Annotated in this window: 110 protein-coding genes and 2 pseudogenes (2 of these 112 only partly in view); 55 read left to right on the top strand and 57 right to left on the bottom strand. The window is 65.9% G+C overall.

The genetic code is table 11. The features are described from left to right. The 3 genes from F9Z44_RS14890 to F9Z44_RS14880 form a co-directional block, all read right to left on the bottom strand. Positions 1–275, bottom strand: the beginning of a protein-coding gene (locus tag F9Z44_RS14890) for a carbohydrate ABC transporter permease (protein WP_159607429.1). 556 nt of this gene lie to the left of the window's left edge; only the first 275 of its 831 coding nucleotides appear in the window; the start codon lies at positions 273–275; its stop codon lies off the left edge, out of view. Positions 276–285: 10 nt separating this feature from the next. After that, positions 286–1,146 (bottom strand): carbohydrate ABC transporter permease, encoded by an 861-nt coding sequence (locus F9Z44_RS14885; protein ID WP_159607427.1) that lies wholly within the window; start codon positions 1,144–1,146, stop codon positions 286–288. A 170-nt stretch (positions 1,147–1,316) separates the two neighbouring features. After that, positions 1,317–2,627 (bottom strand): ABC transporter substrate-binding protein, encoded by a 1,311-nt coding sequence (locus F9Z44_RS14880; protein ID WP_159607425.1) that lies wholly within the window; start codon positions 2,625–2,627, stop codon positions 1,317–1,319. A gap of 282 nt (positions 2,628–2,909) precedes the next feature. Between F9Z44_RS14880 and F9Z44_RS14875 the strand changes: the two genes are divergently transcribed. Continuing rightward, positions 2,910–3,263 carry a GFA family protein gene (locus F9Z44_RS14875; RefSeq protein WP_159607423.1) on the top strand — a complete coding sequence of 118 codons (354 nt, stop codon included), beginning with the start codon at positions 2,910–2,912 and terminating at the stop codon, positions 3,261–3,263. 7 nt (positions 3,264–3,270) lie between these two features. On the opposite strand, the gene F9Z44_RS14870 is transcribed toward F9Z44_RS14875, so the two are convergent. Then, entirely contained in the window at positions 3,271–4,296 is a 1,026-nt protein-coding gene (locus F9Z44_RS14870) for a LacI family DNA-binding transcriptional regulator (RefSeq protein WP_159607421.1), read from the bottom strand. Positions 4,297–4,479: 183 nt separating this feature from the next. Between F9Z44_RS14870 and F9Z44_RS14865 the strand changes: the two genes are divergently transcribed. From F9Z44_RS14865 to F9Z44_RS14850, 4 genes are all read left to right on the top strand, one after another. Next, entirely contained in the window at positions 4,480–5,019 is a 540-nt protein-coding gene (locus F9Z44_RS14865) for a gluconokinase (protein WP_159607419.1), read from the top strand. Further along, a complete protein-coding gene (locus F9Z44_RS14860) occupies positions 5,016–5,507 on the top strand; it encodes a TRAP transporter small permease (RefSeq protein WP_159607417.1) in 492 nt (163 codons plus the stop codon). Before F9Z44_RS14865 ends, F9Z44_RS14860 begins: the two co-directional genes overlap by 4 nt. A gap of 68 nt (positions 5,508–5,575) precedes the next feature. Next, entirely contained in the window at positions 5,576–6,868 is a 1,293-nt protein-coding gene (locus tag F9Z44_RS14855) for a TRAP transporter large permease (RefSeq protein ID WP_159607415.1), read from the top strand. Positions 6,869–6,916: 48 nt separating this feature from the next. Then, positions 6,917–7,936, top strand: coding sequence for a TRAP transporter substrate-binding protein (locus F9Z44_RS14850; protein WP_159607413.1), 1,020 nt, complete (start codon positions 6,917–6,919; stop codon positions 7,934–7,936). Between the two features lie 81 nt (positions 7,937–8,017). Here F9Z44_RS14850 and F9Z44_RS14845 read toward each other — a convergent pair whose 3' ends face one another. The 8 genes from F9Z44_RS14845 to F9Z44_RS14810 all read right to left on the bottom strand — a co-directional run bounded on the left by F9Z44_RS14845 (position 8,018) and on the right by F9Z44_RS14810 (position 17,598). Further along, on the bottom strand, positions 8,018–9,280 hold the full coding sequence (locus F9Z44_RS14845; protein ID WP_236574150.1) for a Fic family protein: 1,263 nt from the start codon (positions 9,278–9,280) through the stop codon (positions 8,018–8,020). 13 nt (positions 9,281–9,293) lie between these two features. After that, positions 9,294–9,848 carry a hypothetical protein gene (locus tag F9Z44_RS14840; RefSeq protein WP_159607411.1) on the bottom strand — a complete coding sequence of 185 codons (555 nt, stop codon included), beginning with the start codon at positions 9,846–9,848 and terminating at the stop codon, positions 9,294–9,296. Positions 9,849–10,086: 238 nt separating this feature from the next. Beyond that, entirely contained in the window at positions 10,087–11,667 is a 1,581-nt protein-coding gene (pgi, locus tag F9Z44_RS14835; protein ID WP_159607409.1) for a glucose-6-phosphate isomerase, read from the bottom strand. Between the two features lie 103 nt (positions 11,668–11,770). Continuing rightward, positions 11,771–12,409 (bottom strand): bifunctional 4-hydroxy-2-oxoglutarate aldolase/2-dehydro-3-deoxy-phosphogluconate aldolase, encoded by a 639-nt coding sequence (gene eda, locus F9Z44_RS14830; RefSeq protein ID WP_159607407.1) that lies wholly within the window; start codon positions 12,407–12,409, stop codon positions 11,771–11,773. Positions 12,410–12,424: 15 nt separating this feature from the next. Further along, positions 12,425–14,251 carry a phosphogluconate dehydratase gene (gene edd / locus F9Z44_RS14825; RefSeq protein WP_159607405.1) on the bottom strand — a complete coding sequence of 609 codons (1,827 nt, stop codon included), beginning with the start codon at positions 14,249–14,251 and terminating at the stop codon, positions 12,425–12,427. Positions 14,252–14,264: 13 nt separating this feature from the next. Continuing rightward, on the bottom strand, positions 14,265–14,963 hold the full coding sequence (pgl, locus tag F9Z44_RS14820) for a 6-phosphogluconolactonase (RefSeq protein ID WP_159607403.1): 699 nt from the start codon (positions 14,961–14,963) through the stop codon (positions 14,265–14,267). Then, the gene (zwf, locus tag F9Z44_RS14815; protein ID WP_159607401.1) at positions 14,960–16,450 is read right to left on the bottom strand and encodes a glucose-6-phosphate dehydrogenase; all 1,491 of its coding nucleotides are present in this window, start codon (positions 16,448–16,450) and stop codon (positions 14,960–14,962) included. Before zwf ends, pgl begins: the two co-directional genes overlap by 4 nt. Positions 16,451–16,584: 134 nt before the next feature. Then, a complete protein-coding gene (locus F9Z44_RS14810) occupies positions 16,585–17,598 on the bottom strand; it encodes a PfkB family carbohydrate kinase (RefSeq protein ID WP_159607399.1) in 1,014 nt (337 codons plus the stop codon). 128 nt (positions 17,599–17,726) lie between these two features. On the opposite strand from F9Z44_RS14810, the gene F9Z44_RS14805 reads away from it, so the two are divergent. The 5 genes from F9Z44_RS14805 to F9Z44_RS14785 all read left to right on the top strand — a co-directional run bounded on the left by F9Z44_RS14805 (position 17,727) and on the right by F9Z44_RS14785 (position 22,216). Further along, positions 17,727–18,743 (top strand): sugar ABC transporter substrate-binding protein, encoded by a 1,017-nt coding sequence (locus F9Z44_RS14805; RefSeq protein ID WP_159607397.1) that lies wholly within the window; start codon positions 17,727–17,729, stop codon positions 18,741–18,743. A gap of 16 nt (positions 18,744–18,759) precedes the next feature. Continuing rightward, positions 18,760–19,710 (top strand): ABC transporter permease, encoded by a 951-nt coding sequence (locus tag F9Z44_RS14800; protein ID WP_159607395.1) that lies wholly within the window; start codon positions 18,760–18,762, stop codon positions 19,708–19,710. Then, a complete protein-coding gene (locus F9Z44_RS14795) occupies positions 19,710–20,501 on the top strand; it encodes an ATP-binding cassette domain-containing protein (RefSeq protein WP_159607393.1) in 792 nt (263 codons plus the stop codon). Before F9Z44_RS14800 ends, F9Z44_RS14795 begins: the two co-directional genes overlap by 1 nt. A 1-nt stretch (position 20,502) precedes the next feature. After that, complete coding sequence (locus F9Z44_RS14790; RefSeq protein ID WP_159607391.1) at positions 20,503–20,955, top strand: RbsD/FucU family protein; 453 nt, start codon at positions 20,503–20,505, stop codon at positions 20,953–20,955. Positions 20,956–21,061: 106 nt separating this feature from the next. Next, positions 21,062–22,216 (top strand): ROK family transcriptional regulator, encoded by a 1,155-nt coding sequence (locus F9Z44_RS14785; RefSeq protein ID WP_159608748.1) that lies wholly within the window; start codon positions 21,062–21,064, stop codon positions 22,214–22,216. Between the two features lie 12 nt (positions 22,217–22,228). On the opposite strand, the gene F9Z44_RS14780 is transcribed toward F9Z44_RS14785, so the two are convergent. The 5 genes from F9Z44_RS14780 to mutL form a co-directional block, all read right to left on the bottom strand. Beyond that, the gene (locus F9Z44_RS14780; protein ID WP_159607389.1) at positions 22,229–22,879 is read right to left on the bottom strand and encodes an ABC transporter ATP-binding protein; all 651 of its coding nucleotides are present in this window, start codon (positions 22,877–22,879) and stop codon (positions 22,229–22,231) included. Positions 22,880–22,884: 5 nt separating this feature from the next. Further along, a complete protein-coding gene (gene miaA / locus F9Z44_RS14775) occupies positions 22,885–23,850 on the bottom strand; it encodes a tRNA (adenosine(37)-N6)-dimethylallyltransferase MiaA (protein WP_159607387.1) in 966 nt (321 codons plus the stop codon). An 8-nt stretch (positions 23,851–23,858) separates the two neighbouring features. Further along, a complete protein-coding gene (locus F9Z44_RS14770) occupies positions 23,859–25,103 on the bottom strand; it encodes a Bcr/CflA family efflux MFS transporter (RefSeq protein WP_159607385.1) in 1,245 nt (414 codons plus the stop codon). 69 nt (positions 25,104–25,172) lie between these two features. Then, a complete protein-coding gene (locus F9Z44_RS14765; RefSeq protein ID WP_159607383.1) occupies positions 25,173–26,039 on the bottom strand; it encodes an alpha/beta hydrolase in 867 nt (288 codons plus the stop codon). Positions 26,040–26,175: 136 nt separating this feature from the next. Further along, a complete protein-coding gene (gene mutL, locus F9Z44_RS14760; RefSeq protein WP_201449970.1) occupies positions 26,176–28,119 on the bottom strand; it encodes a DNA mismatch repair endonuclease MutL in 1,944 nt (647 codons plus the stop codon). A 35-nt stretch (positions 28,120–28,154) separates the two neighbouring features. On the opposite strand from mutL, the gene F9Z44_RS14755 reads away from it, so the two are divergent. The 3 genes from F9Z44_RS14755 (at position 28,155) to F9Z44_RS14745 (ending at position 30,838) form a co-directional block, all read left to right on the top strand. Continuing rightward, positions 28,155–28,808: a DedA family protein gene (locus F9Z44_RS14755; RefSeq protein ID WP_159607379.1), complete on the top strand. Its 654-nt coding sequence runs from the start codon at positions 28,155–28,157 to the stop codon at positions 28,806–28,808. 166 nt (positions 28,809–28,974) lie between these two features. Continuing rightward, complete coding sequence (locus F9Z44_RS14750) at positions 28,975–30,330, top strand: aromatic ring-hydroxylating dioxygenase subunit alpha (protein ID WP_159607377.1); 1,356 nt, start codon at positions 28,975–28,977, stop codon at positions 30,328–30,330. Between the two features lie 10 nt (positions 30,331–30,340). Further along, the gene (locus F9Z44_RS14745; protein WP_236574149.1) at positions 30,341–30,838 is read left to right on the top strand and encodes an aromatic-ring-hydroxylating dioxygenase subunit beta; all 498 of its coding nucleotides are present in this window, start codon (positions 30,341–30,343) and stop codon (positions 30,836–30,838) included. A 29-nt stretch (positions 30,839–30,867) separates the two neighbouring features. Here the strand turns inward: F9Z44_RS14745 and F9Z44_RS14740 are convergent, their stop codons facing one another. The 8 genes from F9Z44_RS14740 to tsaE form a co-directional block, all read right to left on the bottom strand. Next, the gene (locus tag F9Z44_RS14740) at positions 30,868–31,590 is read right to left on the bottom strand and encodes an ABC transporter ATP-binding protein (protein ID WP_159607373.1); all 723 of its coding nucleotides are present in this window, start codon (positions 31,588–31,590) and stop codon (positions 30,868–30,870) included. A 19-nt stretch (positions 31,591–31,609) separates the two neighbouring features. Further along, complete coding sequence (locus F9Z44_RS14735; protein ID WP_159607371.1) at positions 31,610–33,550, bottom strand: branched-chain amino acid ABC transporter ATP-binding protein/permease; 1,941 nt, start codon at positions 33,548–33,550, stop codon at positions 31,610–31,612. A gap of 2 nt (positions 33,551–33,552) precedes the next feature. Beyond that, positions 33,553–34,428 carry a branched-chain amino acid ABC transporter permease gene (locus F9Z44_RS14730; protein WP_159607369.1) on the bottom strand — a complete coding sequence of 292 codons (876 nt, stop codon included), beginning with the start codon at positions 34,426–34,428 and terminating at the stop codon, positions 33,553–33,555. Between the two features lie 94 nt (positions 34,429–34,522). After that, on the bottom strand, positions 34,523–35,701 hold the full coding sequence (locus F9Z44_RS14725) for an ABC transporter substrate-binding protein (protein WP_236574372.1): 1,179 nt from the start codon (positions 35,699–35,701) through the stop codon (positions 34,523–34,525). Positions 35,702–35,884: 183 nt separating this feature from the next. Next, positions 35,885–36,514 carry a response regulator gene (locus tag F9Z44_RS14720; RefSeq protein WP_159607365.1) on the bottom strand — a complete coding sequence of 210 codons (630 nt, stop codon included), beginning with the start codon at positions 36,512–36,514 and terminating at the stop codon, positions 35,885–35,887. 14 nt (positions 36,515–36,528) lie between these two features. Continuing rightward, positions 36,529–37,905, bottom strand: a complete 1,377-nt coding sequence (locus tag F9Z44_RS14715; protein WP_159607363.1) for a cache domain-containing protein — start codon at positions 37,903–37,905, stop codon at positions 36,529–36,531. Positions 37,906–37,987: 82 nt separating this feature from the next. Further along, entirely contained in the window at positions 37,988–39,436 is a 1,449-nt protein-coding gene (locus F9Z44_RS14710) for an N-acetylmuramoyl-L-alanine amidase (RefSeq protein ID WP_159607361.1), read from the bottom strand. Continuing rightward, a complete protein-coding gene (gene tsaE / locus F9Z44_RS22980; protein ID WP_442907292.1) occupies positions 39,433–39,993 on the bottom strand; it encodes a tRNA (adenosine(37)-N6)-threonylcarbamoyltransferase complex ATPase subunit type 1 TsaE in 561 nt (186 codons plus the stop codon). The genes F9Z44_RS14710 and tsaE overlap by 4 nt, the downstream gene beginning before the upstream one ends. Positions 39,994–40,002: 9 nt before the next feature. Between tsaE and queG the strand changes: the two genes are divergently transcribed. Both queG and F9Z44_RS14700 read left to right on the top strand, forming a co-directional pair. Further along, on the top strand, positions 40,003–41,079 hold the full coding sequence (queG, locus tag F9Z44_RS22975) for a tRNA epoxyqueuosine(34) reductase QueG (RefSeq protein ID WP_236574148.1): 1,077 nt from the start codon (positions 40,003–40,005) through the stop codon (positions 41,077–41,079). 13 nt (positions 41,080–41,092) lie between these two features. Beyond that, a complete protein-coding gene (locus F9Z44_RS14700) occupies positions 41,093–42,163 on the top strand; it encodes an amidohydrolase family protein (protein ID WP_159607357.1) in 1,071 nt (356 codons plus the stop codon). Here F9Z44_RS14700 and F9Z44_RS14695 read toward each other — a convergent pair. After that, a complete protein-coding gene (locus F9Z44_RS14695; protein WP_159607355.1) occupies positions 42,154–43,713 on the bottom strand; it encodes an acyl-CoA synthetase in 1,560 nt (519 codons plus the stop codon). The two genes, F9Z44_RS14700 and F9Z44_RS14695, sit on opposite strands and share 10 nt — an antisense overlap. 156 nt (positions 43,714–43,869) lie before the next feature. Here F9Z44_RS14695 and F9Z44_RS14690 point away from each other — a divergent pair, with 156 nt between their 5' ends. From F9Z44_RS14690 to F9Z44_RS14680, 3 genes are read left to right on the top strand one after another with little or no spacing between them, the layout of a single operon-like run. Beyond that, the gene (locus F9Z44_RS14690) at positions 43,870–44,676 is read left to right on the top strand and encodes an MlaE family ABC transporter permease (RefSeq protein WP_159608747.1); all 807 of its coding nucleotides are present in this window, start codon (positions 43,870–43,872) and stop codon (positions 44,674–44,676) included. Between the two features lie 5 nt (positions 44,677–44,681). Then, complete coding sequence (locus F9Z44_RS14685; RefSeq protein ID WP_159607353.1) at positions 44,682–45,671, top strand: MlaD family protein; 990 nt, start codon at positions 44,682–44,684, stop codon at positions 45,669–45,671. Further along, entirely contained in the window at positions 45,668–46,321 is a 654-nt protein-coding gene (locus tag F9Z44_RS14680) for a hypothetical protein (protein ID WP_159607351.1), read from the top strand. The genes F9Z44_RS14685 and F9Z44_RS14680 overlap by 4 nt, the downstream gene beginning before the upstream one ends. Here F9Z44_RS14680 and F9Z44_RS14675 read toward each other — a convergent pair whose 3' ends face one another. Together F9Z44_RS14675 and F9Z44_RS14670 are read right to left on the bottom strand one after the other, a co-directional pair. After that, the gene (locus F9Z44_RS14675; RefSeq protein WP_159607349.1) at positions 46,322–46,816 is read right to left on the bottom strand and encodes a CreA family protein; all 495 of its coding nucleotides are present in this window, start codon (positions 46,814–46,816) and stop codon (positions 46,322–46,324) included. A gap of 25 nt (positions 46,817–46,841) precedes the next feature. Then, positions 46,842–47,762 carry an AEC family transporter gene (locus F9Z44_RS14670; protein ID WP_159608746.1) on the bottom strand — a complete coding sequence of 307 codons (921 nt, stop codon included), beginning with the start codon at positions 47,760–47,762 and terminating at the stop codon, positions 46,842–46,844. 129 nt (positions 47,763–47,891) lie between these two features. On the opposite strand from F9Z44_RS14670, the gene F9Z44_RS14665 reads away from it, so the two are divergent. Both F9Z44_RS14665 and xerD read left to right on the top strand, forming a co-directional pair. Then, positions 47,892–48,869, top strand: a complete 978-nt coding sequence (locus F9Z44_RS14665) for a tripartite tricarboxylate transporter substrate binding protein BugE (protein WP_159607347.1) — start codon at positions 47,892–47,894, stop codon at positions 48,867–48,869. Next, the gene (gene xerD, locus F9Z44_RS14660) at positions 48,869–49,786 is read left to right on the top strand and encodes a site-specific tyrosine recombinase XerD (protein ID WP_159607345.1); all 918 of its coding nucleotides are present in this window, start codon (positions 48,869–48,871) and stop codon (positions 49,784–49,786) included. Before F9Z44_RS14665 ends, xerD begins: the two co-directional genes overlap by 1 nt. On the opposite strand, the gene msrA is transcribed toward xerD, so the two are convergent. From msrA to F9Z44_RS14625, 7 genes are all read right to left on the bottom strand, one after another. Next, complete coding sequence (msrA, locus tag F9Z44_RS14655) at positions 49,783–50,400, bottom strand: peptide-methionine (S)-S-oxide reductase MsrA (protein ID WP_159607343.1); 618 nt, start codon at positions 50,398–50,400, stop codon at positions 49,783–49,785. The two genes, xerD and msrA, sit on opposite strands and share 4 nt — an antisense overlap. After that, positions 50,397–50,894, bottom strand: coding sequence for a peptide-methionine (R)-S-oxide reductase MsrB (gene msrB, locus F9Z44_RS14650; protein ID WP_159607341.1), 498 nt, complete (start codon positions 50,892–50,894; stop codon positions 50,397–50,399). Before msrB ends, msrA begins: the two co-directional genes overlap by 4 nt. A 67-nt stretch (positions 50,895–50,961) precedes the next feature. Beyond that, positions 50,962–51,828 (bottom strand): PA4780 family RIO1-like protein kinase, encoded by an 867-nt coding sequence (locus F9Z44_RS14645; protein WP_159607339.1) that lies wholly within the window; start codon positions 51,826–51,828, stop codon positions 50,962–50,964. 33 nt (positions 51,829–51,861) lie between these two features. Continuing rightward, on the bottom strand, positions 51,862–52,329 hold the full coding sequence (locus tag F9Z44_RS14640; protein WP_328793951.1) for a DUF1439 domain-containing protein: 468 nt from the start codon (positions 52,327–52,329) through the stop codon (positions 51,862–51,864). 160 nt (positions 52,330–52,489) lie between these two features. Further along, positions 52,490–52,744: a DUF3297 family protein gene (locus F9Z44_RS14635; protein ID WP_159607335.1), complete on the bottom strand. Its 255-nt coding sequence runs from the start codon at positions 52,742–52,744 to the stop codon at positions 52,490–52,492. A gap of 61 nt (positions 52,745–52,805) precedes the next feature. Then, the gene (gene dbpA / locus F9Z44_RS14630) at positions 52,806–54,200 is read right to left on the bottom strand and encodes an ATP-dependent RNA helicase DbpA (protein WP_159607333.1); all 1,395 of its coding nucleotides are present in this window, start codon (positions 54,198–54,200) and stop codon (positions 52,806–52,808) included. A 16-nt stretch (positions 54,201–54,216) separates the two neighbouring features. Beyond that, the gene (locus F9Z44_RS14625) at positions 54,217–55,062 is read right to left on the bottom strand and encodes a ferritin-like domain-containing protein (RefSeq protein WP_159607331.1); all 846 of its coding nucleotides are present in this window, start codon (positions 55,060–55,062) and stop codon (positions 54,217–54,219) included. Positions 55,063–55,111: 49 nt separating this feature from the next. Between F9Z44_RS14625 and F9Z44_RS14620 the strand changes: the two genes are divergently transcribed. Both F9Z44_RS14620 and hslO read left to right on the top strand, forming a co-directional pair. After that, the gene (locus F9Z44_RS14620) at positions 55,112–55,636 is read left to right on the top strand and encodes a gamma carbonic anhydrase family protein (protein WP_159607329.1); all 525 of its coding nucleotides are present in this window, start codon (positions 55,112–55,114) and stop codon (positions 55,634–55,636) included. Between the two features lie 49 nt (positions 55,637–55,685). Next, positions 55,686–56,663, top strand: a complete 978-nt coding sequence (hslO, locus tag F9Z44_RS14615) for an Hsp33 family molecular chaperone HslO (RefSeq protein WP_159607327.1) — start codon at positions 55,686–55,688, stop codon at positions 56,661–56,663. Positions 56,664–56,818: 155 nt separating this feature from the next. Here the strand turns inward: hslO and F9Z44_RS14610 are convergent, their stop codons facing one another. The 7 genes from F9Z44_RS14610 to F9Z44_RS14580 are packed head-to-tail and all read right to left on the bottom strand — an operon-like array spanning position 56,819 to position 62,280. Further along, positions 56,819–57,499 (bottom strand): AAA family ATPase, encoded by a 681-nt coding sequence (locus F9Z44_RS14610; RefSeq protein WP_159607325.1) that lies wholly within the window; start codon positions 57,497–57,499, stop codon positions 56,819–56,821. Between the two features lie 4 nt (positions 57,500–57,503). Then, positions 57,504–57,788, bottom strand: a complete 285-nt coding sequence (locus tag F9Z44_RS14605) for a septum formation initiator family protein (RefSeq protein ID WP_159607323.1) — start codon at positions 57,786–57,788, stop codon at positions 57,504–57,506. A gap of 9 nt (positions 57,789–57,797) precedes the next feature. Next, entirely contained in the window at positions 57,798–59,081 is a 1,284-nt protein-coding gene (gene eno / locus F9Z44_RS14600) for a phosphopyruvate hydratase (RefSeq protein ID WP_159607321.1), read from the bottom strand. A gap of 32 nt (positions 59,082–59,113) precedes the next feature. Beyond that, positions 59,114–59,332, bottom strand: a complete 219-nt coding sequence (gene hepT / locus F9Z44_RS14595) for a type VII toxin-antitoxin system HepT family RNase toxin (protein WP_201449969.1) — start codon at positions 59,330–59,332, stop codon at positions 59,114–59,116. After that, entirely contained in the window at positions 59,329–59,742 is a 414-nt protein-coding gene (gene mntA / locus F9Z44_RS14590) for a type VII toxin-antitoxin system MntA family adenylyltransferase antitoxin (RefSeq protein WP_159607317.1), read from the bottom strand. The genes hepT and mntA overlap by 4 nt, the downstream gene beginning before the upstream one ends. Next, complete coding sequence (kdsA, locus tag F9Z44_RS14585; RefSeq protein ID WP_159607315.1) at positions 59,739–60,596, bottom strand: 3-deoxy-8-phosphooctulonate synthase; 858 nt, start codon at positions 60,594–60,596, stop codon at positions 59,739–59,741. Before kdsA ends, mntA begins: the two co-directional genes overlap by 4 nt. A gap of 13 nt (positions 60,597–60,609) precedes the next feature. Further along, on the bottom strand, positions 60,610–62,280 hold the full coding sequence (locus F9Z44_RS14580; protein WP_159607313.1) for a CTP synthase: 1,671 nt from the start codon (positions 62,278–62,280) through the stop codon (positions 60,610–60,612). Positions 62,281–62,403: 123 nt separating this feature from the next. Between F9Z44_RS14580 and coaBC the strand changes: the two genes are divergently transcribed. Continuing rightward, on the top strand, positions 62,404–63,630 hold the full coding sequence (gene coaBC, locus F9Z44_RS14575) for a bifunctional phosphopantothenoylcysteine decarboxylase/phosphopantothenate--cysteine ligase CoaBC (RefSeq protein ID WP_159607311.1): 1,227 nt from the start codon (positions 62,404–62,406) through the stop codon (positions 63,628–63,630). A gap of 90 nt (positions 63,631–63,720) precedes the next feature. Here the strand turns inward: coaBC and F9Z44_RS14570 are convergent, their stop codons facing one another. Next, positions 63,721–64,848: a substrate-binding domain-containing protein gene (locus F9Z44_RS14570; protein ID WP_159607309.1), complete on the bottom strand. Its 1,128-nt coding sequence runs from the start codon at positions 64,846–64,848 to the stop codon at positions 63,721–63,723. 153 nt (positions 64,849–65,001) lie between these two features. On the opposite strand from F9Z44_RS14570, the gene F9Z44_RS14565 reads away from it, so the two are divergent. From F9Z44_RS14565 to F9Z44_RS14535, 7 genes and pseudogenes are all read left to right on the top strand, one after another. After that, complete coding sequence (locus F9Z44_RS14565; protein ID WP_159607307.1) at positions 65,002–65,739, top strand: ABC transporter permease; 738 nt, start codon at positions 65,002–65,004, stop codon at positions 65,737–65,739. After that, entirely contained in the window at positions 65,736–66,500 is a 765-nt protein-coding gene (locus tag F9Z44_RS14560) for an ATP-binding cassette domain-containing protein (RefSeq protein ID WP_159607305.1), read from the top strand. The genes F9Z44_RS14565 and F9Z44_RS14560 overlap by 4 nt, the downstream gene beginning before the upstream one ends. Positions 66,501–66,565: 65 nt before the next feature. After that, on the top strand, positions 66,566–67,309 hold the full coding sequence (locus tag F9Z44_RS14555; RefSeq protein WP_159608745.1) for an extracellular solute-binding protein: 744 nt from the start codon (positions 66,566–66,568) through the stop codon (positions 67,307–67,309). A gap of 78 nt (positions 67,310–67,387) precedes the next feature. Next, the gene (locus F9Z44_RS14550) at positions 67,388–68,125 is read left to right on the top strand and encodes a molybdate ABC transporter substrate-binding protein (protein ID WP_236574147.1); all 738 of its coding nucleotides are present in this window, start codon (positions 67,388–67,390) and stop codon (positions 68,123–68,125) included. 129 nt (positions 68,126–68,254) lie between these two features. Then, positions 68,255–68,872, top strand: a pseudogene (locus F9Z44_RS14545) (MBL fold metallo-hydrolase); the annotation flags it as partial. A gap of 113 nt (positions 68,873–68,985) precedes the next feature. Beyond that, positions 68,986–69,396, top strand: coding sequence for a DUF3597 domain-containing protein (locus F9Z44_RS14540; RefSeq protein ID WP_159607299.1), 411 nt, complete (start codon positions 68,986–68,988; stop codon positions 69,394–69,396). Between the two features lie 81 nt (positions 69,397–69,477). Further along, entirely contained in the window at positions 69,478–69,762 is a 285-nt protein-coding gene (locus tag F9Z44_RS14535; RefSeq protein ID WP_236574146.1) for a hypothetical protein, read from the top strand. A gap of 10 nt (positions 69,763–69,772) precedes the next feature. Here F9Z44_RS14535 and modC read toward each other — a convergent pair whose 3' ends face one another. From modC to modA, 3 genes are read right to left on the bottom strand one after another with little or no spacing between them, the layout of a single operon-like run. Continuing rightward, positions 69,773–70,873 carry a molybdenum ABC transporter ATP-binding protein gene (gene modC / locus F9Z44_RS14530; RefSeq protein ID WP_159607297.1) on the bottom strand — a complete coding sequence of 367 codons (1,101 nt, stop codon included), beginning with the start codon at positions 70,871–70,873 and terminating at the stop codon, positions 69,773–69,775. Next, a complete protein-coding gene (gene modB, locus F9Z44_RS14525; RefSeq protein WP_159607295.1) occupies positions 70,870–71,553 on the bottom strand; it encodes a molybdate ABC transporter permease subunit in 684 nt (227 codons plus the stop codon). Before modB ends, modC begins: the two co-directional genes overlap by 4 nt. Before the next feature lie 3 nt (positions 71,554–71,556). Beyond that, positions 71,557–72,303 carry a molybdate ABC transporter substrate-binding protein gene (gene modA / locus F9Z44_RS14520; protein WP_159607292.1) on the bottom strand — a complete coding sequence of 249 codons (747 nt, stop codon included), beginning with the start codon at positions 72,301–72,303 and terminating at the stop codon, positions 71,557–71,559. A gap of 72 nt (positions 72,304–72,375) precedes the next feature. Between modA and F9Z44_RS14515 the strand changes: the two genes are divergently transcribed. Further along, complete coding sequence (locus tag F9Z44_RS14515) at positions 72,376–73,149, top strand: TOBE domain-containing protein (protein WP_159607290.1); 774 nt, start codon at positions 72,376–72,378, stop codon at positions 73,147–73,149. A gap of 83 nt (positions 73,150–73,232) precedes the next feature. Here F9Z44_RS14515 and F9Z44_RS14510 read toward each other — a convergent pair whose 3' ends face one another. Then, complete coding sequence (locus tag F9Z44_RS14510) at positions 73,233–73,646, bottom strand: GFA family protein (protein ID WP_159607288.1); 414 nt, start codon at positions 73,644–73,646, stop codon at positions 73,233–73,235. A 255-nt stretch (positions 73,647–73,901) separates the two neighbouring features. On the opposite strand from F9Z44_RS14510, the gene F9Z44_RS14505 reads away from it, so the two are divergent. After that, positions 73,902–75,356: a UDP-glucose dehydrogenase family protein gene (locus F9Z44_RS14505; RefSeq protein ID WP_159607286.1), complete on the top strand. Its 1,455-nt coding sequence runs from the start codon at positions 73,902–73,904 to the stop codon at positions 75,354–75,356. Here the strand turns inward: F9Z44_RS14505 and F9Z44_RS14500 are convergent. Continuing rightward, positions 75,268–76,479 carry a glycosyltransferase family 4 protein gene (locus F9Z44_RS14500; RefSeq protein WP_159607284.1) on the bottom strand — a complete coding sequence of 404 codons (1,212 nt, stop codon included), beginning with the start codon at positions 76,477–76,479 and terminating at the stop codon, positions 75,268–75,270. The two genes, F9Z44_RS14505 and F9Z44_RS14500, sit on opposite strands and share 89 nt — an antisense overlap. A 181-nt stretch (positions 76,480–76,660) precedes the next feature. Here F9Z44_RS14500 and F9Z44_RS14495 point away from each other — a divergent pair, with 181 nt between their 5' ends. Next, on the top strand, positions 76,661–77,263 hold the full coding sequence (locus tag F9Z44_RS14495; RefSeq protein ID WP_159607282.1) for a hypothetical protein: 603 nt from the start codon (positions 76,661–76,663) through the stop codon (positions 77,261–77,263). Positions 77,264–77,268: 5 nt separating this feature from the next. On the opposite strand, the gene F9Z44_RS14490 is transcribed toward F9Z44_RS14495, so the two are convergent. Further along, positions 77,269–78,921, bottom strand: a complete 1,653-nt coding sequence (locus F9Z44_RS14490) for an aminotransferase class III-fold pyridoxal phosphate-dependent enzyme (RefSeq protein ID WP_159607280.1) — start codon at positions 78,919–78,921, stop codon at positions 77,269–77,271. 59 nt (positions 78,922–78,980) lie between these two features. On the opposite strand from F9Z44_RS14490, the gene asd reads away from it, so the two are divergent. The 3 genes from asd to F9Z44_RS14475 all read left to right on the top strand — a co-directional run bounded on the left by asd (position 78,981) and on the right by F9Z44_RS14475 (position 81,743). Next, positions 78,981–79,883, top strand: a complete 903-nt coding sequence (gene asd, locus F9Z44_RS14485; RefSeq protein ID WP_159607278.1) for an archaetidylserine decarboxylase — start codon at positions 78,981–78,983, stop codon at positions 79,881–79,883. Positions 79,884–80,027: 144 nt separating this feature from the next. Next, complete coding sequence (locus F9Z44_RS14480) at positions 80,028–81,188, top strand: IS30 family transposase (protein WP_159608743.1); 1,161 nt, start codon at positions 80,028–80,030, stop codon at positions 81,186–81,188. A gap of 180 nt (positions 81,189–81,368) precedes the next feature. Then, positions 81,369–81,743: a hypothetical protein gene (locus F9Z44_RS14475; RefSeq protein ID WP_201449968.1), complete on the top strand. Its 375-nt coding sequence runs from the start codon at positions 81,369–81,371 to the stop codon at positions 81,741–81,743. 305 nt (positions 81,744–82,048) lie between these two features. Here F9Z44_RS14475 and F9Z44_RS14470 read toward each other — a convergent pair. Then, positions 82,049–82,503: pseudogene (locus F9Z44_RS14470) on the bottom strand (integrase). Positions 82,504–82,708: 205 nt separating this feature from the next. Between F9Z44_RS14470 and F9Z44_RS14465 the strand changes: the two are divergent. Both F9Z44_RS14465 and F9Z44_RS14460 read left to right on the top strand, forming a co-directional pair. After that, on the top strand, positions 82,709–84,037 hold the full coding sequence (locus tag F9Z44_RS14465) for a PQQ-dependent sugar dehydrogenase (RefSeq protein ID WP_236574145.1): 1,329 nt from the start codon (positions 82,709–82,711) through the stop codon (positions 84,035–84,037). A gap of 110 nt (positions 84,038–84,147) precedes the next feature. Further along, positions 84,148–84,513 (top strand): c-type cytochrome, encoded by a 366-nt coding sequence (locus F9Z44_RS14460; protein WP_236574144.1) that lies wholly within the window; start codon positions 84,148–84,150, stop codon positions 84,511–84,513. 147 nt (positions 84,514–84,660) lie between these two features. Here the strand turns inward: F9Z44_RS14460 and F9Z44_RS14455 are convergent, their stop codons facing one another. Then, entirely contained in the window at positions 84,661–85,419 is a 759-nt protein-coding gene (locus tag F9Z44_RS14455) for an ABC transporter ATP-binding protein (RefSeq protein WP_159607276.1), read from the bottom strand. Positions 85,420–85,426: 7 nt separating this feature from the next. Continuing rightward, the gene (locus F9Z44_RS14450) at positions 85,427–86,371 is read right to left on the bottom strand and encodes a tripartite tricarboxylate transporter substrate binding protein (protein WP_236574143.1); all 945 of its coding nucleotides are present in this window, start codon (positions 86,369–86,371) and stop codon (positions 85,427–85,429) included. Between the two features lie 261 nt (positions 86,372–86,632). On the opposite strand from F9Z44_RS14450, the gene F9Z44_RS14445 reads away from it, so the two are divergent. From F9Z44_RS14445 to F9Z44_RS22790, 11 genes are all read left to right on the top strand, one after another. Further along, positions 86,633–87,631 carry a PQQ-dependent catabolism-associated beta-propeller protein gene (locus F9Z44_RS14445; protein WP_159607272.1) on the top strand — a complete coding sequence of 333 codons (999 nt, stop codon included), beginning with the start codon at positions 86,633–86,635 and terminating at the stop codon, positions 87,629–87,631. Beyond that, positions 87,631–88,833 carry a branched-chain amino acid ABC transporter substrate-binding protein gene (locus F9Z44_RS14440; protein WP_159607270.1) on the top strand — a complete coding sequence of 401 codons (1,203 nt, stop codon included), beginning with the start codon at positions 87,631–87,633 and terminating at the stop codon, positions 88,831–88,833. Before F9Z44_RS14445 ends, F9Z44_RS14440 begins: the two co-directional genes overlap by 1 nt. Next, a complete protein-coding gene (locus tag F9Z44_RS14435; protein ID WP_236574142.1) occupies positions 88,815–89,651 on the top strand; it encodes an ABC transporter permease in 837 nt (278 codons plus the stop codon). The genes F9Z44_RS14440 and F9Z44_RS14435 overlap by 19 nt, the downstream gene beginning before the upstream one ends. After that, a complete protein-coding gene (locus F9Z44_RS14430) occupies positions 89,652–90,461 on the top strand; it encodes a quinoprotein dehydrogenase-associated SoxYZ-like carrier (RefSeq protein ID WP_159607268.1) in 810 nt (269 codons plus the stop codon). Next, positions 90,458–91,423: a quinoprotein relay system zinc metallohydrolase 1 gene (locus F9Z44_RS14425; RefSeq protein WP_159607266.1), complete on the top strand. Its 966-nt coding sequence runs from the start codon at positions 90,458–90,460 to the stop codon at positions 91,421–91,423. Before F9Z44_RS14430 ends, F9Z44_RS14425 begins: the two co-directional genes overlap by 4 nt. A gap of 313 nt (positions 91,424–91,736) precedes the next feature. Next, the gene (locus F9Z44_RS14420; RefSeq protein ID WP_159608738.1) at positions 91,737–93,434 is read left to right on the top strand and encodes a PQQ-dependent methanol/ethanol family dehydrogenase; all 1,698 of its coding nucleotides are present in this window, start codon (positions 91,737–91,739) and stop codon (positions 93,432–93,434) included. 85 nt (positions 93,435–93,519) lie between these two features. Continuing rightward, positions 93,520–93,840 carry a c-type cytochrome gene (locus tag F9Z44_RS14415; protein WP_159607264.1) on the top strand — a complete coding sequence of 107 codons (321 nt, stop codon included), beginning with the start codon at positions 93,520–93,522 and terminating at the stop codon, positions 93,838–93,840. Continuing rightward, the gene (locus F9Z44_RS14410; RefSeq protein ID WP_159607262.1) at positions 93,837–94,397 is read left to right on the top strand and encodes a hypothetical protein; all 561 of its coding nucleotides are present in this window, start codon (positions 93,837–93,839) and stop codon (positions 94,395–94,397) included. Before F9Z44_RS14415 ends, F9Z44_RS14410 begins: the two co-directional genes overlap by 4 nt. Before the next feature lie 2 nt (positions 94,398–94,399). Further along, positions 94,400–94,873: a tetratricopeptide repeat protein gene (locus tag F9Z44_RS14405; RefSeq protein WP_159607260.1), complete on the top strand. Its 474-nt coding sequence runs from the start codon at positions 94,400–94,402 to the stop codon at positions 94,871–94,873. A gap of 113 nt (positions 94,874–94,986) precedes the next feature. Next, positions 94,987–95,997: a catalase family peroxidase gene (locus tag F9Z44_RS14400; RefSeq protein ID WP_159607258.1), complete on the top strand. Its 1,011-nt coding sequence runs from the start codon at positions 94,987–94,989 to the stop codon at positions 95,995–95,997. Positions 95,998–96,161: 164 nt separating this feature from the next. Then, positions 96,162–96,722, top strand: coding sequence for a hypothetical protein (locus F9Z44_RS22790; protein WP_159607256.1), 561 nt, complete (start codon positions 96,162–96,164; stop codon positions 96,720–96,722). A 78-nt stretch (positions 96,723–96,800) separates the two neighbouring features. Here F9Z44_RS22790 and F9Z44_RS23160 read toward each other — a convergent pair whose 3' ends face one another. Further along, positions 96,801–98,552: a methyl-accepting chemotaxis protein gene (locus F9Z44_RS23160; RefSeq protein ID WP_159607254.1), complete on the bottom strand. Its 1,752-nt coding sequence runs from the start codon at positions 98,550–98,552 to the stop codon at positions 96,801–96,803. Positions 98,553–98,876: 324 nt separating this feature from the next. On the opposite strand from F9Z44_RS23160, the gene F9Z44_RS14385 reads away from it, so the two are divergent. From F9Z44_RS14385 to F9Z44_RS14365, 5 genes are read left to right on the top strand one after another with little or no spacing between them, the layout of a single operon-like run. After that, the gene (locus tag F9Z44_RS14385) at positions 98,877–101,681 is read left to right on the top strand and encodes a type I restriction endonuclease subunit R (RefSeq protein ID WP_159607252.1); all 2,805 of its coding nucleotides are present in this window, start codon (positions 98,877–98,879) and stop codon (positions 101,679–101,681) included. A 14-nt stretch (positions 101,682–101,695) separates the two neighbouring features. Further along, positions 101,696–103,243, top strand: coding sequence for a restriction endonuclease subunit S (locus F9Z44_RS14380; protein ID WP_159607250.1), 1,548 nt, complete (start codon positions 101,696–101,698; stop codon positions 103,241–103,243). Next, positions 103,240–104,028, top strand: coding sequence for a DUF3800 domain-containing protein (locus F9Z44_RS14375; protein ID WP_159607248.1), 789 nt, complete (start codon positions 103,240–103,242; stop codon positions 104,026–104,028). Before F9Z44_RS14380 ends, F9Z44_RS14375 begins: the two co-directional genes overlap by 4 nt. Next, on the top strand, positions 104,025–104,333 hold the full coding sequence (locus tag F9Z44_RS14370; protein ID WP_159607246.1) for a hypothetical protein: 309 nt from the start codon (positions 104,025–104,027) through the stop codon (positions 104,331–104,333). Before F9Z44_RS14375 ends, F9Z44_RS14370 begins: the two co-directional genes overlap by 4 nt. After that, complete coding sequence (locus tag F9Z44_RS14365; protein WP_159607244.1) at positions 104,330–105,796, top strand: class I SAM-dependent DNA methyltransferase; 1,467 nt, start codon at positions 104,330–104,332, stop codon at positions 105,794–105,796. The genes F9Z44_RS14370 and F9Z44_RS14365 overlap by 4 nt, the downstream gene beginning before the upstream one ends. 26 nt (positions 105,797–105,822) lie before the next feature. Here F9Z44_RS14365 and F9Z44_RS14360 read toward each other — a convergent pair whose 3' ends face one another. Beyond that, entirely contained in the window at positions 105,823–107,073 is a 1,251-nt protein-coding gene (locus F9Z44_RS14360; RefSeq protein WP_159607242.1) for a helix-turn-helix domain-containing protein, read from the bottom strand. Positions 107,074–107,241: 168 nt separating this feature from the next. Here F9Z44_RS14360 and F9Z44_RS14355 point away from each other — a divergent pair, with 168 nt between their 5' ends. After that, a complete protein-coding gene (locus F9Z44_RS14355; RefSeq protein ID WP_442907291.1) occupies positions 107,242–108,132 on the top strand; it encodes a transporter in 891 nt (296 codons plus the stop codon). Positions 108,133–108,152: 20 nt separating this feature from the next. On the opposite strand, the gene F9Z44_RS14350 is transcribed toward F9Z44_RS14355, so the two are convergent. The 3 genes in view from F9Z44_RS14350 to F9Z44_RS14340 are tightly spaced (at most 10 nt apart) and all read right to left on the bottom strand, a layout consistent with a single transcriptional unit that may run on beyond the window. Continuing rightward, complete coding sequence (locus F9Z44_RS14350; RefSeq protein ID WP_159607240.1) at positions 108,153–108,836, bottom strand: hypothetical protein; 684 nt, start codon at positions 108,834–108,836, stop codon at positions 108,153–108,155. After that, positions 108,833–109,357 (bottom strand): hypothetical protein, encoded by a 525-nt coding sequence (locus F9Z44_RS14345; RefSeq protein WP_159607238.1) that lies wholly within the window; start codon positions 109,355–109,357, stop codon positions 108,833–108,835. The genes F9Z44_RS14350 and F9Z44_RS14345 overlap by 4 nt, the downstream gene beginning before the upstream one ends. Positions 109,358–109,367: 10 nt before the next feature. Beyond that, positions 109,368–109,730: the 3' portion of a hypothetical protein gene (locus F9Z44_RS14340; protein ID WP_159607236.1), read on the bottom strand. It continues 249 nt past the right edge of the window; 363 of the gene's 612 nt are visible here — the last part of the coding sequence; its start codon lies beyond the right edge, outside the window; the stop codon is at positions 109,368–109,370.

Below are 109,730 nucleotides of genomic sequence, written 5' to 3'. Positions count from 1 at the left end.
GGCGCGGCAATCGCCAGACCGAGCAGGGTGGACACCACGCTGGTGACCACCGAGTTCCAGGCGTAGTGCAGGTAGTCGCTGCGCTCCTGCACCTCGTGGAAGTTCTCCAGCGTGGGTTTGAAGAACAGCTCGGGCGGAACCGCAATGGCCTGCAGCTCGGTCTTGAACGCGGTCAGCAGCAGCCAGCCCAGCGGAAAGAACAGCAGCAGGGCCACGGCCCAGGCAGCAACGGTGCGCACCGCGTAGGCGGGCGTGTAGGTGGATTGGCGTGCCATGGTGAGTGCCTTATTTGTCGAGGTTCTTGCCAACCATGCGGATCAGGAAGATGGCCGCGATGTTGGCCAGCACCACCGCGAACAGCGCACCGGCCGAGGCCACACCGGCATCGAAATTGAGCAGCGCCTGCTTGAAGATCAGGAAGGCCACATTGGTGCTCGCGTCGCCCGGGCCACCGCCGGTGGTGGTGTAGATCTCGGCGAACACGCTGAGCAAGAAGATCATCTCGATCATCACGACCACGGCCACCGAACGGCCCAGGTGCGGGATGTAGAGGTAGCGCAGTTGCTGCAGGTAGGTGGCGCCGTCCATGCGCGCGGCTTCGAGCTGCTCGCGGTTCATGCTCTGCAGCGAGGTCATGAAGATCAATGTGGCGAAGGGCAGCCACTGCCACGACACCATGACGATGACGGAGAACAGCGGGTGGTCGGTGAGCCAGTCCACCGGGGCCGCGCCGAAGAAGGTCCACACCTGCGCGAGCACGCCGTAGATGGGGTTCATCATCATGTTCTTCCACAGCAGCGCGTTGACCGTGGGCATGACGAAGAAGGGTGAGATCAGCAGCACACGCACCAGGCCGCGGCCGGCGAAGGGCTCGTTGATCAGCAAGGCGATGGCCGTGCCGAAACCCACGGTGATGAGGATCACGCTGCCCAGCAACAACAAGGTGTTGAGTACCGCCGTGCCAAACGAGGCGTCGGTGACGAAGTACTCGAAGTTCTCCAGCCCGGCAAACCCGGTCACATCCGGCTGCAGCAGGTTGTAGCGGATGAGGCTGAAGTAGATCGTCATCACCAGCGGCACGATCATCCAGAGGAAGAGCGTGGCGATGGCGGGCGTGAGCAGCAGGCGGGGGAGCAGGCGGTTCATGGTGAGACCCTGAAGACGACAGACGCTGAGGAGAAGACTCCCTCCCCCTCTGGGGGAGGGCAGGGGTGGGGGCCGTCTCCGGGCAAAGGTCTTCGCCGACAAAGCTTCTGCCAGCGTGCCCCCGCCCCGACCCTCCCCCAGCGGGGGAGGGAGCCGACAGCCCCCGGGGCTTACTTGTAGTACCCGGCCTTCTTCATCTCGCGATCAGCCGCCACTTGCGAAGCCTTCAGTGCCGCGTCCACCGTGGTCTTGCCGGCCAGGGCCGCGCTCATCTGCTGACCCACCGCGATGCCGATCGCCTGGAACTCCGGGATGGCCGCGAACTGCACGCCCACGTACGGGCTCTTGGGCAGGGTCGAGTCGGTCGGGTTGGCCGAGTCGATGGCCATCTTCTCCGCCGCAGCGAAGCGGGCCGCCTTCTGGAACTCGGGCGAGGCGTAGGTGCTCTTGCGCGTGCCGGTGGGCACGTTGGCCCAGCCATTGGTCTTGGCCACGAGCTGGATGTAGTCCTTGCTGGTCGCCCAGGTGATGAACTTCTGCGCCGCGTCCACCTTCTGCGAACCGGCCGGGATGGCCAGGTTCCACGACCACAGCCAGTTCGCGCCCTTGGGCGTCACGGCGGTGGGGGCTTGCGCAAAGGCCATCTGGTCAGCCACCTTGGACTGCTTGGGATCGCTCACGAACGAGGCGGCAATGGTGGCGTCGATCCACATGCCGCACTTGCCCGAGTTGGTCAGCGCCAGGATCTCGTTGAAGCTGTTGGCCGACGAGCCGGGTGGGCCGTAGTTCTTCAGCAGGTCCACGTAAAAGGTGATCGCGTCTTTCCAGGGCTTGCTCTCCAGCTGTGGCTTCCACTGCATGTCGAACCACTGACCGCCGTGCGTGTTGACCAGGGTGGACAGGAACGCCATGTTGTCGCCCCAGCCCGGCTTGCCGCGCAGACAGATGCCGTACACGCCGTTCTTGGGGTCGTGGATCTTGGCCGCGAGGTCCTTGACCTGCACCCAGGTCGGGCGCTCGGGCACCTGCACACCGGCCTTGTCGGCGAGGTCCTTGCGGTACATCAGCATCGAGCTCTCGCCATAAAACGGCGCGGCAAACAGCTTGCCGTCGATCGACAGGCCGCTGCGGATGGCGGGCAGCAGGTCGTCCACGTCGTAGGCGCCGTCGGTCTTCAAGGCCTGCAGCCAACCCTTCTTGCCCCAGATCGGCGCTTCGTACATGCCGATGGTCATCACATCGAACTGGCCGCCCTTGGTGGCGATGTCGGTGGTGACGCGCTGGCGCAGCACACCTTCTTCGAGCGTGACCCACTTGAGCTTGATGTCGGGGTTGGCGGTCTCGAAGACCTTGCCAAGTTTTTGCATCTCGATCATGTGGCCGTTGTTCACGGTGGCAATGACGAGTTCGGTGTTGGCGGCATGTGCGATGCCGGCGCCCAGAAGGGCGGCGGCCAGAACAGAAGCGAGGCGGAATTTCACGGTTTGTCTCCTGCGTTTTGGTTGGGGTGCGGATGCGACGGTCTCCTGCAGACCGTGGACGAATTCTGGGCACGGCGGCGCGCGCGGTTTGTACAGAAATGGGGGTGTTCCGTACTCTCTTGCGTTTATGGGCTGGGATTTACCCTAGGAAGTGGGGCAAAGTTTGCGGCATGAGGGGCTGTGGATGCCATCGTTCTTTCACGCCGCGCTTGTTACTCCCCGCTGGGCCGTCGCTTGACTACAGTCGGGTCTTCGCCAGAACACCACCGGGAGCCAGAACCCATGACCACCACCTACACCGGCAGTTGCCACTGCGGCAAGATCGCTTTCGAAGTCGAGGGCACGATCGACAGTGGACTGGCCTGCAACTGCTCGATCTGTTCGAAAAGGGCTTCGCTGCTGTGGTTCGTTCCCCGTGCCAGCCTCCGGCTGAAGACCCCCGATGCCGACGCCGGTACCTATTTGTTCAACAAGCACGTGATCAAGCACCGCTTCTGCACCACCTGCGGCATCCACGCCTTTGGCGAGGGCACCGATCCCAAGGGCAATGCCGTGGCGGCCATCAACCTGCGGTGCCTGGCGACCATCGACCTCGCCGCGATCCCGGTGCACCACTTCGACGGCAGAGCCTTGTGAGGTCGGGCTAGCTGCTGCCGCGCACCAGCAACTCAAATCCCAGATCCACCGAATTGCGCACCGGCACTTCCCCGCGCATCAGGCCCAGCAGCATCTGCGCACTCGCCTCGCCCATCGCGTTGCGAGGGGTGCGCACAGTGGTCAGGGGCGGCACCATCTGGTCGCTGCCCGAGAGGTCGTTGAAGCCGGCCACCGCGATGCGGCCGGGCACGTCCACCCCCAGGCGCAGCGCGGTCAGCAGACCGCCTTGGGCCAGGTCGTCGTTGCAGAAGAACACTGCGTCCACCTCGGGCCTGGTGCGCAGCAGGTCTTCCAGCAATTCACCACCCAGGCGCATGGACGACGGTTGTGGGCTCAGCAGTTCGAGCCGCGCGTCGTACAGGCCGTGCTCGCGCAGGCAGCGGCGGTAGCCCTCGGCGCGCTGCATGGTGCGCGGGTCGAGCTGGGCGGCCACGAAGGCGATGCGTTGGCGGCCGCGCTGCACCAGGTGTTCGGTGATGGCGTGGCCGGCTTCGATCTGTGAGAAGCCGACGCAGTACACGTTGGGCGCTTGCGTGAGCTCCATCAGGTACACGCAGGGCACGCCGCTGGCGGCGATCATCTGGCGCGCGGCTTCGGTGCGGTCAAAACCCGTGAGCAACAGGCCGGCGGGGCGGTGCGCGAGGTAGCTGCGCAGCAGCTGTTCTTCCTCCTGCGGCTCGTAGTGCGTCACGCCGATCATGGGCTGGTAGCCGTGGGGCAGCAGGGTGCGGTGCACGGCCTCGAGCACGTCGACAAACAAGGCGTTGGACAGCAGCGGCACGAGCACCGGCACCTGGGTGCTGCGCTGCGAGGCGAGGGCACGTGCGGCGGGGTCGGGCACGTAGCCCAGTTGCTCGGCCGCGCGCTTGACGCGCTCCACCAGATCGGCCGCCACGCCGCGTTCACCGCGCAAGGCGCGCGAGGCGGTGATGGGGCTGACCTCGGCGGCCAGGGCCACGTCGCTGAGGGTGGTGCGCCCGCTGTGGCGGCGCTTGCGTTCGGTCGGTTCCAAGGGTTTTCCCGGTATTTGGTGCGGATCGTGTGGCGTTAGGATAGCGCTGTCCGAAGCCCTGCGCCACCCGAATTTACCCTGAAATCTCAGGTATTCCCTGGAGCAGTCGCCGAGGAGCAGCGGCGATGCCTTGCAGGCAATCCGCCCATTTTTTTAGCCCAACGGGACAGCGCTACCAACCAAATGAACATCCGGCCCGAAAACACCTCCCTCGTCGTCATGGGCGTGGCGGGTTGCGGCAAGTCCAGCCTGGGCCAGTTGTGCGCCGGGTCGCTGGGCGTGCCGCTGCTCGAAGGCGACGATTTCCACTCCGAAGGCAACGTGACCAAGATGCGCAGCGGCACCCCGCTGAGCGACGACGATCGCGCCGCCTGGCTCGACACCCTGGCCGAGCAACTGCAGGCCCACCCGCAAGGCGTGGTGCTGACCTGCTCGGCACTCAAGCGGCGCTACCGCGACCGACTGCGCGCCGCCGCGCCCGGCCTGCGTTTTGTGTTTCTCGACCTCACGCAGGAGCAGGCCCGCGCTCGCGTGGCCGCGCGGCCAGCGCACCTGTTTCCGGTGAGCCTGGTGGCCAGCCAGTTCGCCACCCTGGAAGATCCGCGGCTGGAACCCGGCGTGCTGCCCCTGGACGCCACGCAGTCGCTCAAAGACCTGGGCTCGGCCGTGGTGCGCTGGGTGCGCAGCGAGCCAGCCCCCACCACCCTGGAGAACCGCTCATGAAACCGGGACCTTTTTTGAAGCACGGGGCCGAGGCCCTGCTCGCACTGTGCCTGGGCGGCATGGTGGTGTGTGTGTTGGGCAACGTGGTGCTGCGCTACGGCTTCAACAGCGGCATCAACGCCACTGAAGAGCTCTCGCGCCTGTTGTTTGTGTGGATGGTGTTTCTGGGCGCGACCGCCGCCTACCCGCTGGGCCAGCACATGGCCTTCACCAGCCTGGTAGGCGCGCTGCGCGACAAACCCGCGCTGTTCGCCACGGCCACGCTGGCCATTCGCCTGCTGGTGCTGCTGGCCTGCGTGTTGCTGGGTCGGGGCGCCTGGCAGCAGGTGGTGGTGGGCATGGACAGCAATTCGGTGGTGCTGGGTTACCCGGTGGCGCTGCTGCCGCTGCCCGCGCTGCTGTGTTCGTTGGCCATCGGCCTCATGGTGCTGATCGAAATCGTGCAGCGCACCCCGCTGGACCTGGGCCATCAGGCCGAGATGGAGTGATGTGATGAGCGCAGCGCAGGACCGCTCCAAGCAAGCTCGCACCGCAGTGCGCAGCACGGAGGTTTCTCATGTCGGTTGAAGCAATGGCCTTCGTGGTCTTCATGGCCGGCATGGTGATGCTCATGGGCATCGGCATGAACATGGCGTTTGCCTTGTTGCTCACCGGGGCTGCCATGGCCTGGGTGATGGATTTCTGGGACACGCAACTGCTGGCCCAGAACATGGTGGCCGGTGTCGACAGTTTTCCGCTGCTGGCCGTGCCCTTCTTCATCCTGGCGGGTGAGCTCATGAACACGGGCGGCATCAGCAAACGCATCATCGACATGGCGCAGGCCTGGGTGGGCCACGTGCGCGGCGGGCTGGGTTATGTGGCCATTGGCGCGGCGGTGCTGCTCTCGGCCATGTCGGGCTCGGCGCTGGCCGATGCGGCCGCCATGTCGGCCATCCTGCTGCCCATGATGCGCAAGCACGGCTACCCGGTGGCGTCGTCCGCCGGTCTCATTGCGGCGGGCAGCGTGATCGGTCCGATCATCCCGCCGTCCATGGCCTTCGTGATCTACGGCGTGACCACCAACACCTCGATCTCGGCGCTGTTCATCTCGGGCATCGTGCCCGGGCTGATCATGGGCGTGGCGCTGGTGGTGGCGTGGCGCGTGGTGCTGCGCAAGATGACGCTGGAGAGCCATCCGCCGGTGCCCATGGCCGAGCGCCTGCGCCTCACCGCCCGCGCGCTGTGGGCGCTGCTGATGCCGGTCATCATCATTGGCGGCATGAAGAGCGGTGTGTTCACGCCGACCGAAGCCGCCGTGGTGGCCGCAGCCTACGCGCTGGTCATCGCGCTTTTCGTGCACCGCGAGATGCGCCTGCCCGAGGTGTACGGCGTGCTGGTGCGCGCGGCGAGCACCACCTCGGTGGTGATGTTCCTGTGCGCGGGCGCTGCGGTGGCCAGCTACATGATCACGCTGGCCGATCTGCCGTCCACGCTCACCGGCTGGCTGGGTCCGCTGGTGGAGCATCCGCGCGTGCTCATGATCACCATGATGGTCGTGCTGGTGCTGATCGGCACCGCGCTCGACCTCACGCCCACCATTCTGATTTTCGCGCCGGTGATGCTGCCCATTGCCGTCAAGGCGGGCATCGACCCGGTGTACTTCGGTCTCATGTTCGTGCTCAACGGCGCCATCGGCCTGGTCACGCCGCCGGTGGGCACCGTGCTCAACGTGGTGGCCGGTGTGGGGCGCCTGCCCATGCACCAGGTCATCAAGGGCGTCAATCCGTTCCTGTTCACCTACATCCTCGTTCTCGCCCTGTTCATCGCGTTCCCGCAGATCGTCACCGCGCCCGTGGCGTGGATGCGCTGACCCTTCATTTCCCACCCCTTCACCCCTCACCACCCCAAGGAGACTGTCATGACCCTGTTCCGTCGCACCCTCATCGCCGCCACCGCTGCGGCAGCTTTCGCCGCGCCCTTCGCCGCGCTGGCGCAAGACATCAAGCCGCGCATCATCCGCTTCGGCTACGGCCTCAACGAAGTGTCCAATCAGGGCCGCGCCACCAAGGTGTTTGCCGAGGAGGTCGAGAAGGCTTCGGGCGGCAAGATGAAGATCCGCGCCATCGGCGCTGCCGCGCTCGGCTCGGACGTGCAGATGCAGCAGGCGCTGATTGGCGGCGCACAGGAAATGATGGTGGGCTCCACCGCCACGCTGGTGGGCATCACCAAGGAAATGGCCCTGTGGGACACGCCTTTCCTGTTCAACAACGCCAAGGAAGCCGACGTGGTGCTCGACGGCCCGGTGGGCCAGAAGGTGATGGACAAGCTGCAGGAAAAAGGCCTGGTGGGTCTGGTGTACTGGGAGAACGGTTTCCGCAACCTCACCAACAACAAGCGCGCCGTCACCAAGCTCGAAGACATGGACGGCATCAAGCTGCGCGTGATGCAGAACAACGTGTTCATCGACAGCTTCAAGACCCTGGGCGCCAACGCCGTGCCGCTGCCGTTCTCCGAGCTCTTCACCGCGCTGGAAACCAAGACGGTGGATGGCCAGGAGAACCCGTACAACACCATCCTCTCCAGCAAGTTCTACGAAGTTCAGAAGTACCTGACGGTGACCAACCACGTCTACAGCCCCTGGATCGTGACCGTGAGCAAGAAGTACTGGGACCAGCTCAGCAAGGACGAGCAGAAGGTGCTGATGGACGCCGCAAAAAAGAGCCGCGATTTTGAGCGCCAGGACACGCGCGCCGAGGCCGAAAAGGCGCTGGCCGAACTCAAGGGCAAGGGCATGCAGGTGAACCAGCTCAGCCCCGCCGAGGCCGGCCGCATGCGCGATCAGCTCACCCGCATCAACGCCACCATCGCCACCAACGTGGGCATGGACCTGTGGAAAGAAACCCAGGCCGCCGTGGCCAAGGCGCGCGGCGCGAAGTAAGCGTCACGCTGTCATGCAAAAAGGCCGGTCCCGCGAGGGGCTGGCTTTTTTTGTATGGCGAGGGCGCGGCCGAAGGATGACCTATTTCAGTTGGTACCAAACGCCGCGGCCAGCACCTTGTTGAACAAGCATGCCGTCGCTGACGAGTGCACGGAAATGCTGCTTGAGCGTGTTGCGGTTGCCACCCGTCAGACGGATGGCATCTCCCATGGAGATGCGCCCGTGTTCGCGGGCGAACTCAACGATTTGCAGGGACAGTTCCGGCAGCACCGCCAGCACCAGTTTTTCCCGCTCGACTTTGCGACCGAGCTTGCGCACTTGCTCGCTCAGGGCGCGCAGATAAAAGGTGATCCAGGGTTGCCAGTCGGGCGCATCCAATCGAATCGTGCCCTGGGTCTGGCGCAAGGCGAGGTAGTAGGCTTCCTTGTTGAGTTCGATCACGCTTTCCAGCGAGGCATAGGGAACATAGGCATAGCCTGCTTGAAGCAACAACAAGGTGGTCAGTGCTCGGCTCAGGCGGCCATTGCCGTCTTGAAAAGGGTGGATCTCAAGAAAAACCACGACCCAGATGCCGATGACCAAGAGCGGGTGAAGCCTGCGGGTCTCTCGTTCTTCGTTGAACCAGGTCACCAGTTCGGCCATCAAGCGCGGCGTGTCAAACGGCGTTGCGGTTTCAAATACAACGCCCAGCTGTTGGCCCGCTTCGTCAAAGGCCACAACGCTGTTGGACGAAGTCTTGTAGTTGCCCCGGTGCCAAGCGTCTTTGTCGCTGTGGACCAACAGGTCACGGTGCAGCTGTTTGATGTGGTTTTCGGTCAGTGTGATGTCCTGCCAGGATGAAAACATCAACTCCATGGCACCGGCATAGCCCGCCACTTCCTGCTCGTCGCGGGTGGCGAACGATTTGATTTGCAAGTTGGACAGCAAGCGCTCGACCTCACGGTCAGACAGCTTGCTGCCTTCGATGCGCGTTGACGATCCGATGCTCTCGATGGTGGCCACCCGGCGGAGGGCTGAGAGCCGATCGGGAGCCAAGGTGCCCAGCGCGCGCCAAGCACCTTTGAACTCGTCAATCCCGGCGATGAGGGTCAGGATTTCGGGGGTGATCTGCAGGGTGTTGACTTGGATCATGCATCCAATTTTATAACCAATTACACCCATTAATGCCCCGTCTGAGTCCCTCCAAACCCATTCCTGAACCCAATCACACCCATGGCGCCAACGCGCTGCCGCTGCCGTTCTCCAAACAGGAAACGCAGGCGGCGGCCAAGGCGCGCGGCGCGAAGTAAACGTCCGAGTGCTGGTCTGAGAAAGCCGACCCCGTTTGGGGTCGGCCATTTTCATGGTGCTGCGTGGCTCACTTCGCCGGCAGCACGCGCGACAGCAATTCGGCGTCGAGCACGCCGGGTCCCTGAGCGTGTGTGGCGGGGCGTTCGACATGGCGTTTGACCGTGGCGACGCCCTGCGCCGGGCTGATCCAGCGGGTTTCGGCCTCGCCCGTGCTGTCCTTCCATGACAGCTTCCACGCCTTGAAGGTACCGGCCGGCACGGTCACGTCTTCGATGCCCTCGACCTTGAAGTCGCGCTTCAGCGGCACCGTGGCACCGCTGGGGTAGAGGGTCACGGTGTACTGCGTGCTCCATGTCTTCCCCACCGTCAGAGGCCAGGCGTAGTCGATCGGTGGGTCAAATGCCATGAAGGGCTTGCCGTCGGGGGAGAGCGTGGCAACCATGGCGAAGCTCACCGGGTCGTGCAGCGCCACGCCCGCCTGCGGCGCGCCGAATGAAATCACCGGCTTGCCCTGCCAGGTGGCCGGTGCGTGTGTCCACACCACCTGACCGTCGTAGGTGCCCAGGCTGCCCGAGCTCTTGCGGTGGTACGTGGTCACGGTGCCCATGGGCGAGATGACCATGCGATCGGCCGCAGGCGGTGGCGTGGCTCAGCCGGAGAGGGTGAGCAGGGTGAGGCCGGTGAGGGCCAGCAGGGCGGCGTGCAGCGCGGTGCGTCGTGGGGTCATGGTGGTGCTCCTGGGTGGTGGTTGAACAGAAGGGACTTCGCCCCTCTGTCAGCCACTCTAGGCAAGCGACCACGGCGCTCACTGAGCAAACTCAATCACCTGCGGCCTGCGCCGCGCACAGATTTGATCTGCGTCAAACAGCGCGTTGTTCCATCGCCTTGGCCATGGTCTTGCCCAGCTCCACGCCCCACTGGTCGTAGGCGTTGATGCGCCAGATGGCGGCCTGTGTGAACACCTTGTGTTCGTAGAGCGCGATCAGCGCGCCCAGGCGTTGCGGGTCGAGGCGGTCCAGCCACAGCACGTTGCTGGGGATGTTGCCCTCGAAGCTGCGGTGCGGGGCCATGGCCGCGGCATCGGCTGTGCTCATGCCGTCTTTCTCCAGCACCGCCTGCGTGTCTTGCAGCGAGCGGCCGCAGGCCATTGCCTGGGCCTGCGCGCGCAGGTTGAGGTTGACCACGCCGTGGTGCGTGGCGGCCAGGGGCAGTGGTGTGTCTTCGTTCTGCACACCGATGAAGTCCACCGGCACGGTGTGCATTCCCTGGTGGATGAGCTGGAAGTAGGCGTGCTGGCCGTCAATGCCCAGGCCGCCCCAGACGATGGGGCCGGTGTCCACCGTGGCGGGGTTGCCGTCGGTGTGGGTGCGCTTGCCGCTGGACTCCATGTCCATCTGCTGCACGAAGGGCGTGAAGCGCAGCAGCCGCGAGGCATAGGGCACGATGAGGTGGGTGGGCAACTGCAGGAAGTTGCGGTTCCAGATACCTGCCAGCGCGAGCTGCACGGGCAGGTTCTGCGCCAGCGGCGCGGTGCAGAAGTGCTGGTCCATCTCGCGGGCGCCGGCCAGGAAGGCGCGGAAGTTCTCCGGCCCGATGGCGATCGCCAGCGGCAGACCCAGCGCCGACCACACCGAGTAGCGGCCTCCCACCCAGTCCCAGAACAGGAAGGTGCGCTCGCTCGGGTAGCCCAGTCTGGCCGCCTGCGCCGGGCTGGCGGTGATGGCCACCAGGTGCTTCGAGAGGTCTTGCGGGGGGCAGCCGTTGTCGGTCAGCCAGCGCTGCGCACTGGCGGCGTTGGTCAGCGTTTCCTGCGTGGTGAAGGTTTTGCTGGAGACCACGAGGAGGGTGCGTTTTGCATCGAGCCCGCGCAGCACGCTCCACAGCGCCCAGGCGTCGGGGTTGGAGACGTAGTGCACGCGGGTGCCGGGCACGGCGGGGTCGGAAAGATGGGCCAGCGCGTCGTTGGCCATGCGCGGCCCGAGGTCGGAGCCGCCGATGCCGATGTTGACCACGTCGGTGATGGCATCGCCCGCAAAGCCGAGCACGGCGCCTGCGTTGAGGTCGCGCGCGAAATCGCACACCCGGGCCAGTTCGCGGTGCACGTCGGACTGCACGGTCGGGCCCCAGGGGCCGGCATGCAACGGGTCGCCGCGCAGCGCCACGTGCAACACCGGTCGGCCTTCGGTGGCATTGATGGCATCGCCGCGGAACATGGCGTCGCGCTGCGCGGCCAGGTCGGACTGCTCGGCCAGCGCCAGCAGGGCCTGCTGGATCGCGGGCGTGGTGCGCTGGCGGCTGGCGTCCAGCGTGATACCGGCGGCACTCAGGCTCAGGCGCTGGGCGCGGTGCGGGTCGGTCAGCAGCTCGCGCAGGTGGGGTGTGGGGCCGGCGGCGAGGGCTTGCAGTTGCGGCCAGGCGGGCAGGGTGGTGGGCAGTTTCATGTGGATCGCTCTGCTGTCAACGTTCGCCCTGAGCTTGTTTAAGGGCTTGCGGGTTGTGGGTGCGAGGGCTTCGACAAGCTCAGCCCGAACGGAATTTTTGTGCTCAACCGGGTTGTGCCATCGCCGTGGCCTCGCGCGCCAGCTTCGTGATGCCGGCCCAGTCACCGTTGCGCAGCAGGTCGGCCGGTGTGAGCCAGGAGCCACCGGCCATGGCCACGTTGGGCAGCTTGAGGAACTCGCGCAGGTTGTCCACGCTCACGCCGCCGGTGGGGCAGAAGCGCACGTCGGGCAGCGGGGCACCGAGCGCCTTGAGCATGCCCAGGCCGCCGGCCTGCGACGCGGGAAAGAGTTTCATGAGGGTGAAGCCGTGGTCGCGCGCGCGCATCACTTCGCTCGGCGTCATCACGCCCGGGATGAAGGGCAGGTTGGCAGCGCGCACCGCGTGCACCAGGTCCTCGGTGCAGCCGGGCGACAGGGCGAAGCTGGCGCCAGCGGCGATCACCTGCGCGACCTCGGCCACGCGGGTGACGGTACCGGCACCCAGGTGCATCTGCGGAACGGCGCGCGCCACGGCTTCCATGGCCTGCAGGGCCACGCCGGAGCGCAGGGTGATCTCCATCACGTCGATGCCGCCCTCCAGCAGGGCGTGGGCCAGTGGCACGGCGTGCGCCGCGTCGTTGAGCACGATCACGGGGACCACGCGGGAGGTGAAAGCGGGGCGGGTGAAACAGGTGGTGGTCATGGGGTTCCTTGTTGTTCAGCCAAACAGCGGTGAGGCGCCCAGTTCGGCCACGCTGGCGTGCTGGCGGAACATGGCGAACAGCTCGCGGCCGGTGCCGTGCTGGTTGGCGCTGAGGTCGGGGTGGTGCAGTTCGCGCGCCGCCAGGGTGGCCGCGTCCACTTCCAGTTCGAGCACACCACGCTCGCAGTCCAGCGTGATCCAGTCGCCGTCGCGCACGCGCGCGATCGGGCCACCGGCCAGCGCCTCGGGGCTGAGGTGGATGGCTGCGGGCACCTTGCCCGAAGCGCCGGACATGCGGCCGTCGGTGACCAGCGCCACCTTGAAGCCTTTGTCTTGCAGCACGGCCAGCGGCGGCGTGAGCTTGTGCAGTTCGGGCATGCCGTTGGCGCGCGGTCCCTGGTAGCGCACCACGGCGATCAGGTCGCGTTCGAGCTGGCCGGCGTTGAACAGGGCCAGCAGGTCTTGCTGGTCGCTCACCACCACGGCCTGGGCGCGCACCACGCGGTGCTCGGGCTTCACCGCCGAGACCTTCACCACGCTGCGGCCCAGGTTGCCTTGCAGCAGGCGCAGGCCGCCGTCGGCGCTGAAGGGCTCGGCCACCGGGCGCACCACCGCCGTGTCGCCGCTCTGCGCGGGCACCGGGCGCCAGGCGAGCTGGTCTCCGTCGAGCCAGGGCTCCTGCGTGTAGGCCTGCAGGCCGTGGCCCATCACGGTGGACACGTCGTTGTGCAGCAGGCCGGCGGCGAGCAGTTCTTTCATGAGGAAACCCATGCCACCGGCGGCGTGGAAGTGGTTCACGTCGGCGCTGCCGTTGGGGTACACGCGCGCCAGCAGCGGGATCACGTGGGAGAGTTCGGCGAAGTCGTCCCAGTCCACCAGCACGCCGGCGGCGCGCGCCATGGCCACCAGGTGCAGCGTGTGGTTGGTCGAGCCGCCCGTGGCCAGCAGGCCGATGATGCCGTTGACCAGGGTCTTCTCGGTCACGATGTCGGCCATGCAGATGGCGGGCGCGCCAGTGCGCCCGGTGTTGACCACGGAGCGACGCACGGCCTCGGCGGTGAGCGCGTCGCGCAGCGGTGTGCCGGGGTTCACAAACGACGCGCCGGGCAGGTGCAGGCCCATGATCTCCATCAGCATCTGGTTGCTGTTGGCGGTGCCGTAAAAGGTGCAGGTGCCAGGGCTGTGGTAGGCCTGCGCTTCCGATTCGAGCAGCGCGTCGCGCCCCACCAGGCCTTGTGCGTACTGCTGGCGCACCTTGGCCTTGGCGTCGTTGGAGAGGCCCGAGGTCATGGGCCCGGCGGGCACGAAGACGTTGCTGAGGTGGCCGAATTGCAGCGCACCCATGAAGAGGCCGGGCACGATCTTGTCGCAGATGCCCAGGAAGAGCGCTGCGTCGAACACGTTGTGCGAGAGCGCCACGGCGGTGGACAGGGCGATCACGTCGCGCGAGAACAGCGATAGCTCCATGCCGGCGGCGCCCTGCGTGACGCCGTCGCACATGGCGGGCACACCACCGGCCACTTGCACGGTGACACCCAGCCCGTGGGCAATGCCGCGGATCTGCTGCGGGTAGGTCTCATACGGCTGGTGGGCCGAGAGCATGTCGTTGTAGGCGGTGACGATGCCGATGTGGGGCGCGCGCTCGGCGTGGATCTTCAGCTTGTCGGAGGTGGGCAGCGCGGCCGTGGTGTGGGCCATGTTGGCGCAGCCCATGCCGGAGCGCTGGGTGCCGGTTTTGCGTTGCGCGGCCATCGAGGCCAGGTAGGCGGCGCGCGTGGTGGCGCTGCGTTCAATGATGCGGTCGGTGACGCGTTGCAGCGTCGGGTGCAGTGGGGTGCTCATGATGCATTCCGGTTCAGGACAGCCACACGCTCACGGGCGTCTGGTGCTGGTTGAGGATGAGGGACACCGGCAGCGATTCGTCGGCGCCCAGGCGGGCTTGCTGGAACACGGCCAGCTTGCTGGCGCCGGTGATGGACAGCGCCAGTTCGCGCGTGGCCAGCAGGGCGGGCAGGGTGAGGGTGAGGCGGGCGTGGGGCGCGGTGGTCGGGCGCACCCAGGCCACCGGACCGCTGCTGTGCAGGGCCTGGCGCAGGCCGGGCGCGCCGGGAAACAGCGAGGCGGTGTGGCCGTCTTCGCCCATGCCGAGCACCGCCATGTCCATGGGCCAGGGCTGGGTGGCCAGGCGGCGGTTGGCGGCGTCGGCCAGGGCATCGAGCGCGGCGTCGTCCAGCGTGGCCGGAAGCGTGTCGAAGAAAGGCACGAAGATGGCGGACGCGGCCGCGTCTTGCAACAGGTGGCGGCGCACCAGCGCGGTGTTGCTCTCGGCGTGGTCGTGCGGCACGCAGCGCTCGTCCACCAGCAACACGGTCACGCGAGACCAGTCGAGAGGCAGCACGCGCAGCGCTTCAAACAGCGCAATGGGTGACTTGCCGCCCGAGACCGCCAGCACCGCGTGGCCTCGCACCTGGATGGCGTCCTGCAGGCGCTTGGCGATGCTGTCGGCCAGCTGCCAGGCCAGCTCGGCGGCCGAGTTGCAGGCGTGTTCTTTCATGATTCCTCGACCCAGGCCGAGCCTTCGCGGGCCATCAGGGCCGACGAGGCCGCCGGACCCCAGCTGCCCGCGGTGTAGGCCTTGGGTTTTTCATTGAGGTTTTTCCAGCCATCCAGGATGGGCTCGACCCAGGTCCACGCGGCTTCGAGTTCGTCGCGGCGCATGAAGTGCGTGAGGCGGCCTTTGATCACATCCATGAGCAGGCGCTCGTAGGCCTCGGCACGGCGCACGCTGAAGGCCGATTCGAGGTCCAGGTTCAGGCTCACCGGGCGCAGGCGCATGCCGCTGCCGGGCTCTTTGGCCATCATCTGCAGCTGCACGTGTTCCTCGGGCTGCAGGCGGATCATCAGGCGGTTGACCGGCTGGCGCGGCGCGTCGGGAAAGATGGTGTAGGGCAGGTCGGCGAACTCGATGACGATTTCCGAACGGCGCTCGGCCATGCGCTTGCCGGTGCGCAGGAAGATCGGCACGTTGGCCCAGCGCCAGTTGTTGATGTGGGCGCGCAGGGCCACGAAGGTTTCGGTCTCGCTCTCGGGCGGCACGTTGTCCTCCTGGTGGTAGCCCACGGCCTTGTCGCCGTTGGCGCTGCCCGCGGTGTACTGGCCGCGCACCGTGTCGCGCGCCACGTCGGCCACGGTGAGCGGGCGCAGCGAGCGCAGCACCTTGAGTTTTTCATCGCGCACGGCGTCGGGGTCGAGTGACACCGGCGGCTCCATGGCCACGATGCACAGCAGTTGCAGCAGGTGGTTCTGCAGCATGTCGCGCAGCGCGCCGGTGCCGTCGTAGAAGCCGGCGCGGCTGCCCACGCCCACCGATTCGGCCACCGTGATCTGCACGCTCTTGATGTAGGGGCTCCGCCAGAGTGGCTCGAAAATGGTGTTGCCAAAGCGCAGCACCATCAGGTTCTGCACGGTCTCCTTGCCCAGGTAGTGGTCGATGCGAAACGTCTGCGCTTCGCTGAAGTAGCGGCCGACTTCCTCGTTGATCTGGCGTGCCGAGGCCAGGTCGTGGCCGAGCGGTTTCTCCAGCACCACGCGCGAGCGGGCGTCGATCAGCTTGGCGCTGGCGAGGTGTGCGCAGATGCCGGTGAACAGCGTGGGCGCGGTGGCCAGGTAGTACACGCGGTCGGAACCGTTTTGCAGGGCGGCGCCGAGCATCGCGAAATCGGCCGGCTGGGTGGCGTCCAGGCACACGTAGCCCAGTCGGTCCTTGAAGGCGGCCCACGCCGCTTCTTCCAGCGCCTCGGGTTCGATGAAGCCGCGCACCTTGTCGTCGATGAAGGCGGTGAAGGCGTCGCGGTTCCAGTCCTGGCGGCCCAGTGCCAGGATGCGCGTGGCCTCGGGCAGGTTGTGGTGCAGGTGCGCCATGTAGAGCGCGGGCAGCAGCTTGCGCACCGAGAGATCGCCCGCGCCGCCGAAGATCACCAGGTCGAGCGGACCCGAGGGGGCGGAAGAAGCGGCGGTGGCGGTGGGGCTTGAGGTGACCATGGCTCTAATAAAGTTACTTCAGAATCTGGATCGTAATGTAATTAAGTTACATCACGGGTACAGGATGCCGGCGCCAGCGGGCGGGGCCACGGGGCGCTGCCATCACCTTAACCGCCGAACCGGCGTGCGCCCAGTCAGAGCGCGCGAAAAACCGGTGGGTGGGCGGTGGTGCGGGCCACCACGTCGGGCAGGCTGGGCGGCGTGCAGCCGGTCTGCATCACGCACAGGCTGGCGCTGGCCACGGCGTGCGCCAGCAGGTGTTGCGCGTCGCCAGCGTCCAGCCGCAGTTCGTCGGCGTGGACGCTTCGTTGCAGCGCGGGGCGCTGCAACAAGGCCACCAGCAGGCCGGCCAGGAAACAGTCGCCCGCGCCCACGGTGTCGACCACCGTCACCGGGGCCGTTTCGGTGCTGTGCCAGGCTTGGCCGTCGCGCGCCAGCAGCACCGCGCCGCCCGCGCCCAGGGTGAGCGCCAGCCATTGCGCGGGTGTGCCGGCCAGCAGTTCGCTGGCCTTGGCGAGCGCGTCCGCACCCCGCACGCCCAGCGTGTCGAGGTCGTCGTCGCTCACCTTGATCAGGTGGGCTTGCTGCAGGGCCGCCATCACGCTGCTGCGGTAGATCCCCATGTCCGGCACGATGGCCGGGCGCAGGTTCGCGTCCACCACCACCAGCTGGCCGGCCGCGCGCTGGGCCTGCAGCCAGGGCAGGTATTTGGTGCTGTCCTCGGCCACCAGCGCCAGGCAACCGGTGACGGAGATGCGCAGGCCAGGCCGGGCGGCACAGTCGCTGATCAGGCTGCTGGCGCTCACCTGGCGGTCGGCCACGCCCTCACGGTAGAAGCTGTAGCTGGCCTTGCCCTGGGCGTCCAGGCCCACCACCGCCAGCGAGGTGGGTTCGTGCACCGGCTGCGGCCGGGCGAGCACCACGCCGGCCTGCGCAATGCCCTCGGCCAGCAGGCGGCCGAAGCGGTCTTTCGAGAGCGGATTGAGGTAGAGCGTGCCCACGCCCTGCAGGCCGAGCGCGCGGGTGAGGTTGTAGACGGCGCCACCCGCGCAGGGGCGCAGGCGCCCGTCGGACTCCTCGATCAGGTCGATCAACGCCTCGCCAGCGGTGGCGACTTCCAGGGTGTTGGGGGAACTAGGGAAAACCATAACTAAATCCAGTTGATTTATTAACCTGACTCGAAATATAGTCCAACCACACCGCAACGGACCTCGTGAAAACCCCAAGTGTCTGGCGGCGTGATCTCAGAGCCATCCCTTCCACCCAGGAGACAAACATGAACTTCCGCGCAGTCACTTTCGCATCGTCCGCCAGTGTGTTTTCTGTGCTCGCCCTGGCCGCGTCAACGGCCCTGGCGCAGGCCCAGCCTGTCATCGGTCTGATCACCAAGACCGATTCCAATCCCTTTTTCGTGAAGATGAAAGAGGGCGCCGACGCCGAGGCCAAAAAACTTGGCGCCAAGCTGCTCTCGGCCGCCGGCAAGACCGACGGTGACAACGCCGGCCAGGTGACCGCCATGGAAAACATGATTGCCGCCGGTGCCAAGACCATCCTGCTCACCCCCAGCGACGCCAAGGCCATCATCCCCGCCATCAAGCGGGCGCAGTCCCAGGGCGTGATGGTGATCGCACTCGACAGCCCGACCGACCCGGCCAGCGCGGTCGACGGCCTGTTCGCCACCGACAACTACAAGGCCGGCGTGCTGATCGGCCAGTACGCCAAGGCAGCGCTCGGCGGCAAGGCCCCTGTCATCGCCACGCTCGACCTGTTCCCCGGCCACCCGGTGGGCGCCCAGCGCCACAACGGTTTCCTGCAGGGCTACGGACTGAAGTCGCTCGACGCCAAGAGCAACGACCTGGCCAAGCCGGCCGAGGTGGTTTGCATGGCCGACAGCTTCGGCGACGCTGCCAAGGGCCAGACCGGCATGGAGAACTGCCTGCAGAAGAACCCGGGCATCAACGTGGTCTACACGATCAACGAACCCGCTGCCGCCGGCGCCTACAAGGCGCTCAAGGCCGCCGGCAAGGAGAAGGACGTGGTCATCGTCTCGGTGGACGGTGGTTGCGCCGGCATCAAGGACGTGGGCGCCGGCGTGATCGCCGCGACCTCGCAGCAGTACCCGCTGCGCATGGCCGCCATGGGTGTGGCCGCAGGCGTGGAATACGCCAAGAGCGGCAAGAAAGTCAGCGGCTACACCGACACCGGCGTGACCCTGATCGCGGCCAAGCCCGTGACCGGCGTAGACAGCAAGGACGTGAAGACCGGCATGGATCTGTGCTGGGGCAACAAGTGATTGAAAGGGCCCGGACATGAAAGCCAAACTCCCCCCCCTGGGCACGCTCGGGCCCTTCATCGCCCTGCTGCTGGCCTGCGTGTTTTTTGCCACGCAAAGCGACCGCTTCCTCACGCTGCAGAACTTCTCGCTGATCCTGCAGCAGGTGATGGTGGTCGGCACCATCGCCATCGGCCAGACGCTGATCATCCTCACGGCGGGCATCGACCTCTCGTGCGGAATGATCATGGCGCTGGGCAGCATCGTGATGACCAAGATGGCGGCCGACTTCGGCCTCTCGGCCCCGGTGGCCATTGCCCTGGGCATAGCCGCCACCGCGCTGTTTGGGCTGGTCAATGGCCTGCTCGTGACCAAGGCCAAGCTGCCGCCCTTCATCGTCACGCTGGGCACGCTCAACATCGCGTTTGCCATCACCCAGCTCTACAGCGGCTCGCAGACCATCACCAACATCCCCGAGGGCATGAACTGGCTGGGCCAGTCGTTCCGCATTGGTGGCACCAACGTGCTCTACGGCGTGATCCTCATGCTGGTGCTGTACCTCGTGACCTGGCTGGCACTGCGCGAGACCGCGCCCGGTCGTCACATTTACGCGGTGGGCAACAGCCCCGAGGCCACGCGCCTCACGGGCATCTCCACCGACAAGGTGCTGCTGGGCGTGTACGTGGCTGCCGGCGTGTTCTACGGCATCGCGTCCATGCTGAGCGTGGCGCGCATCGGCGCGGGCGACCCCAACGCCGGGCAGACCGAAAACCTCGATGCCATCACCGCCGTGGTGCTGGGCGGCACCAGCCTGTTTGGCGGGCGCGGCATCCTGCTCGGCACGCTGGTGGGCGCGCTCATCGTGGGCGTGTTCCGCAACGGCCTCACGCTCATGGGTGTGTCGTCGGTCTATCAAATTCTCGTCACCGGCATTCTGGTGATCCTCGCGGTTGCGACCGACCAGATGTCCCGCAAAGGAGTTCGCTGATGAATCCGAATGCACCCCTCGTGATCCAGGCCAAGGGCCTGGTCAAACGCTACGGTCAGGTCACGGCGCTGGACGGTGCCGACTTTGAACTGCGCGCCGGTGAGATCCTGGCCGTGATCGGTGACAACGGCGCAGGCAAGTCGAGCCTGATCAAGGCCTTGTCGGGCGCTACCATTCCCGACGAGGGCGAGATATTCCTCGACGGCCAGCGCACCACCTTCCGCAGCCCGATCGATGCGCGCCGAGCCGGCATCGAAACCGTCTACCAGGACCTCGCCGTGGCGCCCGCCATGACGATTGCCGAGAACCTGTTCCTCGGGCGCGAGATCCTGCGCGCCGGCTTTCTGGGCCGCTTCCTGCGCATGATGGACAAGAAGCAGATGCTGGCCGAGAGCATCTCGCGCATGAACGACCTCAAGGTTGGCATCCGCTCCATGACGCAGGCGGTGGAGACGCTCTCGGGTGGTCAGCGCCAGTGCGTGGCGGTGGCGCGCGCCGCGGCCTTCGCGCAGCACGTGGTCATCATGGACGAGCCCACCGCCGCGCTGGGCGTGAAGGAGGGCAACATGGTGCTGGAGCTCATCCGCCGCGTGCGCGACAAGGGCCTGCCCGTGATCCTGATCAGCCACAACATGCCGCATGTGTTCGAGATCGCCGACCGCATCCACATCGCACGGCTGGGCAAGCGCGCGGCCGTGGTCAACCCCAAGGTGATCAGCATGAGCGACACCGTGGCCGTGATGACCGGTGCCAAGCTGGCCGAAGAGCTGCCCGCCGAGGCACTGGCCTGACATGCTCAAAGGTATCGACCCCCTGCTCAGCCCCGAGTTGCTGAAGCTGCTGGCCGAGATGGGCCACGACGACGCGCTGGTGCTGGCCGACGCGAACTTCACCGCCATGAGCCTGGGTGCAGGCAAGACCGTGCTGCGCCTGCCCGGCGTGGGCATGGCGCGCACCGTGCAGGCCGTGGCCAGCGTGCTGCCGCTGGCGGCCGACGTGCCCCACCCGGTGGCCTACATGCAGGTGGGTGGCACCGAGGCGCCGTACCGCTCGGCCGTGCAGCGCGAGACGCTCGCCGTGCTGGCCGCCGAAGGCTTGAGGGAGGGCCAGGCCGAAGCGGTGGAGCGTTTTGCCTTCTACGAGCGCGTGAAGAAGGCTTACGCCATCGTGGTCACCGGCGAGCTGCAGCCCTGGGGCAACTTCATTCTGCGCAAGGGCGTCATCAGCGACACTTTGCGCATCTGAACCCGACACCCGACCCACCGCAGTGAACAACGACGCCGCCACCGAAACCCTTCCCGACGTCGATCCGGGCGATCAGCCCCGCCTGCGTCCGCGCGGCTCCAACCAGATGGGCATGCGCCAGTTCAACGAGCGGGTGGTGCTGCAGGTGCTGCGTGTGCACGGCAGCCTGGCCAAGGCCGACATCGCGCGCCTGACCGGCCTCACCGCCCAGACCATCGGCCTGATCACCGCGCGGCTCGACGAAGACCAGCTGCTGCGCCGCGAAGCGCCGGTGCGCGGGCGCGTGGGCCAGCCCTCGGTGCCCCTGGGCCTGCACCCCGACGGCGCGTTTGCCATCGGCATCAAGATCGGGCGGCGCAGCACCGACTGGTTGCTGGTCGACTTCACCGGCCAGGTGCGCGAGCGCCTCGTGCTCGACTACGCCTTCCCCGACATCCCGGTGCTGCTGCCCGCGATCAAGACCAACCTCAACCGCCTGTTGAAGAAGCTGGGCCCCTTGAGCGACCGCGTGGTCGGCGTGGGTGTGGCGGCACCATTTCAGCTGGGCGGCTGGCACCGCATGCTGGGCCTGACGGCCGAGCAGTCGCAGGCCTGGAACCAGATCGACCTGGGGGCTGAAGTGCAGAAGCTCACCGATCTGCCGGTGAGTTTTGCCAAGGACACCTCGGCCGCCTGCGTGGCCGAATTGCTGCAGGGCCGTGGGCGCGACATCCGCAGTTTTCTCTACCTGTTCATGGATACCTTTGTCGGCGGAGGTCTGGTGCTCGACTCGCACCTGCACCGCGGCCTCCACGGCAACGCGGGCGCGGTGGCCTCGTTGCCCCTGCGCGTGGCGCAGGGCGGTGAACTGGCGCCGCAGCTCATCAGCGAGGCCTCTCTGTGGGATCTGGAGCAGCGCTTTCGCCAGCACGGCCTGGACCCGATGGCTGCCTACGACGCACGGGCCCTGCAGGCGCCCTGGTTGCCCTACAGCGAGGAGTGGATCGAGCGCGCAGCGCCCGCGCTGGCGCAGTGCGTGGTCTCGGGCACCGCGTTTCTCGATGTGGAGGCGGTGGTGATGGACGGGGCGATCGCACCCGAGCTGCTGCGCGCACTGTGCGAACGCACGCGCGCGGCGCTGGCGGCCTACAGCTGGGAGGGCCTGCACCGCCCGCGCCTGGAGCTGGGCAGCATCGGCTCGGATGCGCGGGCACTCGGCGGCGCGCTGCTGCCGCTGCACACCTGCTTCGCGCCCGACCACGACGTCATCCTCAAGGTCTGAGGACCTGGCGGCTCAGGCCGGGTGCAGTCCGCTCGCGGTGAGGTTCAGCACGCGCTGCGCACGCGCGGCAGCCGCTTGTGAATGCGTGACCAGCACCAACGCCGCGCCGCTCTCACGGGCCTGTTGCTCCAGCACCGCCATCACCTGAGCTGCGGTGCTCGGGTCCAGGTTGCCGGTGGGCTCGTCGGCCAGCAGCAGGCCGGGGCGGTGCACCAGCGCGCGGGCAATCGCCACGCGCTGCAACTGGCCCCCCGAAAGCTCGGCCGGCAGGCGCGCACCCAGCTCGCCCAGGCCCACGGCGTCCAGCATGGCTTGCACCCGCGCGCCATCGGGGCGACCCAGCAGCAGCAGGGGCAGGCCCACGTTCTGGGCCACGTCCAGGTGCGGCAGCACATGAAAGGCCTGGAACACGAAGCCCAGGTGTTCGCGGCGCCAGTGCGCGCGCTGCGTGTCGGTCAGGGTCCCGAGGTCCACACCGGCGTGTGTGATGCGGCCTTCGCTCCAGTCGTCCAGCGCGGCCAGGCAGTTGAGCAGACTCGATTTGCCCACACCCGATTCGCCCACGATGGCGATGAACTCGCCCGGCGCCACGGTGAGGTTCACGCCGCTGAAGACGGTGGTGCTGCCGTAGCGCTTGGCGAGGTGTTCAACGACGAGTGACATGCAAATCAGATGGATCCGCCCAACAGGGCTTGCACCGATTCGAGCACGCGCACCAGCGCGTCGGGCGCGTCGCAGGCAATGACCTGGCGCTGCGGCATGGAACGCAGCCAGGTGAGCTGGCGCTTGGCCAGCTGGCGCGTGGCGGCGATGCCGAGTTCGCGCATGTCGGCCAGTTGCGCGGCACTCGGCGTGTCGCCGTGCGCCTCCAGCAGCTCCCAGGCCTGCCGGTAGCCCACGCAGCGCATGGAGGGCAGGTCGGTGCTCAGGTCGCCGCGCGCGCGCAAGCGTTTCACTTCCATCATGAAGCCATCGGCCAGCATGGCGTCGAAGCGCTGCGCGATGCGCGCATGCAGCCAGGCCCGGTCGTGTGGCTCCAGCGAGATCAGGTGCTCGGGCGCGAGCGGGCTGTCGGGGTTGTGCGTGCGCCCGGTCTGGAAGCTGGAGAGCGGCCGGCCCGAGACCTCGAACACTTCCAGGGCGCGCTGGATGCGCTGCGAGTCGTTGGGCGGCAGGCGCGCAGCGGTCATCGGGTCCAAGCGCGCGAGTTCGGCGTGCAGTGCGGGCCAGCCCAGCACCGCCGCGCGCGCATCGATGCGTTCGCGCACGGCGGTGTCCGCTGGTGGCATGTCGTCCAGGCCCACCAGCAGCGCCTTGAAGTACAGCATGGTGCCGCCCACCAGCAGCGCAGTGCGCCCGCGCTGGTTGATCTCGTCCACCAGGCGTGTGGTGTCGCGCACGAAGTCGGCGGCGCTGTAGTTCTGCAGTGGGTCGAGGATGTCGATCAGGTGGTGCGGCACCTGCGCGAGTTCGGCCGCGGTGGGCTTGGCGGTGCCGATGTCCATGCCGCGGTAGACCAGCGCCGAGTCGACGCTGATGATCTCCGCCGGCCAGCGTTGCGCAATCGCCAGCGAAGCCGCGCTCTTGCCGCTGGCGGTGGGGCCGGCCAGGCCGATGCAGGACACGTGTGGCATGGGCCGGGTCAGCCTTGCGCCACGGCACCGGGTTCCGCGCGCTCGGGCGCGGGCCGGGTCTCGCCAAAGCGCTGCACCAGTGTCCACGCGGTCAGCGCGATCAGCACGCTCCAGAACCAGATGCCGTTGGTGAGCGGCAGCACCGTGCCGCCGCCCGCCGGCATGGCCGACAGGCTCTGGCCCAGCCAGCCGCCGACCAGGAACGCCGCGATCATCATGATGAAACCGGCCAGCGCCGAAGCCGCGCCGGCGGCCTGCGGAAACGGTCCCACGGCGCCGCTCTGGCCGCAGGGCTGGTGCACGCCGTGGCCCATCATGAACAGGTAGAAGGGCAGCATGACGGCCCACGCACTCTGCACGCCCACCCACGCAAGCACCCCCATGCCGGTGCCGCCCACCAGCGTGAATGCCGCAGCCACGGCCACCGTGCGCCGCACGCCCAGCGCCAGCAGCAGGCGGCGGCAGACGAAGGTGCCCACGATGTAGCTCAACGACATCGTCATCATCATCAGGCCATAGCCCGTCTTGGACATGCCGAGCACCTGGATGAACACGAATGGCGAGGCGGCCAGGAATGTGAACAGGCCGCAGTACGAGGTGGCCGACAGCAACGCAAATGCCCAGAAGGTGGGGTGGCGCGCGATCTTCACCCAGGTGCCCAACAGCATGCCGGGTTGCAGGGCGCGGGGGTTTCTGGCCGCCAGCGATTCCTCGAACCGCCAGGCGACCACGCCCAGCGCGACGGCACCGAACACCGCCACCGCCATCAACGAGAGGCGCCAGCCCAGCAGGTCGGACAACAAGCCACCCAGCGGTGCGCTGGCGCAGGCGATCACGCCCAGGCCGGTCAGCCCCTTGGACATCATGCGAGCGCCTTCGGTGGGCGGGTACAGGTCCCGCACGATGGCGCGCGCGCACATCACGCCCGCACCCATGGCAGCGCCCTGCACGGCCCGCCACACGATGAGCTGTTCGATCGAGGGCGCCCAGGTGCTGCCCACCGACGCCACCACGAAGGCGCTCAGCCCGGTCAGCAGGATGGGCCGACGGCCAAAGCGGTCCGACAGCGGACCCCAGAACATCTGCGACACGCCGAACGCCAGCAGCAGCGCGGTGAGCGTGAGTTGTGCCTGCTGCATGGCCGCGCCGAAGCCGGCGGTGAGGGCGGGCAGCGCGGGCAGATACAGGTCGGTGGCGATGGGCTGCAGACCCAGCAGGAGCGAGAGCGTGAGCACCACGAAACCGGGCTTCATGGCGGGTGGAGAGGGCGTGGCGGGCATCCGGTCGAGGGTAGCAGAAGCCCCCCTGCCGCACCGCCGGACTCAGCGCTTGACGACGCGCAGCGAGTCGTCGAGGCCGAACAGCGCGGCCAGCGCGGTGCGGTACTGCGCCTGCCCGACCGAGTTGGTGTTGTGGTGCGATCCACCCTCGACCAGCACGAAGGCCTTGCGCACGATGGCTGCCTCAAACAGCTTGCGCCCCAGCTCGGGCTGGATCAGGCGGTCTTCACCGCCGTGCACCACGAGCAGCGGCGCGCCGATGTCGGGCACGCGCTTCACCGCTTCAAAACGCTGGGTGATCAACAGCGACACCGGCAACCAGCCCCACTTGAAGGTGCTCACCACGTCGGGGATGGAGGTGAAGGTGCCTTCGACCACCGTGCCGGCTTCGTCCTTCACCTGCGCCGCCAGTTCGATGGCGATGGCGCCGCCCAGCGAGTGGCCAAAGATGTAGCGCGGGCGGCCCGGGTATTTTTCGCCCAGCCACTCCCAGGCGGCGCGGGCGTCTTCATAGGCCTTGGCCTCCGAGGGCAGTTCGTTGGTGCTCTTGCCGAAGCCGCGGTAGTCGATGGCCAGCACCGAGAACCCCAGCTCCTGCATGCGCTGGGCGCGGAAGGCCGAGCCGGTCACATTGAAGCGCGCGCCGTGCAGGTAGAGCAGCACCGGTGCGTTGGCGTGCGTGGTGAAGTTCTCGTTCTGTGCCCACAGCCCGTGCAGCTTGACGGGTTTGGCGGTGACCTCGGACGTGAAGTCGATCCACACGTCCTCCATGCTCTCGGCCGCTTGCGTGCCGCCGGCCCAGCTGCGGTCAGAGGGCTGGAAGATCCAGGTGCGCTGCTGTTCGTCGAGCGTGGCGCAACCGGCAAGCAGTGCCAGCGTGGCCAGCAGAAGGGCGATCAGGCGTTTCATGACAGGGATGGAGCGACTCGCAGGGGAAAAAGTTCAGCGTTCGCCGTGTGCACGTTGCGTGCCAGCGAGCCACGCCATCATGGCCGGTGGCGGGATTTCTCGCCGAATTCCCGACCAAAGGCCCGGGCAGGCCGGCTCAGCGACCGCGCAGGAACAGCGCGTCCAGCTCTTTCATGCCTACCTGGCGCCAGGTCGGGCGGCCGTGGTTGCACTGGTCGGAGCGCTCGGTGACTTCCATCTGGCGCAGCAGGGCGTTCATCTCGTCCAGGGTGAGGCGCCGGTTGGCGCGCACCGCGCCATGGCAGGCCATGGTGGCCAGCAGCTCGTTGCGGGCGCGCTGCACCACGGTGCTCGCGTCATGCTGGCCCAGTTCGGCGAGCACGCTGCGCGCGAGTTCCACCGGGTCGCCCTGCGCGAGCGTGGTGGGCACGGCGCGCACCGCCAGTGTCTTGGGTGAGAGCGCGGTGATCTCCAGGCCCAGTGTCTTGAGCACCTCGGTGCACTCTTCGACGGTGGCCACCTCGTCGGGCGTGGCGGCAAAGGTGGCCGGGATCAGCAGCGGCTGGCTGGCCACCTGCTGGTCGTCGAGTTGCTGCTTGAGCCGTTCGTAGACGATGCGCTCGTGCGCGGCGTGCATGTCGACCACCACCAGACCCTGGGTGTTCTCGGCCAGGATGTAGACGCCTTGCAGCTGGGCGATGGCCCGGCCGAGCGGCCAGTCGCCAGAGGGCAGGGGGTGGTTGGCGAGGGCTTCTACAGGCTCAGCCCGAACGGAAACCATCACGTCCACTTCACCCTGCACGGCTCGGGCTGAGCTCACCTCCGTTCGATCTGAGCTCACTTCCGTTCGGGCTGAGCCTGTCGAAGCCCCGCCAGCACCGTAGCCCCACAACGCCGCCACATCACTCACCCGATGCCCCACTTCCGGCTCACGCGGCGCAAACGAGAACGGCGCTTGACGCGGTGGCGGTGTCCACGCCTGGGCTGGCGCCACGTTCGTCGGCTCAGGCGCTGTTCCTGAGCGCGGCACCGCCAGCGCTGCCTCCACCGCGTGCCGCACGCCCTGGTGTACCTCGCGCCCATCGCGAAACCGCACCTCGATCTTGGTCGGGTGCACGTTCACGTCCACCCGTGCCGGGTCGATGGAGACGAACAGCGCATACACCGGCTGGCGGTGGCCGTGCAGCACGTCTTCATAGGCGCTTCGCGCAGCGTGGGTGATGGTCTTGTCGCGCACGTAGCGGCCATTCACATAGGCGAACTGCCAGTCGGCGCGCGAGCGTGCGGCGTCGGGCACACCCGCGAAGCCCCACACGCGCAGGCGCTGCGTACCAGCGTCATCGGCAGCATCCAGTGGCCAGTTCAACGCAACCGCCTGCTCCACAAAGTCTTCGCCCAGCACATCGGCCAGGCGTTGGCGCAGCGCCTCCATGCCATTTGCGGCCACCGCGCGCCACTGCGCCACCAGCTTGCCCTCGTGCCAGATCGCAAAGCCCACTTCGGGCCGCGCCAGTGCGTGGCGGCGCACGGCTTCAATGCAGTGGGCCAGCTCGGTCGCGTCGGTCTTCAGAAACTTGCGCCGTGCCGGCGTGGCAAAGAACAGCTCGCGCACCTCCACCGTGGTGCCGGGCGCGCGCGCTGCTGCCTGCAGTTCGCCGCTGCGCCCATCCAGCAACCAGCCGTGGGGCTCCTCGTCCGTGTCCACGCGCGTGAGCAGCGAGACTTCGGCGATGGAGCAGATGGCGGCCAGTGCCTCGCCGCGAAAACCCATGGTGCCCACCGACTCCAGATCGGACAGGCTGGCAATCTTGCTGGTGGCGTGGCGTTTGAGTGCGTTGGGCAGTTCGCTGCGCAGGATGCCGCTGCCGTTGTCTTCCACGCTGATGAGCCGCACGCCACCGGCCTGCAGACGCAGTGTGATTTGCGTGGCGCCGGCATCCAGCGCGTTGTCCACCAGTTCACGCACCACGGAGGCCGGCCGCTCGACCACCTCGCCGGCCGCAATCTGGCTGATGAGTTCGTCGGGGAGTTCGCGGATGGGCCGGCGGGGCGGCTGGAGGATGCTGGGTGGGGTTGTCACAGGCAAATTGTAGGGGGCAGGGATAATCCGCCTCCATGGAAATCATCGCCTTTCTCATCGACTTCATCCTGCACGTGGACCAGCACCTGCAGACCTTTGTGCAGAACTACGGCGCCTGGGTGTATGCCTTGTTGTTTCTCATCATCTTCACCGAGACCGGCGTGGTGGTCATGCCGTTCCTGCCGGGCGATTCGTTGCTGTTCGTGGTGGGTACGCTGTGCGGCGCGGGGTTGATGAGCCTGCCATTGGCCATGGGGCTGCTGGTGTTGGCGGCGGTGCTGGGTGACCAGGTCAACTATTCGATCGGCCGCTATTTCGGACCGAAGGTGTTTCAGTGGGAAAACTCCAGGCTGTTCAACCGCAATGCCTTCAACCAGGCCCATGCGTTTTACGAGCGTTATGGCGGCATCACCATCATCCTGGCGCGCTTCATGCCCTTCATTCGCACCTTCGCGCCGTTTGTGGCGGGTGTGGCCGAGATGACGCGCACCAAGTTCACCGCGTTCAACGTGGTCGGTGCGCTGATCTGGGTGGTGGGGCTGGTGGGCGCGGGTTACTTCTTTGGCAACCTGCCGTGGGTGCAGACCAATCTGAGCAAGATCATCTGGGCCATGATCTTCATTCCCGGGTTGATTGCGATCTTCGGGGCCTGGCGGGCTCGGCGGCAGTCTCTGCGGGACGCTGGCTGAGTTTTTGTCTTCGTTGCGTTGAAGGCCTGCACCTTGCAGGCCTGAAGTGACGTTGGTGTGACCCTTGACGACCGGAGCAGCCGGAGAAAACTCCCCGACCACCGGCATCACAACAATTGATCAGTAGGCTTATCATTTATCTTCACACACCAAAGCGTGAGGAGACATGAACGCACCGCAAGCCCTCGTGCGCTGGCACGACCGCGGCACCAGCCGCATCCCCTTCTGGGCCTACACCGACCCCGACCTGTACCAACGTGAGCTGGAGCGCCTCTTCTACGGAGCGCATTGGTCCTACATCGGCCTGGCCATCGAAATCCCCAACACCGGCGACTACAAACTCAGCTGGGTGGGTGAGCGCCAGGTCATCATGGTGCGCGACCGCGTGGCGCCCAGGGAGCGCGCCACCGACCCCGGCATCCGCGTGGTCGAGAACCGCTGCGCGCACCGTGGCGTTCGCTTCTGCCAGCCGCCCATGGACGGCAAGATCGGCAATGCGCGCAGCTTCGTGTGCCCCTACCACCAGTGGACCTACAAGCTCAACGGCGACCTCGCCGGCCTGCCGTTCAAGGATGGCGTGAAGGAAGGCGAGTGCACCAACGGTGGCATGCCCGCCGACTTCGATCTCAGCCAGAACGGCCTGACCAAACTGCGCGTGGCCGTGCTGCACGGCCTGGTGTTCGCCACCTTCAGCATGGATGCCGAACCCTTCGAGCAGTACATCGGCCCGGCGGTCATGCCCTGGCTCGATCGCATCTTCAAGGGCCGCGAGCTCAAGCTGCTGGGCTACAACCGCCAGCGCATTCCAGGCAACTGGAAATTGATGATGGAGAACATCAAGGACCCTTACCACCCGGGCCTGCTGCACACCTGGTTCGTCACCTTCGGCCTGTGGCGCGCCGACCAGAAAAGCCGCATGGTGATGGACGAACACGGTCGGCACGCGGTGATGATCTCGCGCCGAAATCCGAATGCCCCTTCGGTAGCGGATGGCGGCGCCAACAAGAGCGTGACCGAGGGCGTGACCAGCTTCAAGGCCGACATGACGCTGCAGGACAACCGCCTGCTCGACGTGGTGCCCGAAGCCTGGTGGACGGTGGACGACCCCTCGAACCCGGGCACCACCATCACCCCCACGGTGACCATGGTCACGCTGTTCCCCAGCCTCATCATCCAGCAGCAGGTGAACTCGCTCTCCACCCGCCACATCGTGCCGCGCGGCGCGGGAGAGTTTGATTTTGTGTGGACGCACTTCGGCTTCGCCGACGATTCTGAGGAGATGACGCAACGCCGCTTGCGCCAGGCCAACCTGTTCGGCCCGGCCGGCTTCGTGAGTGCCGACGATGGCGAGGTGATCGAGTTCAGCCAGGACGGTTTCAAACAAGGCGGCGAAGACGGCACCACGCTGGTGGAGCTTGGTGGCCGGGGTGACGGCGTGGGCCAGCCGCCCACCGAGCACATGGTCACAGAAACGCTGATCCGGTCGATGTACGCCTACTGGCGCAAGGCCATGGGGGAATGAGATGCAAGTGATGGACCAGGACCTGCACAGCCTGCTGCTGCACCACGCGGTGGACCGCTTCAACGCGGCCTACGCGGCCACGCTGGACGACCGCCGTTTCACCGAATGGCCCGAGTGCTTTGTGGAAGACGCGCGCTACAAGGTGCAGGCGCGTGAGAACTTCGATCGTGGCCTGCCGCTGGCCCTGCTCGCGCTGGAAAGCCAGGGCATGCTGCGCGACCGCATCTACGGCACCAGCCAGACCATCTACCACGGGCCTTACTACACCCGCCACGTGGTGAGCCCGGCGCGCGTCACGCACGCGGGAGCGGGCACGGCCGACGACCCGATCCGCGCAGAGGCCCATTACGCGGTGTTCCGCACCAAGCCCGGTGGCGTGAGCGAGGTCTACAACGTGGGCCGCTACATCGATGCGTTTGTGCACACGGACGAAGGTTTGAAGTTGCAGAGCCGCACTTGTGTGTACGACAGCGAGATGGTGCTGAACTCGCTGATCTACCCGGTTTGAAGCGGCGGCGCCGGGTGCGGCGCCCCGCTTCAGTGCGAGCCGCCGAGGTAGGCCGCGCGCACGGCCGGATCGTCGCGCAGGCGCTCGGCCGGACCGTGCACCGAGATCACGCCGTTCTCCAGCACATAGCCGTGGTCGGCCACGGCCAGCGCCGCAGCGGCAAACTGCTCCACCAGCAGCATGGTCACACCCTGGCCCTTGAGCCGTTCGATGATGCGGAACACCTCGTCCACCAGGATCGGTGCCAGCCCCATCGAAGGCTCGTCCAGCAGGATCACGTCGGGGTTGAGCATCACCGCGCGCGCCATGGCCAGCATCTGTTGTTCACCACCAGACAGGGTGCCTGCCAGCTGCGTGCGCCGCTCTTTGAGGCGGGGGAAGAGTTCCATTGCGCGCTCAAGGTCTGCGGGCACATCGCCCCGGGGTCGGCTGCCGGTGAGGCGCGGGAAGGCGCCCAGCGTGAGGTTGTCGGCCACCGTCATGGTGGCAAATACACGGCGACCCTCGGGCGAATGCGCCAGGCCCAGCTTGGCCACCTGGTAGGGCTCCATGCCGTCGATGCGTTTGCCGTTGAGTGTGATGGTGCCGGCGGTGGGCGCGATCATGCCGCTGATGGCGCGCATGGTGGTGGTCTTGCCGGCGCCGTTGGAGCCGATCAGGGTCACGACCTTGCCGCGCGGGACCTCGATGGAAATCCCGTGCAGCACCTGGACCTTGCCGTAGCCAGCGGAGAGTTTGTCGATCTTCAGCATGATGTGTTCCTGGTACGGTTCAGGAGAGAGCGACGGCTTCGCCGCCCAGATAGGCTTCGATCACCTTCGGGTTGGCTTGCACGGCGGCGGGTTCGCCCTCGGCGATCTTCTGGCCGAAGTCCAGCACCGACACGGTGTCGCACATGCTCATGACCACATCCATGTGGTGCTCGATCAGGATCACGGTGACACCGTGCTCGCGGATCTTGCGGATGATCGCCACCAGTTCCTTGATGTCGGGCGCGGTGAGGCCGGCCGCAGGTTCGTCGAGCAGCAGCAACTGCGGGTCGAGTGCCAGCGCGCGGGCGATTTCCAGCAGGCGCTGCTTGCCGTAGGGCAGGTTGCGCGCTTCTTCGTCGGACAGAGTGTCCAGGCCCACGAAGCGCAGCAGGGCCATGCCGCGGGCGGTGGCGTGGCGGTTCTCGCGCCGGTAGCGCGGCAGGTGCAGCGCCACGTCGACGAGGTGGCTGTCGAAGGTGTGGTGCAGACCCACCATCACGTTCTGAAGCGCGGTCATTTCACCGAACAGCTGCACGTTCTGGAAGGTGCGGGCCACCCCGGAGAGGGCAATGTCCGACGAGGTGCGCCCCACCAGCGACTGGCCGGCGAATGCCACGGCGCCGGCGGTGGGCGTGTAGATGCCGGTGAGCACGTTCATCATGGTGCTCTTGCCCGAACCGTTGGGGCCGATCAGGCCGTGGATGGTGCCGCGCTTGACCACGAGGTCCACGTTGTTCAGCGCCTTGAGGCCGCCGAACTGCATCAGTACGCCGGAAGCTCGCAGCAGTTCGTCGTGCCCGTCCTTGGCCTGGGTCAGCGCGTCTTCCACCGCCGGCAGGGAGCCCGCTGCCGTGGGTTCAGCATCGTCGGTCGGACGCGACTTGAGGTTGAGCGCCTGGCGCACGAAGCCCACGATGCCGTCCTGCAGGTAATACACGACGAACAGCGTGATCACGCCGAAGATCGACAGGCGCCAGTCGGTCATGGTCTCCAGTTTGAAAGACACCAGGGCCAGTGCCACCGTGCCGAGCACCGGCACCGCGGCCTGGCGTGCGCTGGTCTTGCCACGCGCCATGGCCACGGCAGCACCCGCAGCCACCAGAATGGCCATCAGCACGGCGAAGCCACGGAACATGGCGATGTCGTCCAGCAGCTTGGGCAGCAGCACCACGATGGCCGCGCCCAGCATGGCGCCCGAACGGGTCTTGCGTCCGCCCATGATGACGGCCAGCAGGAACAGCACGGTGAGCTCGAAGTTGTAGGTGTTGGGCGAGATGTACTGCTCTGAATACGCATAGAGCGAACCCGCCAGGCCGGCCAGGCCCGCGCTGATCACGAAGGCGTACACCTTGTAGCGGTAGACCGAGACACCCATGCAGTCCGACGCCACCGGGCTGCCGCGCAGCGCCTCGAAGGCCCGGCCCAGGTGCGAGCGCAGCACGCGGTGCACAAAGATCAGCGAGAGCACCAGCATGGCGCAGACCACCCAGTAGAAGCCGCGCTCGTCGAGCTTGATGCCGGCCAGCATGGGTTTGTCCAGCTTGATGCCCATGGGGCCTTCGGTGAGGAAGCTCATCTCGTTGATGAGGATCTGGATGATGGTGCCGAAGGCCAGCGTGACCATGGCCAGGTAAGGGCCGGTGACCCGCAAGGCCGGCAGCGCGAGCAGCGCGCCAAAGCCGGCCGTGACCACGATGGCCGCAGGCAGCGTGATCCACAGGGGTGCGGCGAGCTGGAACACCAGCACGCCGGCTGTGTAGGCGCCGATGCCGAACAGGCCGGCGTGACCCAGCGACACCTGGCCGGTGTAGCCCACCACGATGTCCAGCCCGAACAGCACGATCGCATAGATCATGATGGTCTCGAGCAGGTGCACGTAGTACGGGTTGTGGATGAAGACGGGGAACAGAACGAGGGCCGCGATGCCGGCCAGCGCAATCAGCAACTGCTGGGGTTTCATGCTCAGACCTTCTTGATGGCGGATTTGCCGAACAGACCGGCGGGTTTGAACGCCAGCACCACCAGCAGCAGGACCAGGCCGGGCACGTCCTTGTAGCCGGTGGAGATGTAGAAGCCGGTGGTGGTCTCGGCGATGCCCAGGATGAGGCCGCCGATCACGATGCCCATGCCGCTGGTGAGGCCGCCGATGATGGCCACCGCAAACGCCTTGAGGCCCAGCACCGCGCCCATGGTGGCGCCGGTGAGGGTGAGCGGTGCAATCAGCACGCCCGCAAACGCCGCCGTCATGGACGACAGGGCGTAAGAGAACGTGATCACCAGACCGGTGTTGATGCCCATGAGCTTGGCCGCTTCACGGTCGTTGAAGGTGGCGACCACCGCCTTGCCGTAGATCGAGCGGCGGTTGAACACCTCCACCGCCATCATCATGGCCAGCGCACCCACCACCACCAGGATTTCCATGGGCAGCACGTTGGCGCCCAGGAAGTGCAGGGGCGATTCCGGCAGCGGGCTGGGGAATTTCAGGTCGTCGCGGCCCCACACGTTTTCGGCCACGTTCTTGAAGATGATGCCCAGCGCGATGGTGGACATGATCCAGCCGAACTCGCTCTTGATCTTGATCGCCGGACGCACGCCGATGCGTTCCACCACCGCGCCCTGCAGCGCGCCGAAGATGCACACCAGCGGCACCATGAGCCAGTAGTTCACGCCCAGCCCCACCAGCGTGAGGCCCACGAGGGCGCCGAGCATGAGCGCATCGCCCTGCCCGAAGTTGAGGGTGTCGGAGGTGGCGAACGTGAGCTGGTAACCAAACGCGATGACCGCGTAGATCATGCCCAGCGCGATGCCGCTGAAGATCAGTTGGACGAAGATTTGCATGGGGTCTCCCGGGGTGCGGGGATGTGCGACGAGCGCGGGAAAACGCTGCCGGCGTGGATGCCGGCAGCGCACTCGGACCGACCAGGCGGCCGGCTTACTTCTTGGCGGGCAGGCTGCCCTTGGCGGCGGCGTCTTTCACGCGCACTTCGGAGGCCTTCTTCTGGTCATCCGGGTAGGCGTACACCACGCGCTGACCCTTCACTTCACCGAACACCGGGATGTTGGCGGTGATGGCTTCGTGGTCCTTGGTGGAGAAGGGCTTGTTGTAGGTGGTGACCACACCCACCACCGGCGTCTTGAGGTCTTCCAGCGCGGCCTTGATCTTCGGACCTTCGGTGGAGTTGGCCTGCTGGATCGCGGCGGCCAGCAGGTAGATCGAGTCGTAGCCCTGGGCGGCCGACACCGGGGAGTCGATGCGGCTGTTCTTCGGGTTGAAGGTCTTGAGGTAGTTGACGATGAAGCTCTGGCGCTTGGGCGTGGTGGGCTCCTGGATGAAGGTCTGCGGCATGCGCGCGCCTTCGCCGCCAGGGCCGGCGTTGTCGATGTAGTTGGCCATCGACAGGGTCCAGCTGCCGATCATGGGCACCTTCCAGCCCAGCTTGGTCATGCCGTTGGCGATCTGTGCCAGCTCGGGGCCGATGCCGTAGGTCAGGATGGCTTCGGCGCCGGCTTCCTTGGCCTTGAGCAACTGCGGCGTCATGTCCACATCCTTGATGTTGAACTTTTCGGTCGCGACCGGCTTGATGCCCTTGAGCTCCAGTGCCTTTTCCAGATCGGCGCGGCCAAGCTGGCCGTAGTTGGTGGAGTCGGCCAGGATGGCGACCTTCTTGAAGCCGCGGCGCGCGATGGCTTCTTCCACGATCATGGGCGCCTGGATGCTGTCATGGGCCGCGTTGCGGAAGATGTAGTTCTCGGGCTGGTCGTCGAACTGGTGCGTGACCAGAGAGCCGGTGGCCACGTTGTTCATCACCGGGATCTTGGCTTCCTGGTAGAAGCGCTGCGAGGCCAGTGCCACGCCGGTGTTGATGAAGCCGACCGTGGCGACGACCTTCTCCTTGTTGATGAGTTCTTGTGCGATCTGCACGCCGCGCTCGTTCTTGGCTTCGTCGTCGCGCTCGACCAGTTGCAGCGGGCGACCGATCACGCCGCCGGCCTTGTTGATTTCTTCCACGGCCATGCGCACACCGTCGCGCATGCTCACGCCCATGGAGGACGAGCCACCCGTGAACGGGCCGTCGACGCCGATCTTGATCGGGTCGGCCGCCAGGGCCATCGTGGTGGAGGCGGCCAGGGCCACCGCGGTCAGGGTCAGTCGCGTTGCAATGCGGTTCATGTTTGTCTCCGTGCCCTGCCGAGAGGTGGGCTTGTGGCGGAGTTGAAGTTTGGGCCGACCGCCTGCGGCCCGCCAGCGTTGCAATACGTAAACCGGCTGCGCGGCCTTACGTACTCGAAAACCCTAGGGCGTGCGCGCAGCGGGGCGGTTGGCGTGTTCCACCGCATAGCGGATCAGGTCGGCCTGCGTTTCCAGGTCGAGCTTGCGGCGGATGTTCTGGCGGTGGGTTTCGACGGTGCGCACGCTCAGGTCGAGCGTGCGGGCGATCTGCTTGCTGGACTGGCCTTCGGCCAGAAAGCCCAGGATCTCGTCCTCGCGCGCGGACAGCTGGTTGCGCGCCACGGGTGCGCGAAACAGCTGCTGCGCCATGCTCGCACTCAGGTAGGTTCCGCCGCCAGCCACCACCCGCAGGGCGGTCAGGATGTCCGAGGCCGGCGCGTCCTTGAGCACGTAGCCGCGCGCGCCCACTTGCAGCGCGCGTTGCACATACTCGGTGCTGTCGTACATGCTGAGCATGATCACCGCCAGGGCGGGTTGGCGCTGCAGCAGCAGGGCCGTGAGGTCGATCCCGTTGGTGCCCTTCATGCCGATGTCCATCAACACCAGGTTGGGGTGGCAGTCGTCCAGCGCCTGCAGGGTGGCCGTGGCGTCGCCGGCCTCGCCCACGACCTCGATGTCGTGCTCGCTGGCCAGGCGGGCCTTGAGGCCATCGCGCACCAGGGCATGGTCGTCGACGAGCAGCAAGCGGATCATTCAGGTTCCCTCGTTCAAGTGACGGCCAAATGGCAGCGGTCGATGGCGTCCTGGCTCAGCGAGACCTTCACACAGGTCCAGCCCGGCTGTGACGTCAGAGCGAATTGACCCCCCAGCGCTTCAATGCGCTCTCGCATGTTCTGCAGGCCGATGCCGCGCCTCGGATTGGCGGCCATCGACTCCACGTCGAACCCGCGTCCGTCGTCCTGGATGCTCAGCACCAGGGCGTCGGGCTGGTAGTCCAGCCGCAAGCCCACGTAGCGGCAGGCGGCGTGTTTCTGGATGTTGGTCATGGCTTCCTGCGTGATGCGGAACAGCATGGTCTTCACCTCATCGGGGAGTTCGCGCTGTGTGCCCGAGACTTCCATGGAGAAGTCGATGCCGAACTGGCCGCAGGTCTCGTCGCCCAGGTTCTGCAGAGCGGCCGGCAGGCCCAGGGTGTCGAGCATGACGGGGCGCAGCCGGTGCGACATGCCGCGCACTTCCAGCAGGGCCTCCTGCAGGCGGGCAAGGGCCTGCACCAGGGGCGTGCGCACGGACGCGTCGGCCGTGGCCATGCGCTCCAGGGTCGACTCGATCAGCAGTTTGATCACCACCAGTGTCTGGCCGGTGCTGTCGTGCAGTTCCCGCGACAGGCGCGAACGCTCGACCTCCTGCGAATCCACCAGCTTGAGCGCCAGCAGGCGCAGTTTGGCGTCGCTTTGCTGACGCTCGGTGAAGCTCAGCACCAGCGTGCATCCGAAGATGAACGCCACACCCAGGGCGCCCGCGCCCGCGATCCACAGCAGGGTGCTGTGGATGTTGCGCTCAAGCTCGCTGTCCAGCTGCTGCATGGCCGCGTCGATGTCGTCCAGGTACATCCCGGTGCCGATCATCCAGCCCCAGCGCTCCAGCACGGTCACGTAACCCAGCTTGGGTGTCTCCAGGTGCGTTGAGGGTTTGGGCCATTGGTACACCACGAAGCCACCGCCGGTGCGCGCGCGTTCCAGCAGCATCCGCAGGGTGGGCTCGCCCTTGGAGTCGTGCAGGTCCGACAGGTTCTTGCCCACCAGATCGGGCTGGCGGGGGTGCATGAGGTTCACGCCATCCATGCTGTAGAGGAAGAAGTAACCGTCCGGGCCGTAGTCCAGATTGGCCAGGCGCTGCATCACCTGTTGTTTGGTGGCGTCGTCGTCGCGGCCCAGGTTGTAGAGCGGACTGATGGTGCTCATGGCCAGGGCCACGTAATGGCGCAGTTCCTCCTGCTTCACGCTCATGTACGCCGTGCGCAACTGCAGGCGCCGCCGCTCGGCGAGGCTGTTTTGCTCCCACTGCACAGCCCATGCAATGAGCGCCAGGGACACCAGCAGAGGTATCACCGACAGCAGCAGGATCTTGTATTTGAGGCGCACGGCAGGTTTTCCCGGGCCCCTGGGACCCCTGTGGATTATCGGAGGCAAACCCGGCCGATGAAGCGTGCGCCGCCGGCCCGCGTCAAATCTGTCGATTGCGCGCCAGCGGCGGGTTCTTGCTGAAATACGCCACGATGCCGCGCAGCAGCGCCTCGGCCAGATCGTCCTGGTACTTCGGGTCGTTGAGCCGCTCTTCTTCTTCCGGGTTGCTGATGAAGGCGGTTTCCACCAGCACGCTGGGAATGTCGGGCGCGCGCAGCACGGCGAAGTTGGCCTGCTCCACGCGCGGCTTGTGCAGCTTGCCCACCTGCTTCACATGGCCGAGCATGGCGCTGCCGAGCTTGAGGCTGTCGTTGATCTGGGCGGTGGTGCTCATGTCGAGCAGGGCGCGTTGCACCAGGGCGTCCTTGGCCTTCACGTTGAGGCCACCCACCTGGTCGGCGGCATTTTCCTTGTTGGCCATCCAGCGCGCGGCGGCGCTGCTGGCGCCCTTGGTGCTGAGCGCGTAGACGCTGGCGCCTTGCGGGTTGGGCGTGAAGAACGCATCGGCGTGCAGGCTGATGAACAGGTCGGCCTGCACGCGCTGGGCCTTCTGCACCCGCACCTGCAGCGGCACGAAGAAGTCCTTGTCGCGCGTCATGTAGGCGCGCATCGGGTTGCCGTTGACGCGCGTGTCGTTGATGCGGTCGCGCAGCTTCTGGGCGATCTGCAGCACCACTTTTTTCTCGTGCGTGCCACCGGGGCCCACCGCGCCTGGATCCTCGCCACCGTGGCCGGGGTCCAGCGCCACGATGATCAGTCGCTCGGTCTTGCCTGCGGCTGGCCTGGCGGGACTGGCGGAAGAGCCGGCGATCACCGCCATGCTGGAGTCGCCCGCAGGCGCTGCCGGCTTGGCCGCGGGTGTGCCCGGCTTGGCGCGCTGTGCGATCAGGGCGCCCAGCGGGTCGTCGGGCGGCGCGCCTGAAAGGCCCGCGGTCACACGGTCGTTGGGGTTGGGTCCACCGGCCACCTGGCCCAGTTCCAGGCCCAGCAGGCGCGCTGCGCGTTCGCTGGCCGCGTCCTGGTCTTTCAGGCGCTGCGCGATCAGCTGTGCCAGGGGATCGGGTGCGTTCACCGGGTACAGATCGAGCACCAGGCGGTGCTGGTAGGCCGCCACCGGGTCCAGGTTGAACACCTGGGGTTTGATGGCTTGCTTGAGGTCGATCACCAGGCGCACCACGTTGGCTGCGTTCTGCGCCACGCGGATGCTGCCGATGTTCGGATCGTCCGACTTCAGCTTGCCCACCAGTTCGCGCAGGCCGGGCAGCAGGTCGATGCCTTCGATGTCCACCACCATGCGGGGCGGCTCGGTCACGAAGAACTTCTGTGCCTTGAGCTCGCCGTCGGACTCGATGGTCACGCGCGTGTAGTCCTCGGCGGGCCAGATGCGCACCGCCAGCACGCTGGCCCCGCGAGCGATGTGCTGCACGCCCAGCAGCAACACCAGCGCGCCGGATCGCAGCAGGGTGCGGCGGTTCACGGGTCTGGTCATGCCAGCGCGTCCAGCAGACGCTGGCCGGTGAGGGTGAGGGCGGTGGCGCGCACCGCGCGGGCGCCGTCGTGTTCCGGATCGGTGTGGGGGTTCATGTCGTCGGGTTGGATGTCGATCCGCAGATCGATCGCCGGCAGGAATTCACCAGCGCGCTCGGGCCACTCCACCAGCTTGAGACCCGGGCTGGCAAAAAGTTCGCGAAATCCCGCGTCTTCCCATTCGCGCGGGTCGTTGAAGCGGTAGAAATCGAAGTGCCACACCGACAGCGGCTCGCCCGCAGGCATGACCGGGCAGTCCATCGCGCTGTGCGGCTCCACCACCGCATAAGTGGGGCTCTTGATGCGCCCTCGCACGCCCAGCGCCCGCAGCAGGTGGCGCACCAGCGTGGTCTTGCCGGCACCCAGATCGCCTTGCAGTGCGAGCGTGGCGTGGGCAATGGCGGGTGCCAGCGCGAGGCGCTGGGCGAAGGCCTGGGTGTCTTCTTCGGTGGTCCAGCGGCCTTGCCACTGTTTTGAGGCGGACAGCGCTCCCGCAGGAGCCGAGTCGGTTCCTACAATGCTCGTCACATGAATGTCACTCTGGATGCCGCTCAACTCGTCTCTCAGGTTCAGGCCTGGGGCCAGGAGCTCGCATTTTCCCAAATTGGGGTCAGCGGTGTGGATTTGTCGGCGGCTGAGCCCGGATTGTTGGCCTGGTTGTCGGCTGGATGTCACGGTGACATGGGCTACATGGCCGCGCACGGGCTCAAACGTGCCCGCCCGGCCGAGCTGGTGCCCGGCACGCTGAGCGTGATCACCGCGCGCATGGACTACTTGCCACGGGCCACGCCCGAGGGCTGGCAAGGCATCGAGTTCGAGCGGCTCGACCGGCCGCAAGAAGCCGTGGTCTCGATGTATGCGCGGGGGAGGGACTACCACAAGGTGCTGCGCAACCGCCTGCAGACGCTGAGTGAGCGCATCGCAGCGAGCATCGGCCCGTTTGGCCACCGCGTGTTCACCGACTCGGCGCCGGTGCTGGAGGTGGAGCTGGCCTCGCGCAGCGGCATCGGCTGGCGCGGCAAGCACGCGCTGGCGCTGCACCGTGAGGCCGGCTCGATGTTCTTTCTCGGCGAGATCTTTGTCGATCTGGCACTGCCACCCCTTGATGCCACCAGCGAACACTGCGGCAGTTGCAGCGCATGCATCGATGTGTGTCCCACGCAGGCCATCATCGGTGCTCAGCGGGTGGACGCGCGGCGCTGCATCAGCTACCTGACCATCGAACACGCGGGGCCCATCCCCCTGGAGCTGCGCCCGCTCATGGGCAACCGCATCTACGGTTGCGACGATTGCCAGCTCGCCTGTCCCTGGAACAAGTTCGCGCAGCGCTCGCCCTTGCCCGATTTCGACGAGCGCGCGGGGATGTCGGGCGCGTCCCTGGTCGAACTCTTTGCCTGGAGCGAGGCCGAGTTCCTGCGACGCACCGAGGGCAGTCCCATCCGCCGCATCGGGCACGAACGCTGGCTGCGCAACATCGCCGTCGGCCTGGGCAATGCGCTGCGCGCAAGTCCCGAACCCACAATCACCCAGGCATTGCACACCCGTGCCAATCACCCCAGCGAGGTGGTGCGTGAACATGTGGCCTGGGCGCTGGCCCAGGCCTGAACGAGGAAGCCTGATGGACCGACGAACCACCCTCCTGGGCAGCCTGGCCGCGTTTGGCCTGCTCTGCGCGAAGCCGGGTTTTGCACAAGATGCACGCCAGCTGACCGTGGCCGCCTGGCGCCGCCGCGTACAGACCCTGCTCGACCGTGGTCGCCTGCCCCTCATCGACCTGCAGGCCACCTACATCGCAGAGTCGTCGGTGCAGGCCAATCCGGGCATTGTGCGCAGCGGCGGCAAGGCCACCGATGTGGCCCAGATGGTGCGCTGGATGGACGATCTCGACATTGCCCTGCTGGCGTTCGCGCCCGCCTTCGCGACATCGGGCGAGCCTTCGCTGGCCCTGCACCGCGCGCACCCTGACCGATTCATTCCCACCACCAGCAGCGGCGAATTCGCGCGCTGGTGGAACGACCCCGTGGCCTTCGTTCGCCAGTCGGCGGCCGATCTGCAGACCGGCGCCTACTACTTTATGGGCGAGCACGAATTCCGCCACTACCCGTCACCCGAGCAAGCCGCGACCGGCCAGACCGCGCGCGACATCACGGTCGATATCCAGGGTCCGGGCGGTCAGGCGCTGTTCGAACTGAGCGCGCGCACCGGCATGGCATTTCAGATTCACTACGAGATCGAGGACAAGCTGCTACCGCCGCTGGAGGCGATGCTGCAGGCCCACCCGCAGGCGCGCGTGATCTGGTGCCACCTGGGGCAGGTGCGTTACCCCGAGCGCAACACCCGCTACGGGCCGGCCTACGTGAGAAGCCTCATCGAGCGTTTTGAACACCTGCACTTTGACCTGGCGGTGGCGCGCGCGAGCTTCGTCTACAAGCCCTCGGGCGCGCGCGACTCCACGCTGTTCGACGAGAGCGGCCGGGTGGTCGAAGGCTGGCGCCAGCTGATCGAAGACCATCCGCGGCGCTTTCTGGCCGCCAGCGACTACCGCCCCGCGGTGGAGAAGAACTACCCGCAGCAGATCGGGCACCAGCGCCAGGAGATCCTCGCGGCGTTCACGCCCGTAACCCAGCGCAAGCTGGCGTTTGAAAACGCCTGGCGCCTGATCACGGGCAGCGACTGGGCTCAGGCGTAGCGCTGGCGCAGCTCGCGCTTGAGCAGCTTGCCGCTGGGGTTCTTGGGCAGGCTGTCGGTGAACACCACGCGCTTCGGTGCCTTGAAGGTGGCCATGTGCTGGTTGCAGTGCGCGAGCACCTCGGCTTCGGTGAGCTGTTGGCCCGCCTTGACCACGATCACCGCCGTGACCGCTTCGACCCACTTGGCGTCGGGCAGGCCGATCACCGCCACTTCGCTCACGCTGCCCAGCCGGTAGATCATTTCCTCCACCTCGCGGCTGGCCACGTTTTCGCCACCGGTCTTGATCATGTCCTTCTTGCGGTCCACCACCGTGATGTAGCCCTCGTCGTCGATCACCGCGAGGTCACCGCTGTGGAACCAGTCGCCTTCAAACGAGGCCCGGGTGCGCTCGGGGTCGTTGAAGTAGCCCAGCATCAGGTGCGGCGAGCGGTGCACGATCTCGCCGACCTCACCCGCCACCACGTCGTCCATGCTGTCGTTGACCACACGCGTTTCCACGTTGAGCACCGCCTTGCCACACGACCCGGGTTTGCGCAGCTGGTCCTGCGGGCCGAGCATGGTGGCCAGCGGGGCAATTTCGGTCTGTCCGTACAGGTTCCACAGCCGCACCGCCGGCAGCCGCGAGGCCAGTTCCTTGAGCACCTCCACCGGCATGATGGACGCGCCGTAGTAGCCCTTGACCAGGCTCTTCAACTTCGCGGCGTCGAACAGGGGGGAGCGCAGCAACGCGATCCACACCGTGGGCGGCGCGAAGAAGCTGGTGATCTGGTGTTTTTCGATCAGCGCCAGCAGGTTGTCGGGCACGGGTTTGGACGTGATCACGTTGCTGCTGCCGATGTAGATGGCGGGGCCGAAGAACACGTCGAGCTGGGCGCAGTGGTAGAGCGGCAAGGCGTGCAGCGCGCGGTCCACTTCGGCGATCTCGGCGTTGATCACACAGCTCACGTACTGCCACAACACCGCGTCGTGCGTGAGCATGGCGCCTTTGGGTGTGGACTCGGTGCCGCTGGTGTAGACGATCTGCGCCAGGTCAAAGCTGCCCAGGCTCACCTCGGGCAACGGGTCGGCGCAGGCGGCGAGGTGGTCAAAGCGGTGCATGGCGGCGTCGGGCTCGCTCGGGTCTTCGCTGGGCAGCCAGATGAAGCGCTCCACAGCGGTGTCCAATGCGGCGGCATCGCGCGCCAGCGCGGCCAGGCCACTGTCGGTGGCCAGTGTTCTGGCACCGGCGTGGCGCAGGATGTAGGCCACCTCGTCGGCCTTGAGCATGAAGTTGATCGGCACCATCACCGCGCCACGGCGCGCCAGGGCAAAGCGCAGCGCCGCGAAGCCGTGGGAGTTGCGCGCCAGCACGGCCACCTTGTCGCCCTCGGCCACGCCCATGTGGGCCAGCCCCGCGGCCAGCCGGCTCACCAGGGCGTCGAAGTCGGCGTAGCTCCAGGTGGTGTCGCCGCAGACGATGGCGGTCTTGTCCGGCAAACGCAGGGCGGTGCGGTGCAGGGCGTCGGCGATGGTCTGGCGGCGCACCACCGGGTGAAGGGACGAGGACATGCGTGGGCTCCTGAAGGGATGGACGGCGGCTGTGGACAGTGGCCTGATTGAAGCCGAATCGCGGGCTTTGGCCATGCGCGTTTTCACCAGCCTGCTGTCACCTTTGCACACGGCGGGGACACCGAATGTTCACCGACCGAGGACTATCATCAAATGATGAACCCCGTCACCGCCAGTCAGACACTCATGACCCGCTGGGGCCACCGGGCGCGCCTGTGGTGGATCACCTGGTGGCAGGTGATCCTGCTCGGCGCGCAGATCCTGGTGATGGCGCTCACACCCTCGTGCTATGTCAGTGGCCCGCGTCGCCAGCGCGTGCTCCTGCATGTCTACTCGGCCACCGCACCGCTGCTCACCGGTTTTCTCGTGCTCTCGGCGCTCATCAGCCTGGTGCTGATCCGCATCGTGGTGGCCACGGCCTACAGCTATGGCCTGTCGCAGTACGCGCTGGAGGTGCTGGTGCGCACGCTGGTGCTCGAACTCATTCCGCTGTACGCCGCCATGTTTGTGGCAGCGCGCTACGCCATGCCGGGCGCTCAGCAGGTGCGCGAGCAATTGGCCACCCACCAGCGGGCGGGCCGGGTGCCGGACCAGGGCGTGCTGCTGACCACCGAACTGCTGCCGCGTGCCCTGGCCGCCGTGTTCTCGGTGCTCATGCTCGCGGCCCTGAGCTGCGTGATCGCACTGGTGCTCACCTATTTCACGGTCTATGGTTTTTCGCACTGGGGCCTGCCCGGCTACACGCGCAGCGTGGGCCAGGTGTTCACGCCCACTGTCACGCTCATCTTTGCGCTCAAGACGCTGTTTTTCAGCTTGGCGGTGGCCGTGGTGCCGCTGGCCGGCAGCGCGCAGCAGGACGAGCAGGGGCTGTATGCCCAGCGCAGCGACATCTCCGAATTTGCCCGCCTGTTCTCCGTGGTGCTGCTCATTGAAGTGGTCTCGCTGGTGGGCAACTATTACTGAACACGATGAACCCCACGACCGACGATCCAACTCCCGTGAAGAACCTGGAGTTCAAGGCCGCGCTGCTGCTGGTGGCCATGCTTGTGCTGGTGATCGGGTCGGGGCTGTACGTGATGTACGCGCGTGGCCTGTTTGAAGACACGCAGCGCCTGGTGCTGATCTCCGACGACTCCGAAGGCGTGGTGGTGGGCATGGACATGACCTTCGCCGGCTTTGCCATCGGGCGCGTGGCGCGCATCGAGCTGGGCGCGGACGGCACGGCGCGCATCCTGATCGACGTGCCCAGCAAAGACGCCAAGTGGCTGCGCACCTCCAGCATCTTCACCATGGAGCGCGGCCTGGTGGGCGGCACGCGCATCCGGGCCTACAGCGGCGTGCTGGACGACCCGGCGCTGCCCGATGGCGCCGAGCGCACCGTGCTGCGGGGTGACACCGCCGCCGAGATCCCGAAGCTGGCGGCCAGCATGCGCGAGGTGCTGGAGAACGTGGCTGCACTCACCCAGAAGGATGCCGCGCTGGCCACCGCGCTGATCAATGTGCAGGGCGCCACCGAGCGGCTCAAAGGACCCCAGGGCGCCATGGGTGTGCTCATGGGCAACGACGAAGACGCAAAGAAACTGGTGCTCACCATCGACCGCGCCAACGCGCTGCTGGCGCGGGCCGATGCACTCACCGCCCGGCTGGACAGCCTGGTGGGCAACGCGAACAAACAGGTGTTCGGCCAGGGCACGGAGCAGGGCGGGCTGGTGGGCGATGCGCGCGTGACCGTGCAGCAACTCAACGGCCTGCTGGCCGAGGCCCGCACCAGCTTGCAGAAGGTGGACGCGGTGCTGGTGGAAGCCCAGGGCATTGCCAGCAACACGCGCGCAGCCACGACCGACCTGGGTGTGTTGCGCGGTGAGGTGGAGTCGAGCTTGCGAAAGGTGGACGGGCTCATCAACGAGATCAACCGCAAGTGGCCGTTTGCGCGCGACACCGAGATCAAACTTCCATGAACAAGAGAATCTCAGCCATCGCTTGCTCGCTGTTGGTGCTCGCCGCCTGTTCCAGCAAACCACCCACGCCCAATTGGCCGGCCGAGGCCAGGGGCAGCAGCGAACGCGCCACCGAGGCCTGGCTCAGCGGCAACAGCCGCGTCGAGGTGGCGGAGTTCAACCGCGCGCGTGCCGAGGTGGCGCGCACGGGGCAGGTCGCGCTGGTGGCGCGGCTGGAGCTTGTGCGCTGCGCCTCGCGCGTGGCCAGTCTGGTGGTGGAGCCTTGCGCCGGGTTTGACGCCTTGGCGCAGGACGCAGCACCCGCCGAGCAGGCCTACGCGCGGTATCTGGCGGGTGCGGCGCAAGCCACCGATGCGGCCTTGCTGCCGGAGGCACACCGGGCCCTGGTGAGCGACACCACCCCGGACGTCGCGCTCGCCTCGATCAAAGACCCACTCTCGCGGCTGGTGGCCGCCGGCGTGTTGTTTCGCAGCGGCCGTGCCACGCCCGGCGTGGTGGCCCTGGCGGTGGAGACCGCGTCTGCCTGGGGTTGGCGCAGGCCCTTGCTGGCCTGGCTGCAAGTGCAGCAACAAGGTGCGCGCGCTGCGGGCGATGCCGAGGCCGTGGCCCGCCTGCAGCGGCGCATCGACCTGGTGGCGCCGGCCCGCTGATCAGCGCATGGGAATCGTCATGCCGGGAGGCAGCGGCACGGCGGTGATGCTGTTGTCGGGAGAGCCTTCGATCACTCGGTCGGAGTAGCTCAGGTAGACCAGGGTGTTGCGGGTCTTGTCGACCATGCGCACCACCTGCAGCTTCTTGAACACCAGCGAGGTGCGCTCGGTGAACACGACCTCTTGCTGCCTCAAGGGGTCCCCCACAAACGACACAGCACCCACCTGCCTGCACTCGATGCTGGCGTCCGACTTGTCCTCGGCCAGCCCCAGCCCGCCCTTGATGCCACCGGTCTTGGCGCGCGCCACGTAGCAGGTCACGCCCTTGACCTTGGGGTCGTCAAACGCGTCGACCACGATCTTGTGGTCGGGTCCCAGCCACTTGAACACCGTGTCTACTTCGCCAATGGCCTGGGCATGGACGGCCGACGCCGCGCACAGCAGACTGAGCAACAGGCCGGGCAGGCGGAGGGTGGACGGATCAATACGGCTCATGGAAATGTCCTTGAAACAAGGTTCATCAGGTGCCCGCCAGCGGCCTGAGCACGCCCAGGGCAAACGGCAGGCTCAACACACCCAGCAGGGTGGACAGCGTGACCAGGCCGGCCACGTAAGGTCCGTTGTAGCCCATGCGCGCGGCCAGCACATAGCAGCTCGACGCGGTGGGCACGGCCGAGAACATGAGCAGGATGGTGGTCTGGGTCGGGTCGAGCCGGAACAGCAGTGCCAGCCCGAGCGCCATGAGTGGCATGCCCACGTGCTTGGCCGCCAGCACCAGGCCGCCCAGCGTCTTGGCGCTGGCCAGCATGCCGAACTGCATGCCCGCGCCAGCGGCCATGAGGCCCAGGGCCAGCGAGGCCTGGCCGATGCGGTTGACCGTGGGCTCCAGCCAGAACGGCATGGAGAAACCCATCAGGTTGGCCACCAGGCCCGAGACGGTGCCGATGATGAGCGGGTTGCGCAGCAGCTCGCGCAGGAAACCCTTGTTGGCGTGGCGCGCCATGGGCCAGACGGCACCCACGTTGAACAGGGGCACGCACACGCCGATGAGCACCGCGATCATGAGCAGGCCCGGTGCCCCCGCCACCTTCTCCGCCAGAGCCAGTGCGATGAACGAGTTGAAACGAAAGCCCACCTGTGCGCTGGCTGCGTGCAGGCGCACGTCGAGCCGCTTGCCGATCCAGGGCCAGTGGGGCAACGAGTAGGCGAGCGCGATGCCGCACACGCCCAGCGAAATGCCCGCTCCCATGAGGCTGGAGGCCTGACCGAGATCGAGCGGGCTTTTCACGATGCTGTGGAACAGCAGCACCGGAAACAGAAAGTAGTACACCAGGCTCTCCACCTGCTCCCACACCTTGCGGTTGAGGGCGGTGAAGCGGCAGACCAGGTAGCCACAGAGGATGAGCGAGAAGTCGGGGAAGAGAAGCTGAGCGAAGTTCACCGGGTGAGCATAGCGTGCCCCCCAGGGCATGTCGGGGGTTTCCACTTATGTACTTGTCCCATGGTCATGGGCGGTTGCAGAAGCTACATTGAAGCCCTTTTCGATCTTTCCATGCAAGGAGCACGTCTCATGGTTTCTCGTCGTCATCTGGTGGCCATCGGTCTGGCCACCGCCTCGGTGGTTGTGGGCAGCACCGCGTGGGCCCAGGCCTACCCCAACAAGATCATCAAGCTGCAGGTGCCGTTTGCCCCAGGTGGCACCACCGACATCATTGCGCGTGTCATGTCGGAGTCGCTCGGCAAGGCGCTGGGCCAGAGCATGGTGGTGGAAAACAAGGCCGGTGGTGGTGGCGTGGTCGGCGCGCTGGAGCTGTCCCGCTCGCCTGCTGATGGTTACACCCTGGGCATGGCCACGGTGTCGACCACCGCAGCCAACCCCGCGATCAACGACAAGATTCCGTACAACACCCTCACCGATTTCACGCCCATCATCAACATCGCGGCCACGCCCAACGTGATCGCGGTGCACCCCAGTTTCCCGGCCAAGGACTACAAAGGCTTCGTCGCCGAGCTCAAGAAGAATCCCGGCAAATACAGCTACGCCAGTTCGGGCACGGGTGGCATCGGCCATCTGCAGACCGAGCTCTACAAGAGCCTGACCGGTACCTTCATCACGCACATTCCCTACCGTGGCGCGGGTCCGGCGCTCAACGACACCGTGGGTGGCCAGGTGCCCATCATCTTCGACAACCTGCCCTCGGCCCTGCCGCACATCAAGGCCGGCCGCCTGATCGCCATCGTCGTGGCGGCACCGCAGCGCCTGGCGGTCTTGCCCGATGTGCCGACCTTCAAGGAAGTGGGCCTGGAGCCGGTGAACCGCATGGCCTACTACGGCCTCATCGGCCCCAAGGGTCTGCCGCAAGAGGTGGTGGACAAGGTGTCCAGCGCGACCAAACAAGCCCTCAGCGACCCGGCGGTGAAGAAGCGGGTGGAAGACACCGGCTCGCTGATCGTGGCCAACACGCCGGCCGAATTCACGGCGCAGATCAAGGCCGAGTTCGATGTCTACAAACAGGTCGTCGCCAAGCAGAAGCTCAAGCTGGAGTGATGGACCCCGCCCTGGCGTCGACCAGTGAGGATCTCGCCGGGGCTTTTGTCGACGCGCTCTGGCTGGAGGAGGGCCTCTCGCGCAACACGCTGGATGCGTACCGGCGTGATCTCGTGCTGCTCGGGCAGTGGCTGGCCGGGCAAGGCAAGACCTTGCCCGAGACCAGCGAGGCCGATCTCAACGGCTATTTCAGCGAACGCCACAGCCAGACGCGCGCCACCACCGCCAACCGGCGGCTCACGGTCTTCAAGCGCTACTTCCGCTGGGCGCTGCGCGAGCGCCTGATCACCGCCGACCCGACGCTGCGCCTGTCACCGGCACGCCAGCCCTTGCGCGTGCCCAAGACGATGTCGGAAGCGCAGGTGGAGGCCTTGCTCCAGGCGCCCGACGTGGGCACGCCGCTGGGCCTGCGCGACCGCAGCATGCTCGAACTCATCTACGCCAGCGGCCTGCGCGTGAGCGAACTGGTGACGCTCAAGACCTGGCACGTGGCCATGAACGAGCAGGTGCTGCGCATCACCGGCAAGGGCAACAAGGAACGCCTGGTGCCGTTTGGTCAGGTGGCGGGACAGTGGTTGCAGCGCTACCTGGGGCAGGCGCGTGGCGAGATCCTGAACGGGCTGCAGAGCGAAGACCTGTTCGTGACGTCACGCGGCTCGCGTGCGGGCGAGGCCATGACGCGCGCGATGTTCTGGCAACTGGTGAAGAAGTACGCGCTGGCCGCCGGCATCACATCACCCCTGTCGCCCCACACCTTGCGCCACGCCTTCGCCACGCACCTGCTCAACCACGGCGCCGACTTGCGCGCGGTGCAGATGCTGCTCGGCCACGCCGACATTTCAACCACCACCATCTACACCCACGTGGCCAGAGAGCGTCTCAAGACCATCGTGGCGCAGCACCATCCGCGGGGTTAGTTTTTGACCGGACCCCACAGCTGTTCAAGGCGCGCATCGCGCCCACAACTGGTGCGGTAGTACTTGTAGCGGATCGGGTTCTTCAGGTAGTAGTCCTGGTGGTAGTCCTCGGCCGGGTAGAACCGGGTGGCCGGGACGACTTCCGTGACGATCGGCTCCTTGAACGGCTTGGACTTTTCCAGCGCCGCCAGCGAACGTTTCACCACCTCCGCCTGCGCCGCATCGTGCGTGAAGATTGCCGTGCGGTAGGGGTTGCCCGTGTCGCAAAACTGGCGATCCTTCGTGGTCGGGTCGATGGTGCGCCAGAACTTGTCCACCAGCGTGGCGTAGCTCACCTTGGCCGGGTCGAACACGACCTCCACCGCCTCGGCGTGGCCGGTGCCTTTGCCCGAGACCTGCTGGTAGGTGGGGTTGGCCACCGTGCCGCCGATGTAGCCCGAGGTGGTGGAGAGCACACCGGGGATCTTGTCGAAGTCGGACTCCACGCACCAGAAGCAGCCGCCCGCAAACGTGGCCTTGGCCGTGACGGGGGCGGTTTGTGCCTGGACGGCGCCAGCGGACATCAGCACCGAGATCCACAGGGGCAAGAGGCTGCCCAGCCAGCGCGCGCTCATGCCACCGCCTTGAAGGTGAGCGCCACGCCGTTGTTGCAGTAGCGCTTGCCGCTGGGCTTGGGGCCGTCGCTGAACACATGGCCCTGGTGGCCGTCGCAACGCACGCAGTGGTATTCGGTGCGCGGGAAGAGGGCCTTGTAGTCGGTCTTGGTGCCCAGCGCACCAGCCAGTGGCGTGTGAAAACTCGGCCAGCCGGTGCCGCTCTCGTACTTGGCGTCGGATGAGAACAGCGGCAAATCACAACCCGCGCAGTGGTAGGTGCCCTTGCGTTTTTCGGCATTGAACGGGCTGCTGCCCGGGCGCTCCGTGCCTTCTTCACGCAACACGTCGAACTGGTCTGGCGTCAGGCGCTTCTTCCACTCGGCCTCGCTGAGCTTCCAGGGGTCGGCGGCGGCCAGGGCTTGGGCCACGGGGGCGGCGGCCTGTGAGCCCAGGCCAAGCATTGCAAGCAGTTTCATGGTCTGGCGGCGGGTGAAGGTGGACGGGGTGTTCATGGGCGTGAGTCGACCACAACCGGTATTCCTTACACGGCCCCGCAGGTACTCGGTGTAAAGACGCGCTTTACGTCTGCGCCATGCGCAGCCGCCGTGCCGCGTCTTCGTCGCGCGCATCGTCGATCTCGCGCATCACGCTGCCCAGGTCCACCGTTCCCGGTGCGCGCTCGTAGCGGCCAGTCAGGGGAGTGTCGTTGCTCAGCAGGCCGCTCTGGTACAGGCTCCAGATCTCGGGGCCGAACTGCGTTCCCCGCAGCTCGGGTGCGAACTGGCCGAAGAAGTCGCGCAGGTTGGCCACGTCGCGCAGCAGCATGCGCTGGGCGTGGTTGTTGCCGGCGGCGTCCACCGCCTGCGGCAGGTCGATGATCACGGGGAAGTCGTCGGTGTTGTCGTCGCCCGAGTGCGCCAGCAAGATGTTGAACTCCGACAAATCACCGTGCACCACGCCCGCGCACAGCATGCGCACCACCTCGCCCACCAACGTGGCGTGGTGCTGGCGCGCTTGCTCGGGGGTGAAGGCCACGTCGTTGAGGCGCGGTGCGGCGTCGCCGTCGGCATCGGTCACCAGTTCCATGAGCAACACGCCGTCGGAGAAGTTGAACGGCTGGGGCACCCGCACGCCCGCGGCGGCCAGGCGGTAGAGCGCATCCACCTCGGCGCTTTGCCACGCAGCCTCTTGCGATTCGCGGCCGAACTTCGTGCCCTTGGCCATGGCGCGGGCCTGGCGCGAGTTCTTCACCTTGCGGTTTTCGGTGTAGTCCACCGCCTGGCGAAAGCTGCGGTTGTTCGCTTCCTTGTAGATCTTGGCGCAACGGGTCTCGTCACCACAGCGCACCACATAGACCATGGCCTCCTTGCCGCTCATGAGCTGGCGCACCACGGTGTCGATGAGACCCTCTTCAACGAGGGATTGCAGTCGGGGAGGAGCTTTCATCGGGCGATTGTGCGCCCGGGCTTCATGTGGTCCTCAGAGGGGCTTCAACACGAAGCCGATCACCAGGCCGGACGAGGTCACCGTGATCGGGCCAGGTTGCATGCCCAGCGCATCGGCCATGCGCAGGTCTTGCGGTTGCAGCCGGTGCAGCACCACCTCGCGCAGCGACTGCTCGGCCAGCGCGGGGGCGTAGGTGTTGAGCAGCTCCACCACGCCCGGTTGCAGGCTGGGGAACCGCAGACGGTCGATGCGCAGCTGGTGCGCGCGCAGCGTGCGGTCGCTGGCCTCATAGCGCAGCGCAAAGTCGAGGTCGAAACTGCCCCGGTGGCTGCGGTTGAGTGTCGGGCCGGCGGCGTCCACCACCATCTCGGCGCGCATTCGGTTCTGCTCGGGCAGCAGGCTCAGGCGAGGCGGCTGCAGGTCCAGGTTCAGCAACCCCTGCACCGGGTAACGCATGGGAAAACGCTGCGCCACCGAACGCTGCAGCACATCCGTTGACACGGTGACGCCAGGGGGCCTGGCGGGTGGGTCTTCGCCTTCGCCCGGCTGGGCGGCTGCAACCCGGCCGAAGGGGATGCACAAAGCGGCTGAAAAAAGGAATCTGCGGCGCATAGGCTTGTATCGAGTCGATCGCGCGCCGCGCGTTCAGCGCAAATGGTCTCTATTTGTAGAAGACCTCGACCCGACCCTTGAGCTGGATCAGCAGCGGCTGGCCCTTGCGGTCCAGTGTCTTGCCTGAGGGCACCTTCACCCAGCCTTCGCTGATGCAGTACTCGGACACGTCGAAGCGCTCCTTGTCGTTGAAGCGGATGCCGATGTCGTGCTCGAACACGGCGGCCACGTGGTGCGGGCTGCGGGCGTCGATGGAGAGGCGGTCGGGGAGGGTGGGGCGGGTGTCGGGGGTTTGATCGGTCATGGGGAGGATTGTCGGGCAGATGGGCATGGGGTGCCTTGGCGAATGGCGGGTCCTGGCGACTTCAGTCTTCCAGCACCCGCACCTTCACGCTCTTGCCCTTGATGCGCCCATCGTTGAGGCGGCTGGCCACCTGCTGCGCGATGTCGCGGTCCACCGCCACATAGGTCGACCATTCGTTCACGTTGATCTTGCCCACCTGCTCGCGGGTGTAGCCCAGGTCGGCGGTGAGCGCGCCCAGCACGTCGCCGGGGCGGATCTTTTCCTTGCGGCCGCCCTGGATGTGCAGCGTCACCATGGGGGGCACCAGCGGGCCGTGGCCGGTGGGCACGAGTTCGCTCAGTGGGTGCCACTTCGACTCACGCCCCTGCAGTTGTTCGATCTTGCCCACGCTGCCCATCTCGTCCATGCTGACCAGGTTGAGTGCCAGGCCGCTCTCGCCCGCGCGGCCGGTGCGGCCGATGCGGTGGATGTGCACCTCGGCGTCGGGCGTCACGTCCACGTTGATCACGGCGGCCAGGCTGGCGATGTCCAGGCCGCGCGCGGCCACGTCGGTGGCCACCAGCACCGAGCAGCTGCGGTTGGCAAAGCGCACCAGCACCTGGTCACGCTCGCGCTGCTCCAGTTCGCCAAACAGCGCGAGTGCACTGATCCCCTGGGCCTGCAACACGGCCACGAGGTCGCGGCATTGCGCCTTGGTGTTGCAAAAGGCCAGCGTGCTGGCCGGGCGAAAGTGCGCCAGCAGCTTGCTCACGGCGTCCAGGCGTTCGGTGTCCTTCACCTCGTACCAGCGCTGCTCGATCTGCGCGCCGGCGTGCTGCGCCTCCACCTTCACCGTGACCGGTTCGCGCATGAACTGCGCGCTCAGTTTGGCGATGCCTTCCGGGTAGGTGGCGGAGAACAGCAGGGTCTGGCGTGTCCTGGGGCACTGTTTGGCCACGGTCACGATGTCGTCGAAGAAGCCCATGTCGAGCATGCGGTCGGCTTCGTCCAGCACCAGGGTGTTGAGCGCGTCCAGCGGCAGGCTGCCGCGCTCCAGGTGATCCATGATGCGGCCCGGCGTGCCCACCACGATGTGCGCGCCGTGCTCCAGCGTGGCCAGCTGCCCGCGCAGTGGCACACCACCACACAGCGTCACCACCTTGATGTTGTCCTCGGCCCGCGCCAGGCGGCGGATCTCGGTGGTTACCTGGTCGGCCAGCTCGCGCGTGGGGCACAGCACCAGGGTCTGCACCGCGAAGCGGCGGGCGTTCAGGTTGGCCAGCAGGGTGAGGGCGAAGGCGGCTGTCTTGCCGCTGCCGGTCTTGGCCTGGGCAATGATGTCCTTGCCCAGCAGGGCCGGTGGCAGGGCTGCCGCCTGGATCGGCGTCATGTCCAGGTAGCCGAGCTGTTCCAGGTTGGCCAGCGTGGCGGGGGAGAGGGGGAGTGTGCTGAAAGCGGTCGGGGATGCGGAAGTCATCCCCGATTATCGGGGGTCAGGCCTGGTGCATTGCGGCCAGCTCGGCGTCGGTGAAGCCCGCGGCCAGCCGGGCCGGCTCGTTGAACGGCGGCTTCAGCCGCGGCGCCGAATGCGCCCGCGCCAGCTGCCGGTAGTGCGCGAGCGGCTCGATGCCCTGCCGTTCGCACAGCCAGCCGTACCAGCGGTTGCCCACCGCCACATGGCCGATCTCGTCGCGCAGGATCACGTCGAGGATCTCGACCGCACGCATCGCTGCGGGCGTGCCCACCTTGCGCAGGCGGGCCTGCATGGGGGGCGTGGCGTCCAGGCCCCGGGCTTCCATGGTGCGCGGCACCAGGGCCATGCGCGCGGTCACGTCGTGCTGCGTTCGCAGGCACATCTCCCACAGGCTGTTGTGGGCCGCAAAGTCACCGTAGTCGTGACCCAGGCTTTGCAGGTGCGCGCGCAGCAGGCCGAAGTGGATGGCTTCCTCGTGGGCCACCTGGAGCCAGTCGGTGTAGAACTCGGCGGGCATGTCGGGGAAGCGCCAGATGGCGTCCAGCGCCAGGTCGATCGCGTTGAACTCGATGTGCGCCACCGCGTGCAGCAGCATGGCCAGGCCTTCTGGCGTGAAGGGCGAGCGCTGAGGCACGTCCACCGGCGCGATGAGAACGGGCCGCTGCGGGCGCCCGGGCAGGGGGAGGGTGGCGTCGGGTGTGAGGCGTTCGGCCGGCTCCAGGTGGGTGTGGCCCGCCCGCAGGGCTTCAAACAGTGCGTGGGTGGCGGCTACCTTGTGATCCGGGTCGCCGGTGCACAGCGCTTGCAGGGCTTGCGCCCGCAGGGAAACGAAAGGCGACGAAGACAGGGCGGCGGGGACTTGCATCCCTACAATTCTAGGAAGCATTCCCAACCTGACAACGGAGACAACCGACATGGCACTTTTTGAAATTGACGGCATGGCCCCACGCGTGGCCGACACGGCCTGGGTGGCCGACAACGCACAGGTCATCGGCAACGTGGTGCTGGGTGAAGACAGCAGCGTGTGGTTTGGTGTCACGGTGCGCGGCGACACCGAGACCATCACGATCGGGCGCGGCAGCAACGTCCAGGACGGCAGCGTGCTGCACGCCGACGTGGGCCTGCCGCTGACCATTGGCGAGAACGTGACCGTGGGCCACCAGGTGATGCTGCACGGCTGCACCATCGGCGACGGCTCGCTCATCGGCATCGGCGCGGTGGTGCTCAACGGTGCCAAGATCGGCAAGCATTGCCTGGTGGGCGCCGGCTCGCTGGTGACCGAAGGCAAGGAATTCCCGGACGGCACCATGATCCTGGGCAGCCCGGCGCGCGTGGCCAAGACGCTCTCGCCCGAACAGATCGAGGGCCTGCGCATGAGCGCGAAGCACTACACCGACAACGCCGAGCGTTTTCGCAAGACCTTGAAAAAGGTCGGCTGATCCCGATCTGCCACGATTGCGTTTTCCGAACGATCCCTGAAAGCTCCGCTTGTCCGAACTCCATAAATTCGTCTTTGAAGGCCTGCCGGTGCGCGGCATGCTGGTGCGCCTGACCGACGCTTGGCAAGAAATCCTGCAACGCCACCGCGACGGTGGCGGCTACCCCACGGCCGTGACCGAACTGCTGGGCGAGATGACGGCCGCAGCCACGCTGATGCAGGCCAACATCAAGTTCAACGGCGCGCTCATCATGCAGATCATGGGAGACGGGCCGGTGAAGCTGGCCGTGGCCGAGGTGCAGCCCGATCTGCGCCTGCGCGCCACCGCCACCGTGATGGGTGACGTGGCGCCCGATGCGCCGCTCTCGCACATGGTCAACGTGACGAACCAGGGGCGCTGCGCCATCACGCTCGACCCCAAGGACCGTCTGCCGGGCCAGCAGCCGTACCAGGGCGTGGTGCCCCTGTATGGCGACCAGCGCGAAAAGCTGGAGAAGCTCAGCGAGGTGATCGAGCACTACATGCTGCAGAGCGAGCAGCTCGACACGCGGCTGGTGCTCGCAGCCAACGAACACGTGGCCGCCGGCCTGCTGATCCAGCGCTTGCCATTGCAGGGCAGTGGCAACCTCGCGGGCCAGTCGGGTGCTCGCGACGAAGACCAGATCGGCCTGAACGAAGACTACAACCGCATCGCCATCCTCGCGTCCAGCCTCAAACGGGAAGAGCTGCTCACGCTGGATGCCGACACCATCCTGCACCGACTGTTCTGGGAAGAAGACGTGCGCCGCTTCGAGCCCATGACGGGCGAGGACGGTCCACGCTTTGCTTGCACCTGCTCGCGCGAGCGCGTGAGCAACATGCTGCGCAGCCTGGGCCGTGACGAGATCGAATCGATCTTGAGCGAGCAGGGGCAGGTGGAGGTGGGGTGTGAGTTCTGTGGAGCGCAATACCGGTTTGATCCGGTGGACGCGGCCCAGGTGTTCCTGCAACCCGAAATCCAGCAGCCGGCCAGCGACCAGAAGCACTGATCGTCCGGGCTTCGCGCCGGGCAATCGCTGTTTTCCCTCGGTACGGGGCCCATTCCCGTTCGCCCTGAGCTTGTCGAAGGGCCCACCAACACCTGTGCAAGGCTTCGACAGGCTCAGCCCGAACGGAGGGAGGGTTGACTCGAAGGGAAAGTGCGCTAGCTTGAACCGAGGGAGTGCTGGCTCGAACCAGAACCCAGCAGTCCGCTGAACAGGCGCCGCTCGCACTCGGGGTCGCTGCAGTTCTCGCAGGTCCACCGGCCCGAGCCGGTCTCCAGCATCGGATCGCCCGCCACCAGAAAGCGGCCCAGCTGAACGCCCACCGCGCGAAGCGCATGCTGCAGTCGCTCCGCTGGCGATCCATAGACCGTCTGGAATGCGATGCCCGCCGCATGCAACTCGCGGCGCAGCACGGCGTCGATGGCGGCCCGCGCAGCTGGACCCTCGCGGAACAGACCGTCGGCTTGCCAGGGGAAGTCCAGCCCCATCAGCAGCGTGAGCCGGATTCGCCTTTGTTGCGCCAGCGCGGGCGCGTGCAGCGAGGTGTCGTTGAACACGAGTTCGCTGTAGGCCGAGACCACCAGCGCCGTGGTGTCGACCACAACCACCTGGGCTCCGCTGTTCGCGGCCGCCTCGATCCACCGGGTCTGTTCTTGGGCGATGCCCGCCTGCTCTTGCGCCAGTGGCGCGCGGCCCTCGCGTTCGCACCAGGCGCGCAGGTGCTCGGGCACGAGCGTGGTGGTTATGCCCAGGGCATTGAGGTGTTGGGCGAGGGCCACGCCCAGTGTGGTCTTGCCGCTGGACTCGCCACCGAGCAGTGCCACCGTGACGGCCGCCATGGCGTCAGCGCTTGTTCTGCGCGATCTGCACGAAGATTTCGTTGGGCTTGACCATGCCCAGCTCCGCGCGGGCGAGTTCCTCGACCATGTCCAGGCCCTCTTGCAGGTCACGCACCTCGCTCATCAGCTGGTCGTTGCGCTGCTGCGCATCGCGGTTGACCTGCTCCTGCGCAACGAGCTGCTGCTTCATGCCCGCCACCTTCGGCACACTGCCCCGCCCGAACCACAGCTGGGCGTGCAGCACGAGCAGCAGCGCGATCAGCAGGGCAGGGATGAAGCGGTTGGCCATGGGTCGAAATCAGCGCAAATTGTAGAAAGCTGCGCGGCCAGGGTACACCGCCACTTCGCCCAGGTCTTCTTCGATGCGCAGCAGCTGGTTGTACTTGGCCATGCGGTCCGAGCGCGAGAGGGAGCCGGTCTTGATCTGGCCAGCGTTGGTGCCCACGGCGATGTCGGCGATGGTGCTGTCTTCGGTCTCGCCCGAGCGGTGCGAGATGACGGCGGTGTAGCCCGCGCGTTTGGCCATTTCGATGGCGGCGAAGGTTTCGGTCAGTGTGCCGATCTGGTTGATCTTGATCAGGATCGAGTTGCCGATGTGCTTGTCGATGCCTTCCTTCAGGATCTTGGTGTTGGTGACGAACAAATCATCGCCCACCAGTTGCACCTTGGCGCCCAGGCGCTCGGTCAGCACCTTCCAGCCGTCCCAGTCGCCTTCGGCCATGCCGTCTTCGATGCTGATGATCGGGTACTTGTCGACCCAGGTGGCCAGGATGTTGGTCCAGTCTTCGGCGCTCAGCACCAGGCCTTCAGCGTCCAGGTGGTACTTGCCGTCCTTGTAGAACTCGCTGGCGGCGCAGTCCAGGCCCAGGGCGATCTGCTCGCCGGCGGTGTAGCCGGCGTTGCTGATGGCTTCCAGAATCATCTGGATCGCGGCTTCGTGGTTGGCCACGTTGGGCGCAAAGCCGCCTTCGTCGCCCACCGCAATGCTCATGCCCTTGTCGTGGATGATTTTCTTGAGCGCGTGGAACACCTCGGCGCCCCAACGCACGGCTTCGCGGAAGCTCGGCGCGCCCACGGGAATGATCATCAGCTCCTGCAGGTCGAGGTTGTTGTTGGCGTGTGCGCCGCCGTTGACCACGTTCATCATGGGCACGGGCATCTGCACCGCGCTCATGCCGCCGAAGTAGCGGTAGAGCGGCAGGCCGGCTTCTTCGGCGGCGGCGCGCGCCACGGCCATGGACACGGCCAGCATCGCGTTGGCGCCCAGGCGGCCCTTGTTGTCGGTGCCGTCGAGGTCGATCAGGGTCTTGTCCAGGAAAGCCTGCTCGGAGGCGTCCAGGCCCAGCACGGCTTCGGAGATTTCGGTGTTGATGTGCTCCACCGCCTTGAGCACGCCCTTGCCGAGGTAGCGGCTTTTGTCGCCGTCGCGCAGCTCGATGGCTTCGCGCGAGCCGGTGGACGCGCCCGAGGGCACGGCCGCACGGCCCATCACGCCACTTTCCAGCAACACGTCGCATTCGACGGTGGGATTGCCGCGGCTGTCCAGGATTTCGCGGCCAACGATGTCAACGATTGCGCTCATGGATGTAGGGTCCTCAGGTTCAAGTCAAAAAATCAGGTGGAAGAAAGGTAACGCTGGAGCAGGTGGCCGGCCAACTGGCGCAGGCTGTCGATGTCGTGCGTGATCACGCGCACTGCGATTGTCATGTCCAGCGTGTCGTACTCGTGTACCGCGATGTTGCGGAACCCAACCATGTGCTGCAGTTGCACCACGAGGTCTGGCGTCAGCAAGCCTCGCTGGCCCAAGATTGCAAACACCTCGCGAGCGCTCATCGAGACACGTCCTCGCCGGCCAGGCGTCTGGCCATCTGCGCCATCATGGGCTGACGCCATTGCTGGATGTTCTGGTACTCGGTGTGCAGAAAGCCTTGGTACTGCGCCAGTGCGACCGGATCCTGGCTGAACAGGAGATGGCCTGTGTCGATGATCTGCGCCTGCATCACGGTGTGCATCTGGTCGAAGTCGAGCAGATCGACTTCGATGCCCAGCGCCGCGATCATCCGTTCAGCGGCGCCCATTCGCGCGGTAGCGGTGAAAGGTCGCGGCATGCTGACCGCCAGATCGATGTCACTGCCTTCGCGCCAGGTGCCTTTGGCCGCACTGCCGAACAGCCATGCCGAGCGTGCATCCGGCAGCACGTCGCGCACGACCTGCGTGATGACCTCGCGGGGCGGCAGGTTCATGTGTTGAACGCCTCTTCAAGAAAACCGTTCTTCTTCGTCACGGCATCCAGCGCCAGCAGCGTTTCCAGCAGCGCTTTCATATGCTTGAGCGGCACGGCATTGGGGCCATCGCTCATGGCATTGGCGGGGTCGGGGTGGGTTTCCATGAAGAGGCCGGCCACGCCCACGGCCACAGCCGCGCGCGCCAGCACCGGCACCATCTCGCGCTGGCCGCCGCTGCTGGTGCCTTGCCCGCCGGGCAGTTGCACGCTGTGCGTGGCGTCGAACACCACCGGCGCACCGGTCTCTCGCATGATCGAGAGCGAACGCATGTCGCTCACGAGGTTGTTGTAGCCGAAGCTGGCACCGCGTTCGCAGGCCATGAAGTTGTCTTCATTCAGGCCGGCTTCCCTGGCGGCCGCGCGGGCCTTGTCGATCACGTTCTTCATGTCGTGCGGCGCGAGGAACTGGCCCTTCTTGATGTTCACCGGCTTGCCGCTCTGGGCGACGGCGCGGATGAAATCGGTCTGGCGGCACAGGAAGGCAGGCGTCTGCAGCACGTCGACCACACGCGAGGCGTCTGCAATGTCGTCTTCGCTGTGCACGTCGGTGAGCACCGGCACGCCCAGTTCACGCCTGACCTTGGCCAGGATCTCCAGGCCTTTGTCACGGCCCGGGCCGCGGTAACTGGTGCCGCTGCTGCGGTTGGCCTTGTCGAAGCTGCTCTTGAAGATGAAAGGAATGCCCAGGCTGCCGGTGATTTCTTTCAGCTGGCCGGCCACGTCCATCTGCAGCTGCTCGGACTCGATCACGCAGGGGCCGGCGATCAGGAAGAAGGGCTGGTTCAGCCCGATGTCGAAGCCGCAGAGTTTCATGGTGGGTACTCGTTCAGGCGGGGGTGGCAACTTTGGCGGTCTGGCCCTGCTGGGTCAGCGCGGCCTTCACATACGCGTTGAACAGTGGGTGGCCGGCCCATGGGGTGGACTTGAACTCGGGGTGGAACTGCACGCCCACGTACCAGGGGTGCACGCTCTGGGGCAACTCCACCATTTCGGTGAGTTGCTCGCGCTGCGTGAGCGCCGAGATCACCAGGCCGGCCTTGCGCAGCTGGTCGAGGTAGTTCACGTTGGCTTCATACCGGTGGCGGTGGCGCTCGGTGACCACCGGGCCGTAGATCTGGTGGGCCAGCGTGCCCGGGGCCACGTCGGAGCTTTGTGCGCCCAGGCGCATGGTGCCGCCGAGATCGGAGTTGGCGTCGCGTTGCTGGATGCTGCCGTCCTTGTCTTTCCACTCGGTGATGAGCGCAATGACGGGGTGCGGCGTGTCGGCCTCGAACTCGGTGCTGTTGGCGTCTTTCAGACCCGCCACGTGGCGTGCGTATTCGATGGTGGCGACCTGCATGCCCAGGCAGATGCCCAGGTAAGGCACTTTGTGCTCGCGGGCGAAGCGCGCTGCGCAGATCTTGCCTTCGATGCCGCGCTTGCCGAAGCCGCCGGGCACCAGGATGGCGTCGAAACGGCCCAGCACCTTGTCCACGTTGGTGGGGCTGATCGTTTCCGAATCGATGTAATCGATCTGCACCTTGGCGTGGTTCTTCATGCCGGCGTGGCGCAGCGCTTCGTTGAGCGACTTGTAGCTGTCCGACAGGTCGACGTACTTGCCGACCATGGCGATGTGTACCGTGGCCTTGGGGTGCTCCACCTCGTAAACCAGATCGTCCCAGCGCTTGAGGCTGGCCGGTGGGGTGTTCAGGCGCAGCTTGTCGCAGATCAGGCCGTCCAGGCCTTGTTCGTGCAGGATGCGCGGCACCTTGTAGATGGTGTCCACGTCCCACATGGAGATCACGCCCCACTCGGGCACGTTGGAGAACAGGCTGATCTTGGCGCGCTCTTCGTCGGGAATGCGGCGGTCAGCGCGGCAGAGCAGGGCGTCGGCCTGAATGCCGATGGCGCGCAGCTCCTTGGCGGTGTGCTGTGTGGGCTTGGTTTTCAGTTCGCCGGCCGCGGCGATCCAGGGCACGTAGCTCAGGTGCACGAAGGCCGAGTTGTTCGGGCCCATGCGCAGACTCATCTGGCGCACGGCTTCCAGGAACGGCAGCGATTCGATGTCGCCCACGGTGCCGCCGATTTCAACGATCGCCACGTCCACCGCATCGGGCGTGCCGATGCCGGCGCCGCGCTGGATGAATTCCTGGATTTCGTTGGTGACGTGCGGGATCACCTGCACCGTCTTGCCGAGGTAGTCGCCCCGGCGCTCCTTTTCCAGCACCGACTGGTAGATCTTGCCGGTGGTGAAGTTGTTGGTCTTCTTCATCCGCGTTTCGATGAAACGCTCGTAGTGGCCCAGGTCCAGGTCGGTTTCGGCGCCGTCGTCGGTGACGAAGACCTCACCGTGCTGGAAGGGGGACATGGTGCCCGGATCCACGTTGATGTACGGGTCGAGCTTGATGAGGGTGACTTTGAGGCCGCGGGATTCAAGAATCGCGGCCAGGGATGCGGAGGCTATGCCTTTGCCCAGGGAGGACACCACACCGCCGGTGACGAACACAAATTTGGTCATGTCTCGGGCGAGCCAGATGCTCGCAGGAGGTGGAAATGGCGATTATAAATGGCGCCCCCATCCTCCTCCGCAGCCCCCACCCGGCTGGCCTCGTGGCTGGGGTCGAACTGCTACATTGCGCCCATGAACGAACTCGCTGGAAAACACATCGTCCTGGGCCTATCGGGCGGCATTGCGTGCTACAAGGCGGCCGAACTCTGCCGGGCGCTGGTGAAAGAGGGCGCCACCGTGCAGGTGGTCATGACCGAAGCGGCCGAGCAGTTCATGACCGCTGTGACCATGCAGGCGCTCTCGGGGCGGCCGGTCTTCACCTCGCAGTGGGACGCGCGCACCTCGGGCGGGGCCGACAACAACATGCCCCACATCAACCTCAGCCGCGAGGCCGACGCCATCGTGGTGGCCCCGGCCAGTGCCGATTTCATGGCCAAGCTGGTGCATGGGCGGGCCGACGAACTGCTTTCCCTGATGTGCCTGGCGCGCCCCATCGAGAGCGTGCCGCTGATCCTGGCGCCTGCCATGAACCGCGAAATGTGGTCGCACCCCGCCACGCTGCGCAACATCGAACAGCTGCGCGCCGACGGCGCCACCGTGCTCGACGTGGGCGCGGGTGAGCAGGCTTGCGGCGAAACCGGTGACGGTCGCATGCTGGAGCCCGACGAGTTGCTGTACGACCTGATCCGGTTCTTCACGCCCAAAGTGCTCGCAGGTCAGCATGTGCTGGTGAGCGCAGGGCCCACCTTTGAAGCCATCGACCCGGTGCGGGGCCTGACCAACCTCTCCAGCGGCAAGATGGGCTTTGCCATCGCCCGCGCGGCGCACGAGGCCGGCGCCCATGTGACGCTGGTGGCCGGTCCGGTGGGTCTGCCCACGCCGCGCGGCGTGGGGCGGGTCAACGTGAAGTCGGCATTGAACATGCAGAAAACGCTGGACCACCTGGCCCAGAGCGCCACGGTGTTTGTCTCGGCTGCTGCCGTGGCCGACTGGCGTCCGGCGCAGATGATGGACCAGAAGATCAAGAAGGACGGTTCGGGCGAGGTGCCCACACTGTCGTTCGTTGAGAACCCCGACATCCTGGCCGGCATTGCCGCCAGCCCGCGTGCGCAGAGCGGCGTGCTGTACTGCGTGGGCTTCGCTGCCGAGAGCCACGACCTGCTGGTCCACGCGCAGGCCAAGCGCGCACGAAAGGGCGTGCCGCTACTGGTGGGCAACATCGGACCAGACACCTTCGGGCAGGACGACAACGCGTTGCTGCTGGTGGATGCGCACGGCACGCTGGAATTGCCGCGGGCTTCGAAACTGGCGCTGGCGCGTCGGCTCGTTGCCGAGATCGCGCGGCGGCTGGCGCACTGAACGACCCGGCGCCGGGCCGCCCCAAGCCGGGTCAGCCCCCTCGGGGGGCAGCGGACCTCGCGCAGCGGGGGAGCGTGGGGGCCCGGTACTTCAATCCCACCAGGGGAGCAGCCGCTTCATGGCGGCGACCTCACCGCAGTGATCAGGCACATAACCCGGCAGGCTCGCCAGCTGGTCGTGCCAGGCGCGGCTGCGCAGGCGTTGCAGCAGGCGCTGCACGGCAGGCTTCTCCAAGGCGGTTTTCAGGCACACCAGCAGGTAGCGCTCTTCGGTGAGCGGCACAAAACCCAGGCCCTGGGTGCGAGCGGCGTATTCGGTGCCCAGGCCCACGTCGGCCGCGCCGCTGGCCACCGCTTGCGCCACCGCGGCGTGTGAACTCTCCACGTGCTCGAAGCCGGTGATGTCTTCGGGCATCAGCAGCGACTGCGTGAGCAGCTCGTCCATCAGCAAGCGCGTGCCGGTGCCCAGCGCGCGGTTGACGAAGCGGGCCTGCAGGCGGGCCACATCGTTCATGTCTTGCAGCCGCAGCGGGTTGCCGGGGGCCACCATCAGACCCTGGACACGGCGCGCAAAGCCGATGATCTTGTGCAGTCCGGGCTTGAGCATCGGGCGGTAGGTGCGCGCGCTCTGGCTGCCCGAAGCGGCAAAGGGCTGGGTGTGGAAGCCCGCCACGACGCAGCGACCTTCGTTGAGCGCACGAATGGCGTCCACGCTGCCGCAGAAGCGGATGTCCAGGTGCAGGCGGCCCGTGTCCTTGCCCCCCGGTGCATGGGTGGCGGCGAATTCCTGCAGGGCGCTCAGGGCGTGGTCGTGGCTGGCGTAGAGCGTCAGCACCTCGCTGTCGCCTTCCTCGCTGGCGTCGTCGAAGGCGCGGGCAAAGGCGCGTTCGAGCTCGGCACGCAGGCTTTCGATCTGGGGACCCAGCCGGGCCTGGGCCAGCCGTTCGGCCATGAGCAAGCGTTCGCCAAACGGCGTGAGACGCGCGGCCTGGCCGCGTTCCCAGAACACGAGTGCCTGGCCCAGGGCGGTTTCCCAGTCCTTGAGTTGCCCCCACACGTGGCGGTAAGACAGGTTCAACTGCCGCGCGGCGGCCGAAATGGAGCCGCTGGCGTGCACGGCCTGCAGCACGTCCATCATCGGATTGCGCAGCAGCGCATGGCCACTGGAGCGGCCCGGCGCGCGGGCGGCGAACGCGTACGACAACTCGATCTGTTTCATGGAGCGCGAGTGTGCCCCAAGCGCATGGTGCCTCGGTTCAGCGCTGCGGCGCGAGCGAGACAACGTATGAAATGAATTGCCTATGTTCGGTGGTTCATACCGCGTCAGTACGTAGCTGCCCGAAGGGGTGTTTCCCCTATGCTCAGCGCCCACATGAACACCTTTTCCGATAGCGTCTCCACCGCACTGCAACTGGTGATTGCGGGCAATCCGGGCCTGTGGGCCGTGGTGACCCGATCCCTGGCGGTGAGCGCACTGGCGTGCCTGCTGGCATGTGGCCTGGGACTGGTGCTCGGCGCCTGGCTGGCGGTCTCCCGGTTTGCGGGGCGCGGCGTGGTGCTTACCTTGCTCAACACCTTTCTGGCCGTGCCCTCGGTGGTGGTCGGTCTGGTCATCTATCTCTTGCTGTCACGCTCGGGTCCTTTGGGTTTTTTGGGTTGGTTGTTCAGCTTTCAGGCCATGGTGCTGGCGCAGGCCTGCCTGGTGCTGCCGCTGGTCACGGCGCTCACACGCCAGGTGGTTGAAGACGCCGACCGCAGCCACGGCGAGCAACTCTCGTCCATGGGCGCGGGCCCGGTGCTGCGCAGCCTGCTGCTGGCCTGGGACGATCGTTACGCCCTTATCACGGTGCTGCTCACGGCGTTTGGGCGCGCGGTGTCCGAGGTGGGCGCGGTGATGATCGTGGGCGGCAACATCGAAGGCTTCACCCGCGTGATGACCACCGCCATCGCCCTGGAGACCAGCAAGGGCGATCTGCCGCTGGCGCTTGGCCTGGGTCTGGTGTTGCTGGGTGTGGTTCTGGTGCTCAACGCGCTGGTCTCGCTGGTGAGCCGCTGGCGCGAGCGCGCCGACAGTGCCGATGCGACCCGGCTGAAACTGGTGACCCCATGAGCGGCCTGCCCTTGAAGGCGTCGGTACCCGCCGTGTGTTTCGACCTGCGCAATGTGCAGGTGCACCTGGGGTCCTCGGGTCGGCTGCATGCCCTGACCGACATCTACCTGCGCATCCAGGCGGGCGAGCGCGTGGCGCTGGTGGGCGCCAACGGCAGCGGCAAGAGCACCATGCTGCGCACCTTGCACAGCCTGCAAAGCATCAGCGGTGGCGAGTTGCACGCATCAAGCCAGCAGCGTGTGGCCATGCTGTTCCAGCGGCCGCACATGCTGCGCCTGAGCGCGCGGCTGAACATACAGCTCGGGCTCTGGCTCAAGGGCGTGGCCTGGGGCGAGACGCGTGCGCTGGCGCTGGCCGCGCTGGACCGTGTGGAGCTGGGGCACATTGCCGAGCGCAATGCGCGGGCGCTCTCGGGCGGGCAGCAGCAGCGCGTGGCGCTGGCCCGCGCCTGGGCCTTGCGCCCCGACGTGTGGCTGCTCGACGAACCCACCGCCAGCCTGGACCCGCACGCCAAGCGCGAGGTAGAGGCCCTGATTGCCGAATTCACCACCCGTCCCGAACACGGCACCCCCGAGCGAGCTCCCACGCTCGTGTTCAGCAGCCACAACCTCGGCCAGGTCAAGCGCCTGGCCAGCCGCGTGATTTACCTGGAGCAGGGGCGGCTGCTGGCCGACCTGCCGGTGGCCGATTTTTTCAACCACGACCTTCTGCGTTCCCTGTGTCCGCAGGCCCATTTGTTTGTTCAAGGAGAAAGTTTGTGAATGCCCTCCGCCGCCTGACCTGTGTTGCCGCCCTCGGCGCCGCCCTGTTGTCCAGCGCGGGCGCCATGGCGCAAAGCATCGTGGTGGCGTCCACCACATCCACCGAGCAGTCGGGTCTGTTTTCCCACCTGCTGCCCGAGTTCAAAAAGGCCAGCGGCGTTGATGTGAAGGTGGTTGCGCTCGGCACCGGCCAAGCCATCGACATGGCGCGCCGGGGCGATGCCGACGTGCTGTTCGTGCACGACAAGGTGGCCGAAGAGAAGTTTGTGGCTGATGGTTTCTCCGCGAAGCGCCAGGAGGTCATGTACAACGACTTCGTGCTGATCGGTCCCAAGGCCGACCCTGCTGCCACCAAAGGCAACGACATCGTGGCCGCCATGAAAAAGGTGGCCGCTGCCAATGCGCCCTTCATCTCGCGCGGCGACAAGAGCGGCACGCACGCGGCCGAGCTGCGCTTCTGGAAGATGACCGACACCGACGCGAACAAGGGATCGGGCTACAAGGAGTGCGGCTGCGGCATGGGTCCTGCGCTCAACATCGCGTCCAGCGCCGGTGGTTACGTGCTCGCCGACCGTGGCACCTGGCTCAACTTCAAGAACCGCGCCGATCTCGTGGTGCTGGTGGAGGGTGACAAGCGCCTGTTCAACCAGTACGGCGTGATGCTGGTGAGCGCGGCCAAACACCCGCAGGTGAAGACGGCCGACGGCCAGAAGTTTGTGGACTGGGTCACCGGAGCGGCGGGTCAGGCGGCGATTGCTGGCTACAAGATCGGCGGCGAACAGCTCTTTTTCCCCAATGCGACAAAGTGAAGCGCGATGCGCTGCACAAGCCTGAGAGTTGTTGCCCTGGCCACGCTGGCCGGTTGTGCTTCGACTGAGACCGTTCCAGTGACCAAAGAACCCCTGCAGGTCTACGCCGCCGGCAGCCTGCGCGAGGTGTTCACCGAGATCGCGCGTGATCATGAGGCGCGCACCGGACAGAAGATCGCGCTGACGTTCGGCGCTTCGGGTCTGCTGCGCGAGCGCATCGAAAAAGGCGAGGGCGCGCAGGTGTTTGCTTCGGCCGACACCCAGCACCCGCAGCGTCTGGCGGTCGCTGGCGGCTGGGCACCACCCACCGTGTTCGTGCGCAACAGTCTTTGCGCGCTCACGCAGGCCAGCGTGAACGCCACGCCACAGAACCTGCTGGAGACGATGCTCAACCCGGCTGTGAAGCTGGGCACATCCACGCCCAAGGCCGACCCGTCTGGCGACTACGCATGGGAGCTGTTCCGCAAGGCCGATGGCGTGCGCGCCGGCGCGTATGCCGCGCTCGACGCCAAGGCGCTCAAGCTCAGCGGCGGCCCCGATTCGCCCAAGCCACCCGCTGGCCAGGGCACCTACGCCTGGTTGATGGACCAGGGCCAGGCCGACGTGTTCCTCACCTACTGCACCAACGCCGTGGCGGCGCAGAGAGAAGTGTCGCGTCTGAAGGTGGTGCAGGTGCCCGCCGCCTTGCAGGTGGGCGCGTCGTACGGCCTCACCGTGCGGCGCGGTGCGCCCGCGCCGGCCGAGGCCTTCGCCCAGGCCTTGCTGGCGCCGTCCGCGCAGGCCGTCTTCGTGCGTTACGGCTTTGGCCAACCCTGATGGCAAGGGCCGGTGAAGCACGCTTTCGTGCACATTGCTGAGGCAGCCACGGGGCATGAAGCCAGGGATGGCGGTTGATCGGGCGACGCCGAATCTTTGGCGTCCCCTCACATCCCACGGAGTGAATCGAATACCGGTGACAAATTGGTGCTGGTGGACGCCGGTGCAGCCGGCCTGTTCGGCCCGACCCTGGGCAAGCTGTTGGCCAACCTGAAGGCCGCCGGCTACCAGCCGGAGCAGGTTGACGCGGTGGTGATCACCCACATGCACCCCGAACAGTACGACGCAGATTTCTGGCTCAGCACCGCCAACATGGAGAAGGCACCGGTCGAATCCAGGGGCTTCTTCCAGGGTGCGATGGCTTCGCTCAACCCCTACGTCGCCGCGGGCAAGTTCAAACCCTTCAATGGCAACACCGATCTGGTGCCGGGCATCAAGGCGCAGGCCGCGCACGGCCACACACCGGGCCACAGCACTTGCGTCGTGGAGAGCAAGGGCCAGAAGATGGTGATGTGGGGCGACCTGATGCACGTCGCTGCGGTGCAGTTCGAAGAGCCCTCGGTGACCATCACCTTCGACAGCGACAGCAAGGCCGCAGCGCTGCAGCGCAAGAAGGCCTATGCCGATGCCGCGAAGCAGGGCTACTGGGTCACCGCCAGCCACCTGTCCTTCCCCGGCATTGGTCACATCCGGCATGAGTGCAAGGGCTACCGCTTGGTCCCAGCGAACTACAGCGTCGTGCGCTGAATCCGCTGGGCCGCCGGCCCACCTGGCGGGCTGATGTGCCGCCGTGGTCCATCTGCCGCCATACTGGCCCCTGACCGCTTTGCCGACACCCATCCACATTCAAGGAGCATTTCATGGGCCTTTTCAGCAACATCCTCGACAAGCTCGGCATGGGCTCACCCAAGGTGGTGCCACAACCACCGGCCGCCCCACCTTCGCCATCCGCCGCTCCCTCGGCCGCACCCGCAGCAGCGCAGGCCCCGGCACCCGTGGCCTCCATCACCATGGTCGACGTGGTCGCCCTGATGGAACAGAAGGCTGCGGCCAACCCGCAAAAGCTCAACTGGCGCACCTCCATCGTTGATCTGCTCAAGCTGCTCGACATCGACAGCAGCCTGACCGCGCGAAAGGAACTGGCCAAAGAGCTCTACTGCCCCGACGAACTCATGGGCGACTCGGCCAAGATGAACATGTGGCTGCACAAGAATGTGCTGGCGCACATCGCGGCCAATGGCGGCAACATCCCCCGGGATTTGCTCGATTGATACTTTCGATGATGGGATCTTCCCGAGGCGGGCGCTGAAACGCCGTTTGGCGCATTGACAGCGCTGGCCCGCTGACCTTCAATGAATTTTTCATTCATGGAGATCGGCATGCGCACCATCTGGTTGGGTTCCCTGGTTCTCGCGGCGCTTTTGCCACTGACCTCGTTTGCCGAAGGCGCGAGCTGCACGGCAGCCGCCACCGAGAAGAAACTCGCTGGCGCGGCCAAGAACTCGTTCATGAAAAAGTGCGAGAAAGACGCGGCTGCCGCGTGCACCGTCACCGCGGGCGAGAAAAAACTCGCCGGTGCCGCCAAGAACAGCTTCACCAAGAAGTGCACCAAGGACGCGGTGGGCGCGGCGAGCTGACCCGGCTGGGTCAGCGCACCATCGCCACGCCCTTGATCTGCGCGAACACCGCCTGACCGGGCGCAATGCCCAGGCGGCGCGCCGAGAGCTGGCTGATGCGTGAGAGCAGGCGCGTGGCCGCGGGGCCCTGGCCCAGCTGCAGGCCCACCAGCACCTGGCCGGGTGTGTCGTCCACCACATCGACCACCGTGGCGCCGAGCACGTTGAGCACGCTGCTGTGCTCCGGGGCCTGCAGCGACAGGCTCACATCGCGCGCCTGAATGCGCACGCGCACCGGCGTGCCTTCGGGCAGGGCAGCGTTGCTGGCTTGCGGCAACAGCAGGCGCCCGCCGGCAAACGCCAGTTCGCTCAGGGCGTCGGCGGGTGAATGGCCCACGGCGTGCGCCTCGATCAAGGCCGCCGCCGAGTCGCCACGCGCCAGCGGCAGGTCCAGCCGCGTCATGAGTTCCACCACCGGCCCGCTGCACAGCGCCTGGCCTTCGCTCAGCAGCACCACGTGATCGGCCAGGCGAGCCAGTTCGTCGCTGGAGTGGGTCACGTACACCACGGGCGTGTCCAGCCGCGCGTGCAGTTGCTCCAGCCACGGCAGGATGTCGTTCTTGCGCGCCGCGTCGATGGAGGCCAGTGGCTCGTCCATCAAGAGCACGCGCGGGCTGGTGGCCAGCGCGCGCGCGATCGCCACGCGCTGGCGTTCACCGCCGGAGAGTTCGTGTGGCCGGCGCTGCAGCAGGTGGGCAATGCCCAGCAGATCCAGGCCGTGGTCCCAGGCGTGGCGGCGCTGGGCGGGCGGTGTGCGCTTGAAGCCGAACATCAGGTTGTCGCGCACGTTCAGGTGCTCGAACAGGCTGGCCTCCTGAAACACATAGCCCAGCGCGCGCTGGTGTACTGGCCGCATCACGCGCTGCGCACTGCTCTGCCACACGTCGCCATCCACACGCACCTCGCCCTGTGCCTGGGGCTCCAGGCCCGCGAGCACGCGCAGGCACGAAGTCTTGCCCGAACCCGAGGGGCCGAACAGCACCGTGACGCCGCGCGCGGGCAGGCGCAGGTCCACGTCGAGCAGGAAGCCGGGGCGTTGCAGCCGCGCAGTGAGTTGCAGGCCCTCGGTCATTGCAGGCCCCTGCGCTGACGCTGGTTGTAGAGCTGCAGTGCCAGCAGCACCAGAAACGAAAAGCCCAGCATCACCGCGGCCAGGCGGTGCGCATCGGCGTATTCCAGCGCCTCCACGTGGTCGTAGATCTGCACCGACACCACCCGCGTCACACCGGGAATGTTGCCGCCCACCATGAGCACCACGCCGAACTCGCCCACCGTGTGCGCAAAACTCATGATCACGCCGGTGACCAGTCCCGGCCGACACAGCGGCAGCACCACCGAAAAAAAGGTGTCGAGCTTCGAGGCACGCAGGCTGGCCGCGGCTTCCAGCGGGCGTTCACCCAGCGACTGCATTGAATTGAGCACCGGCTGCACCATGAACGGCAGCGAATACAACACCGAGGCGATCACCAGCCCGGCAAAGCTGAAGGTAAGCACGCCCAGGCCCAAGGCCTGCGTGAGCCCGCCCACCGGGCCATTCGGCCCCATGAGCACCAGCACATAGAAGCCCAGCACCGAAGGCGGCAACACCAGCGGCACCGACACCAGCGCACCCACCGGCCGGCTCCACACCGAGCGGCTGCGTGCCAGCCACCAGGCCAGCGGCACACCCAGCACCAGCAAGATGGCGGTGGTGAGCAATGCCACCTGCAGCGTGAGGCCGATGGCCTGGAGATCGGAAGCGGTCAGCAGCACGGCTCAGAGCTCGTAGCCATACGAGCGGATGAGTGTCTTGATGTTGGGGCTCTGAAGCAATGTCATGAGCGCCCGCGCAGCCTCGTTGCCGGCGCCGGTTTTCAGCAGCACCGCGTCTTGCCGGATGGGCGCGTACAGACCTTGTGGTACCACCCACATCGAGCCACTCTTGAGCCGCCCGCCTTCGAGCACCTGGGACAGGGCCACGAACGCGATCTCGGCGTTGCCTGTGTGGGCGAAGTTGTAGGCCTGGCCGATGCTCTCGCCCTGCACCAGTTTCGGGGTGAGCGCGCTGGTCAGGCCCAGCTTGTCGATCACTTCCACCGCCGCCGCGCCGTAGGGTGCGGTCTTGGGGTTGGCCAGGGCCAGTTTTCGAAAGCCATCGGTCTTGAGCACCGCGCCCCGCGCGTCCACCCGGGTTGCATCCGCCGACCACAGCACCAGCTTGCCGGTGGCGTAGGTAAAGCGGCTGCCCGGCTGCACCAGGCCGTCGGACTCCAGCTGCGCGGGTGCTTTGGTGTCTGCCGAGAGCAGCACGTCAAACGGCGCGCCATTCCTGATCTGCGCATACAGCCGGCCCGTGGCGCCCACCGTGATCTGCAGCTTGTGACCGGTGGTTTTCTCCAGCACCGCGCCAATGGCCTTGATCGGCTCGGCGAAGTTCGCCGCCACCGCCACCTGCGCCTCGGCGGCGTGCAGTGCGCCGGCCATGCAAAGCAGCAACGCCGGCAGCAGTGAACGTGCGAACATCGAGCGATCCTTTCAAAACTACCGCTATTCCAATTGAGAATAGCGATAAGTATAGATCGCAAGCCCAGCACCATGACCGCCAAAAAAGACCAGGACCGCACACCCGCCGACCTGCCCCAGGCCCTGACCGACGCCAGCGCCGACAAGCGCCTGGACGTGTTGCGCCACGTGGCCGCCGGCTGCTCCATTTCGCAGGCGGCGCGCCAGGTCGGCATCAGCTACAAGGCCGCGTGGCAGGCCATCGACACACTCAGCAACCTCAGCGGCGTGCCGCTGGTGGAGCGCACCGTGGGCGGCGTGGGCGGCGGCGGCGCGCGCATCACCGCCGATGGCCTGCAACTGCTGTCGCTTGCCGCCGAGCTGGCGCGCGCACGCCAGCAGGTGCTTTCCCGCTTTGCGGGTGGCGCCATCGGCGAGGGCGGCCTGGGCCTGCGCACCAGCATGCGCAACCAGCTGCGCTGCCGCGTGCTGCACTGCGCGCCCACGGCCCCGGGCGACCCGACGGTGGAGGTGACGCTGACCACCCCGGGCGGCGCGCAACTGGTGTCCAGCATCACGCAGGAAAGCGCGGATTTGTTGGGCCTCACACCCGGGCTGGCCGTGCTGGCCTTGTGCAAGGCCACCGCAGTGGAGGTATCGCTGGTGAACTCAAAAACCGTTGCTGGCGCGCTGGCGGGTCGCATTGAGCGCTGCGCGCCCGGCGCCCGGCAAGACGAGGTGGTGCTGGCGCTGGAGGGCGGCGGTCACTGGGTGGGCTTTGCGCGGCACCCGTTCAAGGGGAGGGTGGGGGATGCAGCGGTGGCGGTCTTGCTGCCGGCGGCGCTGGTGATCGGGTTGCCAGGCTGACTGTCTTGACGCCTTGACAGTGCTTCCCTCCAGCGCATCGACGCTCGCTGAAGCGTCGCGGGTTCACTGGTGGTGGATGGCGATCAAGGCGGCGGATTCCTGGCTATCCGGGGTGCGCCATCGTCCGGGAGAGACCACGCCTGGGCGTGTTCACAAAACATGTGGAACTGAGGCTTGAACCATGAGGTGTCATCGAGCATGCCGGCTTTGATGAAGTCCAGTGCCGGCATCACCGCGACGTCTGAGAGCACCGGCGAGCCGCAGTGGCGACAGAACTTGCGCACCACAGCCTGGGTGGAGTCGCCCACATCGTGGAACTCGGCGAGGGGCTCGCCCGACATCTTCAATGTGCCCTTGGGCACGCCCACCAGCATGGAGAACGCTGATCCCGACTGCTTCTGGCAGTGCTTGCAGTGACAGACGCCCATGAGCACTGGCTGGGCCGCGGTTTCATAACGAACCGCGCCACACAGGCATGAGCCGGAGATAGTGGCCATATCGATCGCCTTTCCGTCGGTGCCAACGCCGCCGAGCGACCGGCCCGACGGCTGACGTGGAGATGCTATCTGTCGCGCCCTGATGCAGCAACATCGGACCGCCGGAGGGCTGCGTTTCTCAAGTGGGGTTCCCGCGCAGCCGCGCCCATGCAGGGCCAGTCTTTGCCCGGCCCCGTTTCACGCATCTGTCATCGCCCTGCCAACGCGGCTTCATCTTGCGGTTGCAGCATGGTCTCCAACCAACGGAGAACAGCCATGAAGATTGCAGTGGTGGGTGCAGGGTATGTGGGTCTGGTCACCGCGACCTGCCTGGCGGAGCTGGGCAACGATGTCATTTGCGTGGACCGTGACCACGGCCGTGTCGCGGTGCTGCACGCCGGCGGTGTGCCAATTTTCGAGCCCGGTCTTGACGATCTGTTGCAACGCAACCGCAGCGCCGAGCGCCTGCGCTTCACCGCCTCGATGGCGGTGGCCGTGCGGCATGCCGAGGTGATCTTCATCGCGGTCGGAACACCGCCACAGGAAGACGGATCGGCGGACCTGCAGCATGTGCTGGCCGTTGCCGCGCAGATCGGTCAGCACATGACCGAGTTCAAGGTGGTGGTCAACAAGTCGACCGTGCCCGTGGGCACCGGCCGGCGCGTGGAGCAGGCCCTGCGCAGCGCACTGGCAGACCGCGGCCTCGATGCGCTGGACTTCGCGGTCGTGTCCAACCCGGAGTTTCTCAAGGAAGGTGCGGCGCTGGACGACTTCATGCGCCCGGACCGCATCGTCATCGGCCTGCCCGCCGGTGAAGCCGGTGAAGCGGCCCGGCGCCTGATGACACGCCTGTATGCCCCGTTCAACCGCAACCACGAGCGCAGCCTCTGGATGGATGTGGCCAGCGCCGAACTCACCAAGTACGCGGCCAACGCCATGCTGGCCACACGGATCTCGTTCATGAACGAAATGGCCCACCTGGCCGATGCCCTGGGTGCCGACATCGACGCCGTGCGCCGGGGCATCGGATCGGACAGCCGGATCGGCCACAGCTTCCTGTACGCCGGCACCGGCTACGGAGGCAGCTGCTTTCCCAAAGACACGCGCGCGCTCGTGCACACGGCGGCCGCGCACGGCTTGCGCATGCGCCTTGTCGAGGCCACGGAGTCGGTGAACCGGCTGCAAAAGCATGTGCTGGTCGATCGGATCTGCGCGCATTTCGGTGCCGACTTGCGTGGGCTGCGCCTGGGTGTGTGGGGGCTGGCCTTCAAGCCCAACACCGACGACATGCGCGACGCACCCAGCCGCATCGTGATCCCCGAACTGCTGAGCCGGGGTGCCCAGGTGCTGGTGCACGACCCGGTGGCCCTGAGCGAGGCCCAGCGCGCGCTGAGCGCCGACCTGGGGCACCCGGTGAGCGAGATGGACGGCCTCTCCTTTGTTGAATCCCCGCTGGAGGCACTGGCCGATGTGGACGCGCTGCTGGTGCTCACCGAGTGGAAGTGTTTCCACCATCCGGACTTCGACGCCATGGCGCGGTGCATGCGCGGACGTGTCATCTTTGACGGCCGCAACCTCTACGACCCGGCGCTGATGGATGCGCTCGGATTTGTTTACCAGGGTATCGGACGGCGCGGCCTGCTCAAGCCTGCACAACCGGTTGACGCACGGCCAGCAGCTGGTGCCACACCCCTTCGACCTGACGCGCAATCTGCCCCCAGTCCTGCGTGAGTGTGGTGGCGCGGCCGCGCTCGCGCAGATGCTCGACCAGCCCGGGGTTGCTGATCAGGTCGACGGCGTTCTGAAGGAAGGCCGTCTCGTCGCCCCGGGGTGCCAGCAGGCCGTTGTCGCCGTGGCGGATCAGCTCGGCGGCGGCGGCGTAGTCGAAGGCCAGCACGGCCAGCCCGCTGGCAAGCGCCTCCGGCGTGACGTTGCCGTAGGTTTCGGTCACGCTGGGGAAGACGAAGAGGTCGGCGCTGGCGTAGTGGCGGGCGAGGTCGTCGCCGCTTTGTGCACCCACCATCAGGGCCTCGGGGCAGGCTTGTGCCAGGGCGTTGCGCGAGGGTCCGTCACCCACCACCACCAGCTTGAGATCGGGCCGCACGGCGCGCATCGCGTTCCAGCTGCGCGTCAGCAGATCGAGGTTTTTTTCGCGGGCTAGCCGACCCACCGACAACAGCACGGGTTGATCGGGCGCCGCACCCCACTGGGCCCGCAGGGCCTCGCTGCGGTGCACCGGGGAGAACCGGGCGGTGTCCACACCCCGTGCCACCACCATCAACCGCTCGAAGCCCTGGGCGGACAGGTCGTGCAGCAGGTCGCTGGACGGCACCATGGTGCAATCCGCGAGGTTGTGGAATTTGCGGAGGTAGGCCGCGATGGGCTTGCGAAGCCAGCCGATGCCGTAGTGCTGGCTGTAGGCGTGAAAGTTGGTTCTGAAGTCGGTGCTGAGTGGCAGCCGCAGCTTGCGCGCCGCCTGCACCGCCGACCAGCCCAGCGGGCCTTCGGTGGCCACGTGCACCAGGTCGGGCCGTTGCCGGCTCCATTGCGCCAGCAGCGCGCGTTTGATCGGCATGCCCAGGCGCAGCTGGGGATAGCGGGGAATCTCCAGTCCACGAACCAGGAGTTCGTCGTCGCAGGCGTCGCGATCCTTGTCGGTCAGCGGTTGCCGTGGGCGGATCAGCTGGATCTGGTGGTTGCCCGCCTGAAGCCGCTGCACCAGCTGCTGCAGCGTGACGGCCACGCCATTGACCTCGGGCGGATAGGTCTCGGTGACCACGGCCACCCGCAAGCTGGGTCGCGGCACGGGCAGGTGTTCAACCAACAGGGCATCGCAGACATCGGAGGTGTTCATGGGACCCATGTTCATCGCTCGCGATAACAGTTGTGTGACACGCTGCGCGCCGCGCAACAACCGGTCATGTCACTGCCATGTCTTGCTGGATGTCACCGCCGTTTCATTTTGCCGCCGGACCATCGTGTGCAGGACCGTTCATGGTGATCGGGCCTGTGCGTGACCGAACCAGAGGAATTGAATGAACACGTTTTTCAAAGAGCTCGAGACACAGCGCTGGGACGACCACCGCTATTACCACCACAGCCGCATCAACCAGAGCCTGCACTTGCTCAGCGCGCTCAGCTTTCTGGTGGCCTACGCCTTGCTGTTCACCGATCCGGCGCTGGCCGCGCTGGTGGCCTGGCTGGTGTCCATGGTGAGCCGCCAGGCGGGCCACTTCTTTTTCGAGCCCAAGGGCTATGACGAGATCAACCAGGCCACGCATGCGTACAAGGAAGCCGTCAAGGTGGGCTACAACCTGCAGCGCAAGGTGGTGCTGATGCTGATCTGGGCCGCGTCGCCGCTGCTGCTGGTGGCCCAGCCCGACCTGTTTGGCCTGATGGAGCCGCACACCGACTGGCTTGGTCTTGCGCACAACGTCGGCTGGATGTGGCTCTGGGTGGGTGTGGGTGGTCTGGCCTTTCGCGTTGCCCAGCTGTGGTTCCTGAAAGACCTGCGCACGGGCCTGGTGTGGGCCATCAAGATCGTGACCGACCCGTTCCACGACATCATGCTGTACCACCGCGCGCCGCTGCAGTTGCTGCGCGGCGAGTGGATGGAGCCGGGACCGCGCGGCGGCTGAAGCCCTCAGGCGCGTGCGCTCCAGCGGGCGCGCCACATTTCCTTGAGCACCCGCCGCTGCAGATCGCGGGCCGTCGTTCCGGTGGGCGTGCTCCACCAGCCGTCCTCGGTCATGCGCTGGCAGGCCAGCACGAAGCGGCGCAGCACCTCGGCCATGTCCTGGTCGCTGTAGTTCAGGCTGAAGACCATGCGCCCGGTGCCCACCCAGCTGAGCGCCAAGCCTTGCTCGCGCAGGTAGAACTGCAGCATCCAGTGGTAGCGCGAAGGCTGGGTGAAGTTGACGGTCCAGATGCTGGAGAGCCCGACCACCCGAACCGGCACACCGGCTTGCTGCAGCCCGTGGTTGAACTGCTTCAGGTGCTGGTGCCAGCGCTCGTCCAGGCCGTCGTAGAGGGCTTGAACCTCGGGGGTGTCCAGCTTTCTCAGAAACGCGTTCATCGCGCCCATCACATAGGGGTGCGCATTGAAGGTGCCACGGGCAAAGCAGATGTCGGCCGGGCGCTCGGAGCGAAACCGCTGCATCCAGGCGGCCTTGCCACAGACCACGCCCACCGGCAGGCCGCCACCGAGTGTCTTGCCGTAGGTGACCAGGTCGGCCTGCACGCCGTAGTGTTCCTGCGCTCCGCCGCGCGCCAGCCGGAAGCCCACGAAGACCTCGTCGAAGATCAGCGCAATGCCTCGCTGCGTGCAGACCTCGCGCAAGCGCCCCAGCCACTGCGCGTAGGCCTCGCGCTCGGCCGGATCGCTCTGGCGCGCGGTCATCACGGTCGAGTCGCCCGGCGCATTGCGGTTGGGGTGCAGGGCCTGCAGCGGGTTGACCAGCACGCAGGCAATGTCCTTTCGGGTCCGCAGCACGCCCAGGCTGCGTTCGTCCATGTCCTTCAGGGTGTAGGCGTGGCCTGGCGGCATCGGGTTGCCGGGTCCGGGCTGCACGTCGTCCCACCAGCCGTGGTAAGCGCCGCAAAAGCGCACCAGCTTCTTGCGGCCGGTGTGGTAGCGCGCCAGCCTCACCGCCTGCATCACCGCTTCGGTGCCGGACATGTGGAACGACACAGCATCCAGGCCCGAGATGGCTTTGAGCCGCTCCACGTTGTCGGCCACGCAGGGGTGGTAGCCACCCAGCACCGGCCCCAGCGTGGCGCCCAGCTCGGCACCCTCGGCCATGGTGGCCTTGTAGAAGTCGACACCGAACACATTGACGCCGTAGGAGCCGGTGAGGTCGAAGCAGTGGTTGCCGTCGATGTCGGTCAGGCCAACGCCCTCGGCTTGCGCCCAGAACGCGGGCAGCGCCAGGTGTTGGCGCACCAGCTCGCTGAACTGGAACGGTACACGGTAGCGGCCGGTGAACTGCAGATCGGGCAGCCCGCTGCGCAGCTGCGCGGTGAGCGCCAGGCCTTGCGGTGCCCTGGCGTTCAGATCGGCGGACAAGCGAAAGAAGGCCGCCTTGCGCCGGGCCGCCACCTCAGGCGAGGCTCCGTCGGCCGCAAAGAAGCGGTCTTCGGTGTAGCTGTAGCCGGGCACCCAGCGCGCCAGGCGCTTGGCCATGAACGAATGCCCGGCCAGCGACCGGTGTTTGGCGCGCGAGAGCTGCAGACGCTGGTGCACGAAGGGAAAAGCGGCGGCCAGTGCGCTGGCGGAAAGAACCCATGCGGTGGACATCTGACACACACCTGAAAAGTGAAGGTGTGACATTTGTAGATCACTGCTTTGACAGAACCATGAACATCAATGCCTGGCGCGAAAAATTCCTTCTCAACGAAGATCTCAACTTCCTGCTCACCAACCGGATACCGCGCGTGGCGGCCACCCGCTTCATGGGCTGGTTCAGCCGAATCCGGAGCCCTGTGCTCACGCGCCTGTCCATTGCGGTATGGCGGCTGTTCACCGATCTGGACCTGAGCGAGGCGAAACAACAGCGGTTCGAGAGCCTGCGCGACTGCTTCACGCGCGAACTCAAGCCGGGCCTGCGCCCGTTCGAGCCCGACCTGGCCGTGTTGTGCAGCCCCAGCGACGCCATCGTGGGCGCCTGCGGACCGATCGATGGCACCGACGTGCTGCAAGCCAAAGGCTTTCCCTATCCCTTGCAGGAACTGCTGGGGTCGCAGGCCATGGCGCAGCGCATGCAGGGCGGGCGCTACACCACGTTGCGCCTCACCTCGGCCATGTACCACCGCTTCCATGCTCCCCATGCGCTGGCGGTGGACCGGGTGACCTACATCAGCGGAGACACCTGGAACGTCAACCCCATCGCGCTCAAACGCGTCGAGCGCCTGTTCTGCAAGAACGAGCGTGCCGTCATCGAATGCCGCCTGCCCACCCTGGGTGACGCGCCGCTGATCCTGGTGCCGGTGGCCGCGGTGCTGGTGGCCAGCATCCGCCTTCACTGGCTCAACATCCTGCTGCACCTGCGCTGGCCCGGCCCCAATGTGATTCCCTGTTCTGCCCGCATGGCCAAAGGCGAGGAGATGGGCTGGTTCGAGCACGGCTCCACCATCATCGTGCTGACACCTCCCGGGCTGGTGCCGGTGGCGGGCATCGAGAGCGGTGTGCGCATCCACGCCGGCCAGGCCTTGTTCCAGCAACGAACCGCCGACGCTACAGCGCTCGCTTGTCCAGGATAAATAGGGGTCGCGCGCGGTCCGATGGCGGGTAGTCGCTGCGAATGCTGCGCTGCAGAACTTCGACGGCTAAGTCGGCTTGAGACGGCGGATTCAACCGGTCGATGCAACACACTGAGAACTGCATGAGCAGATGGAGTGTTGCAGATGAAGTACCGGACACGAAACTACTACACCGACAGCCAGAAGGCATTGATGTGGGAGCGCTGGAGAGAAGGTTGGACGCTTCACCAGATAGGTCAACTGTTTGACCGGCCGCACACCTCGATCCAAAACATCTTGGTGAAAACTGGTGGCATTAGGCCACCACAGCGATGCCGGTCCGCGACGGCGTTGACCTTGGTTGAGAGAGAAGAAATATCGCGGTCCGTCGTTGCGGGCGAATCGATTCGGTCGATCGCTGCACGACTTGGCCGGGCGCCATCGACAGTCAGTCGTGAGTTGAAGCGCAATGGTGGCCAAGAGAGTTATCGAGCCGCGCAGGCCGACAGCGATGCTTGGGGCCGAGCGCTTCGGCCCAAGCGTTGCAAGCTCATGGAGAGCCGCAGCTTGGCACGCATCGTCGCCGACAAGCTAAGAGCGCTGTGGTCGCCTGAACAAATCGCGGGCTGGCTAAAGCATACTTATCCGTGCGACGAGAGCCTTCACGTGTCACACGAGACCATCTACCGCAGTCTGTTCATTCAAGCGCGTGGCGCATTGAAGAAGGAGCTGTTGGCGCACCTAAGACGAACCCGCGGGATGCGTCGCTCTCGCCACTACACGCAGAAAACGGCGGGCCATGGGCAGATCGTTGACGCAGTTTCCATCAGCGAGCGACCTGCGTCTGTCGAAGATCGAGCGGTGCCTGGTCACTGGGAGGGAGACTTGGTCTTCGGCAGTGGTAACAGCCAGATCGCGACGTTGGTCGAGCGCCAGACGCGGTACGTGATGCTGGTGAAGCTGGACTGCAAAGACTCGCAGACGGTCGTCAACGCGCTCATCAAGAACGCTCGCAAGCTTCCGCAGGAACTCTACAAGTCACTGACTTGGGATCGAGGCAAGGAGATGGCCGCGCACAAGCAGTTCACAATGGCCACCGACATCCAGGTCTACTTCTGCGATCCACAAAGCCCGTGGCAACGCGGAAGCAACGAGAACACGAATGGCCTGCTCAGGCAGTACATGCCCAAGGGCATGGACATCTCGGGTTTCTCACAGCTTCAGCTCAACGCGATCGCGAGACAATTGAACGAAAGGCCGCGCAAGACGCTCGGCTTCCATACGCCCGCTGAGATGTTCAGCGAATCTGTTGCATCGACCGGTTGAATCCGCCCTGCACATCTGTCTCTCAGGTCCCAAGTGGAAAACCGCCCAACTCCAGTTTAGAAGTGACCGGATATGGGGGAAACGTCAGTCTGAACACATCCTGTCTTTGGATGTGTCCGGGAAACTGGAGGAAAGCCAGTTTCAGGCCTAAACTGCACGGGTCACTTCAAAGGAATCCTCATGCTTCGCATAGCACTCCTGTCCTCCTTCATCATGCTTCCAGTTTTCGCCTGTGCTCAAGACGCAGTACAGACGGATGGGGAGAAGTACAAAGTCATTTTCGAGAATGAATGTGTGCGGGTGCTCGACTACAAGGACAAACCCGGCGAAGTGACACATCAGCACAAGCACCCAGCTTTCGTTCTTTACTCACTTTCATCTTTCAAACGTTCCATTGCCCTCCCTGACGGAAAAACACTGCAACGTCAGTTCAAGGAAGGGGATGTCATGTGGTCTAACAGCCAGACCCACATCGGGACCAACAATGGCGAAACCCCTACCCACGTCATCCTTGTCGAGATGAAGAGTGAAATCGGGGTCTGCGCGAGCAAGTGAAGCCCAGCCGCTCGCTCAAGCGGATCGCCAACAGCAGGCTACCGAGCCCGGGCCGGTGACCGGCTACTTCTAGCCGGATGGAGAAGTCTAGCCATCGTCTTCGCAGGTCGCTACCCATCTGACAGGTTCCGGACGTTCGTGGTCGAGGCACCAAGTCGTCGCGATCTTGCCTCGCGGTTATTGCGGCATGCAGCGCTTGAACGGCGGCTGCTCGATCCAAACCAGTCGTTCCCCTGCGTGCGTTCATTTGGGACGTCCGAGCATCGCTTTCGACGACCGAACACAACGACTTGCGCTGTGCCAGCTCAGATCTCCGCCGGCCCGGAGATCTCGAGTGCGTCATCGACCTCAATGCCGAGGACTCTCACCATTGTTCTGCGCATCGAGTGGGTGCCACAGTCCCCGCGGTCCAGGCCGATGGCTTCCACCCGGCTGGCTTGATCCATGCCTGCACTGCCTTCCGGGGCGCTGGTGTGCTTTCAAACTGAACTGCCTGCTGGGGCATGAGCTGCGTGACGGTGGCTCGTGTCGCGACGTGGTCGCCGTGACACACATCGCGGACCTTCAGATTGACGAGGTCGCAGCCACGCAGCTTTCTGTCAGATCCCAGGTTGAAGTGGGCGAGCTCGCGTACTCGAGCCTCCATCTGCAGACGCACGCGCAGCGCCCGGATGTCCTTGAACTTGAACGGTGCCTTTTGACCGACGATCTTGCCCTTGTTCCACGGCTCGAGATGAACACCATTTACGGCGGCCTCCATGAGGGTCTCCCATCGGGTTGAGCCAAACGGGTGACGGTCATCGGCCGGCGACGGACGTTCGAGGTGGACTGAAAGACCTCAGGCGGTTCTAGGGAAAACGCTAGGTGCCCTGGCATGTGCCATTGATAACCTGTTAGGCGGGGTCATACGCGAATGCAGGATCCCAAGAGCCATACCGCTCAGAAAAAGCAAATAAGGAGACAACATGACTCAAGTGGTACCTTTTGCCGATCCCTCTGGGGATTCACGATCTGCGCATCGCTCGCCGTGGTCGAAGCTGCCGATCGGCCTCGCCGCAATCATCGGGATGATGGTTGCGACAGCTGCCGTCGCGCAGGTGACCGTCAAGGTAGAGGACTTCCAGAAAACCGAGTCGCCCTGGGACATGGCCTTCCTGCCCGACGGCACCATGTTCTTCACCGAGAAGTGCAAGGGCTTGTCTGTGCGCCTGCCCTCGGGCAAAACCACTGCGCTGCTCGGCGTGGGTGGCTCCACTGGCTACGCGAGCGTGAAGGAAGACCTGTTTTGCGACGGCCAAGCTGGAGTGCAGGGCGTCGCCATCGACCCGCAATTCGCAAGCAACCGCTTCGTCTATCTGTACTCCAGCTCGAAGGGCTCGAACCGCACCTACGGCGGCTACAACAACATCGTCATGCGGATGAAGATGGACCCCTCGATGTCCTCTGTGTCCGATGTCGTCGAGATCATCAACGACATCGGATACAAGCCCCTCAAGTCGAACCATCCGTTTGGCGGGCCGGGCGCGCACAACGGTGGCCGCATCCGCTTCAACCCGGGTGACGGTTTTCTGTACGTCACGACTGGCGACAACCACAACGGCGAAGGCCCGCAGAGCCCTACGCAGATCCGCGGCAAGGTGTTGCGCGTGGATCGCGACGGGAAAGCCGCCCCGGGCAACAACCCGCCACCGGGCTTCGACAAGCGCATATTCGCCTACGGCTTCCGCAACCCTCAGGGCATAGCGTTCCGTCCGGGCACGAACGAGCCCTTCATTTCGGAGAATGGCCCCTGGCACAGCGACGAGGTCACCAAGCTCGTCAACGGCGGCAACGGTGGCTGGGACCCGCGTGACAACCGCAACGGCCGTGGCGCCTGCCCCGACGGTTACTGCGGTTACTCGCCCAACCAGATGGGCGCCATGCCGCCGGCCGAGCGCAGCGCGTTCATGTCCATGACCGACGTACGCGCATACCCTGACGCCATGAAGCCGGCCTGGAACAACAACGGCCTGTCGCAGGGCATGTGTGGCAGCGTGTTCCTGGTGGGCAAGCAGTGGAAGGAATGGGAAGGTCGTCTGGCCGTCGGCTACGCCGGCATTGGCATCCACGGCACGCCCACCGGCAACCGCATCGACATCCTTGACATCAGCAAGGACGGCACTGCCTCCACTCGCCAGGAACTGTCCTGGCCGACGTTCGCTGGTCGCTTCCGTCACGTATCAATGGGCCCGGATAACGCGCTTTATGTCGCCGATGAGGCGAGCGGCATGATTTATCGCGTAACGCCCAACTGAGCCTGTTCTGTATGGGGAGCGCTGCCGTTCGGCAGCGCTTTTTCATATGGATCAATGTTTTATCACCTCGACTCACGCTCGAACGTTGGTCATTTAATGCCGTGTTGACTATGAATCATTTGCCATCTTTCCCCATCACGCGCCGAGTGAGCTGGACCACGGTCGTGCTGCTTGCGGGTGTCACTGCGGTGGTCTGGAGCCCCAAGGCAAGCGCCGACACCGCACAGCTCCAGACGCTCATGCAGCGCAACAACTGCAGCGCTTGCCACTTGATCGACAAGCGCAAGTACGGACCCAACTTCAATGAGGTGGCGGTCCGGTATGCCGGCAACGCCGGCGCTGTGGCGATGCTTGCTACCAAGATCCGGGCGGGAGGGAGCGGCGTATGGGGAGAAGACATGATGCCGCCACAGGCCAACGTCAGCGAGGCCGATGCTCGCACCATTGCCGAACTGATCCTGGCGCTCAAGCCCTGAATGACCACGTCCGCGAAGCTGCATTCCAAGACCTGCCCAGACCCGAAGAGACCACGGCTGATCTGCAATCACTGCATACCGGTCTTCACGCCCAGAGCAACCCTGCATCCTCTGCAAGCCGCTCGCACACCCACCCACCACGCCCTCTCAAACCGTCCCGCGTCCCAACTGCTTCAACACCTCGGTCTGAAAGTCCCCGCCCTCGCTTTGCGCCATGAATTCGGCGGCCGATCCTTCAAAGCGCACCGCGCCCTGGTGCAGCAGCATCAGCCGGTCGGCGTGGCGGGTTTCTTCGATCAGGTGGGTGGCCCAGAGCACACCCATGCCCCGGCTCTGGCACAGGCCGCGCACGGTGTCCAGCAGCTGCTGGCGTGAGGCCGGGTCCAGGCCCACGGTGGCTTCGTCCATGAGCAGCACGCGAGGCTCGTGCAGCAGCGCGCGGATCAGCTCGATCTTGCGGCGCGTGCCGCCCGAGAGGCTGCGCACCACGGCTTTGGCCTGGTCGGCCAGGCCCATGGTCTCCAGCAGGGTGTTGATGCGTGTGTTGGCCAGCTTGCGTGGCATGCCGTGCAGGTCGGTGTGGAAGTGCAGGTTGGCTATGACGCTCAGGTCCATGTCGAGCGCGCTTTGCTGAAACACCACGCCCAGGCCGGCGAGTGCGCGGCTGGGGTGCTGGCGCATGTCGTGGCCAAGCACCTCGATGCTGCCCTGGTCGGGCGTGAAGAGGCCGGTGAGCAATTGCAGCAGGGTCGATTTGCCCGCGCCGTTGGGCCCGAGCAGGGCCACCATCTCGCCGGCCCGCAGGGTCACGTCCACCCCTTTGAGCGCGGGCTTGGCGCCGTAGGACTTGTGCAGGTTGCGGGCCTGGAGCAGGGTGGCGGTGGGGGCGTTGTGGGCTTCGGTCATCGGGGGGTCAGGCGCCGTTGGTCTTGGCCAGCAGGTTCATGCGTTGCAGCAGGCGCTTTTCGCGCTCCACCGTTTCCAGCACGGCCCGGCGGTAGTCGCGGGTGTTGAGGTAATCCAGCGTCTGATCGTAGCGGGCCAGTTCCTGCAGGTGGCGCTCGCTTAGCATGGCCTTGGCAAACGCGTCGTGCAGGCGCTGCACCACGGCCTCGGGCGTGCCGTGTGGCGCGGCCAGGCCCCAGGGCGATGTGTAGACGGACTGTTCGTAGCCCAGCTCGCGCAGCGTGGGCGCGTCGGGCCAGCGCGGGCTGCGCTGCGCGCTGAAGATCGCCAGCACGCGGATCTTGCCCTGGTCGACCCAGGGCGCGAAGCCGGTGGAGTTCACGCCCGCCATCACCTGGCCACCGGCCACGGCGAGCATCTGGTCGGCGGTGCCGCGGTAGGGCACGTGCACATAGCGGATGTTGTTCTGCAGCAGGATTTCTTCGGTGGCCAGGTGCGCGGTGGTGCCGATGCCGGTGGAGCCGAGGATGAGTTCACCCGGGCGCGCCCTGGCCCAGGCCAGCAGGTCGTTGAAACTTTTCCACGGGCTGCTGGCCGGCACCAGCACACCAAAGGTGGTGCCCGAGACCTGCACGATGGGGCTGAGGTCGGCCACCGGGTCCCACGGCACCTTGTTCATGAGCGCGTGGCGGTACACGGTGATGGGCACCTGCCCGATGGTGTAGCCGTCGGGCTCGGCCGCCTTGAGCAGTGGCGCCACCTGCGTGCCGGCGGCGCCGGGCTTGTTGATGACCACGATGGGCTGGCCCAGCAGCGGCGCGGCGTCCTCGCACAGGATGCGCAGCGTGAGGTCGGTGGCGCCGCCGGCGGGCCAGGGCACGATGAGCTGGATCGGGCGCTGCGGGAAGGCGCCAGCGGCCTGCGCGAGTGCACTTCGTGTCAGCCCAGACACACCCAGCGTACCGAGCGCGCAGTGAGCACCCCACCCCAGGAACTGTCTGCGCGAAGCAAGTGGCTGCGCAGGGCAGGGTCGGGGGGAGCGTTGTGTCATCGGGGTGTGCCGTTTTGTCTCAGGGTTTGTCCGTAGCAGCAGGGCGGGTCATGCCTGCACCATGCTGGTGGCGGGCGTTTGCAGGCAATTTCCACGCCTGTTGCGCTGGCACTGATTTTGCTGCCCACACGTCAGAACTTACAAAACCAAGGAGACAGTTTGATGCTTCGTTCCGCCCCCGCCGCGCAGGGCTTGCGTTCAATGGTCTGGGCTGCTGTGCTCGGATGTGCGCTGTGCACCCCATTCGCCGCGCTGGCTCAGGGCAAGGTGTACGTGTCCAGCGAGAAGGACAACAAGATCTACGTGTTCGATGCCAAGGGCGAGCGCCAGGCGACCATCGACACCTGCCAGCGCCCGCGCCACATGATGTTCAACGCCAGCCGCAGCCAGATCTACGTGTGCTGCGGCGACAGCAACCAGCTCGGCGTGGTGGACACCGCCAGCGGCAAGATGACCGGAACTGTTCCATTGGGGGACAGTCCGGAGATCTTTGACCTCAGCCCCGATGGCAAGACGGTTTATGTGTCGATCGAAGACGAGAACGTGATGGCCGCCTACGACCTGGCCACGAAGAAACCGTTGTTCGAGGTGAAGACCGGCGGCGAGCCCGAGGGTGTGCTGATCACGCCTGACGGCAAGCTGGCCTACGTCACCTCCGAGGTGGCCAACGTGGTTCACGTCATCGACCTGGGCCAGAAGAAGGTGATCAAGAACATCAAGGTGGGCAAGCGCCCGCGCCGCTTCGTGCTGGCCGAGGGCGGCTCCGAGCTGTGGGTCACCAACGAACTCGACGCCACCGTGAGCGTGGTCAACACCAAGGACCACAGCGTCAAGGCCTCGGTGAAATTTGCAGTGAAGGGCATGCGCGAGGCCGACATCACCCCCGTGGGCATGACGCTGAGCCCCGATGGCAAGACCATGTGGGTCGGCCTGGGCAAGGCCAACCACGTGGCCGAGGTGGACGTGGCGAGCAAGAAGGTGGGCCGCCAGGTGCTGGTGGGCAAACGCGCCTGGGGCCTCAGCATGCACCCGGATGGCAAGACCCTGTATGTGACCAACGGCCTCTCGGACGACATGACGCTGGTGGACACGGCCAACGCCAAGGCCATCAAAACCGTGGCCGTTGGCCGCGTGCCGCACAGCGTGCTGGTGCAGCCCTGATGCCGAAGCCCTTTTTGCGCCGGGCCTCGGCCACGTTCACGCTGGCCACGTTGCTGGCCTGGCCGGCGGTGCAGGCCGCCACCACGCAGATGACCATGGTCGTGATCTCGCTGGCCGGTGATGCGCGCTACGCTGCTCGCCGCGTGGAGCGCGGCTACCCCGGCCATCCGCAGGGCAGGGCGCTGCAGGGCGTGCAGCTGGCGCTGGAAGAAGCCGCCGTCGAGCTCGACACCGCCGGCATCGCACTCACCGTGCGTGACGTGGTGCTGCCCGACATGGCAGCGCTTCCCAAGGCCCTGGCCGACCTGAAAGCCGCCAAGGTGCAGCACCTGGTGGCCGACCTGCCCCTGGCCGAGCTGCGCCAGCTGGTGCAGGCCGCACCCGCCGCACTCGGCGGCGCGGTGGTGTTCAACACCGGCCTGGACGACGACAGCCTGCGCGCTCAGAACTGCGCCGCCCACCTGCTGCACACGCTGCCCAGCGCCAGCATGCGCGCCGACACGCTGGCCCAGTACCTGGCCGCGCGCAACTGGCGCAAGGTGCTGCTGCTGCAAGGCCCGGAGCCGGCCGATGTGTTGATGGGCGAGGCCTTCAACCGCGCCGCCAAACGCTACGGCCTGAAGATCACGCAGACCAAACCCTTCAAGCTCAGCGGCGACCCGCGCGAGCGCGACCTCACCAACACGCGCCTGCTCACCGGCGAGCGCGAGCACGAGGTGGTGGCGGTGATGGACGCCAACGGCGAGTTCGCCCGCACCGTGCCTTACGCCACGCAGTGGCCGCGCCCGGTGGTGGGCGCCAGTGGCCTGGTGGCGCAGGCCTGGCACCCGCAGTGGGAGCGCAACGGCGGCCCGCAGCTCACGCGGCGTTTCCAGAAACTCGCGCAGCGCCCCATGCAGAGCCACGACTGGGCCGCCTGGGCGGCGGGCAAGGCGGTGGCCGCGGTGCTGGTGGACGACCCCAAGGCCGGGGTGCCTCAGCAGCTCAAGAAGCTGCGCGCGGGCGCGGTGGTGATCGACGGCTTCAAAGGCCCGCGCCTGAGCTTTCGCGCCTGGGACGGCCAGCTGCGCCAACCCATGTTCGTGAGCCATGTGGACGGTGTGGTGGGGCTGGCGCCGCTGGAAGGCGTGCTGCATCCCAGGGAAGTGCTGGACACGCTGGGCGTGGACGAACAGGAGAGCGCATGCAAACAACGGCCCTGATGCCTTCCGGGCCCTCGCTGCCCATGCACCTGGCGCGCGCGCTGCGCGCGGTGGTGGGGCGCGAGATCGGGCGCTTCCTGCGCCAGCCTTCGCGCCTGGGCTCGGCGCTGGTGCGCCCGCTGCTGTGGTTCGTGGTGTTCTCGGCGGGTTTCCACAACGTGTTTGGCGTGGCCATCATCCCGCCGTATGAGACCTACATCGAATACAAGGTCTACATGGTGCCCGGGCTGCTGGGCATGGTGGCGCTGTTCAACGGCATGCAGAGCTCTCTCTCGATGGTGTACGACCGCGAGATGGGCGTGATGCGCCTGCTGCTCACCGCGCCGCTGGCGCGCGGCTGGCTGCTGGCTTTCAAGCTGCTCGCGGGCACCTGCCTGTCGGTGCTGCAGATGACGGTGTTCCTGGCCATCTCGTGGGCTTTCGGGGTGGAGATTCCGCTGCTGTACCTGCCCGGCCTGCTGGTGGCCATGGCATGTGGTGCCACGCTGCTGGCCGCGCTCGGCTTGATGCTGTCGGTCTATGTGAAGCAGCTGGAGAACTTTGCCGGCACCATGAACTTCGTGATCTTCCCGATGTTCTTCATCAGCCCCGCGCTGTACCCGCTGTGGAAGCTGGAGGAGTCGGGCGCCTATTGGCTGCTCAAGCTGGCCGAGTTCAACCCCTTCACCCACGCGGTGGAAGCCATGCGCTTTGCGATGTATGGGCAGTTCAACGCCACCGCATGGGCGGTGGTGGTGGTGTGCAGCATCACGTTTTTTGTGCTGGCCCTGTGGGGCTACGACCCGCAACGCGGCTGGATCCGCCAACGAGGTTCCTGAATGGCTCTCATGACACCGGTTGACAAGCACCGCCGCTGGTTCGTCGGCGCTGCCCTGGGCGCGGCCGGTACACCGCTCCTGGCCGCCGTGGACCACACCGGCGGCGACCCGCTGGGCTCCATGCAGTGGCCCGGCTTGCGCAAGCAGTACCTGGGCAATGCGCCCATGCGCTTCTCCAGCGCGGTGGTGGTGAGTGGCCCGGCCTTTGCCGATGACGCCATGAATGTGCCGCTGCTGGTGGACGCGCGCGGCCTGGGCGCCACTGGCGGTGGCGTCGTGCGCATCCAGGTGGTGGTGGACCGCAACCCGGTGCGCGAGGTGCTGGAGTTCGAGCCGCTCAAGGCCTTGCCCATGCTGGCTTTTCGCATCCGCATGGAGCAGGCCTCGCCCGTGCGCGCCCTGGTGCAGACGCGCGACGGTGCCTGGCACGTGGGCAGCACCTGGGTGCAGGCGGCCGGTGGCGGCTGCACGGTGCCCGGCGCCACGCGCGCCGACGGTTCGTGGAGCCGCTCGCTCAACCAGGTGCAGGCGCGCTTCTTCAACAACGTGCTCGAAGGCAGCCGCCGCCTGCGGGTGCGCGTGATGCACCCCATGGACACCGGGCTGGTGGCCGGCATCCCGGCCTTCTACATCGAGCAGCTGCAGCTGGTGGACGGCGCGGGCGTGCCCTGGTGGCGCCTTGCGCTGCACGAGCCGGTGTCGGAGAACCCGCTCATCACCTTCGAACTGCCTCCGCAGTACGGCAGTGGTTTCCGGCTGGTGGGGCGCGACAACAATGGCAACCGGATCGATGCGGAGGTGAGCGCATGAGAGTGCTGCTGGCCTGGCTGATCGCCACCTTCGCCAGCGTGGCCATGGCGCAGGCCCGGCCTGACATGGCCCGCCTCGACTACGACCTGCGCCCGCGCCAGATCGCCGAGCGCACCTGGATCATCGAGGGTGCGGTGGAAGACTTCTCGCGCACCAACGGCTGCAACATCATCAACACCGCCTTCATCGCCACCGGCGCGGGCGTGGTGGTGGTCAATACCGGGCCTTCCCGGCTTTATGGCGAGCAGCAGCGCCGCGCCATCGAGCGCGTCACGCGCGAGCCGGTGGTGCGCGTGCTCAGCCTCAACCTGCACCCCGATTACTTCTTCGGCAACCAGGCCTGGGCCGACCGGCCCACGCAGGCGCTGCCAGGCAGCATCAGCGGCATGCAGGCTGAAGGCAGGGCCTATGCCGACAACCTCTACCGCCTGTGCGGCGACTGGATGAAGGCCACCGAGTCCACGCCCTCGCGCCAGCCGGTGGAGCCCGGGGTGCTGCAGATTGGTGGCCACAAGCTGGAGCTGCGCCGCCTGAGCGGCCACACCAGCGACGACCTGGTGCTCATTGACCACACCACCAGCGTGCTGTTTGCCGGAGGCCTGGTGTTTGCCAGCCGCGTGCCCACCACGCCGCACGCCGACTTTGAAGCCTGGCAGGCCAGCCTGGCGAAGCTGTCGCAATGGATCACCACGGAGAAGATCCGTCAGGTGGTGCCCAGCCACGGCCCGCTGCACAGCGGCCTGGGTGGCGTGGAACAGACGCGCGACTGGCTGCGCTGGCTCACCACCCAGATGCGCGAGAGCGCCGAGCGCGGGCTCGACCTGAGCGAGGTGCTGCGCCTGCCGGTGCCCGAGCGTTTCCAGGGCTGGGCCGCCCAGCCCGCCGAGCTGCACCGCAGCCTGACCCAGTGGTACCCGCGCTACGAGCAGCGGGTGCTGGCCGCTCCCGCGTCCAGGCGCTGAGCGCCAACTGTTGCAGGCCCGCGGGCCTGTGATTCATTTCTGAACACTGTCACCACGGCGTCACAGCCGCCAGAGGTGACATGGCGCAGTTGCGCTCGCCGTGGGGGGCAAGAGGTACTCGAAAACCCTAGGAAAAGCCGCTCGGCGCCACGCCGCGCACCCTGGCACAGATGTTGCCATTCAAGTCCCGTGCAGCCCACGGACCGATCTGTCGCGTCGGGCATCACGAGCAGCCGGGCATGTTGCACGGAGGCAGCCATCCAACCCACAGACGAGCAGGAGACAAACTGTGAAACGCACTCTACTGAGCCTCATGATCATGGCCGCCACGGCCCACGTTGGCGCGCAGGGCGTCACCGACGCCATGATCGCCAACGACGCCAAGTCGCCCGAGAACGTGTTGAGCTGGGGCCTCGGTACCCAGGGTCAGCGCCACTCCGAACTCAATGGCATCACCGCCAAGAACATCAGCAAGCTGGTGCCGGCGTGGTCCATGTCGTTCGGCGGTGAAAAGCAGCGCGGCCAGCAGTCTCAGCCGCTGGTCAACAAGGGCAAGATGTTCGTCACGGCCTCCTACTCGCGCATCTACGCGGTGGACACCAAGACCGGCGAGAAGCTCTGGAAGTACGAGCACCGCCTGCCCGAAGGCATCATGCCCTGCTGCGACGTGATCAACCGTGGCGCCGCCCTGTATGACAACCTGGTGATCTTCGGCACGCTCGACGCCCAGCTGGTGGCCCTGGACCAGGACACCGGCAAGGTGGTGTGGCGCGAGAAGATCGACGACTACGCCGCCGGCTACAGCTACACCGCCGCGCCCCTGATCGCACAAGGCCTGCTCATGACCGGTGTCTCCGGCGGTGAGTTCGGCGTGGTTGGCCGCGTGGAAGCGCGCGATCCCAAGACCGGCAAGATGGTCTGGTCGCGTCCCGTGGTCGAAGGCCACATGGGCTACAAGGACGGCAAGGAAAACGGTATTTCCGGCACCACCAACGCCAGCTGGCCCGGCGAGACCTGGAAAACCGGCGGAGCCACCCCGTGGCTGGGCGGCACCTACGACCCGAAGACCGGCCTGGCCTACTTCGGCACCGGCAACCCCGGCCCATGGAACAGCCATGTGCGCAAGGGTGACAACCTGTACTCGGCCTCCACCGTGGCGATCGACCCCAAGACCGGCAAGATCGTGTGGCACTACCAGAACACGCCCAACGACGGCTGGGACTACGACGGTGTGAACGAGTTCGTCACCTTCGACATGGACGGCAAGCGCATGGGCGCCAAGGCAGACCGCAACGGCTTCTTCTACGTGAACGACGCCGCAACCGGCAAGCTGGTCAACGCCTTCCCGTTCGTGAAGAAAGTGACCTGGGCCACCGGCATCGATCTGAAGACCGGCCGTCCTAACTTTGACGACACCAACCGTCCTGGCGACCCGACCGCCGCTGGCGGCGACGGCGCCAAGGGCAAGTCGGTGTTCTCCGCTCCCGGCTTCCTGGGTGGCAAGAACCAGATGCCCATGGCATACAGCCCGCGCACCGGCCTGTTCTATGTGCCCACCAACGAATGGGGCATGGAGATCTGGAACGAGCCGATCACCTACAAGAAGGGCGCTGCCTACCTGGGTGCGGGCTTCACCATCAAGCCGCTGTTCGAAGACCACATCGGCTCGCTGCGCGCGATCGATCCCAAGACCGGCAAAGTGGCCTGGGAAGTCAAGAACAACGCGCCGCTGTGGGGTGGTGTGCTGACCGCGGGCGACCTGGTGTTCTGGGGCACGCCTGAGGGTTACCTCAAGGCAGCCGATGCCAAGACCGGCAAGGTCGTGTGGCAGTTCCAGACCGGCTCCGGCGTGGTGGCTCCTCCCATCACCTGGACCGAAGGCGGCGAGCAGTACGTGAGCGTGGTCTCCGGCTGGGGCGGCGCCGTGCCTCTGTGGGGCGGTGAAGTGGCCAAGAAGGTCAACTTCCTGGAGCAGGGCGGCTCCGTCTGGACCTTCAAGCTCGCGAAGTGATGTTCCAAGGTGCCGGCCGGGTGCGGTGCACGCGCCGGGTCGGCACCTTTTTCTTTGACCCCGTCAGTTTTCAAGCGGACCTGCCATGCGCTCGATTCTCATCATTGCCACCCTGATCACCAGTGCCAGCGCCTTTGCGCAGGCCAACCTGGCCGGCGCCCCCGACCTGGCCAAAGCCAGCGGCTGTTATTCGTGCCATGCCAATGGCGAAAAAGTGGTGGGCCCTGCCTTTGCGGCCATCGCCGAAAAATACGCGACCGAGAAAGACGCTGCTGCGTCGCTCGCGCAATCCATCCAGAACGGCTCCAAGGGCAAATGGGGCCGCATTCCCATGCCAGCCCACCCCAGCCTGAGCACGACCGATCTCAAGACCCTCTCGACCTGGGTGCTGACCGTCAAGCCATGACGGATTTGCGTGCGCTCGCCCTGGTCCTGCTGCTGTGCGGGGGCGGCGTGCACGCGTTTGATTTCTCCGGCGAGAAGGCGCTGATCGCCGTCACCAGGGACGGCGCGCGCACGACGATCGGCCGCGTGGTGTTCACGCCCGCCGCCAGTGGCGCCAGTGCCTTCAAGGTGCAGATGGACTACGCAGTGATGCGCGACCATTTCCTCTCCATGCGCGAGTTCAAGTGCCTGCCGGCCGAGCAGGAGATCTCCTGCTTCGTGCCGTATCCGTATGCACAGCCCGGCACGGCTTCCAGCACCCAGCTTGCGTGGCTGGAACACAGCCTGCTGTTCTTCTACAAACAGCCCAAGGATTTCGGCGCCAAGCTCTGGAACGGCATCGTCTTCAAGTTCACCACCACGCCCACCGCGCTGGTGGGCCAGCCGCAGGCGGTGGACCTCAACCGCATCGGTGTGCCGCCCGACAACCTGAGCGTGCCGCCTTACGGTCCGATGGACCGCGATCCCTTCACGCCCGGCGCGCGCTGGCTCACCGAGCTGCGCATCGAGTCTTTGTGACCATGGACGCGGAAGCTGACGTGTTCCATCCGCGCACCGTGCTTGGTGCGGCCCTGGTGATGCTCACCTGCGTCTCCCGGACGCAGGACAGCCACCGCGACGATTGGCTGCGCGACCCCGCTTCGGGCAACCACAAGGCCTTTGCCCAATTCAGGATGGCGCACTACACCGAGGCTCGCGAAGTGTGGGAAACACTGGCCGAGGTGGGCAACGGCGAAGCACTGTTCAACCTGGGCATCCTCGCTGAAGAAGGCCTGGGTGAGCCGAAGAACATGAAGAAGGCTGAGACGTTCTACGACCGTGCCGCGCGCGCCGGCAACTGCAAGGCCAGGTACCGTCTGGGCATGTTGTATGCCGCCGGCACCCGGCTGCCGCGCGACGCGGAGAAGGCTCGCATCTACCTCACGCAGGCCGCGCAGGTCGGCGACAAGGACGCCAGCGCCGCCCTGATCGTGTTGGGACTGATCGGTGCGTAGGGCCTTGTGGCTGCGCCTGGCGCGTCCAGCCTGACATCCAACAGAATCCGCAATGCGGCTGTTTTCTTCCCCCTTTCTCGACATCTCCCACCACCAACTTTGCGAGCCCCACCATGAACAATGCCCTCTCGATGCCTGCCTGGATGACGGTCGTTGCCTGTGCGGCGGCGACCCTCGGCTCGTCCGCCTCGGCCCAGGTCGATCCCACCCGCATGGTGGACGCGTTCGAGCGCGCCGGTGGCAAGTTCGAGGGCTTCCGCCGCTCGGGCGCCAAGGGCGTGTGCGCCACGGCCGAATTCGTGGGCAATGCGCAGGGCCGGGAGCTGTCGGTGTCGTCGGCCTTCAGTGGCCAGCCGGTGCCCGTGCTGGCGCGCTTCTCGATCGGTGGCGGCAACCCCAAGGCACCTGACAACGGCAAGAGCCAGCGCAACATGGCACTGCAATTTGACCTGCCGGGCAACGAAACCTGGCAGATGGGCAACATCTCGGCACCTGTCTTCGGCGCGTCCTCGCCCGAACAGATGCTGGCTCGCCTGGAAGCGGTCGCACCCGATCCCGAGACGAAGAAGCCGAACCCGGAGAAGGTGAAGGCGTTCAACGACGCCAACCCCGACACCTTGCTGCAGGGCAAGTATTTCGCGAGCCAGCCGGTGCCCGCGAGTTTCGGCAAGGTGAACTACTGGGGTGTGCACGCCTTCGCGTTTGTCGATGCGCGTGGCAAGAAACAATTCGGCAAGTGGATCTTCGAGCCGGTCGGAGGCACGCAGAGCCTCACCGACGAGGAAGCCCAGGCCAAAGGAGCGGATTTCCTGCACGCTGACCTGCGTCAGCGTGTGGCAGCGGGTGTGGTGGCCTTCGACTTCAACCTGCAACTCGCCCAGCCGGACGACAAGCTGGACAGCGCCGTGATCCCCTTGCCGCAGGATCGCAAGAAAGTGACCCTGGGACGCCTCACGATCAAGTCGGTGGCCGCGGATTCGACAGGCCCCTGTGTGGCGATCAACTTCAACCCGATGGTGCTGCCCAAGGGCGTGGAGCCTTCGAGCGATCCGATGCTCGCTGCGCGCGCCGCGCCGTACGCAGTGTCGCTGGGGCGCCGCCTGGGTGAAGGCCCCAAGCAGTGAGTTGAATCCGGGTGAAGGGGTGCCGCCATGAGGCGACAGTGTGCGCTGGCGCACACCCCGGTGACGTCTGGTGGCTCAAACCTACCGCTGGTAACCATTGAGCCCCCTGCGCGCAACATGGCCCCGTTAGCATGGTCCGTGACACAACAACCCAGGAGTCATCCATGAAACACACCCATCCCCTGTTGCTCAAGACCGGCCTGTGCATTGCGCTGTTTGCAGCAACAGGCGCATTCGCCCAGACAACCGTGGACGTGACGGTGACCACCGCACCAACGACCACCACCACGACCACCACGGCGGCGGCGCCCAAGCAGGACTTTGCGACCAACATCGCCAAGGCCGACCTGGCCAAGCAAGGCATCGCCAATCCCACCAGCGCCGAGCTCGGCATGGCAACCGCCAACGTGCAAGGTCTGCGCGACAGCGGCATGGGCTGGGGCGCCATCGCCAATTCGCTGGGCCTGCGCCTGGGTGATGTGGTGAGTGCGGCCAACAAGGCGAAGAAGGCGGACGATGCCCGCGTGGCCAGCACGGCCAAGTCCCAGAAGACCGCCAAGGCCACCACCGAGAAGAGCCGCACCACGGTGGCATCGGCCTCAACGGGCACCGGCCTGTCCGCCGGTGGCCAGGGCGGCAGTGGTGGCCACGGTGGTGGCAAGGGCGGCGGTAACGGTGGCGGCAATGGCGGTGGAAACGGCGGCGGGGGCGGCGGCAAACGCTGATCCACCAGCGCCTTCGTTCCCCAACGCAATCAGCCGCCCTCGGGCGGCTGATTGCATTTCAGGGAGCTTAGGGCGTGCTCAGAAAGATTCCCAGTCACCCGCCGCATCGGCCGTGGCCTGCGCGGGTTCGCGCCTGGCGACGGGCTGAGCGGCCGGCTGCTTGACCGCTGGCAGGGCCGGGCGGCTTGCGGGTTTCTTCAGCGCCGCAGGCGTCGGTGACTTTTTGGGTGCCACCACGGGCGCGTGGGTGCGCACCACGGGTGTCACGGCACTGAAGCCCACCTGGTTGCCCGAGAGGCGGAACACCGCCACCGCCTGCACCAGGTCGGTGGCCTGGGTGCGCAGGCTGCTGGCCGCGGCGGCCATCTCTTCGACCAGTGCGGCGTTCTGCTGCGTGGCCTGGTCCATCTGGGTCACGGCTTCGCCGATCTGGCCCACGCCGTCGCTCTGCTCTTTGCTGGCCGAGCTGATCTCGCCCATGATGTCGGTGACGCGCCTCACGCTGTCCACCACCTCGTTCATGGTGGCGCCGGCCTTGTCCACCAGCGCCGTGCCGCTTTCCACGCGCTCCACGCTGTCGTTGATGAGCTGCTTGATCTCTTTGGCGGCAGCGGCACTGCGCTGCGCCAGGTTGCGCACCTCGCCGGCCACCACCGCGAAGCCGCGGCCTTGTTCGCCGGCGCGGGCCGCTTCCACCGCGGCGTTGAGCGCGAGGATGTTGGTCTGGAAGGCGATGCCGTCGATCACGCTGATGATGTCGCTGATCTTGCGGCTGCTCTCGTTGATGCCCTTCATGGTGTCGACCACCTGGCTGACCACCTGACCGCCCTCCATGGCCACTTTCGAGGCGCTCTGCGCAAGCTGGTTGGCCTGCAGGGCGTTGTCGGCGTTCTGGCGCACGGTGGAAGAGAGTTCTTCCATCGAGGCGGCGGTCTCCTCCAGCGCGCTGGCCTGGCTCTCGGTGCGTGAGCTCAGGTCCTGGTTGCCCTGGGCAATCTGCTCGCTGGCGGTCGACACCGATTCGGAGCCGGTGCGCACACGGCCCACCACCTGCACCAGGCCGGCCTGCATTTCAGACAGGGCCTGCATCAGCACGCCGGTCTCGTCCTTGGATTTCACCTCGACCACACGGGTCAGGTCGCCGGCGGCCACCGAACGGGCGAGCTCCACGGCGCTGTTGATGGGGCCCGTGATGGAGCGGATGATCCACGTCGCTACGGTTGCCGCCAGCACCGCTGCAAGCAGCACCGCGACCGCGATCGTGATGATGAGTGTCTTGACCGTGTCCTGGGCGGTCTGGCTGGCCACCTGTGCGCCTTCGGTCTGGAAGGCCACGGCTTCGTCGATGACCTTGAAATAGGCCAGCTGGACCGGGCGCACGGTGTCGAACAGGAAGGCAATGGCCGGTTCGCGCTGACCAGCGTCGATCATCTCGATGAACTTGTCCACCGCGACGCGGAATGGCTTGCGTGCCTCCTGCAGCCTGGCCTGGAATTCGCGGCCTTTTTCCGAGGTGATCAGGGCATCCACCTTGGTGGTGATGTCGTTGACCTTGCCGCGGGATTCGGTGATGGCCTGTTTTTCCTGCGTCACCTTGGCGAGGTCGGTGAACAGGGCGATGTTGCGGATGGCGCGCGCCTGGAAGTTGGCCTCGTCGCGCACGAGTTCCATCTCGGCAATGACGGTCATGCGCCGCTCGGTGATGTCGACCAGGTCGGTCTCCACCGACATGGTGCGCACGACGCTGAGCGCGCCGATGGCCAGCAGCATGGCCACCAGCAGGGTGAACGCGCCGATCAGGCGGGTTGAGATCTTGAGGTTGCTGAACATGGTGGTTCCGATCGTGGTTGGTCTCGGGAGACAGCACCTCGGAGAAGGGGTGCCGCGCCCGGTTGTTCAATGCGGGCCAGATCCGGATGGCATGTGGCTTGTAGGGTCTATCGACCGCATCTGCGCCTAATTTAAGGAAATCGCGTCGGCCTGAAGGGCCGATAAGCACCGGATTGCCGTTGCTGTCGGCGGGTTTGGGATGGAGCGCCGAGGTCAAGGCAACCCACCGACCCCCCTTCTTTCTTCCAACTAAACTCATCGCACCCACATTGATTTCCATCGCGCAACCCCCTCCGGGCGACGCAGGCACCAGGGAGCACCGGCATGACGCCCGAAGCGAAAGCGCGAGAGACCATCGACAGCCGACTTGAAGAATCCGGCTGGACCGTGCAGGACATGAAGATGCTCAACCTGGGTGCTTCCGTTGGCGTGGCTGTGCGTGAGTACCCCACCGACACCGGCCCGGCTGACTATGTGCTTTTTGTTCACCGTCAGCCTGTAGGCGTCATTGAAGCCAAGCGCAACGAGGCGGGTGAAAACCTCACCGCCACGGAAGTTCAAACCGAGCGCTATGCCAGTGCAGCCCTCAAGTGGCGCAAAGACAAGACGCCTTTGCCTTTTCTGTTTGAAGCCACCGGTGAAATCGTCCGCTTCACCGACGGGCGCGACCCAGCCCCGCGTTCTCGCGAGGTCTTTCACTTCTTCCGCCCCGAACAATTGGCCGAGTGGCTCGCACAGCCCGACAGCCTGCGCGCGCGGTTGGCCAAGGCCATGCCTGCGCTGCCCCAGCAAAACCTGCGCGACTGCCAGACCAGCGCCGTCACCGGGCTGGAAACCTCGCTCGCCGCCAACCGCCCCCGCGCGCTCATTCACATGGCCACCGGCGCTGGCAAGACCTTCACCGCCATCACGGCGGTCTACCGCTTGCTCAAATTCGGCGGTGCCAAGCGCGTGCTGTTTCTGGTGGACACCCGCAACCTTGGCAAGCAGGCCCACCAGGAGTTCATGGCGTACACGCCGCCCGACGACGGCCGCAAGTTCACCGAGCTGTACAACGTGCAGCGCCTCTCCAGCGCCGCCATCGATCCGCATGCACAGGTGTGCATCTGCACCATCCAGCGCATGTATTCCGTGCTCAGCGGTGTGCCCATCGACGAAGCAGCCGAGGACGTGTCGCTCAATGAGGTGATGCCGGCCGCCAAGGCGCCCAAACCCGTGCGCTACAACCCCGCCGTGCCGGTGGAAGCGTTTGACTTCATCGTCATCGACGAATGCCACCGCAGCATCTACAACCTGTGGAAGCAGGTGCTCGACTACTTCGATGCCTTCCTCATTGGTCTCACCGCCACACCCGACAAACGCACCTTCGGTTTCTTCAGCGAAAACATCGTGGCGGCGTACAGCTACGAGGAGTCCGTGGCCGATGGTGTGAACGTGGGCTACGACGTGTGGGAAATCAACACCGAAGTCAGCCAAAAGGGCGCCACGCTGGAAGCCAGGATGTGGGTGGACCACCGGGACCGAGCCACGCGCAAGAAGCGCTGGGGCGAAACCGAAGAAGAAGTCACCTACAGCCCGCAGCAGCTGGATCGCTCGGTGGTCAACCTCAGCCAGATCCGCCAAGTGATCCAGGCCATGAAGCGCGCGGTGGAAACGCAGATATTCCCCGAGCGCAAGGAAACACCCAAGACCCTGATCTTTGCCAAGACAGACAGCCACGCAGACGACATCGTCAACACCGTGCGCGAGGTCTACGGCCAGGGCAATGCCTTCTGCCGCAAAGTGACCTACACCGAGAAAGACGCCGAAGGTGTTCTCTCCAGCTTTCGCAACGATCACCACCCCCGCATCGCCGTCACGGTGGACATGATCGCTACCGGCACCGACGTGAAGCCACTGGAGGTGTTGCTGTTCATGCGCGATGTGCGCAGCAAGGGCTACTACGAGCAGATGAAAGGCCGCGGCGTGCGCAGCCTCAGCGCCGACGGTTTGCAACGCGTGAGCAACAGCGCCCCCGGCGCCAAAGACCGCTTCGTGCTGATCGACGCCGTGGGCGTTGAGAAGTCGCTCAAGACCGAGAGTCGCCCGCTGGAGAAAAAGCCCACCGTGCCGCTCAAAGACCTGATGCTCCAGGTTCACATGGGTCTGCGCGACGACGACACCTGCCTCAGCCTGGCCAACCGCCTCGTGCGCCTGGGCAAGCAGCTCGACGACAAAGCCCGCGCCCGCATTGAAAAGTCTGCTGCCGGCGTGCCGGTGAACGAATTGGGCAAAGCCCTCATCAACGCACTCGACCCCGACAAGATCGCCGATGCAGCGCTGGCCACCGCGCGGGCGCGCGGCATCACGCGCAGCCTGGACAGCCTCACGCTGGATGAACTGGCCGAAGCCCGCGCCACCCGTGTGGACGCAGCCTGTGCCCCGTTTGATTCACCCGCGCTGCGCGAAGACATTGAAAGCGCTCGCCGCGAGCGCGAGCAGGTGATCGACCACGTCAACCTCGACCGCGTCACCAGCTCCGGCTACAGCCCGCAACTGCAAGAGCAGGCGAATAAAGACGTGGCCGGCTTTGCAGCGTTCATTCAGGCCCACAAGCAAGAGATCGAAGCGCTCGCCTTCTTCTACCAGCAGCCCTACCAGCGCCGTGCGCTCACGCTGGAGATGATTGAAGACCTTCACGAACGCCTGCAGCGCCCGCCGCTCATGCTCACCACCGAGCGCCTGTGGGCCGCGTACGCCCGCGTGCGCGAGAGCCAGGTCAAAGGCGGTGGCCGCCAGCGTCAGCTCACCGACCTGGTGTCCATGGTGCGTTTTGCCATTCAGCTCGATGCCACTGCGGGCGAGGCGGCCGCTGCGGTAGAGTTGCGCCCTTTCCAGGACGAGGTGGACAAACGCTTCCAAGCCTGGATCTTCCGGCACAACGCCCAGCGCGGCACCGCCTTCACCCCCGAACAGACCGACTGGCTGCGCCTCATCAAAGACCACATCGCCGCGAGCTGCTGCATTGCTCGGGATGACTTTGACGCGGGGGCACTGGCCAACCAGGGTGGGTTGCAGAGGGCTTGGGGTGTGTTCGGGGCGGCGTTGGATGGGTTGATGAATGAAATGAATGAGGAGTTGGTGGCGTGAGCCACGGTTGACCTATGGCACTGACGAAATCTGTCTCCGAGATCATTGAAGGAGACAGTTCTGGCCTACTGGCCATTCATCCAAGTTGGGAGCGCGTTCCTCTGGCAGAGGTTGGGTGCGTCTTGAACGGCTTTCCATTCGATTCCGCCCAATTCAGCAATTCAGAGGGGATCCCGCTGGTGCGCATTCGCGACGTGGTGAGTGGAGAGACAAGAACCTTTTATGTCGGTGCGTTTGACTCGTCGTATGTGGTCAGGGCCGGTGATTTGCTTGTTGGTATGGACGGGGATTTCAATACAGCCCGGTGGCGCAGTGCAGACGCCTTGCTCAACCAGCGGGTTTGCAAAATCGAGATTGATGCACGCTTCTATGTGCCCGGACTGCTGGATCGCGTGTTGCCTGCTTACCTTGGAGCGATCCACGCTGAAACGTCGTCAGTCACTGTCAAGCACCTTTCCTCGCGGACTATCGAGGACATACGTCTGCCGTTGCCTCCGCTGGCTGAGCAGCACCGGCTTGCGGAAAAGCTCGATGAGCTGTTCACTGAACTCGACGCCGGTGTGGCCGAACTGCTGGCCGCACAGAAGAAGTTGGCGCAGTACCGCCAGTCGCTGCTGAAGGCTGCAGTGGAAGGCGCGCTCACCGCCGACTGGCGCGCTGTGCACCCGCCGCAGGAAAGTGGCGAGGCGCTGCTCGCGCGCATCCTGCAAGAGCGCCGCGCCCGCTGGGAAGCCCGGCAGCTCGACAAGTTCAAAGCCCAAGGCAAGGCGCCACCCAAGGGCTGGCAGACCAAGTACACGGAGCCTTTGTCTCCCCAGACGAATGAATTGCCCGCATTGCCTCAGGGGTGGACTTGGGCTTCGCTTGGTCAGTTGCTTGAGAGTCTGTCAAGCGGTTCGCGTGATTGGTCGCCCTACTACGACCGCGGCAGTTGTGTCTTCGTGATGGCTCAGAACGTGCGCGCTTGGCGTCCAGACTTCTCGTTTCGCCAGTTTGTTGACCCCCCGTTGGGTGATCGTGATCGCGCTCGCTCGGAGGTCAAGAAAGACGATTTGCTCGTGACGATCGTTGGAGCCAATACAGGGCAGGTCTGTCGGATAGATACGGAGCTGGATTCCCACTTCGTTTGTCAAAGCGTGGCATTGCTCCGACTTGTGCAGGCCGATTCATCTGAATACGTGAACGCAGTTTTAAATAGCGAGGGGCATGGGCAACTGCAGTTTCGCGAAATGAACTACGGAGCAGGGCGCCCACACCTGAGCTTCGATCAGCTCGAGTCAGTCCGTATTCCTTTGCCACCGTTCGAGGAACAACTTGAGATCGTTAAACAAGTGGAGTCTGCGCTGACAGCGACGAAGCAGATGGAGTCTGAGTTCGTCCATCTGTGCAGGCAAGCCGCCGCCCAGCGCCAGAACATCCTCCATTCCGCCTTCACCGGCCAACTGGTGCCCCAAGACCTGGCAGACGAGCCTGCCAGCGCATTGCTGGCGCGCATCCGCGCCGAGCGCGCCGAGGTGGAGGCCGCAAAAAAATCGCCTGGGCGCAAGAAGGCCGCCGCATGACCACCAGTTTTGTCGCCTACGTGGACGAGTCGGGCTGTGAAGGCTTCAAGTTCATGGACAACGAACAGGGCAGTTCGCGCTGGTTCGTGTTGTCGGCACTGGTGGTGCGCAAGGAAAACGATCTGCAGGTGGTGCAGCTGGCCCGCCAGGCGCGTGAGTTGCTGAAGAAGCAGCCCAAGCAGGTGCTGCACTTTCGCGATCTCAAACACGAGCAACGCGTGCCGTTGGCACGGTTGGTGGGCAGTGCGCCGCTGCGCACGGTGAATGTGCTGATTCACAAGCCGTCGATCCCCGAGCCCGAGGTGTTTCAACAGCAGCGCTATTCGCTGTACCGCTACGCGACACGGTTGCTGGCCGAGCGGGTGTCGTGGTTGTGCCGGGACAACCGGCGCACAGGCGTGGGCGATGGGCGGGTGGAGATGGTGTTTTCCAACCGCAGCGCCATGTCCTACGACGAACTGCGTGGTTACCTGCAGAAGCTGAAAGACGAGCCTTCCAACGGCGTGCGGGTGGACTGGAACGTGATCGATCCCGCGCTCATTCGCGCCGTGAACCACGATCAGTTGGCCGGTCTGCAGTTGGTGGACGCGGTGGCTTCGGGTCTGTTCTTCTCAGTGAACAAGAATCCGTATGGCGAGGTGGAAGACCGCTATTTGCGTCTGCTCAGCCCAACGCTGTACCGCCATCAGCAGCGGCTGGACGGCTATGGTTTGAAGTTCTGGTGCGGCGATGCGACCGAGGTGGCGCGTGTGCTGGGCACAGCCGATGCGGCTCGCAAACCATGATCACCAAGCAAAACGCCCGCAGTGAGCGGGCGTTGGGCAAAAAAGGTGCAGGCCCTGAGGTCGAGGATCCCACCCGTTCGGGCTGTTGCCGTTTCCAGCAACCTCTACATTCTCACGCTTGCCTGCCGGGTGGATTTTACGGTACCGGATCCGGAACGGCGAGCGGTTTTTTGCTTGATGGGTACTTGATGGAACCCCTGTCGATGAGCCCGGTGCGGTGGCTTGTTTCTGAAAAACATATGAAAAACAACAGCTTGCAGCTTTCGAATTTGCTTGATGGGTACTTGATAAGGGCGGCCGCATGAACACCTCCACCCTGATCCAGAAGGTCTGGAATTTCTGCCACACGCTCAAGGACGACGGCGTGGGCTACGGCGACTACCTGGAGCAACTGACCTACCTGTTGTTCCTGAAGATGGCACATGAGTACACGCAGGAGCCGTACAACCGGCAGACCCACGTGCCCAAGAGCTGCGACTGGGCGAGCCTGCGCAAGAAGACGGGCGAACCGCTGGAGGCGCACTACCTCACCATCCTGCAGCGGCTGGGGCATGAGCCGGGCATGCTGGGCGCGATTTTCTTCAAGGCACAAAACAAGATCCAGGACCCGGCGAAGCTCAGCCGCTTGGTGCAGATGATCGACGCCGAGAGCTGGGTCGGCATGGACGCCGACACCAAGGGCGATCTGTACGAAGGCCTGCTGCAGAAGAACGCCGAAGACACCAAGAGTGGCGCAGGCCAGTACTTCACGCCGCGCGCGGTGATCCAGGCCATGGTGGAGTGCGTGCGCCCCGAGCCTTTGAAGACGGTGGCGGATCCGGCCTGTGGCACGGGCGGCTTTTTTCTGGGTGTGCACCAGTGGCTGACGCGCCCGGGCCAGACGCTGAACAAGAAGCAGGCGACGTTCCTGAAAGACAAGACGTTCTACGGCAACGAGATCGTGGCGAGCACGCGCCGCCTGTGTTTGATGAACCTGTTTCTGCACAACGTGGGCGACATGGTGGAAGAGCCGCTGGTGCAGCGGGCCGATGCGTTGATCAGCGAGCCTCCACAACACGTTGACTACGTGTTGGCGAATCCGCCGTTTGGCAAGAAGAGCAGCATGACCTTCACCAACGAAGAGGGTGAAGAAGACCGCGACGCGCTGACCTATGAGCGCCAGGATTTCTGGACCACCACGAGCAACAAGCAGCTGAACTTTCTGCAGCACATCGTGAGCATGCTGAAGGTGACGGGCAAGGCGGCGGTGGTGCTGCCCGACAACGTGTTGTTTGAAGGGGGCGCGGGCGAGAAGATTCGCCGCAAGTGGCTGGAGACTTGTGATGTGCACACCATCTTGCGGTTGCCTACCGGCATTTTTTACGCGCAAGGCGTGAAGGCGAACGTGGTGTTTTTCGACGCGGCTCCAAAAGACGGCCGCACCCACACCCAGGGCGTGTGGTTCTACGACTTGCGCACCAACAAACACTTCACGCTGAAGACGCGCACGCTGAGCGTGGCCGACCTGCAAGATTTCGTGGCTTGCTACCACCCTGAGAACCGGCACCAACGCACCGAAAGCGAACGCTTCAAGTTCTACCCGGTGGCTGATTTGCTGGCGCGTGACAAGGCCAGCCTGGATGTGTTCTGGCTCAAAGACGACAGCCTGGACAACCTGGCCGATTTGCCCCCGCCTGATGTGCTGCAACAGGAAATCATCGACCACCTGGAAGCCGCGTTGGCGGCTTTCAGGGACGTGGCTGCAGGCTTGCCACGCTCTGTGAACTGACGGGCCTCAGCGCCACCACTTCGCTTTCAAGCGGACGAGCTCCTCGTCGCGTGTGCTTGGCCTTCGTCAGCGCTTTGCGGCGGCTGGCGCCACTCCGCCAGTCGGCGGTAAAGCAGCCCGCGCGACACACCCAGCATTCGCGCGGCGCGCGCGACGTTGCCCTTGCAGCTGGCGAGGGTGGCTTCGATCACCGAGCGGCTGGCGTCCTGCAGGGTGTGAAGGCTCGGCGCCACGGCCTGCGCGGGTGCTTTTGCTGGCTCCTGCGCCATGGGCGGCACGGACTCCACGGCCGCGCGCATCGAGGCCTGCGGTTGCACCTCGATCCACAGGGTCAGGCCGTTGGGCAGGCGCTGGGCATGTGGGTCGCCACGCCGGCCGATGTCCATGAGCTGGTTGAACGACAGGCCCAGCATGGCCTCGGTGGACGGGTCCGCATCGGGCCGGATGCCGAATCCCAGCAGGCTCATGCCGAAGGCGTTGAGCGACACGATCTGCCCGGTGCCGTCCACCGCCGCCAGTCCTTCCAGCGGCGTTCCGATCATGCTGCGCCCGTACTGGAAGCGCAGCAGCAACAGGCGCGCGGACTGCACCTCGAACAGCCGGTTTTCGATCACGGTGGCGTACATGCGCACCACCACCATCGGATCGAAGCTGAAGGCGCCGCCCTCGCAGGAGATGTCGAGCACGCCGGCGATGCTGCCGTTGGCGTGGTGCACCGGGGCGGCCACGCAGTGCATCGACCGGATGCCGTCGAAGAAGTGTTCCCCGCCACGCACCAGGCAGGCCTCGCCAGTGCGCGCGGCCACACTGGGCGCGTTGGTGCCCGCGGCGTCTTCGTCCAGGTTTACACCCACGCGCGTGATGATGGGCATCAACACGCCTTCGCCCCTGGCCGTGGGCGTTGAGCGCACCACCACGCCTTCGTGGCTGGTCAGGATGGCCTTGCAGGGCGTGCCCGCCAGTGTGGCGTCGAGCTGGTCGAGGTCGGCGCTGGCGGCCTGCAGCAACTGCCGGTTGCGCCCCAGCACATTGACCAGGCGCGACTTGGTGACCGGGTCGAAACCCAGCGGTTTCTCTGGATCGCGGCGCGCGCCGACGCAGCGGATCCACGACTGGATGACTTGCTCCGAGACCAGGCCCGAGGGGCGTTCGCCCTGCGAGAAGAAGCGCTCGCGCGCCAGGCCGATCAGTTGCTCGGGCGTGGCGAAAAACGGGTTGGGCGCTTGAAAGCCCGCGCGCTTGACGAACGTTCGTGCGGTCGGTGGCCGGGGCTTCATGGGCGGTTCCTCACGTCAGAAAAGTGTTCTGCGACGAGACACTGTTTGCACCGGGTATTTACTTAGGTGCGTTGCACCTGGCTGCGAACGTACGATCGCCGCGCCCTCAGGGCCCGACCGGGAAAGTTCCCGGACGGCATTCAAAAACCGGAGACCCACGTGCCCACCATTTCCCACCTGAACACGCGCCGCTCCAAGGCCCTGGCCTTGAGCGTGATCACCGCCGCCACCCTGCTGGCCCTGCCGGCGCACGCCATCGACGTCGATGCGGGCGACTACACCGCGCTGCCCGCCGGCACCAGCCTGGGCCTCGTGTACTACCAGCACGCCTCGCGCGACAAGCTCTACGCTGGTGGCAACCAGGTGCCGATCAACCCGAAGCTGAACTCCGACATCGGCATCGTGCGCGGCGTGCACTTCATGGACATCGGTGGCTACATCGTCGATCCGCAGTTCCTGCTGCCGTTTGGCAAGCTCAGCGCCAAGAACGACATCGCCGCGCTGGGCAGCAACACCGGCGTGGGTGACCTGCTGCTGGCGGCCACCGTGTGGCTCACCAAGCCCGGCGACAAGACCCACTTCGGCATCACGCCGTTCGTGTTCGTGCCCACCGGCCAGTACGACCGCAACGACCCCCTGAGCTTGGGCGAGAACCGCTGGAAGTACGCGCTGCAGGCTGGCTACATCACGCCGCTGTCCGACAAGGTCACGCTGGACATGGCGGCCGACGTGCAGATCCATGGCAAGAACAAGGACTTCGGAGCGAGCAGCGCCACGATGGAGCAGAAGCCCCTGTTCCAGGCCCAGGCCTTCCTGCGCTACCAGCTCTCGGCCACCACCGATCTGCGCGCCGGCGTCTCCCACACCACGGGTGGCGAAACCAAGATCAACGGTGTGAGCCAGGACGACCGCCTCGCCACCACCAAGTTCCAGTTCGGTGTGGCGCATTTCATTGGCCCCAAGACGCAGGTGCTGGCTACCTACGGACGCGACGCCTCGGTGCGCACCGGCTTCAAGGAAGACGGCCGCATCAACCTGCGCCTGTTGCAGATTTTCTGATGATCGTGGTGCGCTGAAGCTCAGCGCACCCACTGTGCCTCCAGGCTACCGCCGACCAGGAAGCCCTGGGGCACCTTCTCCTCGCGCTCGAACTTCACCAGTCCCTTGCCCTTGCAGTACCACTCGCGGCTCGTGAGGGGCACGTCGGTGAAGCCGTTCACCGGATCGGTGAAGAGGTTGAGGTTGGCGCGGCCGACCACACGCAGGCAGGGCTGGTGGGTGCCGGTGGGTGTGGTCACGCTGTCGTCCACCGCCTCGATGCGCCAGTACATCAGCGCCTTGTGGCTGTAGCGCAGTTCGCGCGGGTGTTCGTTGCGCCGCAGGATCAGGTAGGGCACGGTGGGGGTGGTCCACTCGGTGCCCACCACATACGGTGACTTGAGCACCCACACCGGCTCCTTGTCGGGCGTGGGCTCTCTGTCGATGTCCATCTGGGTAGCCACGCGCTTCACGCCGGTCTCGTCGGTCTTGAGGAAGTAGCCCACGCCCGCCGAGTGGTGGCGCACCATCACGCGCTGGTCATCAAGCGTGCGCGGGCCTTCCACGCGCAGCGTCCATTCGTCCACGGGCGGCGCTTCTTCGCTGGTGAGCTTGACCTCGTACACCTGGGCACTGCCTTCGACGAGCGGGAACCAGCTGTCGCTCTGCGTGCCCTGACAGGCCGCGAGCAAGGTGGTCAGGCCGATGGTGGTGAGGTGCTTCATTTTTCGGGCAATTGCGCGCGGGGCAGGTCGCTCAGCTTGAGTTGCAGTTTGTCGTTGCCGGTGGGACGCAGCCAGGCGAAGCCGCCCTGGCCGCGGATCGGCTCGGTGCTGCCCATCTGGGTGTTGCCGTCGCGCGCCTTCTTGATGCCGTCGCCCAGGATGCGCGCCAGGTCTTTCTCGTACGGCAGGCGGTGCACGCGCGGCATCTCCAGTGGCTTGTTGTCCTTCATGGGGTTGACCCAGATGAAGATGGCGCCAGGGTGGTTGCGCCCGGGGCTGGGTTCGTCGAACACGGCGGACAGCAGCACGAAGCGCTGGGGCAGTGCGTCGTCGCTGGGCCAGCCGGCAATGCCTTGCAGCGTGCTGTGGGAGAGCGCATAGAAACCGGTGACCAGCAGCACCGCACCAGCCTTCACGCCCCAGTGCCAGCGCGTGGCCAGCAGCAGGCACACGAGCAGGAAAGCGAGCAGCGCATACACAAGCACCAGCAGCAGCAATTGGGAGGAAACGGTGGGGATCATGGTGGTGGTGTCAGAGACCGGTTCTTTGAACGATGGTCAGAGGTCGGGTGTTGATGTCGGTCACCGCGCCGGTGTCGTTGATGCTGAAGCGCACCAGCGTGCGTTCGTCGCCCTTGCGCGGAATCTGCTGCGTGCCGGTGAACACGATCTCGGCCTGCGGGTTCACCTTGACCACCGCCACCGACACGTCCACCGGTTGCTGGTCGCGCGTGTCGTAGTAGTGGGCGTTCACCACGTATTCGCCCGGCACCAGGCCGCGCAGCGTGACGATCTCCTGGCGCACCGGGCTGCTGATCTCGCGGCCGTTGACGATCACGGTGTTGTTCTTCGCGCCGCGGTCGTCGCGGTCCAGGTGCAGCATGCCGGCGTCGCG

The organism is Hydrogenophaga sp. PBL-H3 (genome assembly GCF_010104355.1).
Taxonomy (GTDB): Bacteria; Pseudomonadota; Gammaproteobacteria; order Burkholderiales; family Burkholderiaceae_C; genus Hydrogenophaga.
Note: the sequence above shows the minus strand (reverse complement) of the source record. Positions and strands in the feature narration are given on the sequence as shown.

Excerpts from the sequence above, each read along its gene's own strand:
- F9Z44_RS14885 (WP_159607427.1), bottom strand. The coding sequence starts at position 1,146 with ATGAACCGCCTGCTCCCCCGCCTGCTGCTCACGCCCGCCATCGCCACG.
- F9Z44_RS14875 (WP_159607423.1), top strand. The coding sequence starts at position 2,910 with ATGACCACCACCTACACCGGCAGTTGCCACTGCGGCAAGATCGCTTTC.
- F9Z44_RS14865 (WP_159607419.1), top strand. The coding sequence starts at position 4,480 with ATGAACATCCGGCCCGAAAACACCTCCCTCGTCGTCATGGGCGTGGCG.
- F9Z44_RS14860 (WP_159607417.1), top strand. The coding sequence starts at position 5,016 with ATGAAACCGGGACCTTTTTTGAAGCACGGGGCCGAGGCCCTGCTCGCA.
- F9Z44_RS14855 (WP_159607415.1), top strand. The coding sequence starts at position 5,576 with ATGTCGGTTGAAGCAATGGCCTTCGTGGTCTTCATGGCCGGCATGGTG.
- F9Z44_RS14850 (WP_159607413.1), top strand. The coding sequence starts at position 6,917 with ATGACCCTGTTCCGTCGCACCCTCATCGCCGCCACCGCTGCGGCAGCT.
- F9Z44_RS14845 (WP_236574150.1), bottom strand. The coding sequence starts at position 9,280 with ATGAAAATGGCCGACCCCAAACGGGGTCGGCTTTCTCAGACCAGCACT.
- F9Z44_RS14840 (WP_159607411.1), bottom strand. The coding sequence starts at position 9,848 with ATGGTCATCTCGCCCATGGGCACCGTGACCACGTACCACCGCAAGAGC.
- pgi (WP_159607409.1), bottom strand. The coding sequence starts at position 11,667 with ATGAAACTGCCCACCACCCTGCCCGCCTGGCCGCAACTGCAAGCCCTC.
- eda (WP_159607407.1), bottom strand. The coding sequence starts at position 12,409 with ATGACCACCACCTGTTTCACCCGCCCCGCTTTCACCTCCCGCGTGGTC.
- edd (WP_159607405.1), bottom strand. The coding sequence starts at position 14,251 with ATGAGCACCCCACTGCACCCGACGCTGCAACGCGTCACCGACCGCATC.
- pgl (WP_159607403.1), bottom strand. The coding sequence starts at position 14,963 with ATGAAAGAACACGCCTGCAACTCGGCCGCCGAGCTGGCCTGGCAGCTG.
- zwf (WP_159607401.1), bottom strand. The coding sequence starts at position 16,450 with ATGGTCACCTCAAGCCCCACCGCCACCGCCGCTTCTTCCGCCCCCTCG.
- F9Z44_RS14810 (WP_159607399.1), bottom strand. The coding sequence starts at position 17,598 with ATGGTTTTCCCTAGTTCCCCCAACACCCTGGAAGTCGCCACCGCTGGC.
- F9Z44_RS14805 (WP_159607397.1), top strand. The coding sequence starts at position 17,727 with ATGAACTTCCGCGCAGTCACTTTCGCATCGTCCGCCAGTGTGTTTTCT.
- F9Z44_RS14800 (WP_159607395.1), top strand. The coding sequence starts at position 18,760 with ATGAAAGCCAAACTCCCCCCCCTGGGCACGCTCGGGCCCTTCATCGCC.
- F9Z44_RS14795 (WP_159607393.1), top strand. The coding sequence starts at position 19,710 with ATGAATCCGAATGCACCCCTCGTGATCCAGGCCAAGGGCCTGGTCAAA.
- F9Z44_RS14790 (WP_159607391.1), top strand. The coding sequence starts at position 20,503 with ATGCTCAAAGGTATCGACCCCCTGCTCAGCCCCGAGTTGCTGAAGCTG.
- F9Z44_RS14785 (WP_159608748.1), top strand. The coding sequence starts at position 21,062 with ATGGGCATGCGCCAGTTCAACGAGCGGGTGGTGCTGCAGGTGCTGCGT.
- F9Z44_RS14780 (WP_159607389.1), bottom strand. The coding sequence starts at position 22,879 with ATGTCACTCGTCGTTGAACACCTCGCCAAGCGCTACGGCAGCACCACC.
- miaA (WP_159607387.1), bottom strand. The coding sequence starts at position 23,850 with ATGCCACACGTGTCCTGCATCGGCCTGGCCGGCCCCACCGCCAGCGGC.
- F9Z44_RS14770 (WP_159607385.1), bottom strand. The coding sequence starts at position 25,103 with ATGAAGCCCGGTTTCGTGGTGCTCACGCTCTCGCTCCTGCTGGGTCTG.
- F9Z44_RS14765 (WP_159607383.1), bottom strand. The coding sequence starts at position 26,039 with ATGAAACGCCTGATCGCCCTTCTGCTGGCCACGCTGGCACTGCTTGCC.
- F9Z44_RS14755 (WP_159607379.1), top strand. The coding sequence starts at position 28,155 with ATGGAAATCATCGCCTTTCTCATCGACTTCATCCTGCACGTGGACCAG.
- F9Z44_RS14750 (WP_159607377.1), top strand. The coding sequence starts at position 28,975 with ATGAACGCACCGCAAGCCCTCGTGCGCTGGCACGACCGCGGCACCAGC.
- F9Z44_RS14745 (WP_236574149.1), top strand. The coding sequence starts at position 30,341 with ATGGACCAGGACCTGCACAGCCTGCTGCTGCACCACGCGGTGGACCGC.
- F9Z44_RS14740 (WP_159607373.1), bottom strand. The coding sequence starts at position 31,590 with ATGCTGAAGATCGACAAACTCTCCGCTGGCTACGGCAAGGTCCAGGTG.
- F9Z44_RS14735 (WP_159607371.1), bottom strand. The coding sequence starts at position 33,550 with ATGAAACCCCAGCAGTTGCTGATTGCGCTGGCCGGCATCGCGGCCCTC.
- F9Z44_RS14730 (WP_159607369.1), bottom strand. The coding sequence starts at position 34,428 with ATGCAAATCTTCGTCCAACTGATCTTCAGCGGCATCGCGCTGGGCATG.
- F9Z44_RS14725 (WP_236574372.1), bottom strand. The coding sequence starts at position 35,701 with ATGGCCCTGGCGGCCGACCCGATCAAGATCGGCGTCGACGGCCCGTTC.
- F9Z44_RS14720 (WP_159607365.1), bottom strand. The coding sequence starts at position 36,514 with ATGATCCGCTTGCTGCTCGTCGACGACCATGCCCTGGTGCGCGATGGC.
- F9Z44_RS14710 (WP_159607361.1), bottom strand. The coding sequence starts at position 39,436 with ATGACCAGACCCGTGAACCGCCGCACCCTGCTGCGATCCGGCGCGCTG.
- queG (WP_236574148.1), top strand. The coding sequence starts at position 40,003 with ATGAATGTCACTCTGGATGCCGCTCAACTCGTCTCTCAGGTTCAGGCC.
- F9Z44_RS14700 (WP_159607357.1), top strand. The coding sequence starts at position 41,093 with ATGGACCGACGAACCACCCTCCTGGGCAGCCTGGCCGCGTTTGGCCTG.
- F9Z44_RS14695 (WP_159607355.1), bottom strand. The coding sequence starts at position 43,713 with ATGTCCTCGTCCCTTCACCCGGTGGTGCGCCGCCAGACCATCGCCGAC.
- F9Z44_RS14690 (WP_159608747.1), top strand. The coding sequence starts at position 43,870 with ATGAACCCCGTCACCGCCAGTCAGACACTCATGACCCGCTGGGGCCAC.
- F9Z44_RS14685 (WP_159607353.1), top strand. The coding sequence starts at position 44,682 with ATGAACCCCACGACCGACGATCCAACTCCCGTGAAGAACCTGGAGTTC.
- F9Z44_RS14680 (WP_159607351.1), top strand. The coding sequence starts at position 45,668 with ATGAACAAGAGAATCTCAGCCATCGCTTGCTCGCTGTTGGTGCTCGCC.
- F9Z44_RS14675 (WP_159607349.1), bottom strand. The coding sequence starts at position 46,816 with ATGAGCCGTATTGATCCGTCCACCCTCCGCCTGCCCGGCCTGTTGCTC.
- F9Z44_RS14665 (WP_159607347.1), top strand. The coding sequence starts at position 47,892 with ATGGTTTCTCGTCGTCATCTGGTGGCCATCGGTCTGGCCACCGCCTCG.
- xerD (WP_159607345.1), top strand. The coding sequence starts at position 48,869 with ATGGACCCCGCCCTGGCGTCGACCAGTGAGGATCTCGCCGGGGCTTTT.
- msrA (WP_159607343.1), bottom strand. The coding sequence starts at position 50,400 with ATGAGCGCGCGCTGGCTGGGCAGCCTCTTGCCCCTGTGGATCTCGGTG.
- msrB (WP_159607341.1), bottom strand. The coding sequence starts at position 50,894 with ATGAACACCCCGTCCACCTTCACCCGCCGCCAGACCATGAAACTGCTT.
- F9Z44_RS14645 (WP_159607339.1), bottom strand. The coding sequence starts at position 51,828 with ATGAAAGCTCCTCCCCGACTGCAATCCCTCGTTGAAGAGGGTCTCATC.
- F9Z44_RS14635 (WP_159607335.1), bottom strand. The coding sequence starts at position 52,744 with ATGACCGATCAAACCCCCGACACCCGCCCCACCCTCCCCGACCGCCTC.
- dbpA (WP_159607333.1), bottom strand. The coding sequence starts at position 54,200 with ATGACTTCCGCATCCCCGACCGCTTTCAGCACACTCCCCCTCTCCCCC.
- F9Z44_RS14625 (WP_159607331.1), bottom strand. The coding sequence starts at position 55,062 with ATGCAAGTCCCCGCCGCCCTGTCTTCGTCGCCTTTCGTTTCCCTGCGG.
- F9Z44_RS14620 (WP_159607329.1), top strand. The coding sequence starts at position 55,112 with ATGGCACTTTTTGAAATTGACGGCATGGCCCCACGCGTGGCCGACACG.
- F9Z44_RS14610 (WP_159607325.1), bottom strand. The coding sequence starts at position 57,499 with ATGGCGGCCGTCACGGTGGCACTGCTCGGTGGCGAGTCCAGCGGCAAG.
- F9Z44_RS14605 (WP_159607323.1), bottom strand. The coding sequence starts at position 57,788 with ATGGCCAACCGCTTCATCCCTGCCCTGCTGATCGCGCTGCTGCTCGTG.
- eno (WP_159607321.1), bottom strand. The coding sequence starts at position 59,081 with ATGAGCGCAATCGTTGACATCGTTGGCCGCGAAATCCTGGACAGCCGC.
- hepT (WP_201449969.1), bottom strand. The coding sequence starts at position 59,332 with ATGAGCGCTCGCGAGGTGTTTGCAATCTTGGGCCAGCGAGGCTTGCTG.
- mntA (WP_159607317.1), bottom strand. The coding sequence starts at position 59,742 with ATGAACCTGCCGCCCCGCGAGGTCATCACGCAGGTCGTGCGCGACGTG.
- kdsA (WP_159607315.1), bottom strand. The coding sequence starts at position 60,596 with ATGAAACTCTGCGGCTTCGACATCGGGCTGAACCAGCCCTTCTTCCTG.
- F9Z44_RS14580 (WP_159607313.1), bottom strand. The coding sequence starts at position 62,280 with ATGACCAAATTTGTGTTCGTCACCGGCGGTGTGGTGTCCTCCCTGGGC.
- coaBC (WP_159607311.1), top strand. The coding sequence starts at position 62,404 with ATGAACGAACTCGCTGGAAAACACATCGTCCTGGGCCTATCGGGCGGC.
- F9Z44_RS14570 (WP_159607309.1), bottom strand. The coding sequence starts at position 64,848 with ATGAAACAGATCGAGTTGTCGTACGCGTTCGCCGCCCGCGCGCCGGGC.
- F9Z44_RS14565 (WP_159607307.1), top strand. The coding sequence starts at position 65,002 with ATGAACACCTTTTCCGATAGCGTCTCCACCGCACTGCAACTGGTGATT.
- F9Z44_RS14560 (WP_159607305.1), top strand. The coding sequence starts at position 65,736 with ATGAGCGGCCTGCCCTTGAAGGCGTCGGTACCCGCCGTGTGTTTCGAC.
- F9Z44_RS14555 (WP_159608745.1), top strand. The coding sequence starts at position 66,566 with ATGGCGCAAAGCATCGTGGTGGCGTCCACCACATCCACCGAGCAGTCG.
- F9Z44_RS14540 (WP_159607299.1), top strand. The coding sequence starts at position 68,986 with ATGGGCCTTTTCAGCAACATCCTCGACAAGCTCGGCATGGGCTCACCC.
- F9Z44_RS14535 (WP_236574146.1), top strand. The coding sequence starts at position 69,478 with ATGAATTTTTCATTCATGGAGATCGGCATGCGCACCATCTGGTTGGGT.
- modC (WP_159607297.1), bottom strand. The coding sequence starts at position 70,873 with ATGACCGAGGGCCTGCAACTCACTGCGCGGCTGCAACGCCCCGGCTTC.
- modA (WP_159607292.1), bottom strand. The coding sequence starts at position 72,303 with ATGTTCGCACGTTCACTGCTGCCGGCGTTGCTGCTTTGCATGGCCGGC.
- F9Z44_RS14515 (WP_159607290.1), top strand. The coding sequence starts at position 72,376 with ATGACCGCCAAAAAAGACCAGGACCGCACACCCGCCGACCTGCCCCAG.
- F9Z44_RS14510 (WP_159607288.1), bottom strand. The coding sequence starts at position 73,646 with ATGGCCACTATCTCCGGCTCATGCCTGTGTGGCGCGGTTCGTTATGAA.
- F9Z44_RS14505 (WP_159607286.1), top strand. The coding sequence starts at position 73,902 with ATGAAGATTGCAGTGGTGGGTGCAGGGTATGTGGGTCTGGTCACCGCG.
- F9Z44_RS14500 (WP_159607284.1), bottom strand. The coding sequence starts at position 76,479 with ATGAACACCTCCGATGTCTGCGATGCCCTGTTGGTTGAACACCTGCCC.
- F9Z44_RS14495 (WP_159607282.1), top strand. The coding sequence starts at position 76,661 with ATGAACACGTTTTTCAAAGAGCTCGAGACACAGCGCTGGGACGACCAC.
- F9Z44_RS14490 (WP_159607280.1), bottom strand. The coding sequence starts at position 78,921 with ATGTCCACCGCATGGGTTCTTTCCGCCAGCGCACTGGCCGCCGCTTTT.
- asd (WP_159607278.1), top strand. The coding sequence starts at position 78,981 with ATGAACATCAATGCCTGGCGCGAAAAATTCCTTCTCAACGAAGATCTC.
- F9Z44_RS14480 (WP_159608743.1), top strand. The coding sequence starts at position 80,028 with ATGAAGTACCGGACACGAAACTACTACACCGACAGCCAGAAGGCATTG.
- F9Z44_RS14475 (WP_201449968.1), top strand. The coding sequence starts at position 81,369 with ATGCTTCGCATAGCACTCCTGTCCTCCTTCATCATGCTTCCAGTTTTC.
- F9Z44_RS14465 (WP_236574145.1), top strand. The coding sequence starts at position 82,709 with ATGACTCAAGTGGTACCTTTTGCCGATCCCTCTGGGGATTCACGATCT.
- F9Z44_RS14460 (WP_236574144.1), top strand. The coding sequence starts at position 84,148 with ATGAATCATTTGCCATCTTTCCCCATCACGCGCCGAGTGAGCTGGACC.
- F9Z44_RS14455 (WP_159607276.1), bottom strand. The coding sequence starts at position 85,419 with ATGACCGAAGCCCACAACGCCCCCACCGCCACCCTGCTCCAGGCCCGC.
- F9Z44_RS14445 (WP_159607272.1), top strand. The coding sequence starts at position 86,633 with ATGCTTCGTTCCGCCCCCGCCGCGCAGGGCTTGCGTTCAATGGTCTGG.
- F9Z44_RS14440 (WP_159607270.1), top strand. The coding sequence starts at position 87,631 with ATGCCGAAGCCCTTTTTGCGCCGGGCCTCGGCCACGTTCACGCTGGCC.
- F9Z44_RS14435 (WP_236574142.1), top strand. The coding sequence starts at position 88,815 with ATGCAAACAACGGCCCTGATGCCTTCCGGGCCCTCGCTGCCCATGCAC.
- F9Z44_RS14430 (WP_159607268.1), top strand. The coding sequence starts at position 89,652 with ATGGCTCTCATGACACCGGTTGACAAGCACCGCCGCTGGTTCGTCGGC.
- F9Z44_RS14425 (WP_159607266.1), top strand. The coding sequence starts at position 90,458 with ATGAGAGTGCTGCTGGCCTGGCTGATCGCCACCTTCGCCAGCGTGGCC.
- F9Z44_RS14420 (WP_159608738.1), top strand. The coding sequence starts at position 91,737 with ATGATCATGGCCGCCACGGCCCACGTTGGCGCGCAGGGCGTCACCGAC.
- F9Z44_RS14415 (WP_159607264.1), top strand. The coding sequence starts at position 93,520 with ATGCGCTCGATTCTCATCATTGCCACCCTGATCACCAGTGCCAGCGCC.
- F9Z44_RS14410 (WP_159607262.1), top strand. The coding sequence starts at position 93,837 with ATGACGGATTTGCGTGCGCTCGCCCTGGTCCTGCTGCTGTGCGGGGGC.
- F9Z44_RS14405 (WP_159607260.1), top strand. The coding sequence starts at position 94,400 with ATGGACGCGGAAGCTGACGTGTTCCATCCGCGCACCGTGCTTGGTGCG.
- F9Z44_RS14400 (WP_159607258.1), top strand. The coding sequence starts at position 94,987 with ATGAACAATGCCCTCTCGATGCCTGCCTGGATGACGGTCGTTGCCTGT.
- F9Z44_RS22790 (WP_159607256.1), top strand. The coding sequence starts at position 96,162 with ATGAAACACACCCATCCCCTGTTGCTCAAGACCGGCCTGTGCATTGCG.
- F9Z44_RS23160 (WP_159607254.1), bottom strand. The coding sequence starts at position 98,552 with ATGTTCAGCAACCTCAAGATCTCAACCCGCCTGATCGGCGCGTTCACC.
- F9Z44_RS14385 (WP_159607252.1), top strand. The coding sequence starts at position 98,877 with ATGACGCCCGAAGCGAAAGCGCGAGAGACCATCGACAGCCGACTTGAA.
- F9Z44_RS14380 (WP_159607250.1), top strand. The coding sequence starts at position 101,696 with ATGGCACTGACGAAATCTGTCTCCGAGATCATTGAAGGAGACAGTTCT.
- F9Z44_RS14375 (WP_159607248.1), top strand. The coding sequence starts at position 103,240 with ATGACCACCAGTTTTGTCGCCTACGTGGACGAGTCGGGCTGTGAAGGC.
- F9Z44_RS14370 (WP_159607246.1), top strand. The coding sequence starts at position 104,025 with ATGATCACCAAGCAAAACGCCCGCAGTGAGCGGGCGTTGGGCAAAAAA.
- F9Z44_RS14365 (WP_159607244.1), top strand. The coding sequence starts at position 104,330 with ATGAACACCTCCACCCTGATCCAGAAGGTCTGGAATTTCTGCCACACG.
- F9Z44_RS14360 (WP_159607242.1), bottom strand. The coding sequence starts at position 107,073 with ATGAAGCCCCGGCCACCGACCGCACGAACGTTCGTCAAGCGCGCGGGC.
- F9Z44_RS14350 (WP_159607240.1), bottom strand. The coding sequence starts at position 108,836 with ATGAAGCACCTCACCACCATCGGCCTGACCACCTTGCTCGCGGCCTGT.
- F9Z44_RS14345 (WP_159607238.1), bottom strand. The coding sequence starts at position 109,357 with ATGATCCCCACCGTTTCCTCCCAATTGCTGCTGCTGGTGCTTGTGTAT.